This window comes from Duganella sp. GW822-FHT06D06, from assembly GCF_058799615.1.
In genome coordinates this window covers 1-115,343 of sequence record NZ_JBXALQ010000019.1, presented here as the reverse complement: position 1 = coordinate 115,343, position 115,343 = coordinate 1, and the positions used below count along the sequence as shown (strand labels likewise).

Below are 115,343 nucleotides of genomic sequence, written 5' to 3'. Positions count from 1 at the left end.
CCCCGCAGCACCCCATCCTTTCCAGTGCCCTACCCCGCATTGAATAGCAGCTTGTCGTTAAACGCTTTATGCGCAGAGACCAGACCATGACTATTTCTTGCCAACTTACTGAATCCCGGCGCCTCGACGCCCTCCACAAACTGAACCTGCTCGATACGCCACCCAGCGCGGCCTTCGACCGCATCACGCGCATGGCCGCGGGCATGTTCAAGCTGCCGATTGCCGCCATATCGCTGACCGACGCCGACCGCCAGTGGTTCAAATCGCGCGTCGGCGTCGAACACACGACCATTCCCCGCTTGCACGCGCCCTGCGGCAATGTGGCCGACAGCGGCGAGCTGCTGCTGATCCCCGACCTGCTGGAGGACGTATATTTCCGCGATAGCCCGCTGGCCGCCAGCGGCATCCGCTACTACGCCGGCGCGCCGCTGACCACCGCCGACGGGCACTGCCTCGGCGCGATGTGCGTGCTCGGAATGGAACCGCGCGATACCACGCCAGAGGAACTTGCCGCGCTGTGCGACCTCGCCGGCATGGTCATGGCGCAGATCGAAATGCAGCATGCGATGGGACGCATCGATCCGCTCAGCGGCCTGCCGAACCGTAACCAGTTCCTGGAAGACTTCCAGGACCTGCAACGCGACCGCCCGGCCGGTGAGCAGCGGCTGGCGGTGTTGATCAACCTGACCACGCCCGAACAACTCAGCCACGCCGCGCGCGCGATGGACCCGTCCTACGTCGATGAATTGGTGACCGACGCCGCCCGCTGGCTGCGCACCGAGGTTGGCGCCAGCCGCCGCGTCTACCATGTGACGACCACGCAGTTCGCGCTGATCGCGTCGCCCGGCACGACGCTCGACGTCTACTTGCCGCTATTGGAGGCAAAGATGGCGCATGCTCAGGGCATCGCCAAGTCGCGCTACGTCGCCACGCCCACGGTCGGCATCGCGCCTTTCGAAATCGGCAACGCCGACTGCCTCGGCGTGCTGCGCCGGGCACAGAGCGCAGCGCACGACGCCATCGACACGCCTGCCCATATCGCCGTGTATTCGGAAGCCGAGGATGCGCTGTACCGGCGCCGCTTCACCATGCTGAACGACTTCGGTTCCGCGCTCGAAAGCGAGAACCAGCTGCGGCTGATGTACCAGCCCCGCATCGACATCACCACCGGCGGCTGCATCGGCGCCGAAGCGCTGCTGCGCTGGAACCATCCGACGCTGGGCGCCATCGGCCCGGCCGAATTCATCCCCGTGATCGAACGTTCCGGCATGGCGCATGCGACCACCGCGTGGGTGCTGGCGACGGCCATGCGGCAGCAGCGCCAGTGGCGCGACCAGGGTTTGTGTTTGCAATTGTCGATCAATGTATCGGCGGCGAATCTGCTGGAACCTGATTTCGCTACTGCCCTGGCGACGGGCCTGAAGCAATACGGCTTGCCGCCCGAATGCATCGAGCTGGAAATCACCGAGAGTGCGATCATGATGCAGCCGGTCAAGGCCCACGCCATGCTGGACGCGATCGCCGCCACCGGCGTGCGGCTGGCGATCGACGACTTCGGCACCGGCTACAGCAGCCTGTCCTACTTGCAGCGCATGCCGGCCGACGTGGTAAAAATCGACCAGTCCTTCCTCATCGGACTGGAAGACGATATGCGCAAGCAGGCCTTGGTGGCGACGATGATCACGCTGTCACAGGATCTCGGCCACCGCGTGGTGGCCGAGGGTGTGGAATGCGAGGAGGTGCTGATCTTCCTGCGCCTGGCCGGCTGCGACGAAGCGCAGGGCTTTATGTTCGCCCGGCCGATGGAGGCCGAGGCCTTTAGCGCCTGGAGCCCGACCGCCGTCGCCGTTGTTACTCCTGGCCGATCAGCACGACAGCATTGCGCGCGCCAAACGTGACGCTGCCGCCCTTCACCACGGCGGTCTTGCCGGAGTAGTAGTCCTTCACCTTCTGGCCGTTGGCAAACACGCCGTGCAGATTGATGGTGGCGGCCTTGTCGGTCGGCAGGTCGAGCGCGACGACCACCTTGTCGTGCAGCGCGCCCTTGTCGTAGGTGCGCTTGAAGACGTAAGGCTTGGCTTGCAGCTGCTGGTGGACGCCGGCGCCCACCGACACGTGGTCCTTGCGGAACAGGCCGATCTTGGCCCAGTGCGCGCGCACTTCGGCGATCTTGTAACCGTCGCGCTGCACGTTGCGCTCCAGCTCATCCCAGTTCATGAAGGAGCGCAGCTTGGCGTCGCCCAGCGCTTCGGCCACGTCCAGCTTGCGCGCGGTTTCGTCGCCGTAGTAGATCTGCGCCGCGCCGGGCGCCAGCAGCAGCTTGTTCGCGCTCTCGAACGGCTTCTTGCGCGAGGCGTCGAACGGCTTGTCGTAGTCGTGCGAGTCCAGGTAGTTCAGCACCGAGTAGCCATCCAGCGCGCCGCCGTGCAGCGCGTTCGAATAGCTGCTGAACAGCGGCTCATAATCCTTCTCCGCATCGTAGATCAAGCCGAAATTGATCAGGCTATTGAAACCGCTCTGATAGTAGTTGGCGCTCTGGCCGCCGCCCAGGTCGAACACCTGGCCCTGCGCGATGTTGTAGTTGTAGACTTCCGCCACCGAATAGAACTTGTCGTCGCTGAGCTTCTTGTCCGGGTTGGCGCGCTTCCAGTCTTCGAAGGCGACGGCGGCCTCGGTGTTCAACTCTTTCCAGGCCTTGGCCTCGACGTGCTTGACGGTGTCGGCGCGGAAGCCGTCGATGCCGTACTTGCGCACCCAGTCCGCATGCCACTTGATCAGGTAATAGCGCGGCGCGCGCGGATAGCCGGTGCGGGCGAAGAACTCATTCAACTCCTTCACTTCGCGCTCAAAGCGGCCTTCGCGCTGCCACTTCGCCGCCAGCTTCTCCGGCAGCTCGACCGGCGTATCGCTGTCGGTGCGGAAGTCCGGCAGGTTCTTCACCAGCGTGCATTCGATGGTGGTCTTGGCGTCCTTGTAGGTGCACTGCGGGTCGGTGCGCACCCAATCGTCCGGCCAGGCGTAGTCGGTCTCCGTCACCGGGCCGGTCTGGTTCATCACCACGTCCAGCACCACGCGGATGCCGTGTGCGTGCGCGGCGTCGACCAGATTGCGGAAGTCGTTTTCGGTACCCAGGCTGGCGTCGACGGCGGTGAAGTCGGCGGCCCAGTAGCCGTGGAAGCCGTAGGACTTGCCGGTGCCTTCATCGGTGCCTTCGTGGATCTGCTCCACCGGCGGCGAGACCCAGATCGCGCTCACGCCCAGGCTGTCGAAATAACCTTCGTTGATCTTGTTGGTGATGCCGGCCAGGTCGCCGCCCATGTAGCCGCGCAGCGGGCCGGCGTCCGCCTTGCGGCCGTAGACAAGGTCGTTGCCGACGTAGGCGTTGTTGAAGCGGTCGGTCAGCATGAAATAGATCGTGGCGTTCTCCCACAGGAATGGCTTGCGGGCGGCCTGTTTGGCGGCCGGCGCGGCGACGGCCGAGGTGCCGGCCGTAGCCGCTCCAAGTGCCAGTGCCAGGGTCATTGCAAGGGGAGTCAATTTCATGCTGTCTTCCTTTATGGTGGTTTTATGTGGTGACGGTCGGACGCGCGCGTCCGGTCCATCCGGTGATGCCGCCAACCTGCTCGGCGATGAGTATCAATGCGGATAAGGCCTGCTGGGTGGGCAGGTGGTGGTAGGCCGGATCGGCTTCGTAGCGTTCCAGGTAGACGCGCAGGGTCGCGCCCTCGGTGCCGGTGCCGGACAGGCGGTACACGATGCGCGAGCCGTTGGTCATGACGACGCGGATGCCCTGCAGCGTGGCGACCGAACCGTCGACCGGATCGGTGTAGTCGAAATCGTCGGCGAAATCGACCACGTGATGGCCCAGGTCCTGGCCCGCCAGCGCGGCCAGCTTGATGCGCAGGGAATCCATGAGCTCATTGGCGCCCTTGGTTTCGACCGCCTCGTAATCGTGGCGCGAATAGTAGTTGCGGCCGAAGCGCGCCCAGTGTTCGCCCAGCAGCTGCTCCACCGATTTTCCGCTGGCGGCCAGCAGGTTAAGCCAGAACAGCACGGCCCACAGACCGTCCTTCTCGCGGATGTGGTCCGAGCCGGTGCCGTAGCTCTCCTCGCCGCACAGCGTGGCCTTGCCCGCGTCCAGCAGCGTGCCGAAGAACTTCCAGCCGGTCGGCGTCTCGTAGCACGGGATGCCCAACGCGTCGGCCACGCGGTCGGCCGCGCGCGAGGTCGGCATCGAACGGGCGATGCCTTTCAGGCCGGCGCGGTAGCCCGGCGCCACGGTCGCATTGGCGGCCAGCACGGCCAGGCTGTCGGACGGCGTGACATCGAACTTGCGGCCGACGATCATGTTGCGGTCGCCGTCGCCGTCGGAGGCGGCGCCGAAGTCGGGCGCGTCGTCCGCCGCCATGATGGCGATCAGCTGCGCGGCGTTGACGGGGTTGGGGTCCGGGTGGTGGCCGCCGAAATCCTCCAGCGGCACGCCGTTGATGACGGTGCCGGCCGGCGCGCCCAGCATGCCTTCAAGGATGGTCTTGGCGTAGGGGCCGGAAACCGCGTGCATGCCGTCGAAGCACATGCGGAAGCCGCGCCCGAACAGCGCCCTGATGGCGTCGAAGTCGAACAGGCGCTGCATCAGCTCCGCATAGTCGGCCACCGGGTCGATCACCTCGACCTCCATCAGCTCGATGCGCGAGACGCCGAGGCGGTCGATATCGATGGCCGGCGCGTCGCTGATGCGGTACTGCCTGATGCATTCGGTGCGGTGGAAGATCGCCTCGGTCACGCTCTCCGGCGCGGGGCCGCCGGCGGCGATGTTGTACTTGATGCCGAAGTCGCCATCCGGTCCTCCCGGATTGTGGCTGGCAGACAGCACGATGCCGCCCAGCGCGCCGTGCTTGCGGATCACGCAGCTGACGGCCGGCGTCGACAGGATGCCGCCCTGCCCCACCAACACCTTGGCGTAGCCGTGCGCGGCCGCCATGTGCAGGATGGTTTGCACCGCCTCGCGGTTGTGGAAGCGGCCGTCGCCGCCCAGCACCAGCGTTTTGCCGGCGCAGTCGTCCAGCGTGTCGAACACGCTTTGCACGAAGTTTTCGAGATAGGAAGGCTGCCGAAAGATGGTGACTTTTTTCCGCAAGCCGGAAGTCCCCGGCCGCTGGCCGGGAAACGCTTTGGTCGCTACAGTTTGTATGCTCATGTTCGCTCCGCACAGGTAAAGGACAGTATTCGCAGCCCCTGTTGTACCTGTTCCGGCAAACGGGCGGCGCGCGACTACATGGTCAAGCGAACAATCCTACATCAACGCCCGGCCGGTTCGGCGTTGTCGCGGACGGCCAGGGTCAGCACGCCGGCCACCGCCATGCACACGCCGCCCAGCATCAGGGTCTTGACGGTGTGGCCGGCGAACCAGTGCTTGGTGACGAAGCCCAGCAGCACGCCGCTGACGATCTGCGGAATGGTGATGAAGAAGTTGAACACGCCCATGTAGTAGCCCATGCGCTTGGCGGGCAGCGCGCCGGCCAGGATCGCGTAGGGCATGGTCAGGATGCTGGCCCAGGCGATGCCGACGCCGATCATCGGCACGAACAGCAGGTTCAGGTCATGGATGGCGTAGATGCTGAACAGGCTGGCGCCGCCGATCAGCAGGCAGCTCATGTGCACGAACTTGCGGCTGGTCTTGCGCGCGAAAATCGGCAGGATGAAGGCGGCCAGCGCGGAAACGCCGCTGTAAACGGCGAACATCACGCCGACCCGGTTGCCCGCCTCCTGGAACGCCACCGATTGCGCGTCGGTGGTGCCGAAGACGTTTTCGCCGATGGCGGAGGTGGTATAGATCCACATCGCGAACAATGCGATCCAGGAGAAGAACTGCACGGCGGCCAGCTGCACCATGGTCTTCGGCATATTGGTGAAGCCGCCCATGATCTCCTTGAGCGCGTGACCCAGGCCCTTGGTGCGGCGCTGCTCGGCGCGGAAGGCTTCCAAGTCTTCGGGCGGCGTTTCCTTGGCGGTCAGGATGGTCCACAACACGGCCAGGAAGTAGATGGCGCCGCCAGCGTAGAAGGAGTACCGTACCGTATCGGGAATCGCGCCGTTGACCGGCACGTTGCTCACGCCCATATAGTCGGCGAAGATGGTCGGCAGCAGCGAGGCGATCACCGCGCCCCAGCCGATGAAGAAGGTCTGCATCGCGAAGCCGGCGGTCTGCTGCGAGGAACCCAGCTTGTCGCCGACGAAGGCGCGGAACGGTTCCATCGAGACGTTGATGGCGCCATCCATCAGCCACAGGACGACAACCGCCATCCACAGCGCGGTGGAATTCGGCATCAGGAACAGCGCGATCGACGCCAGCAAGGCGCCGATGAAGAAGAACGGACGGCGGCGGCCCCAGGTTGGATGCCAGGTGTTGTCGCTCAGGTAGCCGATAATCGGCTGCACCAGCAGGCCGGTGACCGGCGCCGCCAGCCAGAACAGGGACAGGTCGTCGGGATTGGCGCCCAGCGTGGAAAAAATCCGGCTGGTGTTGGCATTTTGCAGCGCAAAGCCGAACTGGATGCCGAAAAAGCCGAAGCTCATGTTCCACAACTGCCAAAACGACAGTATGGGCTTGCTGCTGGAAGATTGCATGCTGCGTGTCCCCGACTATTTTGAATTTGTAGCAAAATAACACGCAGCCTGACACGTGTCAATTGAAAGAGTTTCCCAGTAAAATAAAGGAAACAAGCCATCCCAAGGGCAGTATTTTGTAGTCAAATGTAGCCAAACAACAAAATCATAACAACCTCTGAGACCATAAAATTACATGAAAAGCAATTCCATCGCCAAACTTGCGGCCGTGTTGCCGCTGCTGGTCGCCAGCCAGGCCGGCCAGGCGCAAAACGCCGACCGCAAATTCGACAGCGCCACCCGCAACGGCGGCCAGCTGGAAGTCCACACCAGCGACGGCCGCTATGTCATCAAGCCCTACTCCGCCGGCATCGTCGAAACCACCTTCGTGCCGAACGGCGAGCAGCTGGACCCGGCCTCGCACGCGGTGGTGCTGGCGCCGGCCGCGGTCCGCACCACGCTGGCCACAAAGATCAACAGCATCGAATATGCCACACCCGGCATCGTCGTCACCATTACCAAGTCGCCGTTCCAGATTTCGTATGCATACCGGGGCAAGCGCCTGGTCGCGGAAAAGCATGGCTACGTCAAGTTCCAGGACGACCTGGCCACCGGCAGCAAGGATATCAACAAGGGCGCGGCGCGCGAACTGGAAGGCATCGAGTTCGCGTTGGACAAGGACGAAGCCCTGTACGGCGCCGGCGAGCGCGCGGTCGGCATGAACCGCCGCGGCCACCGCTTCCCCCTCTACAACAAGGCGCACTACGGCTACGACGACAAGTCCGAACAGATGGGCTACGCGATGCCGGTCGCGCTGTCGTCGAAGATGTACGCGCTCCACTTCGACAATCCGCAAACCGGCTACCTCGATTTCGACAGCAAGAAGTCCGACAGCCTGACCTACCAAACCATCGGCGGCCGCAAGACCTACCAGGTGATCGCCGGCGACAGCTGGGAGGAAGTAGTGGGCAACTACACCAGTCTGACCGGCAAACAACCGCTGCCGCCGCGCTGGGCCTTCGGCAATTTCGCGATGCGCTTCGGCTACCGCAACGAGGCTATCGCGCGCGACACCGTCAACAAATTCATCGCCGACGACATTCCGCTCGACGCCATCGTGTTCGACCTGTTCTGGTTCGGCAAAGAGATCAAGGGCACGATGGGCAACCTGGCCTGGGACAAGGACAGCTTCCCCAACGCCACCGGCATGATCGCCGACTTCCAGAAAAAAGGCGTGCAGACGGTGGTGATCACCGAGCCGTTCATTCTCGACACCTCCAGCAAGTGGCAGGAGGCGGTCGACAAGAAGGTGTTGGGCATGGACGCCAGCGGCGCACCGCTGGCCTACGACTTCTACTTCGGCCACACGGGGCTGATCGACATCTTCGGCAAGCCGGGCAAGGACTGGTTCTGGAACATCTACAAAGGCCTGCGCGAACAGGGCGTGACCGGCGTATGGGGCGACCTGGGCGAACCGGAAGTGCACCCGACCGCCATGCGCCACGCCACCGGCAGCGCCGACCAGGTGCACAACATCTACGGCCACCAATGGGCGCGCCTGGTGGCGGAAGGCTATCAGCAGGACTTCCCGACCGAGCGCCCATTCATCCTGATGCGCGCCGGGTATTCGGGCACGCAGCGCTACGGCATCATTCCATGGTCCGGCGACGTCAACCGGGGCTGGGGCGGTTTGCAGGCGCAGCCCGAAATCTCGCTGCAAATGGGGATGCAGGGCGCGGGCTATATGCACTCGGACCTGGGCGGCTTCGCCAATCCGGTGCTGGACAATGAACTCTACACGCGCTGGCTGCAGTATGGCGTGTTCCAGCCGATCTTCCGTCCGCACGCGCAGGACGAGGTGCCGCCGGAGCCGGTCTACCGCGAGGACCGCACCAAGGCGCTGGCGCGCGAGGCCATCCGCCTACGCTATCGCCTGCTGCCATACAACTACACGCTGGGCTTCGACAACAACCAGAAAGGCCTGCCGCTGATGCGCCCGATGCTGTACGAGGAGCCGGGCAACGCCAAGGTGCGCGCGATGTCGTCGACCTACTTGTGGGGCAAGGACTTCCTGGTCACGCCGGTGCTCAAGCAGGGCGCGACCACCGCCGACGTCTACTTCCCGGCGCGCAGCGCATGGTTCGATTTCTACAACGGCGAGAAGCACGCCGGCGGCGCCACCACATCGGTGAAGCTGAGCGCCGACCATGTGCCGGTCTACGTGCGCGCCGGCGCCTTCATCCCGATGGCCAAGGTGGTGCAGACCACGCGCGACTATTCGACCAAGCATATCGACCTGCACTACTACCACGACGCCTCGGTCGGCGCCGGCGCCGGCAAGCTGTATGACGACGACGGCAGCACCGCGCAAGCCTACGAACAGGGCAAGTACGAGCTGCTGCACTTCGCCAGCAAGCTGCAAGGCCGCAGCCTGTCGCTGCGCATCGAATCCGAAGTGGGCAAGCAGTACCAGCGCCCCGAGCGCAGCATCGCGCTGCAAGTGCATAACGTGACGGCCCACCCGTCGCTGGTGCGCGTGGACGGCAAGCCGGTCATCTTCGTCTGGGACGAAGCGGCCAAGGTGCTGAACATCGCGCTGCCGGCCAGCAGCCAGGCCGGCCGGAGCGTCGCCATCACCCTGTAAGCGTGTATGATTGCTGGCCATCGAATCCATTGATTCGATGGCCAACAAGACCATATACGGAGATAGGGAGATGCCAGTGTCACCAAAAATCATCAGCACGCTGTTCGCGCTCGGCGCCATGACAGCCGCCAGCACCACCGTGCTAGCCGCCCCCGAAAAAAAACCCACCGTCGCAGAAGCCGAGCGCTTCCTGGCCGACACCGAAGCCCACCTCAATAAGCTGAACAACGAACAGGCCAAAGGCGCCTGGGTCGGTTCCAACTTCATCACCGACGACACGGAAGCCATCGCCTCCTTCTTCGCCGAACGCTACCTGACGGCGGCCGGCGAAGCGGCCATCGCGGCGCGCCGTTTCAACGGCGTGAAGCTGCCGGCCGAATCGGCCCGCAAGATGATGCTGCTGCAGCAGACGCTGGTCTTCGCCGACGCCAAGGAACGCGAAAGCTACGCGCAATTGCAGGCGGCGATGAACGGCGCCTACGGCAAAGGCAAGTACTGCGCGAAGAAGCCCGACGGCACGGCCGACGCCTGCATGGCGCTGGGCGAAATGGAAAAGGTGCTGGCCAAGAGCCGCGACGAGGCCAAGCTGAAGGAAATGTGGTTGGGCTGGCACGCGCAAGCGCCGTCCTACAAGCAGAAATACACCGAATACGTCGCGCTGTCGAACAAAGGCGCCAAGCAGATGGGCTTTGTCGATACCGGCGCCATGTGGCGCTCGCAGTACGACATGCCGCCGGAAGCCTTCTCGGCCGAGATGGAGCGCCTGTGGCAGCAGGTCAAGCCGCTGTATGAAGCGCTGCACACCTACACCCGTCACAAGCTGCGCCAGACCTACGGCCCGGACGTGGTGCCGCTGACCGGCCCTATCCCGTCCCACCTGTTCGGCAACATGTGGAGCCAGAACTGGAACAACCTGTATCCGCTGCTGAAGCCAGCGACGGGCGCCAGCAGCTTTGACCTGAGCAAGGTGCTGGAAGACCGCAAGACCGACGCCAAGCAGATGACGCAATACGCCGAGCGGTTCTACACCTCGCTGGGCATGCAGAAGCTGCCGGAATCGTTCTGGGAGCGCTCGCTGCTGACCAAGCCGCGCGACCGCGACGTGGTGTGCCACGCCTCCGCCTGGCCGCTGAACGAGAAGGACGACGTGCGCATCAAGATGTGCATCACGCCGACGGCCGAGGACTTCACCGTGATCCATCACGAGCTGGGTCACGTCTACTACTTCCTCAACTACACCAAGCAGCCCTACCTGTTCCGCAACGGCGCCAACGACGGCTTCCATGAAGCCATCGGCGACACGGTCGCATTGTCGATCACGCCGAGCTATCTGCAGAAGGTCGGCCTGATGGACCAGGCGCCGGACGCCAACGCCGACATCGGCCAGTTGCTGGAGCGCGCGCTGAGCAAGGTCGCGATCCTGCCGTTCGCCTACTCGGTGGACAAGTGGCGCTGGGACGTCTACTCCGGCAAGACCAAGCCGGCCGACTACGACAAGAGCTGGTGGCAACTGCGCGAACAGTACATGGGCATGAAGCGCCCGGCGGCGATCGACGGCAAAGGCGCAGGCTTCGACGCCGGCGCCAAGTACCACGTGGCGGCGGACGTGCCGTATGCGCGCTACTTCCTGGCCGACATGCTGCAGTTCCAGTTCCACCGCGCGCTGTGCCGCGAAGCCGGCTACACCGGTCCGCTGCACCGCTGCTCGGTGTACGACAACGCCAAGGCCGGCGCCAAGCTGCAGCAGATGCTGGCGATGGGCGCGAGCAAGCCGTGGCCGGAAGCGCTGAAGGCGATTTCGGGCGAGGACAAGATCGACGGCGGCGCGCTGCTCGACTACTTCGCGCCACTCAAGACCTGGCTCGACACGCAGAACGCGGGTTTCGCTGCGGCTGAGAAGAAGTAATCCCCTCCCAAGCCCCTATCCAGTGCGGAAGCAAGGGGTAGGGGTTGTCGCTACGCCAAGGCCTGCCGTGATAAAAAAAAGCATATTAATAGCTGCGTTCACCTTGTCCATTCCATTCTATGGATGTAAAGCGCAGGATGTAAGCGAACCGCAAATTGGTGGAATAAAGCAGTTTGTGCAAATCAGTACGGACGATACGGCCAAGCCGGTGCTCCTTTTCCTGTCTGGCGGGCCAGGCAGCTCAATGATAAAAAACGAGGCGGCTTTTACCAGGATACTGCGATCCAGATTCACGATTGTTCACTGGGATCAGAGAAACGCGGGGAAAACACTGGCCTTGAATCCTTCACCCACTCAACCGTCGGTTGAGCAAATGGTGAATGACACCTATCAGGTCATCGAATTTGTCAGGAAAAAGCTGGGCAAGGAGAAGATTTACCTGCTGGGAAGTTCATGGGGGAACGTTCTGGGCTTCCAGATCGTCAAAACCCATCCTCAACTCCTGCATGCCTATTTTGCCGTCAATCCCGTGGTGAGCCAGGTGGCCAGCGAAAAGGAACTGCTGCTGACCCTGAAGACGCATTTCGAGGGGAACCCGCTCGCCACCGAAGAATTAGCCAAGGTGAACATCCCCTTCAAGGCCGACGAAGACCTGTTTTACCTGAGGAAGTGGCTCTTTTACAAGGACGGCAAGGAATTTGTGACCAGTAATGAATTCAAGAACGGTTTCCTCGAATGGTCAAAATCCTGGTCACCGGTGTGGAACGAGGTCATGAATATCGACTTGCCCGAAACGCTGAAGAAGGTCGACTGTCCAGTTTATTTCTTTGTCGGTAAAAACGATATTCAAACCTCCACCAGGATTACGGCAAAGTACTTTGAGAGGCTGCAAGCGCCAAAAAAAGAGCTGTTTATTTTTGAAAAATCCGGACATCAAATTCATCAAGATGAACCGGAACGGTTTCAAAATACGATCATCTCGACATTGGCTCAGCGTACCCCGTAGTTCGGCCGTTTCATCTGCATCGCCGCCGCCTGGCAATGGGCGGCGATGAAGTCTTCGTGGTTCGGCATCTTGCCGGCGCAGTTCTCCACCACGGTCTTGATGGTGCGCAGATGCGCCTCGATCTGCTCCTGCGGATACAGATCCACCAACGGATGATACGACTGCGGCCGCAAGCCCTGCCCCAGCATCACCTGCAACCAGCTCACCGCCGCGAACATCTCATCCTTCTCGCGGTAGAAGCGGCCGTGCTGCTTGAACAGGTCCATCTTCTGCTTCAGGCTTTCCGGCACCTCCATCGTGCGGCAGTAGTTCCAGAACGGTGTGTCGTCGCGCTCCGTCGCGTGGTAGTGCAGCACCAGGAAGTCGCGGATCTTGTCGACCTCGAAGTGCGCCTGGCGATTGAACTCGTCGATATTGTCCTGGTTGAAATCGCGGTCCGGGAAAAAGCTCATCAAACGCGCGATGGTCGACTGGATCAAATGGATGCTGGTCGACTCCAGCGGCTCCATGAAGCCGCTGGCCAGGCCGATCGCCACCACGTTCTTGTTCCAGAATTTCTTGCGCTTGCCGGTGACGAAGCGCAGCGGCTTGGGCTCGGCCAACGGCGCGCCGTCCAGGTTGGCCATCAGCTGCGCGCTCGCCTCGTCGTCGCTGATGTATTTGCTCGAATAGACATGGCCATTGCCGATGCGGTGCTGCAGCGGAATGCGCCACTGCCAGCCGGCCGTGCGCGCGGTGGCGCGCGTGTACGGCGTGATCGGCCCGGTCGACTCGCACGGCACCGCCAGCGCGCGGTCGCACGGCAGCCAGTGGGTCCAGTCCTCGTAGCCGGTCTTCAAAGCGCCTTCGATCAGCAGCCCGCGGAAGCCCGAGCAATCGATGAACAGGTCCGCTTCGATGCGCTCGCCGTTTTCCATCATGATCGCCGCCACATGGCCGTCGCCTTCGCGCAGGATCACGTCGGCCACTTTGCCCTCGGTGCGGACCACGCCGCGCGCTTCGGCGAACTTGCGCAGGTATTTGGCATACAGTCCGGCGTCGAACTGGAAGGCGTGGGCGATGTGCGACACCGGCGAATTGCCGGCGTCGACCGCGCGCATGAATTTGTTCTGCGGCGCCGCCACCGCCGCCAGCGAATAAGCGCTGAAGTCCGGCGCCAGCCCGGCCTGGTGCAGCTTGAGCCAGTAATGGTGGAACTCGACCAGCCCCATGTCCAGGCCGATGTTGCCGAAGGTGTGGATGTAGTTCTCGCCCAGCTTGCCCCAGTTGACGAACTGGATGCCCAGCTTGAAGGTGCCCTGGGTCTCGCGCATGAAGTCGTCTTCGTCGATGCCCAGCGCCTGGTTGAACAATTTGATCTGGGGGATGGTGGCCTCGCCCACGCCGACGGTGGAAATCTCGTCCGATTCGACCAGGCGCACCTGGTAATGGCCGCCCAGCAGTTTGGACATGGCCGCCGCCGTCATCCAGCCGGCGGTGCCGCCGCCGACGATCAGGATTTGCTTGAGGCGGCGATCCGCCTGGTTTTGCTGCGTCATTGTTGGTCTCCAGCTTTTTATGTTGTCCGATATTGTGCACGAAAAAAAACACCCCCTGCCGGCAACTGCTGACAGGGGGTGTTTTGGACCGGACTGAATTACATTTTGTAGTTCAGGCCCAGCAGCATGGTGCGGCCGTACTTGGTGTACTCGCCTGGCACTTTGACGTTGCCGTTGCTCAGGATGGTCTGGTACGCGGTATCGCTGGCGTTGATCACCTGGAACAGCAGCGACAGGCCTTTGTACTGGCCTTCCTTGAACTCGTAACCGAGCTGGAAGTCCACTTGCGCCGCGCCCTTGATGTCGGTGAAGGTGCGATCGGCGCCGAAGCCGGTCACTTCGCCACGGAAGTTGGAGCGCTCGCTGCGGGTTACACGTGCCGAGTAGCCGGACTTCTCGTAGAACACCTGCACGTTCGACACGGTGCGCGACAAGCCCGGCAGTGCGCCGGTGGTGCCTGGACCGTCAGGCGCGATCTCGCTCTTGGTGCGGGAGATCGAACCGGTGGCGCCGAAGCCGTCCAGGCCGGTCCACAGGACCTTGCCGTCGATCGAGCCAGACAGTTCCACACCCTTGATCGAGCCGCCCGTGCCGTTGGCCGGTTGCTTCAGCGTGCCGATGTTCGATTTCGGCGTCACGCCATCGTTAGGATAGCTGGTGAAATCGAACGGCAGGATCTGGTCGTAGATGTAGGTGTTGAGCTTCTTGTAGAAGGTCGCGGCGCTGAAGTAGGTGCTCTTGTCGAAGTACTTCTCGTACGTCAAGTCGATCGCGTTGGCGCGCCATGGCTTCAGCTTAGGATTGCCGCCGTCGCCAGCCCAGACCAGCTTGGTGGTATCCACCGAAGCGCTGGACGACGCGCGCAGCTGGTCCAGACGTGGACGAGCCATCGTCTTGCCCAGGCCGAAGCGCACATGCTGCTCGCTGCCCAGGTCAAAGTTCAGGTTCAGGCTAGGCAGGAAGTCGTTGTACGAAGTGCCTTCTTCCGCGGTCTTCGGCTTGTTCAGGTTGCTGGTGTCGACGTTGAACGCGCTCGAGCTCTGGTTGGTGTGGATCATCTGTACACCGAAGTTACCTTTGACAGGCACACCCCAGGTGTCGTCGATGCCGACCTTGGCGTAGGCGGTCGACACTTTCTCGCTGACCAGCCAATCCTTGTTGTAGATGTCCTGGTGAACCTTAGGCGTCAGCGTGTACACGCTGTTGAGTGCGCCCATGATGTCGTAGGACATGATGCCAGGGATGCCGGCGAAGCCCAGCGAGGTCGGATCCTGGATCAGGTTGGCAGGCACGGAGATCGGTGCGCGGCCATTCTTCAGGTTGACCAGCATCTCCGCCGATTGACGAGTCTTGTCGCGCTTGGTGAAGTTGACGCCCACGTCCAGGTTGCTGAACATGCCGTCCAGGCTGCGCTTGGCCGAGAAACGGGCCGATTTCAGCTTGTCGGTCACTTGCGGGTACTTGACGTAGCCGTCCTGGCCCCAGCCGCCCGAATCGCTCAGCCTGACGACCGCAGGATTGGCGTAGTTCAGGCCGGTGGTCACTTGCGGCAGGCCGGTCTGGTTGTCGCGCACGATCTTGGCGCTGTCGGTGGTGGCTGCGCCGGCGTAGGTTTCCAGGATCATGTCCTGACGGTCCGCTTTCGAGTAGCTGAAGTCGGCGATACCGGTCCAGTCTTCGTTCATGCGCAGCTTGTTGTTCCAGCCGATCGCGAACAGCTTGTCGCGGTTGGTGTTCAGGTCGTTGCGCAACACAGGCTTGATGCCGCCGACGGTCGCGCTCTGCAGCACCTGGGTGCCGCCGTAGCTGGCGAATACCGGGTTGGAGTAGGTCAGGTCGCCCATCCAGTTGCCGGTGCCGAATTGCATGCCACGGATGGTGGTGTCGGAATCGAATTTCGAGTAGTAGGTGTCCACCATCGACTGGAAGTCGCGGGTCGGTTTCCACTGCACCACCGCCATCAGGCCGTCGCGGGTCTGCTTGGTCGAGCCGGCGGCGATTTCGTTGCCGGAGTTGGCCAGGCCGGTGGCGTTGCCGGTCTTGGGATCGTTGCCATAACCCCAGCTGCTCCACTTCTGGTACTGGCTCGGGGAATCCAGGCGGGCGTAGCCCAGCGCCACACCCACGGTGCGGTTGGCGAACTGGTCGATGTAGATACCGCTCAGGCGGTAGCCCTTGTCTTTGTAGCCGGCGTTTTGCTTGCCGATCGAGTTCTTCTCGCCGCGCACGTTGATCGCCATGGTGCGGCCCGGGAATTCCAGCGGACGCACGGTTTGCAGGTCGACGGTGCCCGACAGGCCCTGGCCGATCAGTGCCGCGTCCGGCGTCTTGTAGACCACGGCGCCGTTGATCAGTTCCGATGGATACTGGTCATATTCAACGCTGCGGTTGTCGCCGGTGGACGCCTGCTCACGACCATTGAGGGTGGTGGTCGAGAAGTCTGGCGCCAGGCCGCGGATGCTCAGCACCTGGGCACGGCCAGCCACGCGTTGCGCGGCCACACCTGGCAGGCGCGACAGCGATTCGGCGATCGATACGTCCGGCAGCTTGCCGATGTCTTCGGCGGAGATCGCTTCGACGATGGATTCGGAATTCTTTTTGACGGAGATAGCGTCTTCGATACCGCGGCGGATACCGGACACTTTCACCGTTTGCGTGACAGGCGCGTCGGCGGCCTGGGCGGCGGTCGCGACTTGCGCGTAGGACGAGCCGGAAATGGCGGACAGCAGCAATGCACAGCCGGCTGCTACCGGGCTCAACTTAAATGCAACACTGGTCGGAGCCGAGTTGGCGCCGCGCTGGTTGGCGGAATTCATCATCAAATGTCCCTCACTCATCTAAAAATATACCCGCGACAACTACAGCCTGCTCTCGCTACATCGACTACACGGGTTCCAAGGATTGCAAACGTTCTAAAAGACGTTCTATGAAGAATTTTGTACTAAAACTAGATTCGGTGTCAATCAAACTTCAGTCACGCTACGTGCGCAGAGGGCCGCCAGCCCTTGCCCGCCCCGTGAAAACGCCAATCGCGTTGTATTTCGGCTACAGGCGACCACCCCTGATTATGTAGTGGAACTACATTTTTTGACTTGATAGCACTTTACTTCGTAGCATTTCCAACGCCGGCCCGATGGAAAAGTTATCTCAAGGATAATTTTTAAAGAAATGCAGCGAAGGATTGTATTAAAACTAGAAATGCTGATTTGATGCCCACCCGCTTTCATAGTATTCTCGGCGAGAAATCCATAAAAGAACACTTGTAGTCCGACTACTTAACGGAGACCTCATGTACAAAATCCTCGCCGCCGCGCTGTTTTCCGCGCTGCCGTTCATCGCCCACGCCGACACCTACCGCATCGACCACATGGACCCGCCGCTGTGGTGGGCCGGCATGCACAACAGCTCGCTGCAACTGATGGTGCACGGGCCGCACATCGCCGACCTGGAGCCGGCGCTGGTCTACCCCGGCGTGCGCATCGCCTCGGTGGCGCGGGTGGCCAACCGCAACTACCTGTTCGTCAACCTGGAAATCGCCCCCGACGCGGCGCCGGGCGCGCTCGACCTGGTGTTCAAGCGCGGCAGCCAGGCCGTGCACTACAACTACAAACTGCTGGCGCGGGCCGCCGGCTCGGCCCAGCGCAACGGTTTCAACAGCGGCGACGCCATCTATCAGGTGATGCCGGACCGTTTCGCCAACGGCGACCAGTCCAACGACAACGCGGCCGGCATGACGGAACGCGCCGACCGCGCCGCGCCTTCCGGCCGCCACGGCGGCGACCTGCGCGGCATGGCCGACCATCTGGACTACATCGCCGCCATGGGCTTCACCATGGTCTGGCCGACGCCGCTGCTGGAATCGAACTCGTCGGCCTACTCCTATCACGGCTACGCCACGACCGACCACTACCGCATCGACCCGCGCTACGGCAGCAACGAAGGCTTCCGCGACTTTGTCGCGCAGGCGCGCGCCAAGGGACTGGGCGTGATCCAGGACGTGGTGCTCAACCACATCGGCGACAAGCACTGGTGGATGCAGGACATGCCGACGCCGGACTGGCTGACCTACCACGGCAAGTTCGTGCCGACCGAGCATCACCGTGTGGCGCTGCAGGATCCTTACGCCTCGAACGAGGACAAGCGCAACTTCACCGAGGGCTGGTTTGTCGAAAGCATGCCGGACCTGAACCAGGCCAACCCGTATCTGGCGACCTACCTGATCCAGAACGACATCTGGTGGATCGAGTACGCCGGCTTGTCCGGCCTGCGGGTCGACACCTACGGCTACTCCAACGCCGAGTTCCTCAGCCGCTGGTCCGGCAGCATGATGGCCGAGTATCCGAAGCTGAACCTGGTGGGCGAGGAATGGACGCCGTTGATACCGGTGGTCGCGCACTGGCAGGAGGGCAAGCAGAATTTCAACGGCTATCAGTCGCACATGCCGAGCATGATGGACTTCCCGCTGACCTACACCATGCGCCGCGCGCTGGCCGCGCCGGACGGCACCGAGCAAGGCCTGACCAATCTGTACGAGACGCTGTCGCAAGACTATCTGTATCCGAACGCCGGCAACCTGGTGCTGTTCGAGGGTAACCACGACGTCTCGCGCATCTACAGCGAGCTCAATGCGGACGACAACTTGTTCCGCATGGCGATGGCCTTCGTGGCGACGGCGCCGCGCATCCCGCAGTTCTATGCCGGCACCGAGATCCAGATGACCAGCACCATCAAGGAGCGCGACGATGCCTCCTACCGTCACGACTTCCCCGGCGGCTGGCGCGGCGACGCCGTCAACGCCTTCACCGGCGCCGGCCTGACGGCGCAGCAGGCGGCCGCGCAGGCCTATGTGAAGAAGCTGTTCAACTGGCGCAAGGGCGCGTCCGTGATCCATCACGGGAAGATGATGCACTACGGTCCCGAGAAAAATACCTACGTCTACTTCCGCTACGACGGCGCCAAAAAAGTCATGGTAGCCTTGAACAAGAACAGCACCGACACCGTGCTGAAAACCGCGCGCTTCCACGAGATGCTGAACGGCGTGCGCGCCGGCGTCGACGTCATCAGCGGCAAGCGCGTGTCGCTGGATGGCGAGGTTACCCTGCCTGCGCGCTCGGCGCTGATACTGGAGATCGCACCATGAGCTTCGCCCGTCGCCGCCTTGGCGCCTTGTCGCTGCTGGCCCTGCCCGCCATGGCGGCCGCCGCCACCACGCTGAGCACCACCTATCCGACCTGGGACGGCAAGCAGGAGACCGTGCGCTACACCACGCCGGACGCCAACGCCGCACTGCGCAGCTACACGCAATCGACCACCATGCGCGTGCGCGACGGCGGCAAGCAGGAAATAAACTACGCCGAAGCGCAGGGGCAGCCGTCGGTCCGCAGCGGCAACCTGGCCTTCGACGCGCTGTTCACGCTGGCCGGCCTGGAGATGAAGCAGGACTCGGTCGGCGAAATCCGCGACGGCAGCTACAACGGCGGCAACCCCATCTCCTGCAACTGCTTCGAGACCGGCGAGTTGTGGCACTACGTGTGGACGCGCGACCTGTCCTACGCGGCCTCGCTGGGGCTGGGCATGCTGGACCCGCGCCGCGTGCGCAATTCGCTGGAGTTCAAGCTGTCCGGCTACCGCGACGGCGTGCGGCCGGGCGCGCACGCCGCCGGCAGCGCCGACGGTTTGCAGATCATCCAGGACACCGGCAGCGGCGGCAGCTGGCCGGTCAGCACGGACCGCGTCAGCTGGGCCTTCGGCGCGGAGGAAGCCTTGAGGGCGCTGGCGCCGGACGAGCGCAAGGCCTTCGCGGCGACCGCGCTGCGCGCCCTTTCCAACACGCTGGAGAACGACCGGCTGGCCGTCTACGATGCGGTCGACGGTTTGTACAACGGCGAGGAATCCTTCCTCGACTGGCGCGAGCAAAGCTACGCCGGCTGGATCGCCGGCGACCTGGCCAGCATGGCGACGTCGAAAGCGCTGTCCACCAACGCCGGCCATTACAAGGCGCTGACCTTGGCGGCGCAGCTGGCGAAGGAACAAGGCAACGCGGCGCTGGCCGACAAGTACGCGGCGTGGGCGGCGGACCTGAAGCGCGCCATCAACCAGCACCTGTGGCAGGCCGACGCCGGCATGTACAGCAGCCTGACGGCCGGCCATTTCGACGGCGCGCCGATGTACAAGTACGACTGGCTGGGTCAATCGCTGGCGATCGTCACCGGCATCGCCGACCGCCGGCAGGCCGAGAGCATCCTGGCGCACTATCCGCATGGTCCGCTGGGCGCGCCGGTGATCTATCCGCAGCAGCCCGGCGTGGCGATCTATCACAACCGCGCCATGTGGCCGTTCGTGACGGCCTACGGTTTGAAGGCGGCGGCGCTGACCGGCAATGTCGCCGTCGCCGACGCGGCCTACGAAACGCTGATGCGCGGCGCGGCGCTCAATCTGTCGAACATGGAGAACCTGGAATGGTTGTCCGGCCAGCCGATGTTGAAGGACAAGCAGGCGCAGGGCGACCTGAGCGGGCCGGTGATGGATTCGCGGCGGCAGCTGTGGTCCGTCGGCGCTTACCTGGGCATGGTGGTGGGCGAGGTGTTCGGCGTGCAGACCACCGACGACGGCATCGCGCTGCGTCCGTTCGTGACGGCCAAGCTGCGGCGCGAAGCGTTTGCGGGCAGCGACGCCATCACGCTCAACCATCTCGCGCTGCGCGGCAAGCGCCTGCAAGTACGCCTGTCGCTGCCGCCCGCTGCACGGGGCGATGGTTACTACGAAGTCGATGCGGTGATCCTGAACGGCAAGCCGGCTGCGGCCACGTTGGCCTGGGATGCGCTGGCAGCGGACAATGTCATCGAGATCCGCCTCGGCAAACTGGTCGCCGGGCAGCAGGCCAAGCGCAGTGTCAGCGCGCAGCCGCTGGCGCAGGATCCTGCGGTGTACTCGCCGCCGGAGCCGCGCATCGTCAAGCTGGAACGCGGCACTTACGATTTCCCCACGCTACACTTCGAAGGCGCCGGCAAGGGCGTGGTCTACAACATCTACCGCAACGGCAAGCTGGCCACGCAGCGCGTGAGCGCCAGGACCTGGGCCGACCGCCGCGCCCCGCTGCTGGGCAAAGGCGAGAACGATAACCTGTGCTACTCGGTGGAGGCGATGTACAGCGGTTCCGGCAACCGCAGCCACCACAGCGCGCCGGTGTGCCTGAACAGCGGCGTGGAAATCGCCGCCGGCGATGCGCGCGTGCAGTCCAGCGTGACCGCCACCGACGGCCGCATTGCCGGCTGGGGCGCGCCGTCCGATACCTTCGCGGTGCAGGACATCGGGGTCGCGCGCGACGGCAGTTATGCCTTGCAGCTGAAGTACCGCAACACCGCGCACCAGGTCAACCTGGGCATCAGCGGCGGCGTGAAGTGGATGACGCTCAAGGATGGCAAGGGTGGCATCGCCGCGCAAGGTGTGGTGCAGTTGCCGCATTCGCCGGCCGGCGCCGGGCCGTCGTGGTCGACGCCGTTGAAGGCCGCGCTCAAGGCGGGCAGCTACCGCATGGAGCTCAGCGATTTCTACAATATGAGCTACCTGAAAAATAACACCAGCTACGCCGATGCGGGCGGCGTCAAGGGGCCGTCGAACCGCTTCGATATCCACGGGATTCGCATCATGCCGCTGGCGCGCGGCGCGGCGGGCGGCGGCACGGCGGCCAACCCGGCGGCCGGCCCGGCCATCGCGCCCATACCGCCGCTGCCACCGGCCGGCACGCTGCGCATCGTCGAGCAGTTCGCCTCGCCGCAGCTGGGCAATCAGCGCAGCCTGCGCATCTACCTGCCGCCCGGCTACGACGCCCATCCGCAGCAGCGCTATCCGGTGCTCTACATGCATGACGGCCAGAACCTGTTCGACGCCGCCACCGCCGCCTACGGCGCCGCCTGGGAAGTCGGCGGCGCCATGGACCGCCTGATCGCCGACGGCGTGGTGGCGCCGGCCATCGTGGTCGGCATCGACAACACCAAGGACCGCATCGCCGAATACACGCCCTGCTGCGATCCGCAATACGGCGGCGGCAAGCTCGACGCCTACATGGCCTTCATCGTCGATACCGTCAAGCCCTGGGCCGACGCCAACCTGCGCACGCTGCCGGACCGCGAGCACACCGCCATCATGGGCTCCTCGCTGGGCGGCATCGCCTCGGTCTACATCGCCCAGCAGCGACCGCAAGTGTTCTCCCGGTCGGCGGGCGTATCGAGTTCGTTCTGGTGGAATCAGGGCGAGTTGATCGCCAAGGCGCCGGCGCGCCAGCCGGTCAAGTTCTACCTCGACGCCGGCACCGACGACGATGGCCTGGAGCACACGCTGAAAATGCGCGACGCCATGCTGGCCCAGGGCTACCGCTTGAATGAAGACCTGCTGTTCTACGCCGCCGATGGCGCCATCCACAACGAGCGCTCGTGGGCGGCGCGGGTGCAACGGCCGCTGGCCTGGTTCTTCCCCGCTAGCCGGCGGCGATAATCGACGTCTGCTGCCGCCAGCTGCTCACCAGCAGCGCCTCCAGTTCCTCCGGCGCGACGGCGGCGCTCAGGCAGTAGCCGAAGGCCTCGTCGCAACCCATCGCGGCCAGCTGGGCCAGCTGGTCGCCGGTTTCCACGCCGCCGGCGATCACCTGCATGTTCAGGGTGTGCGCCATCGCGATGATGGCGCGCACCATCGCCCCCTCGTCCGCCACCCGGCCGTCGCTATGGCGGTCGGTCGGCTGCAGGGCCGAGCGGCGCAGGTCGTCGATGAAGGATTTGTTGATCTTCACCAGATCCACCGGGAAGCGCCGCAGGTAGTTCAGCGACGCGTAGCCGGTGCCGAAATCGCTGATCGAGATGCGCATGCCCAGCTGCTTGAACTGGCGCAGCACGGCCTCGCAATTCTGGTTTTTATCGATCAGCATGCCCTCGGTGATTTCCAGCTCGACGTAGCGGCCCGGCAGCCCGGCCCGGCGCAGGATCTCGGCAAAGCTGCTGGCGATATCCTTCTGGTAAAACTGGCGCGGCGACAGGTGCACCGACACCGTCAACGGATGGCCCAGCTCGATCCAGCGCCGCGCCTGCGCGGCGGCGGTCACCAGCACCCACTCACCCACCGGCAGGATCAACGCACTCTCCTCCAGCACCGGCAGGAAGTCCGGCGGCATCACCAGGCCCAGCTCCGGGTGACGCCAGCGCAGCAGCGCCTTGACGCCGGTGATCTTCTGCTCGTTCAGGTTCAGCTTGGGCTGGTAGGTCAGCACGAATTCGCCATGCTCCAGCGCGTGGCGCAGCGCGGTCTCCAGCACCACCCGCGAATAGGCCTTGGCCTGCATGCTGGGCGCGAAACGCAGCCCGGCGCCCTTGCCGCGCTGCTTGGCCGCGTACATCGCCAGGTCGGCCTTCTCCAGCAGCGCCTCGATATCGTGGTCGTCGTCCGGATAGACGGCGATGCCGATGCTGGCCGCCACCGCCAGCGTCTCGCCGTGCACCAGGAACGGCGCGGCGATCGCGGCGTTGATCTTGTCGGCCACCTGCTGCGCATCGGCGGCCGCGCGCAACTCGGTCAGCAGCACGATGAACTCGTCGCCGCCCTGGCGCGCCACGGTGTCCACCTCGCGCACGCACTGGCGCAGGCGCTGCGCGAACTGCACCAGCACCTGGTCGCCGGCGTCGTGGCCGAGATTATCGTTGATGGCCTTGAAGTGGTCGATGTCGACAAACAGCACCGCCAGCAAGCTGCCGTGGCGACGCGCGTAGGCGATGCCGTGCTCCAGTTGCAGCTGGCATTGCAGGCGGTTGGGCAAGCCGGTCAGGCTGTCGTGGTGGGCGATGTGGTCGAGCCGCATTTCCGCGTCGCGGTGGGCTTCCAGCGCCGATTGCAGCTGCGCGCAGCGGGTACGCAGGGTGCGGACCCGTTGTTCGCCGTACCACAGCGCCAGCAAGCTGAGTGCGATGCCGGACAGTACCGGCAATAGGCTGTTCATGCTGTCCCTCTCCGTCCGGTGCACCGGGGAAGAGGGAAGCATAATCAATCGCTCGGCAGTTGCCAGCCCATTCGCGCTCGCACTTGAGCGACGTCAAACGCCGTCGGCCATTTGCAACAGCCGCCGCGGCGCTTTCGCCGCCGCGCGGGATGGCTGGCCCTGGCCCTGCAACTTGAACACGCTGACCGCCGCCGACAAGCCGGCCGCCTGCTGTTCCAGCGCGTCGGCCGCGGCGGCGGCCTGCTCCACCAGCGCCGCGTTCTGCTGGGTCACGCTGTCCATCTGGCTGATGGCGATGCTGATCTGTTCGATGCCGTCGCGCTGCTCGCCGCTGGCGACCGAGATCTCGCCGATGATGGCGGTCACGCGCCGCACGCTGGCGACCACTTCGCCCATGGTCTCGCCGGCCTGGCCGACCAGCCGGCTGCCCGCCTCCACCCGGCCCACCGAATCGCCGATCAGCGCCTTGATTTCCTTGGCCGCCGCCGCCGAGCGCTGCGCCAGGTTGCGCACCTCGGAAGCGACCACCGCGAAGCCGCGCCCCTGTTCGCCGGCGCGCGCCGCTTCCACCGCCGCGTTCAAGGCCAGGATATTGGTCTGGAACGCGATGCCGTCAATGACGCCGATGATGTCGACGATCTTGCGCGAAGATTCATTGATCGAGCCCATGGTGCGCACCATCTGCTCGACCGCGTCGCCGCCCTTGGCCGCCACGCTGGACGCGGTATCGGCCAGCTTGCAGGCCTCGGCCGCGTTGACGTTATTCTGTTGCACGGTGGTGGTCAGCTCGACCATCGCGGCCGCCGTTTGCTCCAGCGAGCTGGCCTGCTCCTCGGTGCGGCCCGACAGGTCCAGGTTGCCGGCGGCGATATCCACCGCCGCGCCGTGGATGGCGTCGGTGCCGACGCGGACCTTGCCGACGATGGTGCTCAGGTTGCCCTGCATGCGCTTGAGCGCGCCCAGCAAGGCGCCGATTTCGTCGGTGCTGGTGACGTGCACTTCGCTGCTCAGATCGCCGGCGGCCACCGTCTCCGCCATGTCGACCGCCTCGTTCAGCGGCACGGTAATGCTCTTGATCAGCCACAGCACCGTGCAGCAGCCGACCACCAGCGTCACCAGCAGCGTAACGCCCATGGCCAGCATCGCGCGCGCGTGCTCCGCCTTGTTCTGGTCCTCCATCTCGACGATCAGGCGCTGCGATTCCTTGCCGATGAAGGCGACGATGTCGTCGATTTTCTTGGTCGGCTCGCGGTCCATGCCCTTGACCAGCGCATCGACCATGTGGGCGCTGTCCTGGTTGGCGGAGTCGTATTTCTGCAAGGCCGACAGATAGCGCTTGACCAGTTCGCTCTGGGTGGCGATGGCTTCTTCCACCAGCGGCGTTTTCAAATCCAGCTTGGTCAGCAGCGCGCTCAGCTTCTGCAAGTCGGCGCGCGTGGTTTCGCCGCCTTTGACGAAGGCCTTGCTGTACTTGTCGAAATTGGCCGGGTCGTTGCCGCGCAACAGAGTATTCTTCCACTCCTGGATCTGGATCTTGAATTCGACCTGGGCGCTGCGCGCCATGTCGATGGCCTGGGTCAGCGCCTGCATGCGGCGCATGGCGTCGGCGCTGCCGGCGTTGCTGGAATCGAGCGCGCGCCAGCCGCCGGTGGCGACCACCAGCAGCGCGACAAAGAAGAAGCCGCCCAGCAAGCCCAGCCGCACGCCTATCTTGAGATTGGCGAGTTTCATAAGTTGCCCTTTCGGTAAAAATTCAATGGGTACAAGATGACTGGCGCGCGGCGTTCACCGCGCGGTCGTATGGCTTATAGTGTTGAATTGCTGCCGTTGTTTGGGGATCAAGCAACTTTAATTCTTGGTTCCATCATGCGCCCACGCGCAAAAAAATCCAAGCGGACTTGCCGATAAATCTATCGAATTCCCACAGTTGCAACACGCCAAGTAATTAGTCGTGGAACTCGATGCGGTAAATATTGGTAGGCCGCTCATGCGGCGGCAGATGGCGCAGCTCGACAAATTCCAGCCCCAGCTTTTGCAACAGGCGGATGGAGTTGAGATTGGCCGGCGCCGTCAGGCCCAGCAGGCGCTTCATGCGCAACTGGTCGCGCGCGTAGGCCACCACCGCCACGGCGGCCTCGTAGGTATAACCCTGGCCAAACCAGGCCGGCCGGATCGCATAACCGAGGTCGACGTCGTCCAGGCCGTCGCGCTTGATCAGGCCGCACAAGCCCAGCGGCAGGCCGTCGCTCTTGCGCTCCATCACGTACAGCGAGTGGCCCAGCTGCTCCTGCATCGCGCACGGGCCTTCGAGGATGGCGGCGCGCGCGCCCTCGATGCTGCGGATGCCCTTGTCGCCGATGAATTCCAGCCAGGTCGGGTCGTTGACCAGTTCGTAGTAAAACTCTGCGTCGTCGGCGGCTATGGTGCGCAGGGTCAGGCGTTCGGTGTCGAGTATTTTCATGCGTCCGGCCAATGGGAAGGATCGTCCAGCAACTGGTACATGACGTAGACGTCGACATACCCGAGGTGGGCGTGATAATAAGCACGCGGCAAGGTGCCGACGATGGAGAAGCCGAGCTTCTTCCACAGCAGCACGGCCGCGACGTTGGAGCTGACCACGTAGTTGAACTGCATCGCCAGGAAACCCTGGGCGCGGGCCCGGTCCAGGCAATCGCCGCCCATCAGCTTGCCCACGCCCACGCCCTGCGCCGCCGGGCTGACCATGAAGCCGGCGTTGGCCACGTGCGCGCCGCGGTCGCGCTGGTTGGCGGTCAGGCGGTACATGCCGACCAGGCGCTCGCCGTTTAGCAGCGCCACGTACGATTGCACGCCGGGACCGAACCAGTAGGCATGGCAGTCTTCGCGGCTGGTGTCGGCGGCGAAGTAATAGGTGTCGCCGCTGGCGATGAGTTCCTGGAAGATCACCCACATGGCGCCGAAGTCGGCTTCCGATGCGGGACGGATGGCGATTTCTTTCAAAGCGGCTCCAGGCGGATTAAACAATGTTCAATTGTCATGGATTTTACGTGGCAAGTCCAGCCGGAAGTCGACCGTCTGCGGCCGGCCCGGCAAGTTCAGGCGGGCCTGCGCGGGCGGCGCTTCGGCGATCACCTTGCCGCGCCGCATCACCATGCGCCTGGCCGCGCGCAGCCGGATCGCCTCCACCGGATCGGCCGCGTCCAGCAGCACCAGGTCGGCATGGCAGCCGACCGCCACGCCATAGTCGCGCAGGCCGAGGATGCGGGCCGGCGCCGCCGTCACCGCCTGGTAGCAGGCGCGCATGGCGTCCTGCCCGGTCATCTGCGCCACGTGCAGGCCCATGTGCGCCACCTCCAGCATGTCGCCCGAGCCCAGGCTGTACCACGGGTCCATCACGCAGTCGTGGCCGAACGCCACCTCGACGCCGGCCGCCAGCAGCTCCGGCACCCGCGTCATGCCGCGCCGCTTGGGATAGCTGTCGTGGCGGCCTTGCAGCGTGATGTTGATCAGCGGATTGGCGATCGCCGCCACGCCGGCCTCGCGCATCAGCGGCAGCAGCTTGCTGACATAGTAGTTGTCCATCGAATGCATCGAGGTCAGGTGCGAACCGGCCACCCGGCCGTGCAGGCCGAGGCGGTGGCTGTGGTAGGCCAGCGTTTCGATATGGCGCGACAGCGGATCGTCCGACTCGTCGCAATGCATGTCCACCATCAGGCCCTGCTCGGCGGCGAACTCGCACAGGATGCGCACCGACTCGGCGCCGTCGGCCATGGTCCGCTCGAAGTGCGGGATGCCGCCCACCACGTCGACGCCCATGCCGATGGCGCGCTTCAGGTTGGCCAGCGCGGTCGGGCTGCGCAGCACGCCGTCCTGCGGGAAGGCCACCAGTTGCAGGTCGAGGTAGGGCGCGACCTGGCGCTTCACCTCCAGCAGCGCCGCCACCGCCAGCAGGCGGTCGTCGCAGATGTCGACGTGGGAGCGGATCGCCAGCAGGCCGCGCGCGGCCGCCCAGTCGCAGTATTGCAGCGCGCGCTCGACCAGCGCCTGCTGGGTCAGGTCGGGCTTGAGCTCGCCCCACAGCGCTATGCCTTCGAGCAAAGTGCCGGAGGCGTTGACGCGCGGCAGGCCGTAGCTCAAGGTGGCGTCCATGTGGAAATGGGCGTCGACGAACGGCGCGCTGAGCAGGTCGCCGCCGGCGTCGATCTCCCGCGCGCCCTTGAGCGGCAGCGCCCGGCCGATGGCGGTGATGCGGCCGCGCTCGATGGCGACGTCGACGCCCCGTTGTCCGTCGGCCAGGTTGGCGTTCCGTATTACCGTCTCGATCACCGCATCCATCCGCGCTCCCGGCTTATTTTTTGGTCCAGTAGGAAAACTCCGACTCGTAGCAGATCGTTTCGATCTCCGCGATCTTGTCCTGCATCGCCGCCTGGGCGTCGAGGATGGCCTGATTGTAGACAGACGGGCCGATTTCGCGCAAACAATAATCGAGCAGCAGGCGCGCCTTCAGCTCGCCGACCTCTTCGTCCATGTTTTCGGCGCAGTAGCGCTGGATCGACCCCAGCAGGCGTTGCTCGACTTCCTTGTTCAGTTTGATGGCCATGCGTTTCCTTTTTTCATAGAATTGAATAACTTGTTGCGGCGCACTAATTCAGACTTTTTCGCGCCTGCGCATTGCGATACATCAAGAACCACCCAGATTGTGTCCGCGCGGCATGTTTCCTTGTTGCTGGCTTTGCGACATGGCAGAAAAAATAACTTTCCAAGCCCAACTTTCACCGCTAGAATGGGTATATTGCAATGCATCATAATGCGCGCAGCGTGTACTGCTTTACCGACATTTTAATCGTCTCAGGAGAAACCATGTCTTCGATCACCGAACAGTTTTCCGCAGCCACGAAGTCCCAGTTGGAAGCCCAATTCAAGATCTTCAACACGTTTGCCAGCACCGCCGTCGACAGCGCGGAAAAGGTCATCGCACTGAACATCAGCACCACCAAGGCTTCGGTGGAAAAATCGTCGGCCGCCGCGAAGAAGCTGCTCGAAGCCAAGGACCCGCGTGAGTTCTTCAGCCTGAGCTCCGCCGAGCCGGCCAGCTTCGACAACCTGCTGGCCTACGGCCGCGAGCTGTACAGCATTGCCTCCGGCGTCCAGAGCGATCTGATCCAAAGCGCCCAGTACACCATCAAGCAAGTCTCCGACCTGGCCGCCGCGCCGGTGACCGCGCTCAAGGCAAGCGCCAAGCCGGCGCCGGCCGCCGCCGCGCCAGTTGCCGCTGCCGCTGCCGCCGCGCCAGCGCCAGCGCCGGCCCCGGTGGTCGCAGCGCCGGTCGTCGCCGCCCCGATCGTGGCAGCGCCGCCGCTAGTCGCCGCCGCCGCCGCATCGGCCAACGAAGCGGTCGCCGCGCCGGAAGCCAAGCTTGCCGCCAAGCCCAAAGCCGCCACGCCGGCCGAGAAGGCCCCGGCGCCGGTCGAAGTGAAGGTTGCCGCCGCCAAACCAGCGCCCCCTGCGGCGCCGGCCAAAGCGGTCGCCGCCGTCGAAACCAAACCGGAATTGAAGTCCGTCCCGACCGTCAAAGCCAAGCCGACCGGCAAGCAGCTCGACATGCTGAGCAGCACCAAATCCAAGAAGTAAGTTAGTACCGAGGTGTTGCCGGGCACGTCCGGCGAGCATGTTGTATCCTAGCGCCCTACGCGCTTATCCGAGGCAACATGTCTAATCTTTCCAGGCTGATCGGCGGCTTCGTTCGCCAGCACAGCCGCGCTTATGCCGTGTCCGGCGTCATGCTGGCCGGCGTCGCCATCCTCACCGTCTGGGTGCCGCGCAAGGTCGGCGCCATGATCGACGGCCTGGCCGCCCACACCCTGGGCGGCGACGCCCTGCTGAGGGAAATCGGCTGGCTGCTGCTGACCGGCGCCGGCATCTATCTCCTGCGCGTCGGCTGGCGCCAGATCCTGTACGGCGCCGCCTACCAGCTGGGCGTGTCGCTGCGCACCCGCCTGTACACCCGCCTCACCCTGCAAGGCCCGGCCTTCTACCAGCGCCAGCGCACCGGCGACCTGATGGCGCTGGCCACCAACGATATCGACGCCATCGAAATGGCCGCCGGCGAAGCCATGCTGGCCGGCTTCGACGGCGCGCTGACCCTGGTGATGGTGCTGGGCGTGATGCTGCTCGGCGTCGACTGGCGCCTGGCCTGCATCGCGCTGCTGCCCTTCCCCTTGATGGGCTGGGCGTTCTGGTACATCTCCGGCCATATCCACACCGCCTCCACCGATACACTCAAGCGCTTCAGCGCCCTCAACGACCATGTGCAGGAAACCCTGTCCGGCGTGCGCACCTTGCGCGCGCTGGGACTGGAACAGCGCAGCGCCCGGCAGTTCGGCGAGCTGGCGCAGCAAGCCTCCAACGCCAGCCTGCGCGCGCAGGTGTGGGAGGCGGCCTATGAACCGGCGGTCGGCCTGACCCTGACCGCCGCCGGCGGCCTGACGCTGGGCCTGGGCGGCTACCTGGTCTGGCAGCAGCAGCTGACCATCGGCGCGCTGACCAGCTTCACCATGTACCTGGGCCAGCTGATCTGGCCGATGTTCGCGGCCGGCTGGGTGCTGTCGCTGATCGAACGCGGCAAAGCCGCCTGGCAGCGCCTGCAGCCGATGCTGGACGCGCCGCTGGCGATCGACGACCACGGCACGCTGGCCGCCGTGGCGCCGGGTGCGCTGTCGCTGCACGAGGTCAGCTACACCTACCAGGGCCAGGGCGCGGCCGCGCTGAGCGGCATCACGCTCGAACTCAAGCCCGGCCAGACACTGGGCCTGGTCGGCCCCACCGGCTGCGGCAAGTCGACCTTGCTGCGCGTGCTGCTGCGCCAGTTGACGCCGCAGTCGGGCAGCGTGCGCTGGAGCGGCCACGCGCTCGACCAATACCGGCTGCACGCGCTGCGCGCCGCCATCAGCTGGGTGCCGCAGGAGTCCTTCCTGTTCTCGGCCTCGATCGCCGACAACATCGCGCTGGCGCGCCCCGGCGCCAGCCGCGCGCAGGTCGAACACGCAGCCAAGCTGGCCGCCATCCACGACGACATCCTGCAATTCGCGCAAGGCTACCAGACCGAAGTGGGCGAGAAGGGCATCACCTTGTCCGGCGGCCAGCGCCAGCGCGTCGCCATCGCCCGCGCGCTGCTGGCCGATAACGACCTGCTGCTGCTGGACGACGCCCTGTCCGCCGTCGACACCGGCACCGAAACGCGCATCCTGCAGCACCTGGAAGAGCTGCGCCAGGCCCGCAACGGCCGCAGCGCCGTCATCGCCAGCCATCGCCTGAGCGCGGTGGTCAACGCCGACCTGATCGTGGTGCTGCGCGCAGGCCGCATCAGCGAAACCGGCAGCCACGAACAACTGCTGGAGCAGGACGGCTGGTATGCCAGCCAGTGGCGCTATCAACAATTGGAAGCCAGTCTCGATGCCCTCTAAGCCTGAACAGAACTCCGCGCGCCGCCAGACCTGGCAGGCGTTCTCCCTGCTGCGGCGGGCCGCCCTGCCGGACCAGCACCACCTGGGCTGGGCCGTGCTGTGGCTGGTGCTGGCGGCGCTGCTGGAAGTGTCGGGCCCGATCATGGGCAAGGCGCTGATCGACCAACACCTGCTGCCGCACCACCTGGACTGGCCGCGCATGGCCGCCCTGCTGGCCGGCCTGGTGGTGACCGGCTGGATCGCCAGCGGCCTGCGCTACCTGCAACTGGTGCGCCTGTCCGGGCTGGCGATGCGCTCGGTGATGCGGCTGCGCGAAATGGTCTACACCCACGTGCTGCTGCTGCCGATGGCCTTCTTCGACCGCGCCATCACCGGCCAGCTGGTCTCGCGCGTGACCAACGACACCGAAGCGGTCAAGACCCTGTACATCCAGGTGCTGTTCGTGATGCTCGACTCCACCATCGTGCTGGTCGGCACCGTGGCGGCGATGGCCTGGCTGGACTGGCACCTGATGCTGATCGTGCTGGCGCTGCTGCCGGCGGTGCTGCTGATCGTCTGGCTGTACCAGCGCTGGAGCGCGCCGGCCGTGACCCGCGCCCGCGCGCTGCGCAGCGACATCAACGGCCAGATGGCCGAGTCGATCGGCGGCATGAGCGTGCTGCAGGCGAACAACGCCGAGGCCCGCTTCGGCCGGCGCTTCGCCGCCACCAACCAGGACCACTACAGCGCCCGCCTGGCCGAGCTGCGCGCCAACGCCTGGCTGCTGCGGCCGGCGCTCGACATGTTCAACATCATCCTGCTGGCGGCCGTGATCTACCTGTTCGGCCAGCGCCAGATGACCGCCGCCGAAGTGGGCATCCTGTACGCCTTCATCAGCTACCTGGCGCGCGTGATCGAGCCGCTGATCCAGATCACCATGCAGTTCAGCCAGTTGCAGCAATCGGTGGTGGCCACCGCGCGCGTCGCCACGCTGCTCGACGAAGCCACCGCCACCGAGCACGCCGACCACGGCAAGGGCGCCGGCCTGGCCACCGCGCGCGCCGCGGCCAACGACTCGCACGCGCCGGCGGTCGCCATCCGCCACCTCAGCTTCGCCTACCACGAAGGGCAGACCGTGCTGCACGACCTGTCGCTGGAGATCCCGCAGGGCGCTTTTGTGGGCATCGTCGGCCACACCGGCAGCGGCAAGTCGACCCTGCTGTCGCTGCTGCTGCGCTTTTATCCGGTGCGGCACGGCGGCATCGCCATCCACGGCATGCCGCTGGACGCCATCGCCAACGAGCGCTTCCGCGCCGAAGTGGGCCTGGTGCCGCAAGACCCCTTCCTGCTGGCCGCCTCGGCGCGCGAGAACATCGACATGGGCCGCGGCCTGACCCAGGCGCAGATCGAGGCGGCGGCGCGCGCCGCGCACGCGCACGACTTCATCGCCGCGCTCGAGCAAGGCTACGACACCGCGCTGGGCGAAGGCGGCTCGCGCCTGTCGGTGGGCCAGAAGCAGCTGATCGCCATCGCCCGCGCGCTGGCCGGACGGCCGCGCATCCTGCTGCTGGACGAGGCCACCTCGCACATCGATTCGCAGACCGAGCAGGTCGTGCAGACCGCGCTCGACGAGTTGCGCGGCACGGTGACGGTGATCGCCATCGCCCACCGCCTGTCGACCATCCGCGACGCCGACCGCATCATCGTGCTCAATCACGGCCGCATCGCCGAAACCGGCCCGCACGAGCAGCTGATGCAGATCGACGGCGGCCTGTACCAGCGGCTCTACCTGCTGCAGCAATTGGCGGCCTGACTTTCATCTTCTGACAACTTTGCGTAAACCGTTGTCAGGCGCGTGGCAAGATCGATCACTTTATTGCCGATTCCGCCACGGATTGTGTGCGATTTGGCGTGAAAAATCGCAATTCCACGGGCTTTCTCGTCTGCAACAAGAATATAATTGTCTAGACACTTTGCATGCGCAGTCGACAACCGGGAGCGTCAGTTGGCAGGTTTTAGAAATGATGGGTGGCTAGTCCGCGCGAGACCGCGTGCCATCGCGGTCGCTGTAGCACTCGTCCTGTCGCCGGCGCTGGCCGGCGCCGACAACGAGCCGTCCACGCTGTACGCGCGCATCATCGACGTGCGCGAACAAAGCCGCTTCGTGCCGGAAAAGGCGCTGATGCAGCTGCTCAAGCTGCAAACCGAAGCGGCCGGCGCGCCGCCCGCCACCCAGGCCGAACTGCTGAGTCAACTGAGCGTGGCCAATATGCGCGCCGGCAAGAACGACGCCGCCATGGCGGTCGCCGACCAGTTGATCGCCTACGGCAAATCCCTGCACGACGACACCATCGTCGCCAAAGGCATGCTGGCCAAGAGCTACGTGCTGTTCGACCGCGCCGACGTCGACGCCGCGCACCAGCTGTCCTTCGACGCCGAAAAAGTGGCGGCCGCCAGCACCAACCTGGCCCTGCGTTCGCAGGTCGCCGTCACCGCCGGCCAGTCCTACGCCGAAATGGGCAATTTTCCGGCCGCGCTGGTCAAGCTGCAACTCGGCGTCGACATCGCGCGCCAGGTCAGCGACGATCCGGTGATGCTGTTCGGCGCGCTCAACGCGCTGGTCAATCTGTACACGCAGATGAAGGAGTACGACAAGGCCGCCACCGCGCTCGACGAGCTGCTGAGCGAGACCGAAAAACTGCGTTCGCCGGGCCGCATGGCGATCGCCAAGAACACCGAGTACGGCCTGGCCATCGATTCCGGCCAGCCCAAGCGCGCCCTGCGCGCGCTGCTGCAAAGCCTGGACCTGGAGCGCAAGCTGGGCGCCGAGCGCATGATAGGCGTGACGCTGGTCAACCTGGCCGACAGCTACCTGAAGGAACACGACTATCCGCGCGCGGCCCAGTATGCGCTCGAGTCGCTGAGCTCGACCCAGCTGACCAACGACAAATCGGTGGAGGCGACCGCGCGCGTCAACCTGGGCCAGGCCTACCTGGGCATGGGCCGCATCGCCGAGGGCAAGAAGCAGTACGAAGCCGGCATGACGCGCTACGAACAGGAGAACAACAAGCCCGATCTGCAAGCGGCCCTGCGCGAATATGGCGAAGCGCTGGAACGGGTGGGCGACCTGGCGGGCGCGGTGTCGGCCTACCACCGCGAACGGGCGATCTCCAACGAGCTGTTTGAAAAGCGCCGCCAGCAAGCGGTGCTGGAGCTGCAGGAAAAATACGAGGCCGAGAAGAAGCAGCGCCAGATCCAGTTGCTGAGCAAGGAGAACCAGGTCAAGGGCACCGAGATCGACAACCGCCGCCTGCAGCAGCGCGTGTGGTGGCTGCTGGCCCTGGTGTTCGCGCTGGCGTCGATGGTGGTCGGGCTGTTGTACCGCAAGGTGCGGCACGCCAACGCCCAGCTGGAGGTGAAGAACCTGGAGCTGAAGGCGCAGTCGACGCTCGATCCCTTGACCTCGCTGTACAACCGCCGCCACTTCCAGGACTTCATGCGCGAAATGATCCCGGCCGACAAGCCGTACACGGAAAAGCGCACGCTGCACGGCGACGACATCGTCGGCGCCCTGTTCCTGCTGGATGTCGACCACTTCAAGAACATCAACGACCGCTACGGCCACGCCGCCGGCGACGCGGTGCTGAAGATGATCGCCGAGAACCTGCGCGTGGTGCTGCGCGAGACCGACATGATCGTGCGCTGGGGCGGCGAGGAATTCCTGGCCTTCCTGCCGGCGATCCCGCGCCACGGCGTCGACGAGATCGCGCGCCGCATCCTGGTGGGCATCTCGTCGCAGATCATCCACTACCAGGAGCATGAGATTTCGGTGAATGTGTCGGTGGGCTTTTCGCCGTTCCCGCTGGTGCCGGCCGACGTGCCGCTGCCGTGGGAGCGCGCGGTCAACCTGATCGACATGGCGCTGTACCTGGCCAAGTCGCACGGCCGCAACCGCGCCTACGGCGTGCGCGGCTTCGAGAACTTCCACCAGACGTCGATGGAGGCGATCGAGCAGGACCTGGAAAGCGCGTGGCGCGCCGGCTTCGTGGATTTGAGCGTGGTGCTGGGCGGCGAGCCGGAAACCCCGCCGCCGTCGCCGTCAGAGCACAGCAACGTGGTGCCGCTCAAGCACGCGGCCCACAAGAGCGGCCACTGACGCCTACCTGGCGGGGCCGGAGGCTTCGCGTTCGCGGGCTTTTTCCTGCAGCTTGGTGCCGGCCTGTTCCAGTTTCTTGCCGGCTTCCTCGGTGGCGTGATTGAGCTTGTCGCCGGCGGCGTCGGTGGCCTTGTTGATTTGCTGGCTGGTTTCCTTGGCGGCGTCGGTGATCTGCTGGTTGGCCTGCTGCGCCGCCTCGGTCAGCTGGCGGCCGGCCTTGTCGGTGGCCTGGTCGAGCTTGCGGCCCGCCGCCTCGGCCGGACCGGCGACGCTGTCATCCTTCTTCTGGCAGCCGCCCAGCAGCGCCAGCACCATCAAAGCGGCAGCCGCGCCGCGCACCGTTGTCATCGCCGTCATCATCGTCTCCTCAAGGAACCAAACATTTCCGACAGCATACAACGCCGCGCCTGCGCGCAGCGCACGGCAGACGGTTTATTTGTAGATGCCCACGCCGATGACGTAGTCGCCGACTTTTTCGACGTAGGTGTTTTTCTCTTCGAGGTTTTTGCTGATCGAGTTCGGCCACATGTACTGGACCCAGCCCTTGCCGGCCGGGCTGGCGCCGATCTTGAGGAATTCCTTGATCGGATAAACGCCGCCGGCGCTCAGCTCCATCAGGTTCTTGTTGACCATCTTGGCGTTCTGGCCGTGCGCCAGCGCCACGCCGGCCTTGTCGAACATGAACACGTACAGGTCGCCCTGGATGAAGTCGCCCTTGGGATCGTTGAACGCGGCCACCGCCTTGTCCTTGCCGTTCTTTTGCAGATACTCGCCGGCGCGCTTGACCATCGCCACCGCCTCGTCGGCGGTGCCGCGCTTGGGCGCGTCCTGCGCCGTGGCGGCGCCGGTCAGGCTCAGGGTCAGTGCGGCGGCAAACAGGAACTGGAACAGATGTTTCATCATGTATCTCCGGTGTGGTGATCGCCGCGGCTGCGGCGTGTCAGGTGATCTTTTTGGGCGGCGGCGGCGGCGCGAAGACGATGTTTTCCGATGCCGGCGCGCCGTCCATCGCATCGGAAGCCTCCAGCCACTTCATCAGCTTTTCCATGCGGCGGATCAGGATGCCCTTGCTGCTGATGTAGCCCACCTGCTCGAAGTTCTCCGGCCGGCTCACCATCTTGGACACGGTCGGCAGGTTCTCGGCCAGGCGCTCGAAAGCCTTGCGCGCCTTCTGCTCCCACTTGACCAGGTTGGCCTCGTTGAAGCGGTTGCTTTCATAGTAGATGGTCAAGGTGCGGTCGTGATTGCCGAAGCCGACGATCGCCGCTCCCTTGCGCACCGTTTCCAGCACGTCGTCCTTGATGTTCGCGGTAGGCACGAACAACGCCGCGCGGCCGGTGGTGTCCGGGCGCTCCAACGGCAAATCCTGTCCCATTATTACGCTCATCACGCTTCCTGTTGTTTTCGTCGGAGTTGCTGTTAGGCTATATTTGTGATTCTATATCGCGTCCCTGCCCAATACAAGGAGAAACCGCGCCGGCGTGGCGCCACGGGTAATGCGGCCGCTTCTGCCTTTATAATGCGGGCTGATCCCTTTCTACCGCCGCCATGACGTCGTCCCCTACTCCCGCCCCTGAAATCTCCCGCTACGGCGCCATCCCCGAGCATGCGGTCGATACGGCGCAGCGCAATGTGCGCGACACGCTGGCGCTGGCGATCGGGCACGCCGCGCCGCAGGCGGCGTTGATCGTCTACGACACCCGCAGCGACCTCAACCGCGCCTTGACCGAGGCCTACCGCCGCGTGCTGCCGGCGGCCGACTTCGTCGATTTCGACAGCACCACGCCGGGACAGGTGCTGGCCGCCTTCGCCCGCATGCACGCCGGCGACCTGGTGGTGCTGATCCAGTCGACCAGCTTCCGGCTGGAGGCCTTCCGCATCCGCATCGAGTTGTTCAAGCGCGGCCTGAAGGTGATCGAACATGTGCACCTGTCGCGCATGCCGGGCGAGCAGGGACTGCACTACATCGCCTCGCTGGCCTACGACCCGGCCTACTACCGCGGCGTCGGCCACGCGCTCAAGGCGCGCATCGACCGCGCCCGGCACGGCATGGTCGACAGCGGCAACGGCGAGCGGCTGGTGTTCGGCTCGCCGTTCGAATCGGCCAAGCTCAATATCGGCGACTACAGCGGCATGAACAACATCGGCGGCCAGTTCCCGCTGGGCGAAGTGTTCACCGAGGCGCGCGACCTGGAGGCGGTCAACGGCCGGGTGCGGATCTTCGTGTTCGGCGACACCTCGTTCATGGTCAACCAGCCGGCGACGCCGGTCACGCTGATCGTCGAACAAGGCCGGGTGGTGGGCGCCGACAACGCCACGCCGGAATTCGACAACATGCTGGCCATCATCCGCGCGCACGAGGGCGAGGTGTGGCTGCGCGAGCTGGGCTTCGGCATGAACCGCGCCTTCTCGCGCGACCGCATGGTCAACGACATCGGCACCTTCGAGCGCATGTGCGGCATCCACCTGTCGCTGGGCGCCAAGCACGGCGTGTACGCCAAGCCGCAATTCAAGCGCAAGGACGCGCGCTACCACGTCGACGTGTTCGCCGTGACCGAGGCGGTCTACCTCGACGATGAACTGGTTTACCGCGACGGCGCCTGGCAGGTGGCCGCGGCCTGAAATCAACGCTTGCAAACGGTACCTGATTTGGTACTCTGACCGGATGCCAACGCTTACGTTCAGCGAGGAAGTCAAATGAAGAAACAAAATATTGGTAGTAGTTTCGACGTTTTCCTCAACGAAGAAGGCCCCCTGGAAGACGCGACTGCCGTTGCGGTAAAACGGCTGATCGCCTGGCAAATCGCCCAAGTGAGCTTCCCGCCTGCGCGCACTGCTGTCCAGAATGATTTTGTTGACAGTCCCTCAAAAGAGTGAAGACTGCCTTTACCAAATAATGGCCTACGCTGACCACGCCGTTCAGTGCATCGAAACGCCCATCCCCAGTACCTCGTGCCCACTTAGGAGTATGTACATGGGGTGCGCCACCCCGCTCCTTGTAGCAAAATCCCGATTTTCTCTTCGATTTTCCCCGATTTTTTCAAGCATTGAACTATTTTCGAATTTGCCGATCTAAATATGGGAAAGCCGAAAAAAATAGGGGAGAAAATCGAATGAATACTACAATGACCGTGCAGGTGCCCACCGATACCCTGCTCAAACTGATCGAAAAGCTGCGTCGCCGTGGCGGCTCGCAGGATATCTCGGAAGCCATGACTTTGGCCGTCGAGCGCTGGCTCGCAGACCCGGCCGCATTCGCGCCCGGAGCCGATCCCGCAGGCCTGCACGGCTACCAATGGAAATCACTGTTCCTTCCCGAAGGCACCGTGTTGAAATCATGGAGCTACGGAGAAAACAATTACGCGTGCGTTGAAGGCGACCAGATCATCCACAATGGCCGCGCGGTCTCGCCGAACCAGTTCGCGCAATCATTCGCGCGCTCGACCCGCAATGCATGGCACGATTTATTCATCCGCCGCCCGGGCGACAAGACTTTCAAAACAGCGAACCGACTGCGCGACGAACTGATAGCCGCTTCTAAGGCACCTGCCGCAACGCCTATGCCTGTCCCTGCCGCAGCCCCGCCGTTACCGGCATCATCCGCGACGCCGGTCCCGCCGCAAGCGGCCGCGCCACCGCGCAACACTGACCGCGAGCCCGGCTGGGATTTGCCGGAGCGCAGAAAATTCCGCTACCGGCTGGAAGACGTCGCCTACTAGTTCAGCAACAACTCCGGCTGCGCTTACGAAGTAGCCTGCCCTAAGTCAACGCCAACACCCCGGACGTTACCAGCTCCCGGTCCCACGGCGGCACCGGCTGGTATTCGGCCACCAGGAAATCGATCAGCGCCCGCACCTTGGCCGACGGCTGCCGGCTGGCCGGATACAGCGCGCTCAGATGATTGAGCGGCAGCTCCCAGTCGGCCAGCACCGGCACCAGCGTCCCCTCCAGCAGCGCGCGCCACGCCAGGAAGGTGGTGTTGTAGACGATGCCCAGCCCGCGCTGCGCCGCCTGCTGCAACACCAGCCCATTGTTCGCCGTGAACGCCGCCTGCACCCGCACCGACTGCCGCTCCTCGCCGCGCGCGAAATGCCACTGCGTGCCGTCGGTCAGGTGGCTGAAATGCAGGCAGCGGTGCTGATGCAGGTCCTGCGGCGCCTGCGGCACGCCGTAACGCGCCAGATACGCCGGCGACGCGCACAACACGCCGCGGCACGGCGCCAGCGGCCGCATGGCCAGCGCATGCACGTCCGGGATGCCGCCCACCCGTATCGTCAGATCGAAACCATGCTCGATCGGATCGAGCAGCGCGTCGTCCACGTACAACAACGGCGCCAACTGCGGATGCGGCAGGCTGAAACGCGCCACCGCGTCGGCCAGCCACTCGCTGCCGAAACTGGACGGCGCCTGTATCCGCAAGGGCCCCGCCAGCTCGGCGCCGGCCTGGGTGGCCTGGCTCAGCGCCCGCGCCGCCTCCTGCGACTGCACCACCGTCGCCATGCACGGCGCCAGATAGGCCTGGCCGGCGTCGGTCAGGCTGACCTCGCGGGTCGAGCGGTGCAGCAGGCGCGCCTGCAGCTTGGCCTCCAGCTGCAGGATATGCTTGCTGACCATGGCGCGCGTCAGCCCCAGCCGGCGGCCCGCCTCGCTGAAGCTGCGCTGCCGCGCCACCTCGATAAAAATCTCCATCGCACGTAATTGATCCATATCACATTGTCTTCATTCCGGAGACAATGTGTCAACCCTTTGCGGATTGTTTGACGAGCGCGCGCAACCTACAATGGCACATCGAATCCTGCCCTATGGAGCCCGCCATGCTGACAGACGCACAAAAACAACAATACCAACGCGACGGCTACCTCGTCCTGCCCAACTTCAAGACGCCGCAGGAGATCGCCGCGCTGCGCGCGCGGGCGGCGCAGATTGTCAACGAATTCGACCCGAACGCCAGGACCGGCATCTTCAGCACCATCGAGCAGGAAAAAACCACCGACGACTACTTCCTCGGCTCCGACAACACGGTGCGCTGCTTCTTCGAGGAAGAGGCCTTCGGCCCGGACGGCCGGCTGAAACAGGACAAGGCGCTGTCGATCAACAAGATCGGCCACGCCATGCACGACCTGGATCCGGTGTTCCGCGCCTTCTCCACCGACGTGCGGCTGGCCGCCGTGGCGCGCGACCTGGGCCTGGCAGACGCCCAGGTATGGCAATCGATGTACATCTTCAAGCAGCCCGGCATCGGCGGCGAAGTGCGCTGGCACCAGGACGCCACCTACTTCGACACCGACCCAATCAGCGTGACCACCTTCTGGTTCGCGCTGGAAGACGCCACCCTGCAAAACGGCTGCATGTGGGCCGAGCCGGGCGGCCATCGCGGCCCGATGCGCGAGCGCTTCCTGCGCAACGGCGACGAGGTGCGCATGGAAAAGCTGAGCGACCTGCCCTGGCCGGACGACAGCACCGCCGTGCCGCTCGAATGCAAGGCCGGCAGCCTGGTATGTTTCCACGGCCTGCTGCCGCACTACAGCGCGCCGAACCGCTCGACCGTCTCGCGCCACGCCTACACGCTGCACGTGACCGACGGCGCCACCGAATACTCGCCGCAGAACTGGATACAGCGCGACGCCGCCTTCCCGGTGCGGGGCTTCCTGTAATGCAGGTCCAGATTTTCGCCGCCCACTGGGGCAACAACGAACTGGCGCCGCAAGTGTTCATCGAGCGCGTCAAGGACGCCGGCTTCGACGGCATCGAAATGTCGCTGCCGCTGGACGCCGCCGCCCGCGACGACTGGACCGGCCGCATCGCCGCCGCCGGCCTGGGACTGATCGCCGCCCAATGGGAGACCGTGTTCCACCCGAGCTTCGAGCCGCACCGCGCGGCGCTGGCCGAGCTGCTGCACAACGCCTGCGCCGCCCGGCCGCTGCACGTCAACTCGCACACCGGCAAGGACTACTTCACGCCGGCGCAGAACCGCGAGCTGCTGGAACTGGCGGCCGCCATCTCGCGCCAGCACGGCGTGCCGATCATGCACGAGATCCACCGCAGCCGTTTCAGCGGCCACCCGATGCTGCTGCTGCCCTACCTGGAGCAGCTGCCGGAGCTGCAACTGACGGCCGACCTGTCGCACTGGTGCTGCGCCTGCGAATCGCTGCTGGAAGACCAGCCGCACACGCTGGCCGCGACGCTGCCGCGCGTGCGCCACATCCACGCCCGCGTCGGCCACCAGCAAGGGCCGCAGGTGGCCGACTTCCGCGCGCCGGAATCGCAGGCCGCGCTGGCGGCGCACCTGTCGTGGTGGGACGAAGTGATACGGCTGCGCCGCGCCGCCGGCGCGCCGCGCATGACGCTGACGCCGGAATTCGGCCCGGTGCCGTACACCCAAACGCTGCCCTACACGCAGAAGGAAATCTCCAACGCGTGGGAACTGAACGTGGCGATGCTGGAGCTGCTGCGCCGCCGCTACCGCTGACACCTACAGCGGCAGCGCCAGCTCCGGCGCCCCTCCTGCCGGCGCCCGCATCGGCAGCACCAGCGTCACGGTGGTGCCCCTGCCGGGCTCCGATTCGACCCGTATCGTCCCGCGCAGCATGCCGGTGACAATGTTATAAACGATATTCATCCCCAGCCCTGAACCGCCCTGCCCCAGCTTGGTGGTGAAGAAGGGATCGAACACCTTGTGCAGCGTGCTGGCCGACATGCCGACGCCGTTGTCGGCGAAGGTCAGCGTCACGCTGTCGACCTCGTCGCGCCGCGCCGCGATGACGATGGTTCCGCTAGCGCGGCCGTCGAAGCCGTGCAGCAGCGCATTGCCGATCAAATTGCTCAGCACCTGGCTCAGGCTGCCCGGATAGGAATCGAAATCCAGCCCGGGCGGCACGTCGACCCGCACCTCGCAGCCATTGCGCCGCAGCTGCGCCGCGTAGGTGGCCAGCGTATCGTGCACCACCTCGTCGAGCCGGAAGCGGCGCCGCTGGCCGCTGGCCTGGTCCACCGCCACCTGCTTGAAGGAGGTGATCAGGTCGGCCGCCCGCGTCAGCGAGCTGCCGATGATGTCGCAGGCCTTGCGGGCGTCGCCCAGGTGCGCCTCCAGCGTCGAGCGTTTCAGGCCGCCGTCGGTGGCCAGGCGCCGTTCGAAATCGCGCACCATGTCGCTCAGGGCGCTGGCGGTCAGCAGGCTGTTGCCGATCGGCGTATTGAGCTCGTGCGCCACGCCGGCCACCAGCGCGCCCAGCGACGCCATCTTCTCCGACGTCAGCAGATTGGTCTGCGCCTGCTTCAGCGTTTCCGCCACCACCGACAAATCGCTGCGCGCCTGCTCCACATTGCTTTTCTGCCGTTCCAGTTCGGCCAGGCTGTATTCCAGTCCGTGCTTGGCGTCGATCACGCGCCGGGTCGACACCAGCAGCGCGGCGATCAGCGCGCTGATGATCAGGCCCACCACGCCGATCAGCAGCACCGGCAGCGGCGAACTGCTGTAGCGCGCACCGGCGTGTCCTTCGACCAGCAACTGCCAGCGGCGCTGCCCCACCATCAGCGCCTTCTGCGACGCCAGCCCGTCCAGCGGCGCGCCGCGCGGCTGGCGGATCGCGGCCAGGGTGGCGCTGTCGTACAGCAGCGCGTCGGCGCCGGCCGGCTGGGCGTCCTTGCTGTCGTAGTAGCCGTCGTCGTCGATGCGCACCCGCATATGCTCCAGCAGCGGCGCATCGACCACCTCGCGCATCAAGGTGTTGACGCGGAAAACGATGGCGACAAAACCGAACAGCGCGGCGCGCCGCTGCTCGACCGTCTGCAACGGCAGGCCGGCGCGGAACACCGGTGCGCGCGCCACGAAGCCCGGCTGGCCGCTGGCGTCCTGCACCAGCGTGATGCGCTCGGTGGCGACGATCTCGCCGGTGTCGCGGCCCAGCTCCAGCGCCTTCAGGTGCGGCGGCAGCGCGGCCAGGTCCAGGCCGAAGGCGTTCTCGTTGCCCTTCAACGGTTCGGTGTATTCGATGATGTAGTGCGGGTCGCGGGCGCCGGCCGGGTGCACCAGGAAATCCGGATAGCCGGCGGCCTCGATGGCGGTATCGCCCCTGACGGCGGCGCTGAACGCCGCCAGCTGCGCGGCCGGCACCACCCGCACGAACTGGATCGCCTGGAAGCCGGGATAGCGCCGGTCCAGCTTGAGCTCCGCCACGAAGCGATGAAAACTCCCGCGGTCGATGCGGCCTTCCAGCGCGTACATGCCCTTGATACCGAGCAGCACGTCGAAATAGGTTTGCAGCCGCACCTCGGCGTCGCGCGCCACCTTGTCGGCATCGCGCTGGAAGTTCGCCTGCACTTGCTGGCGCTGCGTGACGACCACAAAATAGCAGGTGGCGGCCGTGAGGAAGATGCCAAGAAAGAACGCCAGGTAGCCGCGCGATCGTTTCATATGGCCTCGCGTCTAGCCCGCGATTTCGGGCGCCGCGGCGCCCGGCGCGTGATCGCTGTAACGCTCGGCGATGGCCATGAACTCTTCCTCGATGGTCAGCATGGCGTCGACCACGTCGGGATCGAAATGCTCGCCGCTGCCCTGGCGTATCATCTCCATCGCCGTCTCGTGGGTGAAGGCCGGCTTGTAGACCCGCTTGGAGATCAGCGCATCGTAGACGTCGGCCACCGCCATCAGCCGCGCCGACATCGGAATCGCGTCGCCCACCAGGCCCTGCGGATAGCCGGAGCCGTCGTACTTCTCCTGGTGCGACCAGGTGATCTCGCGCGCGTAGCGCAGGAAGGTGTTGGTGTAGCCCAGGTGGTGCTCGACGTTGACGATGGCGTCGCGCCCGTACACGGTGTGCAGCTTCATGACGGCGAATTCCTCCTCGGTCAGGCGGTCCGGCTTGAGCAGGATGGCGTCCGGGATAGACACCTTGCCGATGTCGTGCAGCGGCGCGGCCTTGAACAGCGACTTGATATTGGCCTCGCTCAGCTCCTCCTGGAAGCGCTTGTGCGATTGCAGCTGGCGCCCCAGCGCGGCCACGTAGTGCTGCACGCGGCGCAGGTGGTTGGCGGTTTCGTATTCGCGCGTTTCGGCCAGCGAGGCCAGCGCCCAGATCATCGCGTCGAGCATCTGGCTCAGTTCCGCCGTGACTTCCTCGACCACGTGTTCCAGCAGGTTGCGCTGCTGCTTGAGCAGTTCGCGCGAGTGACGCAGTTGCAGGTGGGTGTCGACCCGCGCGCGCAGCACCGCGCCGACGATGGGCTTGAGCACGACGTCGGCGCCGCCCTCGAGCAGGGCGCGCGCCTCGTCGGCCTGGCCTTGCAGGAAAATGACGGGAATGTCGGCCGTGTCCGGGCTGGACTTGAGCTGCTGGCACACGCTGTAGCCGTCCAGCTCCGGCAGCGCCGCGTCCAGCACCACCAGGTGCGGACGCGGCACCTGCTGCATCACGGCCAGCGCGGCGGCGCCGTTGTTGGCCAGCTTGACCTCGTACTGGTCCTGCAGCAGCCCGTGCATCAAGATCAGGTTGTCCGGCGCCGCGTCGACAACCAGCACGATGGCTTTTTTGATGTTCATCCGCCACTGCTCCCTGGGATTGGTCTCTATCGCTAGCATGATAGATGATAATCGCCGGCGGAATTTCCCCGCAAAACATTTTTCTCGGCTAGCTTGCAATTGTATAGTGCACTACCTATACTGTGCACATGGATACCAAAACACCCCCCGCCCCTTCCGCCGTTGCCCCGGCCGTACCCCAGCTGGACGGCCAGCTGTGCTTTGCGCTGTATTCGACCTCGCTGGCGATGAGCAAGTTGTACCGCAAACTGTTGCGCGGCCTCGGCCTGACCTATTCGCAGTACCTGGTGATGATGGTGCTGTGGGAGAAGAACGAGCTGACCGTGTCGGAGGTGGGCGAACGCCTGTTCCTCGACTCGGCCACCCTGACGCCGCTGCTCAAGCGCATGGAGGCGGCCGAGCTGCTGACCCGCACCCGCGCCGCCAGCGACGAGCGCCAGGTCATCATCACGCTGACGCCGCACGGCGACGCGCTGCGCCACGAGGCGGCCAAGCTGCCGCCGTCCATCCTGCAGGCGACCAAGTGCACGCTGGATGAAGTGGTCGGCATGAAGCAGCAACTGGACGCGCTGCGCGCCAGCCTGATGTCCGCCAGCTGAGAGCACCGATGACGACCTCCAACCCGATCTACACCCATCCGCTGCACCTGGCCGACGCGCTGCGCAAGGACGGCTACGCGGTCCTGCCGCCGCAGGACGTGGCGGCGCTGGCCGGCGTGCCGCTGGCCGCGCTGAACGCGCTGATCCCCAGCTGGGACGCGCTGGAACTGGACAACTACCTGAAGGACGGCGGCCGCTATCGGCGCCGGCGCCATTCCTGCTTCGTCCAGAACGGCGAAGAGCTGACCCAGACCGCGCACCGCGCCCACTGGCAGCCGCTGGAATACAACGCCCTGCACGGCGGCATGAACCGCCTGTTCGAACCGATGCAGGCGGCCACCGTGGCGCAGCCCGCGTGGCAGGCGCTGGTGCGCGGCATCGGCCGCTTGTGCAGCGCAGTGCGCCGCAACGGCGACCCGTGGTACGTCGAGGCGCACCAGTTCCGCATCGACACCACCGATGGCATCGGCCGGCCGACGCCGGAAGGCGCGCACCGCGACGGCGTCGATTTCGTCGCCGTGCTGCTGATCGGCCGGGAGCGGATCAAGGGCGGCGAGACTCGCATCTTTGAAGCCGATGGGCCGAACGGCAAGCGCTTCACCATGACCGAGCCGTGGACCATGCTGCTGCTGGACGACGCGGCCGTGATCCACGAATCGACGCCGATCCAGCCGCTGGGAGAGCACGGCCACCGCGACACGCTGGTGCTGACCTGGCGCGCCGGCGGCTTCCAGGGGCAGGAAAGTCCCCCCTGAAGGATTAAATCCGATATAGTCATAACAGCCGATATACGCATCCAGGAGGGTGGTCTGTGGACACCAGCTACGAAATTCAGCCCGACGAAATCGAAATTCTCATCGTGGAAGACAGCCCGACCCAGGCCGAGCGTCTGCGCCGCCTGATCCAGTCGATGCGTTACGGCGCCCGCGTGGCCGGCAACGGCCAGCTGGCGCTCGATGCGATCCGCGAGCGCAAGCCGCATCTGGTGCTGTCCGATATCGTGATGCCGGAGATGGACGGCTACACGCTGTGCCGCGCCATCAAGGCCGACCCCGAGCTGCGCGACATCCCGGTGATCCTGGTGACGTCGCTGATGGACCCGAAAGACATCATCCGCGGCATCGAATGCGGCGCCGACAATTTCATCCGCAAGCCCTACGCCGAAGACTACCTGCTGAACCGCATCGGCCACATGCTGATGAACCAGAAGCTGCGCAAGAACCAGAACATGGAGATCGGCATCGCCCTGTACCTGGGCGACCAGAAGCACTTCATCAACGCCGAGCGCCAGCAGATCCTCGACCTCTTGATCTCCACCTACGAACAGGCGGTGCAGGTCAACAGCGAACTGCAGGCGCGCGAACGGCAGGTGATCGAACTGAATATGCGGCTGGCGCACCACGCCGGCGAGCTGGAAACCATCAACCGCGAGATCGCGCTGAAGAACCTGGAGCTGGCCGAAGCGAGCCGGATGAAATCGGCCTTCATCGCCAACATGTCGCACGAGCTGCGCACGCCGCTCAACGCCATCATCGGCTTCACCGGCGCGCTGCTGATGAAGCTGCCCGGCCCGCTGACGCCGGAGCAGGACAAGCAGCTCAACACCATCCGCACCAGCGCGCGCCACCTGCTCTCGCTGATCAACGACATCCTGGACGTGGCCAAGATCGAAGCGGGCAAGGTCACGCTGGAGCTGGAGACGGTGCAGTGCCAGCACCTGGTCAGCGACGTGGTCGACACCTTGCGCCCGCTGGCGCTGCAAAAGGGACTGGAGCTGGAAGTGGAGCTGGTCGACGAGGCCATCGTGCTGGAAACCGACCGCCGCGCGCTGACGCAGATCCTGCTCAACCTGGCCAACAACGCGATCAAGTTCACCGAGACCGGCAAGGTCAGGGTCACGCTGGCCAGGCGCCAGGGCGAAGGCCGCGGCATCGTCGAATTCGCGGTGGCCGACAGCGGCGCCGGCATCCGCGAGGAAGACCAGGCCAAGCTGTTCCAGGCGTTTTCGCAGCTGGACTCCACCTCGACCCGGCATGCGGAAGGGGCGGGCCTGGGCCTGTACCTGTGCCAGAACCTGGCCAACCTGATCGGCGGCTCGCTGTTCTTCAAGAGCGATTTCGGCCACGGCAGCACGTTCACGCTGACGCTGCCGCATAAAGTTTGACTTTTTTATACTGTGGAAGCTTCGACACCGTAGTTCTACGGTATTGCACCGCAGCATGAACAGGCATATAGTTGGAACTGTCTCCTCCAACCGTTCGCTGAACATTGGAATTCAGCCCGCACCGTCAAGGTAGCGGGCATTTTTTTGCCTTTCTCTACGGGGGTCAAGTCTGACATTCGGACACGGCCTCTGCCGTAGGGACAGCTACGGCAGAGGCCGTGTCCGAATGTCAGACTTGACCCCCGCTGTTTAGACGCGCAGCAGATCGAGCCTGGCGCCGCGCGGCAGCGACGGGAACACCTGCACCAGCTGCCTGTCGCTCAAGCGCAGGTGACGCTCGGCGATCGCCGCCAGCACGCTGCGGAAGTCGGTCGTCACCGGCAGGTCGCGGCCTTCGTTCAAGTCCGCGTCGCCGACGCCGCGCCAGTCGCCCAGCACCTTGCCGCCGTTGACGCCACCGCCCAACACCCACATCACGTTGCCATGCCCATGATCGGTGCCGCCGTTGCCGTTCTCGCGCGCGGTGCGGCCGAACTCCGACATCACCACGATGGTGGTCTGCTCGAACAACGGCCCCAGTCGCTGCGCCAGCGCCGCCAGGCCCTGCCCCAGCGGCTGCAAGCGGTTGGCCAGCTGGCCGCGCGCCGCGCCCTGGCTGGCGTGCGTGTCCCAGCCGCCCAGCGCCACAAAGGCCAGCTGGATGTTCGGATCGTTGCGCATCAGCGCCGCCAGCCGCGCCGCATCGTCGGGGAAGCCGTTCGGCAAAGGCGCGCCGCCGTTCGCCGCCTGCATCTCGGCGGACATCGTGCCGCCGCCCATGCCGCCGCCGACCATCTTGCCCGCCGCCGCATCCATCACTTCCTTGTGCGCCTCCTGGCCCTGCTGGTAGGCGGCGCCGAAGCGCGGATGGTCCGCGTACAGCAGGTCGAAGGCCTTGCTCACCGCCGGCCGGTCCAGCACATTGGCCTTGGTGCCGGCCGCGCCGTTGGCCAGGTTGACCGCCGCCGCGCGGCCCGAGAGGATGCGCGGCATGGTCGGGCCTATGCTGAGCGCGCGCGTCGGCGTGGTGGCGCCGGGCAGCGTCGCCACCAGGCGGTTCATCCAGCCGTCCGCCGTGCTCTTGACGCCGGGCGTGGCCGACTCCATGTAGTCCTGCGCATCGAAGTGCGAACGGGTGGCGTCCGGCGAGCCGCTGGCGTGGACAAAGGCCAGCTTCTTCTGCTCCCACAACGGCAGCAGCGGCGCCAGCGCCGGGTGCAGGCCGAAATAGCCGTCCAGATTCAGCGCGCCGTTGTCGTCGCCCGGCCTGGCCAGCGCGATGCTCGGACGCAGGCGCGCATAGTTGGCGTCGGCCACCGGCGCCACCACGTTCAGGCCGTCCACCGCGCCGCGCAGCATCACCACGATCAGCTTGCGGCCGGTGGCGTCGGCATTCGGCGCGGCGGCCGTCGCGGCCCAGGCGTGGCGGCCCAGCGGTATCACCAGCCCGGCGCCGGCGGCCAGCGTGTTGAGGAAGTCTCTGCGTTGCATGGTGGTCTCCTGGCGAATTAGCGCTGCATGAAATCGGGACTGCCGAGCAGCATGGCCGCGCGCAGCGGCGGCGGACTGCCGGCGATCGCGCCCTGCGTCCTGGCCGAGATCGAACCGGCCAGCGTCGCCTGCAAGGCCTGCACGTCCAGCGCCGGCGCCAGTTGCGTGGCGAAGGCGATGCGGCGGCTCAACGCATCGGGATTGAGCCACGCGTCCTGCGTGTTCTTGTAGCCGTCCGGCGTCTGGCAGCCGTACAGCGGCATGCCGAGGCGGGTCAGCACACCCAGCGTCTGCTTGATGTCGGACGGCGCCGTGTCGCTGGCGCGCGCCGCCGAGATCACATATTGATACGGCGTCTTGAACTTCGCGCCCACCGCTTCCGGCGCCATGAACTCGGCGCTGGCGAACAGGGTGCGCAGCACGCTGCGGATGTCGCCCTTGCTGTCGATGTAGCTGCGCGCCATGCGCTCCACCAGCGCCGGCGGCGGCTGGTCCTGCACGAAGTACTGCGCCAGCTGGAAGCTCAGGTGATGCGCGGTGGCCGGCAGCATCGCCAGCACGTCCAGCGCGTACTCGCCCTCATCCTGCCCGCCGGCCTTGATGAGGCGCCCCAGCCAGACCTTGTCCCCGCCGTCATGGCGCGCGGCGTCGAAGGTGAAGCTGCGGTCGCGCGCGATCAGTTCGCGGTTGTCGTAGGTCCAGCCGGTCAGCATGCGCGCCAGTTCGGTCACGTCCTTCTGCGTATAGCCGCCGTCGACGCCCATGGTGTGCAGCTCCATCAGCTCGCGCGCATAGTTTTCATTCAGGCCGCCGCTCCGGGCTTTCTGGCCGCCCTGCTTTTTCCCGCGCGGGATGTAACCGTTGGCGGTGGAAACCCAGTTATCCAGGTAGTACAGCATGGCCGGATGATGCGAGGTGGCGCCCAGCAGCTCGCGGAAATTCCCCAACGCGTAGGGACGGATCGCGTCGCGCTCGTAGCTGGCGATCAGCGCCCGGTCGACGCCCTTGCCGGCGTAGACGTTGAAGTGGTTGAACCAGAAATCGACCATCACCTCTTCCAGCTGGTTCGGGCTGTCGACCGCGCGGGCGATGCGCGCCTCCGCCGTCTGCTGCGTAATCGCGGTGACCACTTCGCGGCGCCTGGCCTTGTCGCCGTCCGACTCGTCCTTCGCCATCGCGCGCACCTCCAGGAAGCGCCGCAGCACCACCCCGGCCGGTTGCCGCACCGCGTCCAGGCTGGCCAGGCGCGCGCTCAATGCCGGCGGCAGCGGCGCGCCCGCGCTCAACTGCAGATCGATGTAGCGCCGCACGCCCATCTGCGTCACCCGCTCGATGTCGCCCGGCTTGGGGCCGTAGCCGATGCGGTTGAGCACATGGGCGGCGGCCTGCTCCGGCGTCAGCGGTTCGGCCGCCATCACGGAAGCGGCGCCGGCCGCCACGGCGGCCACGGCGATCCAGCGGTAGAAATTCATGGCGGCACTCCTGTCAAAAATATATTTACTTTATAACGCAATATTGCCGCGCCTTAAACGACTGCCATGTATCGGTTGTAAGCGGCTGTTAGCATTGCTTCACAAATAAATTAAACAACTGATTTAGTTATATCAATCGTTTATATTATGTGTTGTAATGCTGCCATGAACGCCAAACCCTCCTCCATCGATACCAGCCAGCCAGCCGACGACGGCCGCAAGCCACGTTCGGACGGTGAACAGTCGCGCGAGCGGCTGTTGCACGCGGCCATGCGCCTGTTCGCCGCGCAGGGCTTTTCCAAAACCTCGACCCGCGAGATCGCCCTGGCAGCCAGCGCCAATGTCGCCGCGATCAGTTACTACTTCGGCGACAAGGCGGGCCTGTACCAGGCCTGCTTCAGCTTCATGTGCCAGCCGGAGCCGGACAATATCTCGCAGTTCGCCCAGCCGCATTTCACGCTGCGGCAAACGCTGGAAGGCTACTACCGGCAGATGCTGGCGCCGCTGTTGGCGGGCGAAGACGCGCAATTGTTCCTGCGTCTGTTTTACCGGGAAATGCTGGAGCCCACCGGGCTGTGGCAGCAGGAAATCGACAGCAACATCAAGCCGGAGCATCTGGCGCTGGTCGCCACGCTAAGCCGTCACCTGGGTCTGGAACGACCCACCGACACCGTGCACCGCCTGGCCTATGCCCTCGCCGGCATGGCCGTGCAGATCATGGTCGGACGCGACATCATCGCCACGATCACGCCGCATCTTCTGGCCACGCCGGAAACAATAGACACCTGGGGGCAGTACCTGGTCGGCTTTGCCGAAGCCATGGTGCTTGCCGAGAAATCCAAACTTCAACAAGGAAAAGCATGACGATATTCTTACGGGCGATGGCGCTGGCCGTCGTCGCGTCGCTCAGCGCCTGCGCCACGCAGGCGCCCGCGCCGCACGTGGCCGCGCAAGCGCCGCAGCAGTGGCAGGCGCCGCTGCCGACCCAACTCCCCCACAACGGCAGCCAGGCCGACCTGGCCAGCTGGTGGAGCCGCCAGGCCGACACGCTGCTGGTGCAGCTGATCGAATCCGCACAAGCCGTCAGCCCGAGCATCGCCACGGCCGGCTCGCGCATCGCACAATCGCGCGCCGAGCGCGTGGCGGCCGGCGCCGCGCTGGCGCCGTCGCTGGACGCATCGGTCAGCGCCAGCCGCTCCAACCGCCAATCCTCGCTGCCGATGGGGACCACCTCGCAGGCGGCCTTGCAGGCATCGTGGGAGATCGATCTGTTCGGCGGCAACCGCGCCGCGCGCGATGCGGCGCAAGCGCGCCTGGACAGCGCCCACGCCGGCTGGCATGACGCGCGCGTGTCGGTGGCGGCCGAAGTGGCCAACCAATACTACGGCCTGCGCGCCTGCGAACAGCTGCTGGCCGTGGCCAAACAGGACGCCGCTTCGCGCGCCGACACCGCGCGCCTGACGGAGCTGAGCGCCAAGGCCGGCTTCCAGGCGCCGGCCAGCCTGGCGCTGGCGCGCGCCAGCGCGGCCGACGGCAACAGCCGCTACATCACCCAACGCGCCGCCTGCGACGTCAACCTCAAGGCGCTGGTGGCGCTGACCGCCATCGGCGAGCCTGAGCTGCGCGGCAAGCTGGCCGCCGGCGCATCGGCCGCCGCCGGCGCCGCCGCCAACGCGCCGGCCATCGCCATCGCCGAGCTGCCGGCGCGCACGCTGAGCCAGCGGCCCGACGTCTACACCGCCGAACGCGAAGTGAGCGCCGCCAGCGCCGATGTCGGCGCCGCGCAGGCGCAGCGCTATCCGCGCCTGGCCTTGTCCGGCTCCATCGGCTACGGCAACTTCCGCGCCGGCGGCGTCAACACCGGCACCGACACCTGGACCATCGGCCCGGTCTCGGTATCGCTGCCGATCTTCGACGCCGGCAAGCGCCGCGCCAACGTCGACGCCGCCGGCGCCCGCTACGACGCCGCCGTCTCCAGCTACCGCGCCACCGTGCGCCAGGCCGTCAGCGAAGTGGAACAGGCGCTGGTCAACCTGGACGCCACCGGCGAACGCGCCGGCGACGCGCAGACCGCGCTGCAAGGCTACCGCGTCAACTTCACCGCCGTCGAAGACCGCTACAAGAACGGGCTGGCCAGCCTGTTCGAACTGGAAGACGCGCGCCGCACCCGCCTGGCCGCCGAACAAACCGTGATCAACCTGCAGCGCGAACGCAGCGCCGCCTGGGTAGCGCTGTACCGCGCCGCCGGCGGCGGCTGGACCGCCCCGACCGACGGCGCCGTCGCCAGCGTCAACGCCAACCAACGATAAGAGCCATCATGAACAAGCTGAAAACCAACCTGAAACCCGTCGCCTGCGCACTGCTGGCCGTATTCGTCATCGGCGGCGCCGGCATGGCGCTCTATCCGTCCGCCACCCAGGCCGCCGACGACAAGAAAGCGGAAACCGCCAAGCCGGCGCTGACCGTCACCACCACCAAGCCGTCGGCCGCGCGCCTGCCGATCAAGCTGGCCGCCAACGGCAACGTCGCCGCCTGGCAGGAAGCGAGCGTCAGCAGCGAATCGAACGGCTTGCGCCTGACCGAGGTGCGCGTCAACGTCGGCGACGTGGTCAAGGCCGGCGACGTGCTGGCCGTGTTCTCGGCCGACAGCGTCAACGCCGACCTGGCCCAGGCCAAGGCCGCCGTGCAGGAAGCCGAAGCCAACGCCGCCGACGCCGTCGCCAACGCGGCCCGCGCGCGCACGCTGCAAAACACCGGCGCCCTGAGCGCGCAGCAGATCAGCCAGTACACCACCGCCGAACAAACCGCCAACGCCCGCATCGCCTCGGCCAAGGCGGCGCTGGCCAGCCAGCAGCTGCGCCTCAAGTACACCAGGGTGGTGGCGCCGGACGGCGGCGTGATCTCGGCCAGGACCGCCACCGTCGGCGCGGTCTCCGGCCCCGGCACGGAGCTGTTCCGCATGATCCGCCAGGGCCGCCTGGAATGGCGCGCCGAAGTGGTGGCCTCCGACCTGCGCAACCTGAAGACCGGCACCGGCGCCGTCGTCAAGGCCGCCAACGGCAGCGAAGTGACCGGCAAGGTGCGCATGATCGCGCCGACCGTCGATACCCAGACCCGCTCCGCGCTGGTCTACGTCGACCTGCCGTCCAACGCCGCCTCCAAGGACGCGCCGTTCAAGGCCGGCATGTTCGCCAGCGGCCAGTTCGAACTGGGCACCTCGGACGCGATGACGGTGCCGCAGCAATCCATCGTCGTGCGCGACGGCTTCAGCTTCGTGTTCCGCCTCAACACCGACCAGCATGTCAGCCAGATCAAGGTGCAGCCGGGCCGTCGCCTGGGCGACCGCATCGAAGTGCTGGGAGGCCTGACCGCCGACACCCAGGTGGTGGTGCGCGGCGCCGGCTTCCTCAACGACGGCGACCTGGTACACAACGTCGCCGAGACCGCGCCGGCGGATAAGCTGGCACCTAAGCTGGCACCTAAGCTGGCCGCGAAGTAAGGACCCGCCATGAACTTTTCCTCCCTATCGATCAAGAACCCGATCCCCGCGATCATGCTGTTCGCGCTGCTGACGCTGGCCGGCATGATGGCCTTCAAGGCCAATCCGGTGCAGGACTTCCCGGACATCGAACTGCCCATCGTAACCGTCACCGCCGCGCTGGACGGCAGCGCGCCGGCCCAGCTGGAAACCGAAGTGGCCCGCAAGATCGAGGATTCGGTCGCCACGCTGCAAGGCGTGAAGAACATCTACACCACGGTGCTGGATGGCGTCTCCACCACCACCGTCGAGTTCATTCTTGAGAAGCCGATCGCCGACGCCGTCAACGAGGTGCGCGACGCCGTGGCCCGCGTCAAGGCCGACATGCCGGCCGAGCTGCGCGATCCGACCGTGACCAAGGCCTCCACCGCCGGCCGCGTGATCATGACCTTCACCGCCACCGCCGCCAAAACGCCGGGCGAGAAGATGGACAACCAGGAACTGAGCTGGTTCGTCGACAACGCCGTCTCCAAGCGTTTGCTGGCGGTGCCCGGCGTGGGCGCGGTCAAGCGCGTCGGCGGCGTCAAGCGCGAGATCCGCGTGGAGCTGGACGACGCCCGCATGGCCGCCCTGCGGGTGTCCGCGCTGGACGTCTCGCAACAACTGCGCCTGGTGCAGAAGGAAGCGCCGGGCGGACGCGGCGACATCAGCGGCGCCGAACAATCGGTGCGCACCATCGCCACCGTGCAAAGCGCGGCCGCGCTGGCCGCCATCGAACTGCCGCTGGCCGACGGCCGCCGCGTGCGCCTCGACCAGGTCGCCACCGTGACCGACACCGTCTCCGAGCCGCGCTCCATCGCCATGCAGGACGGCGTGCCGGTGATCGGCTTTGAAGTCTTCCGCACCAAGGGCGCCAGCGAACTGGCGGTCGCCAGCGGCGCCCGCGCCGCCGTCGAGGAACTGAGCCGCGCAAATCCGCGCGTCGAACTGAAGCCGGTGATCGACAACGCCTTCCCGGTCGAAGAGAATTTCACCGGCTCGATGGAGCTGCTGTACGAAGGCGCCATCCTGGCCGTGCTGGTGGTGTGGTGGTTCCTGCGCGACTGGCGCGCCACGCTGGTGGCCGCCGCCGCGCTGCCGCTGTCGGTGATGCCGGCCTTCCTCGGCCTGTACCTGTTCGGCTACACGCTCAACACCGTGACCCTGCTGTCGATGGCGCTGGTGGTGGGCGTGCTGGTGGACGACGCCATCGTTGAAATCGAGAACATCGCGCGCCACCTGCGCATGGGCAAGACCCCGATGGAAGCGGCGATGGAAGCGGCCGACGAAATCGGCATGGCGGTGATCGCCACCACCTTCGCGCTGGTCGCCGTGTTCCTGCCGACCGCCTTCATGGGCGGCGTTCCCGGCCTGTTCTTCAAGCAGTTCGGCTGGACCGCCGTGGTGGCGGTGCTGGCCTCGCTGGTGGTGGCCCGGCTGCTGACGCCGATGATGGCCGCCTACATCCTCAAGCCGGTCGCGCATGCGGAAGAAAAAGACGGCTGGATCATGACGCGCTACATCCGCGTGATGCGCTGGTGCCTGACGCACCGCCTGGTGACCGGGATCGCCTCGGCCGCGTTCTTCGTCGGCTCGATCATGCTGGTCGGCCTGCTGCCGACCGGCTTCGTGCCGGCCGCCGACCGCGCGCAGACCCAGATCAACCTGGAACTGCCGCCCGGCTCCACGCTGGCCGAAACCGGCGTGGTCGCCGAGCGCGCCCGCAAGGCCGCGATGGAAGTCAAAGGCATCAAGGCGGTCTTCAGCTCCATCGGCGGCGGCTCCAGCGGCGACGCCTTCGCGCCTGGTGCGGCGGCCGAAGCGCGCAGCGCCGTGCTGACGCTGACCACCGCGCACCGCAACGACCGCAAGGAATCGATGACCGACCTGGAAAACGAGATCCGCCAGAAGCTCAACGCCATTCCCGGCGCCCGCTTCAAGGTCGGCCCGCCGGACAACGGCGTCATGATGCAGCTGGTGCTGCGCAGCGAAGACCCGGTCGCGCTGAAAGAGACGGCGCAAAAGGTCGAGCGCGAAATGCGCACGCTCAAAGGCGTCGGCAACGTGCGCTCCAGCGCCTCGCTGGTGCGCCCGGAGATCATCGTCACGCCGGACTTCGCCAAGGCCGCCGACCTGGGCGTGACCGCCGCGTCGATCGGCCAGACCGTGCGCGTAGCCACCGCCGGCGACTACGACACCGACCTGACCAAGATGAACCTGCCGGAACGCCAGGTGCCGATCCGCGTCAAGCTGCCGGACGCGGTGCGCGCCGACCTGGAAGCCATCGGCCGCCTGACGGTGCCGGGCAAGAACGGCCCGGTACTGCTGGCCACGGTCGCCACCATCACCATGGAAAGCGGCCCGGCGCAGATCAGTCGCCTCAACCGCAGCCGCAACGTCACCTTGGAAGTGGAGCTGGGCAAACGTTCGCTGGGCGAAGTGAACACCGAAGCGCGCGCGCTGCCGACCATGATGAAACTGCCGCCGTCGGTGAAGATCGCCGAGCTGGGCGACACCCAGGAGATGGCCGCGCTGTTCGCCAGCTTCGGCATCGCCATGCTGATCGGCGTGCTGTGCATCTACTGCGTGCTGGTGCTGCTGTTCAAGGACTTCATGCAGCCGATGACGATCCTGGCGGCGCTGCCGCTGTCGATCGGCGGCGCCTTCGTGGCGCTGCTGGTCACCGGCCGCGCGCTGTCGATGCCGTCGATGATCGGCCTGATCATGCTGATGGGGATCGTTACAAAGAACTCAATCTTGTTGGTTGATTATGCTATTCTGGCGCGTCAGGCGGGCATGAACCGTTTCGACGCCCTGGTCGACGCTTGCCACAAGCGTAGCCGTCCTATCTTGATGACCACCATCGCCATGGGCGCCGGCATGATGCCGCTGGCGCTGGGCTGGGGCGCCGATCCGAGCTTCCGCTCGCCGATGGCGATCACGGTGATCGGCGGCCTGATCACGTCGACGCTGCTGAGCCTGCTGGTGGTACCGGCGGTGTTCACCTACATCGACGACCTGGAACACCTGCTGCAACGCCTGATGGGCAAAGTGCGCCGCACCCCGGCGCCGGCGCCCGAAGAAAACGCGCCGCCACTGCGCAAGATCGCCGGCGGCGGCCACTAGGATAGTCAATCAGCGAGGAGATCATCATGGAATATGAAGTCAAGCAGTTACCGGCGGTGCGCGTCGCCTACCTGCGCTACAAGGGTCCGTTCGGCGCGCCGATCGGCGAGTTCTGGCAGGAGGTGTTCACGCCATGGCAAAAGGCCATGGGCCTGGTCGGCAAGGTAACCTACGGCGTGGCGCAGGACGACCCCGGCAGCACGCCGCCGGCGGACTGCCGCTACGACGCCTGCGTTGAAGTGTCGGACGTCTATCCGATCAGGGAGCCGGCGCAGGAAGCCACCCTCCCCGCCGGCCGCTACGCCGTCGCCAGGTTCAAGGGCAACGGCGACCAGGTGCCTGCGGCGTGGGGCGAGTTCTTCGGCCGGCTGCATGCCGAAGGCAAGGTCGATGCCGGCCCGTGCTTCGAGCGCTACCCGGCCGACTACGCGATGGATCCGGCCACCGGCGTGTTCGAAGCGGAGCTGTGCATCCCGGTCAAATAGGCTTATCGCCCAATGACCCCGGCAAGGAAGGCGTCGCAGGCCGACGCCACCTGCCGCGGCGCTTCGACCATGGGCACATGGCCGACACCGTCGAGTATCATTTTCTGGCTGCCGCGCAGCTCACTGTGCAGCAAGCCGGCGTCGTCGACATGCAGGACCTGGTCCTCGGCGCCCCACACGATCAGCGCCGGCGCGGCGATCCCGGGCAGCACGGCCTTCTGGTCCAGGTTGTCCTCGATGTCGCGCGCGATCCTGGCGTCGATCTGCCGGCGCCGGACAAAAGCCCTGGCCAGGGCGGACACCAGAAAGCCCGGAATGGTGGGCGGCTTGGCCATGCCGATCGCCATCATGGCGCGATAATCGGCCGCTGTCGCCACTTCAAGCATGGGGTTGCGCCCGGTGCGGGCAAGGTGCAGGCGCAACCAGCTCGGCGTCGTTTCGGCGCCCGCAGCATCAATCAACATCAGCGACGCAACCTGCTCCGGCGCCTCGGCCGCCAGGCGCAGCGCAATGGCGCCGCCCATGGAGTTGGCGATCAGGTGGGCGCGCTCGATGCCCAGCGCCGCCAGGAAGGCGCGCAAGCGGTTCGTCTGCGTAGCGATATCGTAGCGCTGCGCGTCGTCGAAGCTGCTGCCGCCGTGTCCCGGCAAATCGGGCGCCACCAGCGGCAGCGCGACGCGCAGGTGGCTGGCGAAACGCAGCCAGGCGGTATTGTCGCTGGCGGCGCCATGCAGCATGACGACGGCCTCGGTCATCGGCATGCCGGCCGGCTGGCGCCACAGGTAAGCGATGCGGCCAGACGGCAAGTCAACGGCGCCTTGCGCCAGCTTGGCCCGCCGGGCTTCGGCCGACATGGCGGCCCGCAGCAGCCGGTCGCCGAGGCGGTGGAGTAACGGTTCTTTGTCCATGACGGTCACCAGTAGCGTCCGGCGCCGATCAGGACCGGCGCAAGCAGCAGCAACGCCCAGAAGCCCGATTTCGGCACGGCCAGCACGGCGACGCCGGCCACGCCCAGCAAATACCAGCCGATGAGATTGATCAAGGCGAAATCGGACGCCGCCGCCGCCACGATCGTCACGTGCCCCACGCACAGCATCAGCGGCCCGAAGATGGTGAACCAGAACGCCACCCGTCGCGCATCGTGCCCCTGGAATTTACCGAATCCCCCTTCCAGCAACGCCGCGCGTATCGGCTGCCGAAACCACAGCAAGCCCACCAGAATATGGGCGCCGCCCAGTACCGCCAACATCCATGCCGCCACTGCAATCATGCCGTTCTCCCGTGATTGAAAATTCCACCATACCTCAAGGTATGGTAGAGTCGCACCATTGATTGCCAGTGTCAACCCAATTCAGCAAGGTCACGCCATGGAAGAAAAGAACGACCGCGGTATCTGGCTCGACGCCGGCCTGCAAACACTGGTCGAGGAAGGCGCGTACGGCCTGCGCATCATGTCGATCGCCAAGCGCCTGGGCGTTACCAAAGGCAGCTTCTATTGGCATTTCAAAAACCTGGAGGAGTATCAAGGCGCGCTGCTCGATGAGTGGGAACGCCGCTATACACAGGCGCCGATCGAGGCGGCGGCGGCGGGCGGTGGCGCCGGCGCGCACGAGCAGTTGCGCAGCCTGTTCCGCACCAGGCCGGCGATGGCCCTCAAGCTCGGCCGGGCCATGCGCGCGTGGGCCATCACCGACGACCGGGCGCGCGCGGCGCAAACGCGGGTCGACCAGCTGCGCGTCCGCCATGTCGCGCATCTGCTGGAAGCGATCGGCTGGTCCAGGGAAGAGTCGCAGATGCTGGGACGCTGGGCCTATTGCGCGCTCATCGGCGAGGCCGCGCTTACGGGAACGGGAGCGCCGATGGATGAGGCGCAGACCCTGCTGGTGCTGTCGATCCTGACGCCGCGCCAGGTCGACTACTAAGGACCAGCCATCCAGCCGCCGCCCATGGCGCGGTACAAGTCCACCGACGCCACCAGCATGCGCGTCTTCAGCTGCAGGCGGCCGACGTCGGCGTTGTACAGCGTGCGCTGGGCGTCCAGTTCCTCCAGATACGAGGCGTAGCCGTTGCGATAACGGTTATGCGCGATGCGCAGCGTTTCAGCCGCCGTCGCGCGGCGCGCGTCGTTCTGCACCGCCTGTTCCTTCAGGCGCGCCAGCGCCCCCAGGCTGTTGTCGGTTTCGGCGAAGGCGGCGCGCACCGCGTTCTCATACGCATACACCGACTGATCGCGCTGCGCCGCCACGGCGTCGGTCTGGTGCTGCACGCGACCGCCCTCGAACACCGGCGCGGCGACGGCCCCCGTCAGCCGCCACAGCGCGGTCGGCGCGTTGATGAAATCGTGCCACTTCAGGTTCTGCACTCCCCCCACCATCGTCAGCTTGAACGACGGCAGCAACTGTTCGCGCGTGGCGGCCAGGTTGGCGTTGACGGCGACCAGGTTGAATTCGGCGCGCGCGATGTCCGGCCGGCGCCGCAGCAGCTCGGACGGCAGCCCCGCCGGCACCGCCGGCGCCGACAGCTGCGCCAGCTCCAGCCCGCGCGCGACCGGGCCGGGATTGCCGCCCGTCAGTATGGACAGCGCGTTTTCCTGTTCGAAGATGGCGCGCTTCAGCTGCGGCACCTGCTCGGCGGTGGTCTGGTATTCGGCCTGTGCTTGCAGCCATTCCAGGCGCGAGCTGTAACCGACGTCGAACTGGCGCTTGGCCAGCTCGCGCGATTCCTCGCGCAGCTTCAGCGTGGCTTCGGTCAGCGCCAACTGGGCGTCCAGTCCACGCAGGTTCAGGTAGCCCGATGCCACCGTGGCGGCGATCGACAGCGCGGCCGCGTCGGCGTTGGCCTGCTCCGCCTGATAGGTGGCGGTGGCGGCGTCGGTCAGCGCGGCCAGCCGGCCCCACACGTCGACTTCATAGCTGGCCTGGAACTCGGCCTGGTAGACGTTGGTGACATACGGCACGCCGTTGTAGGCCAGCTGGCGCGTGCGGGTCGGCGCGGTGTCGACCAAGACGTTGGCCTTCTGCCCGGCCGCCACCACGCTCACCAGCGCGCGGTACTGCGCCACGCGGGCGCGGGCGATGCGCAGGTCGCCGTTGCGTTCCAGCGCGGCGGCCACCAGCGCGCTCAGTGCGGGATCGCCGAAGGCTTGCCACCATTGCGCCTCGACCGCCGCGCCCTGCGCCGTCGCGGCGGCGGTGCGCCAGGCGGCCGGCGTCTGCAAACTCGATGCGGGCGCCGGCGGCGCCTTGGCCGCGCAGCCGGCCAGCGCCAGCAAGCACGCCGCCGCTACCACGCGCACTTTCATGGCTTGACTCCGGCGGTCCTGGCCGGTGCGGCGTTCGCATCGTTGAGCTCCGCCGAGGTGTCGATGCTGACCACCACCGACATCCCCGGCGCCAGCCGGCGCGCCTTGGCCTGGCCCGGATCGATGCGGATGCGCACCGGTATGCGCTGCGCGATCTTGACGTAATTGCCGGTCGCGTTATCGGCCGGCAGCACGCTGAACTCGGAACCGGTGGCCGGCGAAATCCGCTCCACCTGGCCGGTCAGCAGCGCGCCGTCCAGCGCATCGACCTTGAAGGTGGCGCTCTGGCCGACCTGCACGCCGTTCATCTGCGTCTCCTTCAGGTTGGCGATCACCCACAGCTGGCGCGGCACCAATCCCATCAACTGCGCGCCGGTGTTGACGTAGGCGCCCTTGCGCACCGTGACCTGGCCCAGCTGGCCGTCCTCCGGCGCCGTGATGCGCGTGTTATCCAGGTCCACCCTGGCCGACTTCAACGCCGCCGACGCATTCGCCACCGCCGCCTCCAGCGACAGCTTGTTCACCACCACCGTCTGCACCTGCTGCCGGGCGATCTCCAGGCTGGCGCGCGCCTGCTGCACCGCCGCCGCCGTCTGCACCTTGGCGGCCTTGGAGGAATCCTGCTCGCGCAAGGACAGCGAGCCGTCGGCCGCCAGCGAATTCACGCGGCTCAAATCCGCCACCGACTTGGCGGCCTGCGCTTCCGCGTTGGCCACCGTGGCCAGGTTCAGCGCCACCCCCGCTTCCGCCGTGCGGCGCGCCTGCTCCCAATTGGCCAGCGCCGCCTTCTGCGCCGCCAGCTGCGCCTGCGCCTGCTCGTAGCGCTGCTGGTAGATGCGGTCGTCGATCAGCACCAGCAAATCGCCCTGCCTCACCTGCTGGAAGTCCTGCACCCGCACGTCGACCACGTAGCCGGGCAGCTGGGTGCCGATCAGCGTGACCTGGCCGCGCACCAGCGCGTTTTCGGTGGAGACGATGGCGGTGCTGAACGGCGGCAGCCGCCACGCGTACAGCACGATCAGCACGCCGACCAGCGCCACGAACGAAAACGCGATCGCCGAAATGATCTGCGCGCGCCGGTCCGGCGCCGGCGTGGTGGGCGCGGCGGCGGCGACGGCGGCCGCCGCGGCCGCAGCCGCCACCGCCGCGACGCGGGTTTCGGAGGACGAGGAATTGTCGGGAGTAGTGTTAGCCATAGGGGTCAGCGTGATCCGGAATTATTGAGGGAGACATTGGCCAGGCCGGTCTGCGCGTTGTGCGCCGGGCTGCCCGGGCAGACCACGCACACCGACCACAGATAGCGGCCCAGCATCCAGGCCAGCGTCAGCAGCGCCACCAGGGTGATGATCAGGAAGACATCGTTGTAGGCCAGGATGTTGGCCTCGCGCGTGGCCGCCGCGCCCAGCGCCGCCACGCCGGTCGCGCTGCGGGCGGCGGGATCGGCCAGCGCCGCGCCCACGCTGGCGCCGCCGCTCTGGATGCGCGCCGCCACCAGCGGATCGAGCAGGGTCAGATGCTCGACCAGTATGCTGGAGTGGAATTTCTCGCGCACCACCTGGAACGTGCCCACCGCCGCCGAACCGAGCAGGCTGCCCAAGGTCTGCGTGATGCTGAACATGACCGAGAAGCTGACCAGGTTGTTCGGCGCCGCGATCACGGCGCCGAAGCCCGAGACAAACGTCGGCCCGATGAAGAAGGCGCCGCCGAAGGCCAGCAGGAACTGGCTCACATACAGGTCGGCGGGCCGTGTCAGGTTGGTGGCGTCGGAATCCATGTAGGCGCCGGCCGCCATCACCGCCAGCGAAAACATCAGCTGCAGCGGGATGCGCGCCGGCGTGATGGTCAGCGCGCTGGCCACCAGCCCGGCCACGGTGCCGATCATGACGACGATCCACAACATCTGCATCTGGTCGTTGTTCAGGCCCAGCGCCTGCAAGAAACCCACGGTGCCGTTGGCCTCCGACTGCACCACACGGATCAGCAGCACCGACAAGGCCAGCCGCGCGATATTGCCGTTGCTGAGCCAGCGCGTGTTGAGCAGCGGGCGGGCGCGGTTATGCTCGACCAGCAGCGCGGCGGCGATCAGCACGATGGCGCCGGCCAGGCACAGGCCCAGCCAGCGCGATTCGAACCACCACACCGTGCGGCCCAGCGCCAGCACCGCCGACAGCAAGGCCACGCCGGGCGCGAACAGGCCGAAGGTGAGGAAGTCCATTTTCTCGAAAGCCTTGACGCGGTCGCCCGGCGGCAGCTTGAGCGCCAGCACGCAGGCCAGCGACAGCAAGGCCAAACCCAGCTCGAAGAAGTACAGCCCGCGCCATTCGCCGAACTCCATCAGCTCCGACGAGAACAGCCGCGCCATCGGCAGCGCCAGTTGCGAGAAGCCGATGCCGAACACCACCGCCTTGAGCCGGTGCTGCGCCGGGAAGGCCTGCAAGGTGTAATACAGGCCGAGGGTGGTCAGCGCCGCGCCGCTCATGCCGTGCGCCGCGCGCACCGCGATGGCCGAGGCCAGGCCGTGCACGAACAGGTGGGCCACGGTGGCCAAGGCGTACAACACCAGGAACAGTTCGGTAAACAGACGCAGCCCGTACTGCTGGCGGAACTTCACCAGCAGCAGGTTCATCGACACATTGGCCATCACGTAGGCGGCCGGCAACCATTGGATCTCGGCCGAGTAGACCCCCAGCGAGCCTTGCAGATACGGCAGGTTGACCGACACCAGCGCGTTGCCCAGGCCGCCGGTGACGGCGACGATGAAGCCGATCACCAGGAAGGCCAGCCGGCGCTCGGCCGTATGCAGCGGAGTCGAAGGCGACCCCGGCAAGGTGGGCCGCTCATGCGGAAGCCATACTTGTGGAGCGTACACGTCCATGCTCAGCTGATCCTGATTCTATTTTGCGGGGCGTAAACTGCGTAATGACGAGCATATCACTATGCACGCCAAGGTTGCGCTTTTTACAGCTGAGCCAAAAGAGAGAGGCTGAGGGGATGATGGAAGAGCCGGCCGACGCCGGCCCCGGCTTACTTGGTGCCGCGCGAGCTCAGCAGCTTGGACAGGCCGTAGCCGGCGGCGGCCGCCAGCAGGACGGAAATGGCGGGGTGGGCGCGCACGCGGCCGCGGCCCGATTCGGCCAGCGCTTTGTAGCTCTCGCTCACTTGTTTGCCGCGCGCGACCAGACGGCCGGAGGTGCTTTCCACAGTGTCGGCCACCTTGTCGACGCTGTTGTGGGCGCTGTTGGCCAGGCGGTCGGTGGTGGGTGGGATTTTGTCGGCGACCTTGTCGATGGCTGCGTGCGCATCGGCGCGCAGGTTGTTGCCGATCTGGCTGACGCCGTCGCGGGTGGAATTGATTTTGCTGTCGATGCTGTTTTCCATGATGCTTTCCTTTTTCGGGTGAATGTTGTAACTGCAAGGGCAACGATAGGCGCATCGCCAGGACTTAACCGTGCGGAAACTAACAGAAAGGGAATCAGCCCGCTATGTGAACTGGCACACGGACGACGGCGTCTGGAAGGAGCATGCTGGTCGATACACTCAGCTCAGGAGGGCGGCATGTTCCCTATCTCATCGGCAGCGCAGACGGCGCTTGGCGGCGTCACCCCTCTGGCGGAGAGCGCCGCCGTGGCGGCCGAACACGCCGGCCAGGTGGCCACCGCCGGCTCGGCCACCGAGGCGCCGGCCGCTTCCGTCACCATCGACCTGTCGCCGGTGGCCAACTTCCTGCTGACGGTGTCGCAATCCCGCGAACAGCTGGCGCAACTGCAAACCGCCATCGCCAACCACGCGGCGCCAGCCGACAGCGCGACGGCCCTGAACAACGCCACGCAAAATGTGGTGAACGCCTTCAACCAGCTGCCCTCGGCCGATGTAGGCCAAACCCAGCCGCAAGAGCCGTCGCTGCTCGCCAACCTGGTGCAAAGCCTGCAACAGCCGGCGGCGTGGGACCTGGCGCCGCTCGGCCTCACCTTGCGGCCGCCAGTCGGCCTGGCGCTCGACGGCGACTTGTTGCAGTCGGCGTTCGACAGCAACCAGCAGGCGACCACCCAGACCATGCAAAACACGCTGGACAGTTTCAACGACCTGGCCACCAACTTTGTCCAGCAGCTGAGCGCCGCCGCGCTGCAGGCGAGCCGACAGTTGAACGACCCGCTGCGCGCCAACCCGGCGTTGGCCGCCGCCATCGCCGCCTACCATATCAACGACACCGAGCTCGCCGGCGCCAACGGCCCGGCCATCCAAACGGCCGCCGGCGCGATACCGCGCGTACCGGCGGTGGAGGCGGCCTCGCGCACACGCACCCTGGACAACGCGCCATAAACCCGGGAGTATTGACCGGAAGCATGCAATAATCGGCCGATAGCCACTGCTCAATTGCCGATGAAACGATTGCCGATACCGGGTATCCTGCTCGCCGCCGTGCTGTCCTGCGTTCCGCCGGCGCGTGCCGCGGCGGCGGCGCCGGCGCTGCCGGTGGTGCCGCTGCTGATCGGCGATACGCTCGACGAACAAGGCAGGCCGCGCCCCATGCCGGCGGTCAAGCGCAAGGTGCTCGACGCGGTGGCCCAGGAGCTGGGCGTCAGCTTCGAGCCGCACACCTATCCGTGGGCGCGCGCCGAACGCTACGCCATCGAAGGCGTCGGCCTGGTTTACGGCCTGCCGAAAACCGCCGATCGCTTGCGCGCGCTGCGCTACTCCGACACCGCCAGCCACAACAGCCTGTGGCTGGTCACCCGCAGCGACGCCACCTTTCCGTTCAGCCGCCTCGAAGACCTGCGCGGCAAGACCGTCGGCACGGTGCGCGGCTACAGCTACGGCCTGGAATTCGATACGGCGCGCGGCAAGCTGTTCCGCACCGACGACGACATTTCCTCGCGCGGCACCCGCCTCACCCGCCTGATGCTCAAGCGCGTGGACGTGGTGCTGCTGTTCCAGCCCGACGGCCTGACCGCAAAAGACCTGGAGGACAGCATCCGCACCTTCATGGCGCCGCGCCTGTCGACCATCGGCGCCGCCGCCAACGCCGGCTTCAGCGTGCTGCCCAAGCCTTTGACCACCGACAGCGGCCAGTTTTTTGCCATCGCCCGCGCCAGGGACGACGGCATCATCGAGCGCATCAACGCGGCGCTGGCGCGCATCCGCAAGCGCGAGGAGGACGCCAGGCGCCTGCGCCCACCGAATTAAATTTTGAGCGTCGCCCATTTGAAAGGCGATAGCGTGCAAAACAGGCCAATCGAAAGCCCAAGTCACACGATAATATTTTGCGTTTTTGGCGATAATCTTGCCATCACCTCACAACACAACATCAGGAGATCGCATGAAATTGAAGCATATTGCAGCCGCCATCGCACTGCTGGGCGCAGCCGGCGCCCAGGCGCAGGACACCGTGGTCAAGATCGGCCACAGCGGCCCGCTGTCCGGCGCCCAGGCGTTTTCGGGCAAGGACAACGAGAACGGCGCGCGCCTGGCGGTCGAGGAACTGAACGCCAAGCCGATCACCGTGGCCGGCAAGAAGCTCAAATTCGAACTGCAATCGGAAGACGACCAGGGCGACCCGAAAGCCGGCGTGGCGGCGGCCCAGAAGCTGATCGACCAGGGCGTCAAGTATGTGGTCGGCCCGTACAACTCGGGCGTGGCCATTCCCGCCTCGCGCGCCTACAACGACGCCGGCGTCCTGATCGCCACCGTCGCCACCAATCCCAAGATCACCCAGCAGGGCTACAAGGGCCTGTTCCGCGTGAACGCCAGCGACTCCCAGCTGGGCACCAAGATGGCGCTGTACGCGGCCAATGAACTCAAGCTCAAGACCGTGGCCGTGATCGACGACCGCACCGCCTTCGGCCAGGGCGTGGCCGAGGAATTCAAGAAGCAGGCCAAGGCCGCCGGCATGACCGTGGCCGGCCACGAGTTCACCACCGACAAGGCGTTCGACTTCACCTCCATCCTGACCAAGCTCAAAACCAAGAAGGTCGAAGCGATCTTCTTCGGCGGCTATGCGCCGCAGGGCGCACCGATGGCGCGCCAGATGAAACAGCTGGGCATCAACGCCAAGCTGCTGGGCGGCGACACCATCTGCACCGCGGAAATGGGCAAGCTGGGCGGCGACGCCGTCGGCGAAAACGTCCTGTGCTCGCAGGGCGGCGCCATCCTCGACAAGTTCGCCAGCGGTCCGGCCTTCAAGGCCAAGTACAAGGCGCGCTTCAAGCAGGATCCGGACGTCTACGCGGCGGCCTACTACGATGCGGCCATGATGTACGCGCAGACGATGGTGAAGGTGAACTCGATCGATCCGCAAAAAGTGGGCGCCGCCATCAGCGCCGGTTCGTACAAGGGCGTGGCGGGCACCTACTCGTTCGACGAGCGCGGCGACATGAAGCAGTCGCCGGTCACCATCTTCAACTTCAAGGGCGGCCAGCCGGCTCCGCTGACCACCTACTGATGTAGCGCGCCGTCGTCCTGCAAGGCGGCGACGGCGCTGTTCAGAATCGCCAGCGCCTGCTCCATGTCGAAATCGCCGACCGCCTGTTCCAGCTTGCGGTAGTGCTGCGGGAAGGCGGCGGCCAGCAACGCGCCATGTTCCACCAGCAGCCGTTCGGAGCGGGCGTCATCGTCCGCCAGCAGCGCGCCCAGTTCGCGCACCACGGCGTCGCGCTGTGCGGGATCGACTTCCACCTTCTCCAGTTCCGCTTCCGCCGGCAGGCACGCGACGATCGCCGCCACCTGCCCCGCCAGCACGGATTCAAGTTGCGCCAGCTGCGGCGCCATACGCGCCGACAGCGCGGCGGCGCTGGCCTCCCCCACCGCCGCCGGCGACAGCGCATGTTCGGCCTCGCCGGCCAGCACCTGCAAGGCGCTGGCGCCGATATTGCCGGCCAATCCCTTGAGCGTGTGGGCGCCGCGTTCGGCGCCGGCGCGGTCGCCGGCCGCGATCAGCGCGGACACCTGCCGCACGGCGCCGGCCTGGTTGGCCACGAAGCCGCGCAACATGGCCAGGTAGCGCGGCCGCTTGCCCAGCACCCGGCGCAGGCCGGCCACCATGTCCAGGCCCGGAATCTCGTGCGGGAAGTCGTCTTCCGGCGCCGCTTGCGGTTCGGGGCTCGGTTCGTGGGCCGGCACGTGCTTCAGCTCGGGCTTCAGCTCGTACGTCGGCAGCGCATGGCGCGGCGGTATCCAGCGCAGCAGCGCGCGCCACAGGTCGTCCGGCTCGATCGGCTTGATCACAAAGTCCACCATGCCCGCCTGCGTGCACAGGTCGCGGTCGGCCTGCATGGCGTTGGCCGTCATCGCCACCACCGGCAGGCCGTCCAGCTGCGGCAAGGCGCGCAAGGCGCGGGTGGCTTCGACGCCGTCCATCTCCGGCATCTGCATGTCCATCAGCACAATGTCGTATTGGTCGCGCTGCGCCATCGCCACCGCCTCGACGCCGTTGTTGGCGATGTCCACCAGCAGGCCGGCATCGGCCAGCAGCTCCGACGCCACCTGCTGGTTCAACTCATTGTCCTCGGCCAGCAGCACGCGCGCGCCGCGCAGCGTGGCCAGCGCCGCCAGCGTGCCGACCGGCGCCGGACGCGCCAGCGCGCTGTCGTCCACTTCGCCGCCCAGCAGGCGGATCAGGGTATTGAGCAGCACCGACGCATTGACCGGCTTGATCAGCACATCCTCGATGCCGGCGCCGTGCGCCTGCTGCTGCACTTCCTCGCGCCCGTAGGCCGTGACCATCATCAGGCGCGGCGGCTCCCGCAAGCCCAGCGCCCTGATGGCGGCGGCGGTCTCGATGCCGCTCATGCCCGGCATCTGCCAGTCCAGCAGCACCACGGCCAGCGGCTCGCCGGCAGCGGCGGCGGCGCGCACAAGCTCCACCGCCTCGGCGCCGGACGCCGCCACCTGCACGTCGAAGCGCATGCCGCGCAGCAGTTCGGCGATCACGCTGCGGGCGCTGTCGTTGTCGTCCACCACCAGCAGGCGGCTGCCGCGCAGGTCCGGCGACGGCAGCAGCGATACCCGTTCGCTCCGGCCGACTTCCAGGTGGGCGGTGAACCAGAAGGTCGACCCTTGGCCCAATTCGCTCTGGACGCCAACCTCGCCGCCCATCAGTTGCGCCAGTTTCTTCGAGATCGCCAGACCCAGGCCGGTGCCGCCATACTTGCGGGTGGTGGAGGCGTCGGCCTGCTGGAAGCTCTGGAACAACTGGCGCATCTGCGCTTCGCTCAGGCCGATGCCGGTGTCGCGCACGGCGAAGTGCAGCAGCACGCGGCGCTGGTCGTGGCTGCGCACCCGCACCGTCACCGCCACCTCGCCCCGCTCGGTGAACTTGACGGCGTTGTTGGCGTAGTTGATCAGGATCTGGCCCAGCCGCAGCGCGTCGCCCACCAGCGCGGTCGGCACGTCGGGGGCGACGTCGAACACCAGCTCCAGGCCCTTGGCGTTGACCTTGTCGCCGATCAGCGTGGCCAGGTTTTCCAGCAACTGATCGAGCTCGAACGGCTGGTTCTCCACTTGCAGCTTGTCGGCCTCGATCTTGGAGAAGTCCAGGATGTCGTTGATGATGCCCAGCAGGTGCTGGCCGGCGCGCAGGATCTTCTGCACGTAGTCGTGCTGGCGCGGCGTCAGGCCGGTCTTCAGCGCCAGGTGGCTCATGCCGATGATGGCGTTCATCGGCGTGCGGATCTCGTGGCTCATATTCGCCAGGAACAGCGACTTGCTGCGCGTCGCCTCCTCGGCGGTCTGCTTGGCGGCGCTCAGCGTCTGCGCCGCCGTGTGCTCGGCCGTCACATCGGCCAGGTAGCCGTTCCACACCTCCTCCTCCGCCTGCTGGTGCACGCAGGTGCAGTGGATGTCGACCCAGCGCGCCGCCACCAGGCCCTGCGCGCCGAACTCCATGCGGCGATGAATCGACCAATGCTGGCGGGCGCTGTCGGCGATCTGCGCCAGCAGGCCCGCGCGGCCGTCTGGATCGAGCAGCGCGAACAGCATGGCGCCGTCTTCCAGCACGTCGCTGGCCTGCAGGCCGGTGATGGCGGTGATGGCGGGACTCATGAAACGGAAGCGCGGCTGGCCCGCCGCGTCCAGCTGGAACTGGTACACCGCCACCGGCAGGTTGTTGGTGATCTCGCGCATGCGGCGCTCGTTGTCGAAGCGCAGGCGGCGCGCGCTTTCGGCGGCGCGGGTGCGGCCCGTCACCACCATGCCGAACAGCCAGATCGCGCCGATGCAGGCGGCGGCCAGCATCATCTGGTTCCACAGCGGCAGCCACTGGCCCTTGTCCTGCGCGATCACCACGCGCCAGGCGCCGCCGTCGTCGGGCCAGTTCAAATCGGTGCCGGCCAGCGCGTAGGTGAGGCCCTGGAAGCTGGCCTGCTTGCCGACCGGCTCAAACGGCAGTTGCAACGGGCCGGTGCCGGTGAACAGTTCGCCGAACTGCCTTTCCTTTTCCAGCTGGGCCAGGCGCGCCGGCGCGATCATGCGGGACCGCATGAACAACCACTCGTTGCGGTTGGTGGCGAACACCACGCCGTCCGGCGACAGCAGCAGCACCGGATCCTTGCTGCGGGCGAGGATGCGGTCGATTTCGGAAGCCGGCATCTTGATGGTGTAGACGCCGGCGATGGGGGTGTCGCGCGAATTGCCGCTGTAGACCGGCGCCGCGAAATACAGCCCGCGCTCATGCGAATTGCTGCCGATGGCGGCATAGACATTGGCCTCGCCGGCCAGCGCGCGCCGCACGTAAGGGCGATAGCGCAGGTTGCGGCCGACGCCGATGGCCTTGCCCTCTTTGTTGAGATAGGCGACGGCGGTACCCTCGCCGTTCAGCACGAACACGGTGTCGGCGCTGTACTGATCGAGGACGGCGGCGAAGTCCACGTGCAGGCGATAAGCGTCGGCCGCCAGTTCGCCGGACAGCAGCAGCTTGACGCTGTCCTCCACCAGTCCCATGAGAATGGCGCCACCCATCACGCGGCCGTCGGTGGAGTCGATCTGGATCTGGCGCGCGATGTCGTCCGCCGTGGCCTTCAGGTCGCGGCTGTGCTGCTGGAACACCACCTGGCGCTGGACCAGCACCGCGCCGCCGGCCAGCAGCAGCGCCAGCGTGGCCCAGCGCATGGTCTGGCGGCCCGGCAGGCCGCGCCGGCGCAATTGCTCCCACGCTGCGCGCCATGTGCGCAAAGGCGGCTTGGGCGACAGCGGCGCCGGTTGCAGGGGTACTCCGTGGGAAGATCCGTTCATGTCGCCTTACGATGCATAAGGATTTGCCAATGGATTATAGCGGAAAAGTGTTGCTCCAACGCTTCCACGGCGGCCGATTCTGTGCTTTACTTGGCTAGCCAAAATACCAAGGTCCCGAATGCCGCGCATGTCTTTCCGCCCCGTCCTACGCCTGCTGCTGTGCGGTGCGCTGGCCTGCCTGCAGGCCGCGCCCTCGCAGGCGGCGCCGCGCCCGCTGGCCTTCACCGCCGTCGAGTCGCTGGGCGCCGACAGCCGCGCCATCCTCACCATGCTGCAGGACCGGCAGGGCTTCGTCTGGATCGGCACCATCGAGGGCGGCTTGTTCCGCCACGACGGCCACAAGCAGGTGCGCTACATGAACGACCCGTCCGACCCGCATAGCCTGCCGGGCGGCCGCGTCACCTCGCTGTTCGAAGACGAAACCGGCAAGCTGTGGATAGGCACCGACGAAGGCCTGGCGCGCTTCAACCCGGTGACCAACAACTTCACCCGCCACGTGCCGACCGGTGGCCCGAACAATGCGCGCATCGTGCGCCGCATCGTCGCCGACAACAAGGGCGGCATGTGGGTGGCGACATGGGGCGGCCTGCATCACTTCGACCCGCGCAAGGGCAGCTTCGTCATCCACCGCCACGACGAGGCCAAGCCGGACAGCCTGCTCTACAACGACGTCAACGCGGTCGCCGTCGACCACCAGGGCGGCGTGTGGGCCGCCACCTGGCCCGGCGGCCTGGATTACCTGGCGCCCGGCGCCACCGGTTTCCAGCACTTCCGCGTCGACGACCCGGAGCACCCCAACCCCAAGGCCAACGACGTGCGCGCGCTGTATTTCGACAGCGCCGCCACGCTGTGGATAGGTTCGGCCGACGGCCTGGTGACATGGAAGAGCGGCCAGCCCTGGGACCAGCGCGAAGCGCTGCCGGTGCAGGCCAAGCGCGTGACCGACATCGACGAAGACCGCGCCGGCGACCTGTGGATCAGCACCCGCACCAGCGGCCTGCTGCGCTGGGACCGCGAACTGCGCCAGTTCCAGAGCTACCGTCACCGCGCCGAGGATGCGCACAGCCTCAACAGCGACGCCATCAACACCACCATGCGCGACCGCAGCGGCACCTTGTGGGTAGGCTCGCTGACCGATGGCGTCAGCCGCGCCAACCTTGGCTATCACGGCTTCGAGCGCTTCGTCCCGCGCGACATCGATCCCGACTTCGTCAAGTCCAGCAATTTCGTGCGCAGCGTCGGCGCCGCCGCCAACAACCAGCTGTGGCTCGCGCTGGACGACGGCCTGGCGCTGTTCGACCCGGCCAAGCGCGCGATGGTGCGCACCTGGAGCGCCACGCCCAAGCGGCCGGGGGCGCTCAGCTCCAACGTCATCTACAGCACCTACCAGGCGCCGGACGGGGTGCTGTGGATCGGCACCTCGGAGGGCCTGAACCGGCTCGATACGCCGGATGCGCCGTTCAAGGTGATCCACTTCGGCAGCAAGACCACCGACTTCATCAACACCATCGCGCCGGGACGCGGCGGCGTGCTGTGGCTGGGCACCGGCACCGCCATGCTGCGCTACGATCCGGCCAGCGGCGCGGTCGAGAGCTACGCCCATGACGACAAGAACCCGGACAGCCGCAGCGTCAACGGCGCCACCACTGTGGTCGAAGACAACGCCGGCCGCGTATGGAGCGGCGAGTTCTATCGCGGCGGCGGGCTCGATATGCTCGATCCGGCCACCGGAAAATTCCGCCACTTCCGGCTCGATCCCAAGAATCCCGCGAGCCTGAGCAGCGACCGTGTCAGCAGCCTGCACCTGGACGCGGACGGCAGCCTGTGGGTCGGTACGTCCAAGGGCTTGAACCATGTGGTGGCCGGCAAGGACGGGGCATTCGCCATCACCCGCATCCAGGAAAAAGGCGAACTGGGTACGCGTCTGATCGAGGCGATACGCTCGGATAAAAACAGCATGATCTGGGTGACCACGGCGGCGGGCCTGAGCAAGATCGATCCGGTCTCCGGCACCGTCACCGAATATTCGGTGGAGGACGGCCTGACCGAAGGCTTCTACATGGACTCCGCCGCCAACAGCAGCAACGGTTTCCTGTACTTCGGCAGCAGCAGCGGCGTCACCGCCGTCAACCCGACCATCCACAGCAGCGCCTCGCGCCCGCCGCAACTGGCGATCACCGACATCCGCGTGTTGAATCGTTCGCTGGGCGGCAAGAACCCGCCCCAGGACGTGGTGCTGGAGGGCAGCCTGACGCAGCCGCGTTCACTGAGCCTGCCGTGGATCGCCAACACCATCTCGATCGAATTCGCCGCGCTGCATTTCGCCGAACCGCGCAGGAACGCTTATTCCTACTGGCTGGAAGGCTTCGACAAGCAAGCGGTGCAGGCCGATGCCGGACATCCGGTGGCGACCTACACCAATCTGGCGCCCGGAAAATACCACTTCCATCTGCAAGGCAGCAACAACAAGGGCGTGACCAGCCGCGACGAGATCGTCCTGCCGATCACGATCACGCCGCCGGTGTGGGAAACCTGGTGGGCGCGCAGCGCCGTGGCGGCGCTGGCCGTGGGGCTGCTGGTGCTGCTGTTCCGCTGGACGGTGCGACGCCTGGGTGTGCGGGCGCGCGAGCTTGAGGAGCAGCTACAGGAACGCACCGAGGCGCTGCGGATAGCGCAGCACAAGCTGGCCAACCTGTCGGCCACCGACAGCCTGACCGGCATCGCCAACCGCCGCTGCTTCGACGACCAGCTGGCGCGCGAATGGCGCCGCGCGGCGCGCGAAGGAAAGCTGATGGCGATTGGGCTGGTGGAGATCGACCAGCTGGGCGCCTACCGCGACCACTACGGCCAGCAGGCCGCAGATGATGTGCTGCGACGGGCGGCCAAGGCGCTGAACGGCGCGGTGCAGCGGGCCGGCGATCTGGTGGCGCGCTATGGCGCCGATCAATTCGCCTTCCTGGCGCCCGGCACCAACGGCGACGAAGCGATGCTGATCGCGCGCCGCATGGAAGCGGCCATCAACGGCTTGAACCTGCCGAATGTGAAAGCGCCGTCGGGCGGCATCAGCGCCAGCATCGGCGTGGCCGCGCTACCGGCGGCGCAGGACGACAATGCCGAGGACCTGGTACTGGCGGCCGACCAGGCGCTATACCGCGCCCGCTCCGAAGGCGGCAAGCGCAGCGTGCTGGCGCCGCAGGACAACGCGGCGCAGACGGCTTAGGACAGCTGCAACTCCCAGTAGCCGACATCGATCCAGCGATCGAACTTGCGGCCGACCTGCCTGAAGTGGGCGACCTTTTCGAAGCCCAGGCTTTCGTGCAGCGCCACGCTGGCTTCGTTGGGTTGGGCGATGCCGCCTATCGCCATATGGATTTCGCGGGCGCGCAGCTCTTCCAGCAGCGCTTTGTACAGCGCCGATCCGATACCCTTGCCGCCCTGCCCGAACGCCACGTAGACACTGGTCTCGGCGGCAAAGCGGTAGGCGCTGCGGGCGCGCCACTTGGTCGCGTAGGCGTAGCCCAACACTTCGCCGTCCTGTTCATGCACCAGCCATGGCAGCCCGGCGGTGACGTCGCGGATGCGGCCAGCCATGTCCTCCGGCGTGACCGCATGCTCCTCGAAGCTGATGGTGGTGGTGGCGATGTAGTGGTTGTAGATGGCGACGATGGCTGCGGCATCGTCCGGCGTTGCGGATCTGATCATCGGATTCAAAGATAGCGGGTTTCGGTGGGTGGCGATATCCAGTTGTCGGCGCGGCCGTCGACGTAGGTGATGGGCGTGCCGGCCAGGTCCTCGTCGCTGACGCCATCGAGGCTGGCGACGTTGACGCCATAGAATACACCGTAGCGCGGCGAGTTGCCGATGCCGTAGGGACGTACGCCGCAATGCTTGCAGAAATGGTGATGCTCGTTCTTGGCGCCGAACTGGTAGACGTTCATCTCGGCCGCCCCGGCCAGCAAGCGGAACGCTTCCGGCTTGGCCATCACGGCCCAGCAGCGTATCTTCAAACAGAATGAGCAATTGCAGCGCAGGCTGCCCTGGCTCAAATCGAGGTCCGCCTCGAAGCGCACCGCGCCGCAATGGCAGCTGCCGTGGTAAGTTTTCATCATCTGCTTCAGTTCCGCGCAAGCCGGAGGTCGTCGATCACGGGAATAATGGCCAGCGACAGCAGCGCCACCGCCAGCGGCAATGTGGAGATGTAGCCCAGGTATTTGAAGCCGAACGCGCCGGCCAGCCCGCCGAGCAGGAACATCGCCAGCAGGGAGCTCAATAAGCGCAGCTTGTCACGGTCGGCCACCACCTTCACCGGCGACGCCCTGTCGTTAAAGTAAAACAGTTTACCCAGTTCGATGCCGATGTCGGTCACCAGGCCGGTCACGTGGGTGGTGCGGATTTCGGCCCGCGAGACCTTGGTGATGATGGCGTTTTGCAGTCCCATCACAAAACACAGCAAGGCCACGATGGCGTGCACATGGCCCGAAGCACCGAGGCTGGCGCCCATCAGGCCAAAACACAGCAGCAGCGCCGCCTCCAGTATCAGCGGCAAGGCATACTGGCTTTGCGCGCCGCGCCGACCGCCCCAGTTGATCAGGATCGCGGAAGTGCCAGCGCCCAGCAGGAACGCCAGCAGTGCCTCCAGGCCCGCCAACACCACGCGCACCTCGCCCATGGCGGCGCTGTCCGCCAGGGACGAGACGATGCCGGTCATGTGCGATGTGTACTGGCCCACTGCGAAAAAACCGCCGGCATTGACCGCGCCAGCCACGAAGGCCAGCGAACGGCCAAGGCGGCGGTTGCTGATAATAGTGCGTTGCGGGCTGGTTAAGGCCCGCAGGTAGTGCATAGGCATGGTTGGCCTCCTCCTTACTGTCGGCCCGACCATTGTATGCCATCAGATCACTTGAGCGTAACTCCCCAGTTCTTCTCCACGCACTTGGTGTAGTTTCCGGCGATCAGAGCGCTGTATGGCGTTTGATAACTCACCAATTGGCATTGGTAGTCGCCGCCACTGCTCCAGTTCTTCTCCCAGTAGATGTTGTAGGCCGCCGAACTCGATCCGCTGAAGCGCTGCATCGTCGCGCAGGACAGCTGTTCGCTGCCGATATTCCAACCCAGATCCGCCGCGAACTGCTTGTAGTAGTCGATGCGGTTCTGTGCCGCCGCCTTCTCGGTGCCGGTGCCGCATTCGGCGTTGATGATCATGATGGTGGTGGCGAAGTTGTTGCCCGCGCCAGCCGCCCTGTCCGCCGCATTCGGCACCCAGGTTCCGTCCAGCACATGCAGCATCGACGGCTTGGGCGGTTGCGGGTAGACGAAGAAGAACGTCGCCGAGGCGAGGTTCAACCAGGTCGACGCCACCAGGTCCGGATTCTTCAGCAGCACCGACTGGTCGCCGTTGTACATCACCTGAGAGAACGGGCCGTAGTTGTAGTTGTACGAAAGCTGCTTGGCGCCGCGGCCGAAGTACTTCTTGAACGTGCCATCCGCGTTCTTACCGCAGGTCCAGACGGTGTTGAACACCGGGTCCGCGCATTCGACGTTGTAGCCGCAGTTGGTGCCGGTTTCGTCGCAACCCATCTCGCGCAGGTACTTCAGGCCCTGCCGCCATTGTGGCAACGGCAGGCTGGCGTTGTGGTCCCCCGTCTCCTGCGCGAAGTGGGCGAACATCGTCGCCAGCGAGTGGCGGCAGATGGCGTCCGCATCGCGGCCGTCGGTGTAGTCGCCGCAGATCGCCGGGAACTTGGCCACCGCTTGCAGGAAGCGGCCATACGTGTAGCTGGGCTCACGAATGCCGAAGTAGTAGTCCCACTTGGCCGACGTCAGCAACCGCTCCACCCGCTTGACGTTGGCCGGGTTGGCCGCCGCGCCGGGCGATACCGCGTCCACCGCCGCGTTGTCCAGCGTGCGGATCGACGCCTTCACGCCGCGGAAGAAATCGTTGTTGGTCAGCTGGACCTCGCGCGCCTCGGCTTGCGCCTTGGTCGGCACGCCGCCCGGTTGCGGCGTGCCCGGATCCGTCGGCGTTGGATCGGTGGCGTCGGCGATGTACTTCCACGGTCCCCAGGCATCGGTGGGGTTGGGCGCGGTGCCCTGCACCCACCATTTGGCTTCGTACTGCTTGCCCTGGTAGATCGCGCACATGCCGGCGGTGTAGACCGCCGTGGCGGCCCATGCCGGACATGTGCTGGCGGCGGCGGTGGAGATGCCGCCGGAGAGTATGCGCGGAGCGCTGCTGTCGGCCGGGCCGCCGTCGCTGCCGCCGCCACAGGCGGCAAGCAGCATGGCGCTCAGCACAGCGATGCTGTGAACTGATTTCATCGCATCCCCTTATTTCAGCGCGACCGGCAGGCCGGGGTACTCATCGCTCAAGGCGTAGCGCACGCCGTTCACCGTGACCACGTAGGCGGACGGCCCCGAGATCGGCAGCGAATAGTTCAGCGTCAGCGACACCGACGCGCCAGGCGCCAGCGACTGCCAGGTCGGGATCGTGAACTTGGCGTGGTTGAAGCTGGCCTTGAAGCCGCCGATGTTGTTCGGCCCCGAGTAGCCGGCCTTGGTCACCACCAGGCCGTAGCCCGATTGATCGCTCATGTTGGCCGGCGCCGACACCGGATAGTCGAACTCCACCACCGAGCCGCCCGGGATGGTGACGGTGGTGTTGTTCGTCACCGTCATCACAGGGTTGATCGGGTAGTTGCTGTCGCCGAGCTTCCAGCCGCCCAGCGCGATGCTGACCTTGGCGCTGCTGGCCGGTATCGGCGATTCCGCCCGCGTGGCGCCGTACGGGCTGGCGGTCTTGAAGGCGTTGTAGATGTTGGTGGTCAGCGTGTAGCCCATGAAGTACTCGCCTTTGCCGCCGTTCCTGCTGGCGTCCCAGGCGTAGTCGCCGGCCAGTTCCCAGATCATGATGCCGCCGATGGCGTTGTCGATCACGTACTTGGTCTTGACGGCCATCGATTGCGCGGTCTCGGTGGAGATGAAGACTTTGCGCGTGGCGTTCCACAGCCACGGCGCCGCCATCGTGGCGCTGTAGTTGGCGGTGTAGGCGCCGGTGATGGTTTTCTCGGTGACGCCGTAGACATCCAGGTAGTCCGGCACGATGGCGTTTTGCAGATTGAGCGCGTGCCATAGCGGATTGCCGCCGCCGGGGACCGGCTTGCCGTTGGTATCGAGGTCGTACCAGAGGTTGTCGATGCCGACCGCGCCGGTGCCGCAGGTTTTGACGCCGGCGCAGGCGACGGTGTCGTTCACCAATGGCGTGGTTCCCCACAGGCCGTTGGTGCCGCCGGTGACATCCTTCCAGCCACGCGTGTAGTACGGCACGCCGATGTTGATGCGGCCGGCCTGCAATGCGCCCCGATAGTAGCGATAGGCCCAGTCGACGTTCAGGTAGCCGATGCCGCCGTAGGAGTAGGCGTTGCCGGCCCTGAGTTCGGCATCGTTACCGTCGTCGAACAGCGCGGCGTTGGGACCGACGTACTGGTTCCATCCGCCGTGCAGGTCGTAGGACATCAGGCTGGCGTAGTCGAGGTACTGCAGGCCGGAGAGGTTTTCCTCGCCGCGCAATACCCAGCCCGACGCGGAGCCGGCGATGGTCAGCATGTAGTACTTGTTGTCGGCGATGGCTGCGGTGTCCAGCTTTTGACGCACGGTTTTCAACAGCACGTTGTAGCTCTTCATCAGGCCCGCCAGGCGTGGCTTGGATAGGCCGAAGTCGAGCGGGTTGCCGGCTTCGTTGTTGGTGGTCGGGTGCTCGTAGTCGATGTCGATGCCGTCGAAGAAGGTGTATTGACGGAGCACGGCCACCATCGAGTCGGCCAGCGTGTTGATGCCTGCGGTGTTGAGCGAGCCGTCGGCGTTGGTGGTGGCGGTGTAGAAGCCGCCACTGCCTGCCCAGCCGCCTACCGACAGCATGACCTTCACGCCGGGGTAGCGCTTCTTGTATTGCGACAGCAGGTTGAAGTGGCCTTTGTACGGCAGCGATGGATCCATCGCGGCGGCGGGGATGGTCGGCCAGGTCATGCCGGTGTCCGGGTTGTTGGCGCCGGAGCCCAGTTGCACTTTGGCGTTGGCGTCCACTGCGGCGAAGGCGTAGTTCACGTGGGTGATTTTGTCCCACGGGATGTTGTTGACCAGGTAGGACGGCGTGTTGTTCGCGCCCGTGCGCCAGCTGGTGAAGTAGCCGACGATGCGGCGGTTCAGGCCATTGGCCAGTTTCTCGCGGCCGTTGGCGTCATACACGCCGCAGTAGTTCACGTTCGGCACCGGCGAGGCCAGGCCGTCGGGACGGCACGCGACCGGCGTCGGTGTTGGCGTTGGTGTCGGAGTGGGCGTAGGCGTCGGCGTAGGCGTAGGCGTCGGAGTTGGTGTCGGCGTGGGCGTGGGCGTGGGCGTCGGGGTCGGGGTCGGTGTCGTGGTGTCCAGCGCCCACGGTCCCCATTGTTCGGTGCCGGGCACGTTATTCTGCGTCCACCACTTGGCCTTGTAGACCGCGCCGTTGTAGGTCACGCACATGCCGACCGTGTAGATCGCGCTGGACGACCATGCCGGGCAATCGGCGGCCGCTGCGGCGGTTTGTATCCCGCCCATCAGTTTGGGTCCTGGCGTCGCGCTTTGAGGATCGGAGCCGCCGCCACAGGCGGCGACGGCGCTGCCGATCAGCGCCAGCATCAATAGGTTATGTCGCATTTTTGTCTCCCGTATTTTAAAAATCGTGATTGTTCGGGTAATGACTATAAAAGTCGTTGTCCCACTTGAAGTGGGTGGCAGAGATGGTGATGGTGATATCCAGCGCTTCGACGAAGTGCCACCAACCGACGGGCAGGAACAGGATCTCGCCTGGTTCCAGCACGCAGTCGATGACGGGCACGTCTGCCATCATCGGAAAACGCTGCAGGTCGATGTTGCGTCCATCGACCGGGGTAAAGCAGTGGCGCTGGTTGTACAGCTTGGGCGTATCGCAGGGAGCGATCAGCCGCACGCGTTTGCGCCCCGCGATCTGGATCATGAAGTTGTTGGTCAGGTCGTGATGGAACGGCGTGATGGTGCCGGCCGGACCAAACCAGAAAAAGCCGCGCCCTGCCGGGTCCAGATATTCCGGCAGCGGCGGCGCGTCGGCCATCAGCTCCTGCAGCGACTCGCGATTCTGGCCGTCGTTGTTGGCGGTCATGTAGAAGTCGTTGGTGTGGCCGCTGTCGCGCACCAGTTCCACGTACTCGCCGAAGCGCATGCGCCGCTTGTGCGACTGGCTGTTCATCTCATAATCGGGATCGGCGCTGCGGCCGAACTGCACTTCCACCATGCGTTCGCCCAGTTGCCGGCTGAGATATTCCAGCGTCCACTTGCCGCGGGCGGCGCAATCTTCCAGCATGCCGGTGATGATCACCGGCAGGTTGCGGCGATAGTGCTGCTCAAGGAACTCCGCAGCGGAAAGGCGCTCCCGGCGCGGCACGGTGGTCGGCGCCAGCCGGTTCAATTGCGACTGGATGCGGAGCACCCAGTCGCGCTTGGCCAGCCGGTTATGCAACCGCGATACGCCCTGCAGGTAAGGGCTGCGCAGCGCGGCGGCGATCTCCGTGTTGGCATCGCGGGCGCCGATGCCGGACTGGGTCAGGATGCCGACCAACGTATCGGGCCGGATGCCGAGAATCAGGTTCTCGGCGATCCAGCTGCGCCATGCGTCGGTGACGCCGATGGTTTGGACAACGGCATGGCGCTTCATGGCTTAGCGTCCTTTCCAGACGGCGCTGGTCAGGGCGCCGCTGGCGTCGCCGTCCAGCTCCCACGAGAAGGCCCCGCGCAGGCTTTGGTCGCGCATGTACTGCATCTTGGTCGCGATCACGGTCGGGTCGTCGTAGCTCCACCATTCACCGGTGCCGGTGTACAGGAACAGCTGCTTGGTCTGCGGATGGTACCAGCGCGTGCCGGCCTTGTTGACCAGGACCTTGTAGTCTTCGATGCCGGTTTCGTAGGCGCCTGCCGCACCGCCGGTGGTGGTTTGATACAGGCCGTTGGCGTTCGGGCCGGCGGCTACGCCTTTCCATCCGCGTCCGTAGAACGGCACGCCGAGCAGGATCTTATTGCGCGGCATGCCGGCTGCCACCAGCGCCGTCAAGGCGTCGTTGGTGTTGTACTTGGCGAGGATGCCGGTCGCAGGATCGGCAGGATCGTGGTACAACGGCGCGTGGAAGTTGGTGGTGCTCTCCCATGCGCCGTGGAAGTCGTAGGTCATCAGGTTGACCCAGTCCATGTACTGCGAGTACACGGCTGGTTCGGTCTGGGCGATCTTCTCGGTGCCGGCGCCGATGGCGGCCGTCAGCGCATAACGCTTGCCGTCTTTGGCGCCTTGCGCGTCCAGCTGTGCGCGGAACTCGGCCATCAGCAGCGTGAAGTTATGCTTGTCGTTGACCGTGTCGACGGTGTTGTACGGCTGGCCGCCGCCGCCCGGATATTCCCAGTCGATGTCGATGCCGTCAAACACGCCCTTGGCCGAGCCGGGGCCGCCGCGTCCATCCTGCACCGGCAGGTCGCCGGCGATGAACATCTTCACGCAGGACTTGGCCAGCTGCTTGCGCAAGGCGTCGGTCTTGGCCGCGGCCGAGAAGTTTTTCGACCAGCTCCAGCCGCCCAGCGAGATGAACACTTTCAGGTTCGGGTGCGCGGCCTTGAGCAGCTTCAGTTGCAGGAAGTTGCCGGTCAGCGGAGCGTCCCAGGAGACGGTCTTGCCGTCCACGGTGCGCGCGGGCTGGCGTTGATAGTCGGCGTAGGCGTCGCCGCCGGTGCCGGCTTGCGGCGAGGTCGGGGTGTCGTTGCCCACTTCGGCGCGGGTGACCATATCGCATTCGTAGCCGCCGTTCTTGGAGTAGGTGTTGCCGAAGGCGTAGTTGATGAAGGTGAGCTGGTCGGCGACGCTGGTCTGCACGCCATTGACCGGAGTCTTGGTGGTGTGGATGTCGGCCACTTCGTAGCTGCGGCCGTACACACCCCACTGCGCGAAGTAGGAGCCGATTTCACGGCCACCGACCGGCGTAGGCGTCGGCGTTGGGGTTGGGGTTGGGGTTGGGGTTGGGGTCGGTGTTGGAGTCGGCGTAGGCGTTGGAGTCGGGGTCGGCGTCGGAGTCGGCGTCGGGGTAGGTGTCGGGGTAGGCGTCACGGCTTGCAGCGCCCAAGGCCCCCACTCCTCTGTGCCCGGCACATTATTTTGCGTCCACCACTTGGCCTTGTAGGTGGAGCCGTTGTAGGTCACGCACATGCCGACCGTGTAGATCGCACTGGACGACCATGCCGGACAATCGGCGGCTGCTTCGGCGGTTTGCACGCCGCCCAGCAGTTTCATTTGTGGTGTGGTGGTGGTGGGGCTGTCGCTGCCCCCGCCGCAAGCCGCCAACATGCTGGCGATCAGGCCGAGTACGGCCGCGTTTCCCTTGACTGCACGTTCCATGCTTTCTCCTCCTTGGGTGGGTAAATCTATGCTTTTATTATTTTTTCAGGATGGAACGCAAAGAAGTGGTAGTCAAGTGGTTTTATTTTGTGGTATCCAATCAAATACCAGTTACAACATAGGAAGAGTTATTACGGCAAGAACCAATATGGAACTTGAAACGGAGTGTGAGTGCCCACCAACCTGTTTCAGCAAGCAAAAGGGCGCAGATGCGCCCTAACTTTCGAATGTCTCAAATTGAACATCGTGTTAATCGGTGCGTACCAATTTTGTGCACGTTGAAAGTGGTACTGACGCCGACAGCGGCGCCAAACCGCGGCAATGCCGGAATCAGGCGCTGGTTGCCAGTTCCGGCAACACCGCATGCGCACTGCCGTCGCGCACCTCGACGATGCGCGCTTGCTGTGGCTGGCCAAAGCTCATCTTGTAGCAAACCTGACCATTCCTGGAGGCGGTCGGCAACACCATCAGCAGCTGGAACGCGCTCGGCGCTTCCTCCACCGTGGGGAAAATCGCCGGCAAGCCGGCCAGCACCACGGCCTCCAACGAGTGCTCGCCTTCGATCCGGGTGTGATGTCCGCGGACCGAAATGCCGGCGCTTTCGCCCCCCTCAAACGCCACCCGGGCGTGGCCGATCACGCTATCGTTTTGCGCATTCACGACCAGGTTCAACCACAAAGTGGGCGCGCCTGCGGCGCCGCTGGTGACTTCATACACTGCTGTAAATAATTGACTCATGGTGCTTCCTAACGAAGAGAGATAGAACATGAGTCAAACTGTAGCGGCGCCGCGAAAACTTTGCCTTCCGAATACCTTCCGGCACCCAAGTGATTGATTACAATGAATATTTATTTCAACTCAGCGCTTGGGCAATTGCCAGTCCGGACGGACAAAATGGCAGGTGTAGCCGTTGGGAATGCGCTCAAGATAGTCCTGGTGCTCCGTTTCGGCCTCCCAGAACGGCCCGGCCGGCGCCACTTCGGTGACGACTTTTCCCGGCCACAAGCCCGATGCGTTGACGTCGGCGATGGTGTCCTCGGCCGTCGCCTTCTGTTGCTCATTGGTATAAAAAATAGCGGAACGATAACTCGTGCCGATGTCGTTGCCCTGCCGGTTGCGGGTGCTCGGATCGTGGATCTGGAAGAAGAATTCCAGGATTTTGCGATAGCTGATGACGGCCGGGTCGAAGACGATTTCCAGCGCCTCGGCATGGGTGCCATGATTGCGATAGGTGGCGTCTGGCACGTCGCCGCCGCTGTAACCGACCCGCGTCGCCAGCACGCCGGCCTGTTTGCGCACCAGGTCCTGCACGCCCCAGAAGCATCCACCGGCCAGGATGGCGGTCTCAGTTGTTGTCATGGTCTATCCTTGGTGAGTGTGTCTGTTCAATTTAGTGACGTTCGCCATTTCTTCAAGATGGGTCCGCGCCACAACAATTGCTGTTGTGCTAAGCTTGAGCGCTGACGTACACCTAGAAAAACGGGAGTCCTCCATGCAAGTAGAACGACGTTCGCGCCCGGACCGGGTCAAAGCCATCGCCGTCAACGCCGGCCTGGGCCTGCTTGAAACCGCCGGCCGTGAAGCCGCCGCCACGTTCCTCGAAGATGCCGGCGTGCCCTTGCCGGTGATCGCCCGGGTGCTGTCGGAGCCGGACCGGCGCCGCGCCGAAGACCTGCGCTAATCTAGTACCGCGTCGGCGAGTACCAGAGTTCCTTGTGCTGCAACGGCGTTTCGTCCGGCAGGTCGGGATTGGGCAGCTCCAGCACGATGCGCTGGCTCAATTTGGTACGCCGGATCAGATCAGCATTATAAGCGCGGAATAATTGCTCGAACGAGCCGTCCTTGCGCGCCCGTTTCAAACCCTTCTCCAATGCCGCGGCCAGCGCCGGGTTGTTCTTGTTGACGAAGAAGTACACCGCGGCCGGATAGTGCAAGGCCAGCGTCGTTTCCACCACCTCCCCTTGCGCCGCATGCTGTTCCGCCTCGCCCCACACCTGGCGTATCGAACGCGGGAAATAGTCGAAGCGCCTCACGGCCAGCATCGCATGCAGATTGTCGGCGGTGGCGCCGGTGACCACATCGAAGCCGCTGGCCTTGAGCACGGTCGTGTCGGCCCAGTCGTAGCCTTGGCCGATCTTGTATTGCCGCAGTTGTTCGAGCGTGTGCACCGCCTCGAACTTGGCGCTGTCCTGGGCGTTGATCACGCCGATGCGCCAGCCGGCCAGCCCCATGTCGAGCGGAATGCGCACCGGCAGCAGCAGCTGTTCCCGCTCGCGGGTGGTCATCGCCCAGATCACGTCGACGTGGCTGCCGTGCGCCAGCTCCTGCACGGCGCGGCCTTTGATCGCCTTCACATTCCAGGTCTGCAACTGGTGTTTGGCGCCGGACTTGCGCATCACCAGTTCCAGCATCTTGACGAAGTAGCCCCGGTCGAGTTCGATCTGCGGCTGCGGATAAGCAACGCGCATGGGCTCGGCGTGCACGCCGACCGCCATGAGCAGCGCCAGCCCGCATGCCGCCAGCCATGTTAAAAAATTGTATTTATTACCAAGTTGCTTCATATACCAAGAATAGCACAGAGTATTGTCATGCAACCATGGAACCGCCCTTACAGATCGACGGTGGTCAGCTCCTTGTCGGTGTAGCGCTTGCCATGGGCCGCGTCCAGCGGGAACAGCCGCTCGATCGCCGCCCGTTCGGCCGCCGACAGTTGCAGCGACGCCGCCGCCAGGTTATCGGCCAGATGGTCGGCGCGCCGGGTCCCCGGTATCGGGATCAGGTGCTGCCCCTGGCCCAGCAACCAGGCCAGCGCCAGCGTCGCGCTGCTGCAGTCGCGGCGCGCCGCCAGTGCGGAAAACGCCGTGACGATGGCCTGGTTGTGGCGGAAGTTCTCCGGCTGGAAACGCGGCAGTCCCTTGCGGAAATCACCGGCCGCCAGCAGGCTGGCCGGCGCCGCCTGGCCGCTCAACAAGCCCCGGCTGAGCGGTGCGTACGGCACGAACGCGGCGCCGATTTCCGCGCACAGCGGGATCAACTCGCGCTCCGGCTCGCGGCTCAACAACGAATACTCGGTTTCCACGGCGGCGATCGGATGGACCGCGTGCGCGCGCCGGATGGTCGCCGGCGACGCCTCCGACAGGCCGATGGCGCGCACCTTACCCTCGCGCACCAATTCGCCCATCGCGCCGATCATGTCTTCCACCGGGTGCTTCGGATCGATGCGGTGGGCGTAATAGATATCGATGCAATCGGTGCCGAGGCGGCGCAGCGACGCTTCGCACGCCGCCTTGACGTAGGCCGGGCGATTGTCCACATGCCAGCCCTGCTGCTCGCGCACGATGCCGAACTTGGTGGCGACCACGGCGCGCGCGCGGCGCCCGCGCAAATACTGCCCGAGCAAGACTTCATTGGCGCCGCGACCATACATGTCGGCCGTGTCCAGCAGCAGCACGCCGCGTTCGAGCGCGGCGTCGAGCGTGCGCTGCACGTCGCGCGCGTCGGGTGCGCCATAGAACTCCGACATGCCCATGCAGCCCAGGCCGACGGCCGGCACCATCAGGCCGGATGGGCCCAACCGGCGCAGCGCCGGCGCGCCGGCGGCAGTGGCCGCGCCGGCTGCGCCGGCCGCCTGCGCCGGGAGCATGCCATGCGCCAGCCAGCCCGCCGCGCCCATCTGCAACAAACGGCGCCGGCCGGCGTCCGCGACCTGCTTCATGTCTTGCTTCATGCTGACTCCTTCGCTGAGTGATAGAAACGATCCAGGTACTGCTCGAGTTCCGCCATGCTGCCGCAAAAGCCGACGTAGCCATCCGGCCGCACCAGGCAGGCGGCGTGCCGGTCCAGGCCCAGCGCCGCGCGCCAGGCGTCGTCGCCGGTCTCCAGGCGCGCCGCCACCAGCACCTTGCGGTAGCGCTCCAGCGCGGCGTCGGCCAGGTCGTCATTGCAGAACACCACGTTGCGGCCCAGCTTGGGGATGTCGTAGGTGCTCTGCAAGCCCAGCAGGCCGTCGTCGCGCGCGCAGTACGGCACGTGGCGTCCCACCAGCGAACTGCTGTCGACGTTGTGGTCCGCCAGCAAACCGGAAAAATCATGCGTCAAGCGACGCCGATAGAAGGCGCGGTTGGACATGGCCGGCGTGTAGCGCCAGCGCATGTGCTCGGCGCCGCCGCGCCGCAAGATCAGCTCGGTATTCGCGCCGGTCAGGTCGGCCGCCTTGCCGACCGCGATGTAGCGCTCGCGGCGATAACTCTGCAACAGCTCGGTCTTGGCCGCGCCCTGCAGATACAGCGCCACCTTCCAGCCGAGATTGGCGGCGTCCTGGATGCCGGTATTCATGCCCTGCCCGCCGATCGGGCTGAACAGGTGGAAGGCGTCGCCCGCCAGGAACACCCGGCCCACATGGTTGCTCGCCGCCAGGCGGTTGAAGAAGCGCGCGCTGGAACTCCACACCACTTCCTTGATCCGCAGCGACTGCGGGTAGTACTTGTCCAGGAAGCCTTGCAGCTCGGCCAGGTCGGGCGCCGGGCGCCCCGCCGGCAACGGGCCCGGCTTGCTCACCACCAGTCGCGTCAGGCCGTTGTCCATCGGCAGGAAAATCAAGAATCCTTCGTCATACACATGGTAGGACGTCATGTCCGACTCGACCGTGCCGTCGAAGTACACATCGCCCATGATGAAATGGACGTCGTAGTCGTAGCCCTCGAACGGCATCTCCAGCAATTGACGCACGCTGCTCTGGGCGCCGTCGCAGCCGATCACCATCTCGTAGCGCTTGCTTGCCAGCCGGCCGTTGGCGTCACGTACCGCCACGGTGACGCCGTCCGCGTCCTGCTCCAGCTGCTTCAATTCATATCCGTAGTCGACCTTGCCGTTGGCGCGTTCCAGCGCCAGCCGTATCAGCGATTCGGTCTCCGGCTGCGGCACGCTGAGGTAGTAGTTGTACAGGCCGCCCAGCCGGCGCTTGTCGATGCGGGCGCAGCGCGTGCCGTTGAAATACACGGCGATGTCCTGGATCGGCTTGCCGCGCCCGGCGAACTCCGCCTGCAAACCCAGTCCGTGAAACGCCTTCAGGCTTGCGGCGCTAACGCTCAAGGCCTTCGAATAGCTGTTGCCGCCATTGTTCTTTTCGATGATATCGGCCGCGATGCCGTACTTGGCCAGCTCGGCGCCGACGAACAGGCCCACCGGCCCCGCCCCAACTATCAATACACGTGCGTTCATGTCCCGTCCTCCGTAGACCGGCGCGCCAGCGCGCCGGCCCCTGCATCAAAAATTTATGGGTAGATATCGTGCGGCAGGCGGCGGTCGCCGGCCACATTGCACATATGCCAGTACGGATAAGGCTTCTCGCGCGAGGAGACGTTGTCGAGCGCGCGCACTTCCTCGGCCGACAGTTCCCACTCGACCGCAGCCAGGTTGTCGCTCAGTTGCGCGGCGCGGGTCGCGCCGATCACCAGCGAGGTCACGCCGGGTTTGCGCAGCAGCCAGTTCAGCGCCACTTGCGGCACCGTCACGCCGCGCTCCAGCGCGATACGGCCCAGCACGTCGATGACGTCGAAGGCCTGCTCGCGGTCCGCCACCGGGGCCGATTCGAACGGCGTGGCGTGCGACAGGCGGCTGCCCGCCGGCAGCGGCTCGTTGCGCTTGTATTTACCGGTCAGGAAGCCGCCGGCCAGCGGGCTCCAGATGGTCAGGCCGACGTTCTGGTCCACGCACAGCGGCACGATTTCATGTTCCAGTTCGCGCGCGGCCAGGTTGTAGTAGCCCTGGTAGCAGACGAAGCGTTCCAGGTTGCGGCGCTCCGACACGCCCAGCGCCTTGGCCAGTTGCCAGGCGGCGAAGTTGGACACGCCCAGGTAGCGGATCTTGCCGCTGCGGACCAGGTCGTCCAGCACGCGCAGCGTTTCCTCGATCGAGGTGCGCGGATCGAAACCGTGCAGGTGGTAGATGTCGATGTAGTCGGTCTGCAGGCGTTGCAGGCTTGCGTCCACGGCGGCGATCAGGTGGTGGCGGGTGGAGCCGACCTGGTTGGGATCCTCGCCGGTGCGCCAGCGGCCCTTGGTGCCGATGATGGTGGACTGGCGGCGGCCCTTCAGCGCCGCGCCCAGCAGCTCTTCGCCCTGGCCGTTCTTGTAGACGTCGGCCGTGTCGAAGAAGTTGACGCCGTGGTCCAGCGCCTGGTGCACCATGTTGATCGCTTCCGATTCGCCCACCACGCCAAACTCCGACCAGTTGCGGTCCGGCGCACCGAGGAACGCGCCTTGTTCGCCAAACGTCATGGCGCCGAAACATACTTCAGAAACCGATAAACCGGTGTCACCCAAATAACGATATTTCATGCCTGTCCTTGCTAAGTGTAAGTATTGAAAAAAGGGATAAATTAAATTTCTTCAGCCTGGGACATCACTTCCCATTGCTGGTCCAGGGCCAGCTGGCGCATGGGTTCCTGCGGATACACGGCGACCCCGCGCCCCACCGCGCGCAGCATGTCGGCGTCCGAGATGTGGTCGCCGTAGGCGGTGCAGGTGCTGGCGTCGACACCGCGCCGCGCGCAGTACTGGCGCACCAGCCTGCCCTTGCCGGCGCCGATCGCCTGCGCCAGCAGGCGCCCCGTGTAGCGGCCGTCGATCACCTCCGGTTCGGAACACAGATAGGCCGAAACGCCCAGCTGGTCCATGACCGGATAGATGATGTCGCGCATCGCGCCCGACACCGCCACCACCTCGTCGCCGATGGCCTGGTGGGCCTTGAGGCGGCGCACCACGTCCGGCTGGTAAGGCACGCTCATGGCGCCGAAGAAGTCGCGCGCCTGGCGCCGCACCTCGGCCTGGCTGTAGCCGCAGAACAGCGAGTAGTAATAGCGGTTGATGTCTTCCCGCGTCGCCCCCAGGCCGATCTGCTTGTTGATGGTGACCATGATGCGTTCGTAGCTGCCGTGCGTCGGGTCCTCCACCCGCGCCAGGTAAGCCCGCAGGAACGCGAACATGCTCTTCATCGCGATCAACGTTTCATCGACATCGAAAAAGGCGATAGCCACGATATCGCTCCCGCCGCTCAGGCAGCCAACGCGGCTTCTTCCGCTTCGGCATGCTGATGGTTGGCGCCGCAGGCCGAGTTGGCCAGCTCCGATTCCTTCTCGTCGATGTACTGGCTCGAATAGGCGCAGAAGTTGCTGCGCACCACGGCCACCAGCAAGTCGTTCTGGTAGAACGAAATCTCGCAGTCGACTTTCAGATAGCGCCCGGGCTTGCGGCTCTCCGACAGCGCGCGGAACACGATGGTCAGCGGCAGCGGGAAGGCGAACTGCTTGAACTCCGTGTTGAGCGAATTGAGCACGAAATAGCAACGATTGCGGTCGGCATCGTCCAGCAAGTGATATTCGGAAGTCGAGATCAGCATCTGACGGCCCGCCTCGGTCAACACGATGCCCTGGATGTGCTGGCCGGTCGAATGGTCATTGAGCAACTCGCCGGAATCGCAGATCGACAGGTTGGCGCAATAGCTGCCGTCTTCCTGCGCCACCGGCCGCGTGATCAGCACGTTCTCGCGCTTGTGCTTGTGCACGCTGCGCTGGTGCAGCGGATCGCACTGATCCAGGATCTGCATCAGGTTCTGCACCTGCACGCCGCCCTTGCGCTGGCGCTCCATCAAATTGGCCACGCCTAGAAAACGGTCGTACTCAACACCCTGGCCGATGACGATCTGGTCTTGCTCCAGCGCCGCACCCTGCCAAATTTCCCGCTCCAGTTCACTGATGGTCAAGACGTTCTTCTTGTCACTCGCAAATTTCTTGAAACGATCTCCAACGACAACCAAATTAGCCATCAAACTACCCTTTCGATTAACATCAACAAAAAAAAACCAAACCTAAAACCAACTTCCTCAACCGTTGAGCGCCACCGCCTTGCCGCGTCCATAGAGCAGCGTGACCGCCAGGCCCGCCAGCGTGATCAGGGCCCCGAACGCCGGCACCATGCCGATCCCGATGCCGGAGGCGATCACCACCCCGCCGACCCAGGCGCCGCCGGCGTTGCCCAGGTTGAAGGCGGCGATATTGCAGGCCGCCGCCAGCGTCGGCGCGCCGCTGCCGCGTTCCAGCACCTGGGTTTGCAGCGGCGAAATGGTGGCGAACATCGCCGCGCCGAACAGGAAGATCAACGCCGCCACCGCATAAGGATTGTGGGCGGCCGGCACCAGCAGCAGCAGCACGGTGGCCAGCGCAGCCAGCGTCAGGCGCAAGGCCAGCGCGGTATTGCGGTCGGCCAGCTTGCCGCCGATCGGATTGCCCACCACCATGCCCAGCCCGAACAACACCAGCATCGGCGACACATACTGTTCCGACAGCCCCGTCACCTGTGTCAGGAACGGCGCGATATAGGTGAAGGCCGCGAAGGTGCCGCCGAAGCCGAGCACGGTCACGGCGAAGGCTTGCAGCATCTCCGGCTGGCGCAGCACGCGCAGCTCGGCCCGCAGGTTGGGGGCGCTGGCGGCACGCGCCAGTTTGGGCACGAACAGCGCCGTCGCCAGCGTGGCCAGCAAGCCGACCAGGGTCACCGCGCAAAAGCTGGAGCGCCAGCCATAGGCCTGTCCGATGACCGTCCCCAGCGGCACGCCGATGACATTGGCCAGCGTGGCGCCCAGGAACATGGTGGACAGGGCGCTGGATTTCTTGCCGGCCGGCGCCAGGTCGGCGGCCACCACCGAGCCGATGCCGAAGTACGAGGCATGGACAAACGAAGTCAGCAAACGGGCCAGCAGGATTTGCCAGAACGAACCGGCCAGCGCGCAGGCCGCATTGCCCAGGGTGAACAGCGCCATCAGGCCGATCAGCGCCGGCCGCCGCGGCAGCCGGCTGAGCAACGGCGTCAGCAGCGGCGCGCCCAGCACCACACCCAGCGCGTAGACGGTGATGATGTAGCCGGCGCCGCTGATCGAGGTGTTGAAATCGCGCGCCATTTCCATCAGCAAGCCCATGACGATAAATTCCGTCGTTCCGATCCCGAAGGCGCCCACCGCCAGCGCATAAATAGAGACCGGCATCTTTTGCTTCACATTACTTCCAGACACATTGATTCCTTTGTAGGTCAGCGACCGCGGCGCGGTCGCGTAAGAGACGAAAGCCGGGCTCAGCGCTCCAGCAGGTCGAGGTCGCCCTGGGCGTAGCGCGCGCCGTGCACGCTGTCGCCGCGGAAGATGGCGTCGAGGGCGGCCAGGTCGGCCGCGGCCAGCGTCACCGCGGCGGCGGCCGCGTTCTCTTCCAGGTGGCGCAGTTGGCGGGCGCCGGGGATCGGCACGATGTGCGGGTCCTGATGCAGCAGCCAGGCCAGCGCCAGCTGCGCCACCGTGATGCGGCGGCCGTCCGCCAGTTGCTGCAGCTGGCCGATCAGCGTCAGGTTGCTGCGCAAGGCGGCGTCCTGGAAGCGCGGCAGCGTGCGGCGGAAGTCATCCTGCGCCAGGCCGTCGGTCGAGGTCATGGCGCCGGTCAGGAAGCCCCGGCCCAGCGGGCTGTACGGCACGAAGCCGATGCCCAGTTCGCGGCAAACCGGCAGCACCTGGCTTTCCGGATCGCGGCTCCACAGCGAGTATTCGCTTTGCACGGCGGCGATCGGATGCACCGCATGGGCGCGGCGCACGGTGGCAGCCGACACTTCGGACAGGCCCAGGTGGCGCACCTTGCCTTCACGCACCAGGTCGGCCATCACGCCCACCACCTCCTCGACCGGCACCGACGGGTCGGGACGGTGCTGGTACAGCAGGTCGATGGTGTCGATGCCGAGCCGTTGCAGCGAGCCGGCGACCGCCTCGCGGATGTGTTCCGGACGGCTGTCGACGCCGGCCATGCGCGCCACACCCTGGCCATGCGGCAGGATGCGGAAGCCGAACTTGGTGGCGATCTGCACCTTGTTGCGCACGCTGCGCAGCGCCTTGCCGACCAGCTCCTCGTTGACGTAGGGGCCGTAGACTTCGGCCGTGTCGAAGAAGGTCACGCCCAGGTCGACCGCCCGCTCCATGGTGCGGATCGACGCCGCATCATCGCCGCCGCCATAGGCAAAGCTCATGCCCATGCACCCCAGGCCGATGGCCGAAACTTCCAGGCCGCCACTTCCCAATTTCCGCTGTTTCATTGTTTTCCTCCGTCTGCAAATAGTGGAAAAAATGATACATTTGCTTTATCATTCATACAATTAGCGGAAAATCACTTGTACCAGTGAAATAATTTCATTAATGAATCTAGCGCGCAATCTACGGTATGGCCGCCGTCCTTAATTTTTTCGAATCGACTCTATGCGCCATGACCTCAACGACCTGGAAGTATTCATTGCCGTGGCACGCCACCGCAGCTTCCGCAAAGCCGCCGAGGAAAGAAACGTCACCGCCTCATCGCTGAGCCACGCCATGCGTGCGCTGGAAACCCGGCTGGGGATACGACTGCTGAACCGGACCACGCGCAGCGTGGTGCCGACCGAAGCCGGCAAACATTTGTACGCGCGGGTGAGCCGCGTGATCCAGGACCTGGAACAGGCGCTCGACGAGATCAACGGTTTTCGCGACACCATCCAGGGCACGCTCAGGCTGAACGTGCCGCGCCCGGCGGCGCGCTTGCTGCTGGCGCCGATGCTGAGCGGTTTCCTGAAGGCGCATCCGGGCATCAAGATCGAGGTCATCACCGACGACCAGCTGGTCGACATCGTGGCCCAGGGCTACGACGCCGGCGTGCGCTTTGGCGAGAGCCTGGCGCTGGACATGATCGCCGTCCCGATCGGCGCGGCGCAGCGCTTTGCCGCGGTGGCCGCGCCGGATTTCCTGGCCGTGCACGGCCGCCCCGCCAGTCCGCTGGACTTGCGCGACCTGCCCTGCATCGGCCGCCGCTTCCCGAGCGGGGTGATCTATTCGTGGGAATTCGAGCGCGACGGCCAGGGCCTGACCGTCAGCGTCGACGGCCCGCTGGTGCTGGACGACGACGCCATGATGGTGGACGCGGCACAGAACGGCATCGGCATCGCCTTCGTCCATGAGTCCTATGCGGTGGAACAAATCCGCCAAGGCAAGCTGGTGCGCCTGTTCGAAGACTGGTGTCCGGCCATGCCGGGCTTCTACCTGTACTACCCCAGCCGCAAGCACATGTCGGCGGCCTTGCGCGGCTTTGTCGACTGGTGCATCAAGTACCGGCAGGATGAGAAAGCCGCCGAAGCGGCGACGGCTTAATCAGGCCGCGTCAGTCCGGCGGCAGCTCGCGGATTTCCACGCCGCCGCCGGCTTCGTAGTGCGGATTGCCGATCAGGAAACGCGCGGCATCGTCGAGGTTGGCGGCGCGTACGCGCAGGTAGCCGGTGACGTCCAGGCTGGCGGAATCGGCCGGCGCGCCTTTGCGGTACAGGGCGCCCTTGCCGATGGAACTGCCGCCGTCGAACTGGCCGCCCTGGCGCAGACCGGCGATATAGGATTCCCACAGCGCGCCGCTGGCGGCGTCAGGGTGCGCGGTATCGTCAAGCATGAGGATGATGTAGTCGTTCATGGTCGCTCGCGGAGTGGCGTTGATGCCGTATTTTATCAGCGTACCAGCGGGGATCCGCCACTACGCTCTTGCAAGCCAGCCGTTGTATTTAGGCGTCATCACTGCCTCAGTGAGTATTGATGAGACTGCCGTTTGGAAATTGCGCCCATAATGGGTCCGTCACTATCGATCCTTCGCACTAGTCACCGGCTAACTCTTCGGAGATCGCACCTGAACAAGTCAGGCCTCGGCATGTACTGGCAGGCCTCCGTTGTGTGATCGATCGAGAAGATGCCTATGTCTACCAGTGCCATCAACGACGGCCCGGGCGCGGGACCGGATAGTACCGACGTCCATGTGGAGTCCGCCCGCAAGGATGCGCTGATCAAGACCAGCGCCTTGCAGGACGCCATCATCAACAATGTGTATTTCTCCAGCATTGCCACCGATGAAAAGGGCGTGATCCAGATCTTCAACCGAGGAGCCGAGCGCATGCTTGGCTACACGGCCGAGGACATCATCGACCGCGTCACCCCCGCCGACATTTCCGACACCGCGGAATTGATCGCGCGCGCCGGCAACCTGAGCAGGGAATACGGCACGCCGATCAGCCCCGGCTTCGAGGCGCTGGTGTTCAAGGCGGCGCGCGGCATCGAGGACATCTATGAACTGACCTACGTGCGCAAGGATGGCAGCCGGCTGCCCGCGGTCGTCTCGGTCACCGGCTTGCGCGACGCCAACGGCACCATCCTCGGCTACCTGTTGATCGGCACCGACAACACGGCGCGCAAGCAGGTCGAGGCCGAACAGGCGCTGCTGGACCAGCGCCTGCGCGACCAGCAGTTCTACACCCGCTCGCTGATCGAATCGAATATCGACGCCCTCATGATGACCGATCCGCAAGGCATCATTTCGGACGTGAACCAGCAGATGGTGGCGCTCACGGGGCGCACGCGCGACGAACTGATCGGCGCGCCCAGCAAGAATTTCTTCACCAATCCGGTGCAGGCCGACGCCGCCATCCGGCGCGTGCTCAAGGAGAGCCGCGTCAACGACTATGAGCTGACGGTGCGCGCGCTGAATGGCGACGAGACCGTGGTCTCCTACAACGCCGCGACCTTCCATGACCGCGACCGCAAGCTGCAGGGCGTGTTCGCCGCCGCGCGCGACGTGACCGAGCGCAAACGCTTCGAGCGCGCCCTGCATGAAAAGAATGTCGAACTCGAACACGCGAGCCGGATGAAGTCGGAATTCCTGGCCACCATGTCGCACGAGCTGCGCACGCCGCTCAACGCCATCATCGGCTTTTCCGAGGCGCTCAAGGATGGCCTGGTCGGCGCGATGAGCGACAGCCAGCACGAATACATCGGCGACATTTTCACCAGCGGCCAGCACTTGCTGTCCTTGATCAATGACATCCTGGACTTGTCCAAAGTCGAGGCGGGCATGATGGCGCTCGATCTCGACGCCGTCGACGTGGCCGGCCTGTTGTCGAACAGCCTGTCGATCGTCAAGGAAAAGGCCGCCGCCCAACACATCGGCCTCGCGCTGCAGATCGAAGGCGAGCTGGGCATGCCGCATCTCGACGTCCGCAAGACCAAGCAGATCGTCTACAACCTGCTGTCGAACGCCGTCAAGTTCAGCGCCGAGGGCGCGCGCGTGACGCTGAGCGCGCGCCTGGTCGGCGGCAATCAGGTTGGCGTATTGCCCGGACAGTGGCCGGTGCACGGCTTCCCCCGGCCCGACAACGAATTCAAGGACTTTCTCGAAATCTGCGTCACCGACAGCGGCATCGGGATTTCGCAGCGCAATATGGCCAAGCTGTTCCAGGCCTTCAGCCAGATCGACAGCAGCCTGGCGCGAAAATTCCAGGGCACCGGCCTCGGCCTCGCCATGGTCAAGGAACTGACCGAACTGCACGGCGGCACCGTCGCCGTCGCCAGCGCCGAAGGCGAAGGCGCGCGTTTTGCCGCCTGGCTGCCGATGCGCCTGGACCTGAATATCGCCGGCGCCCTGCCCCCCGGCGTCGGACCGGCCGCCGAGCCGCGCGAACGCCTGGCCCTGGTCATCGAAGACGACGAACGCGCCGCGGAACTCATCCGCCTGCTGCTCGAAGCCGAAGGGTTCGCCGTGCTGATCGCGGCCAGCGCCGAGGAGGCGCTGGTGCTGGCGCCGCGCTATTCGCTCAGCCTGATCACGCTCAACCTCCTGCTGCCAGGTATAGACGGCTGGGAGTTCCTCCAGCGCATACGCGAAAACGGCACGTTGGCGCGGGTGCCGGTGGTGGTCATTTCCAGCAAAGTCGACAGCAACATGGCGCTGGCGGGCGGCGCGGCGGCCGTGCTGCAAAAGCCCGTCAGCCGGCAGCAGCTCAAAGGCGCGCTCGGCGGCCTGGGCCTGGAGCCGGTGCCGGAACACACGCACACCGTGCTGGTGGTCGACGACGATCCCAAGGCGGTCGAAGTGATCGCCGCCTTCCTTCCAAGTCCGGCCTACTCGGTGGTGCGGGCCTACGGCGGGGCGGAGGCGCTCGCGCTGGCAAGGCGCTTGCGGCCCAACCTGATCCTGCTCGATTTGATGATGCCGGAAGTGAGCGGCTTCCAGGTGGTGGAGGCGCTGCAGCGCAATGACGAGACCGCGCGCATCCCGATTCTGGTGGTGACCGCGAAAGTGGTGACCCAGCAGGACCGCGCGGCGCTCAACAAAAATCCGGACCAGGTCATCCACATCATCGAAAAGTCGGGGTTCAACCAGATCCGGTTCATGGCTGAAGTACGGCGCGCACTGTTGTCATCGTAGACGGAGAACAGGATGGCCACAATATTGATGATTGAGGACAACGCGGCCAACATGAAGCTGGCCCTGCTCTTGCTGCAGAAGGCTGGCCATACCGTCTTATGCGCGACCGACGCCGAGAACGGCCTGATGTTGGCGCGCACCGCAATGCCGGACCTGATCCTGATGGATATCCAGTTGCCTGGCATGGATGGCCTGGCGGCGACCGCGCTGCTCAAGCAAGACCCGGCCACCGCCGCCGTGCCCGTCATTGCGCTGACGGCCATGGCGATGAAGGCCGACCGCGAAAAGAGCCAGCTCGCCGGCTGCGACGCCTACATCGCCAAGCCGCTGCGCTACCAGGAATTGTACGCAACCATCGATGCCCTTTTGCTCGCCGCGAAAAACACCGCGGCCAGCCAGTTCAACCCGTTTGGAACACCGCCGTGAGCAGCCAGGCTGCCCACATCCTGATCGTCGACGACGAGCTGCCGAACCGCAAGCTGCTCGAAGCGCTGTTGCGGCCCGAGGGCTACCAGACCGAGACCGCCGCCAGCGGCGACGAGGCGCTGGCGGCGGTGGCGCGCCACGCCCCCGACTTGATACTGCTCGACGTCATGATGCCCGGCATGGACGGCTACGCAGTCGCCCGGCAACTCAAGGCCCACCCCGCGACGGCGACCATTCCGATCATCATGGTGACGGCGCAAATCGACCGCGCGGCCCGCCTGGCCGGCTTGACGGCGGGCGCGGAAGAATTCCTGACCAAGCCGGTGGACCGGGCCGAATTGTGGCTGCGCGTGCGCAATCTGTTGCGCCTGAAGGCCTACAACGATTTCCTCGCCGGACACAGCGCGATGCTGGAGCAGCAGGTACAAGCGCGCACGGCCGACCTGCAGCGCTTTCGCAGCGCCATGGATGCGACCGCCGATGCGATCTTCCTGGTCAGCCGCGGCAGCATGTGCTTTGTCGAAGTCAACGCGACCGCCTGCACCATGTTCGGCTACACGCGCGAGGAGCTCATGCACTTGGGCCCGGTGCAGCTCGGCGGCACCCGGGAAGAGCTGGAAGCCCTGTACGACGCCATCATCGCCGGCCGCGGCGCGAATACATTTTCCGAGCTCACGTTGCAGCGCAAAGATGGTTCCGAGATTCAGACCGAAGTGCACAGGCAGGCGCAACACTTCGACAACGAATGGATCATCGTTGCCGTGGTGCGCGACATCACCGAGCGCAAGGAGACGCAGCAGCGCTTGCACCACATGGCCCACTACGACGCGCTCACCGGCTTGCCCAACCGCACATCGTTCTATGAAACGCTGGCGCGCATGGTGGCCCAGGCCGCACAGAACGCCTGGCAGGTCGGCGTGCTGTTCATCGATCTCGACTATTTCAAGAACGTCAACGACACGCTGGGCCACGTCGCCGGCGATCAACTGCTGGGCCACGTCAGCACGCTGCTGCTCCAGTGCGTGCGCGCGCGCGACATCGTCGGCCGCATGGGCGGCGACGAGTTTGCCGTCATCCTGATCATGCAGGACGGCCAGCAAGGCGCGATTCACGTCGCCAACAAGATCCGCGATGTGCTGCGCACGCCGCTCGCGCTGGAGGGCCATATGGTCGCCATCACGGCCAGCATAGGCATCACGGTCTTTCCGGAAGACGCCGACAATCCCACCACGCTGATCAAGTACGCGGACACGGCGATGTACCGGGCCAAGCAAGCGGGCCGCGACACCTATCGTTTCTTCACCGCGCAGATGAATGCCGAGGCGCTGGCGCGGCTCGACATGGAAGCCGCGCTACGCCAGGCGGTCGAGAATGAGGAGTTTGTCCTGGTCTACCAGCCCAAGGTGCAGCTCGATACGGGGCGGATCTGCGGGGTCGAAGCCTTGCTGCGCTGGCAGCGTCCCGGGCACGGCCCGGTGCCGCCGAGTGAATTCATTCCGGTGCTGGAGGAGACCGGCCTGATCGTGCGCGTAGGAAGCTGGGTGATCGAGACCGCGTGCCGCCAGATTGCGCTGTGGATGCGCTCGACAATAGGCCCGGTGCAGATCTCGGTCAACGTCTCCGGCCGCCAGTTCGTGGAAGGCGACCTGGATGCGGACATCATCAAGGCGCTGCGCGACAACGATATCACGCCCGATCTGCTGGAGCTGGAGCTGACGGAAAGTTCCCTGATGACGAACACCGCCCGCACCATCGCCACCCTGCAAAACCTGAAAGCGTTGGGCATCCAGATTTCGATCGACGACTTCGGCACCGGCTATTCGAGCCTGGCCTATTTGCGCCGCTTCCCGATCGACAAACTGAAGATCGACATCGCCTTCATTCGCGAAGTAACGAGCAATCCCGACGACGCCGCCATCGTGCTGGCGATCATCAGCATGGCCCACAGCCTGAAGCTGGAAGTGATTGCCGAGGGCGTGGAAACGGAAGCGCAACTGTCTTTCCTGCGGCGCCACCACTGCGACCAGATCCAGGGATATTATTTCAGCCGTCCACTGTTCCCGAGGGATGCGGACGCCGTGCTGCGCGATCAGAAATGCCTGCCGGCGTCGAGCAACGCGGCACCGGTGCGGCGCCAGACGCTGTTGCTGGTCGACGATGAGGCGTCGGTCATCACTTCGTTGCAGCGCCTGCTGCGTCCGGACGGCTACAACATACTCGCAGCGCTATCGGCCGCCGAGGGTTTTGAATTGTTGGCGCTGCATGAGGTGGAAGTTATTTTATGCGACCAGCGCATGCCAACCATGAACGGCACGACCTTCCTGGACCGGGTGAAGGAGCTGTACCCGAACACGCTGAGGATTGTGCTGTCGGGATATACCGACCTCGAATCCATCATGGAGGCGATCAACCGGGGAGCGATCTACCGCTTCTACACCAAGCCATGGGAAAACCATCTCTTGCGCGACAATATACGCGAAGCGTTCAGACACTACCGCCTGCTGCACGACTTGCCGCTCGAAGCCATCGACGATGACGACAGAAAGCCGGGAAACGTGCTCCATTCCTGCGAAAACTGACTCCGGCGCCAGTTGGCGTACCATGGAGGATCTTGTAAACTTCAGGATTAAATATGCAATATCGTTACGCCGTGCCGCTGTTGGTGATTGCCATGTCGTCGAGCATGGCCGCCGAATTGCCGGCCGCATCGCGCGCGGAAATCGACGCGCTGCTGAACCGGCTGGGAAGCTCGGGCTGCCAGTTCAACCGCAACGGCAGCTGGTATAGCTCGACCGACGCCAAGGCCCATCTGGCAAGCAAGCTGGACTACCTGATCGACAAGAAGAAGGTTGAGGGGACGGAGCAGTTCATCGCCGTGGCGGCCAGCACCAGCAGCAGGTCTGGCAAGGACTACCTGGTGAAATGCGGCACGGCGCAGCCGGTGTCCAGCGGCGCGTGGCTCAAGAGCGAACTGCAAACCATCCGCGCGAAACAGGCGTCGGCGAAATAGGTTGATCACTGACGTGGCTGTTTTCAAAGGCCGTCGCCGCCATGACGACGGGAGCCACTAACCCGACAGATCAGCCATGCTCTTGCAAGCGCTCTATTTCGGCGCCCCGCTCAAGTTAATTTTGCCGGTCGCGGAATAGAGGCTTCGAGTATTTTTTGGACCAGTAAGCGGCATCAAATAGGCACTTCTATTTTTTTGAAAGCTTCCACTCTGCCCTAGCGCACCAAACGGGAAACTGACACAAACGAATGTTCCCCTGGCATCCGTCACCGTTCCCCACTCCGCCATATAAGGGTTCAGTTCAGTGGGGCGTGTTGTGAAGCCAGAAAGCGCTCGGGCCGAATCGACTGGATAGATCTTGTGATCAAAGAGAATGCCCTTCTCAGCGCCCTTCTCCGCAAAGCCGATCTCCTTTCCCTGCACGACGAGATAATAGGTCGCGTTGAACCCATCCTGGTAGTCGTCTTGCGAGTTAATTTCTTCTGTCGGCAGAGCCCTCCAAGTAACGGACGAGGCAACGACTCTCGCGGACAGGCAGCTAAGAATCGCCGCCGTGGAAGGCTCGGCAGCCCTTGCATCGAGCACGACCAGGCAGGTCATGAAGAACAAACGTCTGCACATCATTTCTACGCCGTAGGATTACTATCTAAAGCTGACGACGGAATCGTAAGCATGCTTGCGAATGAGCTCCATCAGCTTGGCGTCACCCTTGTATTTTGCCTTCAGCGTCTTCAACTGCCTCTGCGCAGGCTGGCAATATTTAACAACGGCCTGCTCGATCTCCCGCTGTCGTTGCTCGCTTAGGCTCCCGTCAAACTCCCCCGCTGCGTGGTCGCATTCATCGGCATTCAGTATGAAATTTTGGATATCTTTCGGAACGGGCACTCTGGCATTTGCCACCCCAGCAGCAACCAACCAGGCAACTAAAACGACAAATCTTGAGACCATCATGTTCTCCTTCAGTTGCTAGCGCCCATTATTGGACCAATGCGGAACATCCTTGTTTCCGCCAAAGTACTTCTTGACGCCGTAACTGGCAGCAACCGCAATAAGTTGTCGGTTCATTCCTGTACGAGGCGTGGTATCGATCCTGACCAGCGTGCCTTTTGCATCCTTCACAAAAACGGTACCTTTCCACGAAATTGCCATATCGATGGCAAGGCCCAAATTGTGCTGTGACCGCAAGGCAGGCTTGGTCCGCAGCCTTCGAATGGACAGCGCGGCAACCATATCTGACGCGGCCTTGATGGATTCGGCCTTGGTCGGATGCTCCCATTCGATATCGACACCGGCCAGCGCTGGAATTTTAGATGCATCCAGACCGTCATTTACGATCCGCCAGGACCAGTGCATCAAATACGAACGCTTAATTGGACGATACGTCGCATCAATTGCAACGTCGATGCCCGCCTCCGTCATCGCGCAGATGTAGTCCTCAACCGCGTGACGGAAAGTACCAGCGAGATCTCGGGTGCTACTGCTGCCCAAAAAACGCTTTGCCCAATGTGCGCCACTCAACTCCTTGTTGCTTTGAACAGGGCGCACGTTGCTTGACTTCGGTGGGGAATGAATAGCAGCCATAAAGGAACCTCCTCTATCTCGATTCGGCATTAACAGGAAGATTCAAAGGTTATGACCAATTCCGGCATCCATCTTTGACTTGGGGCAACTGTCGCAATTCAAGGCACGTCCACGCGCTACACGGAGACCGTTGAAAGGCTTTAGTGGTAAGGGTATTCTGAAGGCTTGGAAGACCATGGCGATGCGTCGCGGCACGTCAACCGGCCGTGGCAGCGCCGAAAACTGATCGCTAAACATGAATACGACTAAACGAGCTTGGGCAAACCCAAGTCGTCATTGCATGATTTTTATGCAAGTAATTCGAGCCGTGTCGCTAAGCCCAGCCGAAAACAAAAAATCCGATTTTCCCAAGATGAGAAACGGGTTTTTTTGCTAATTCTGGTGCGCTTGCCGGAATCGAATGCCCTATGAAAAAAGCGCTGAGGGACCCGAAATGTCCCTCCGTGGTCCCTCAAGCGAGCTCATGTTCGCCAGTATGGTTCCAAACTTACTCGGCACCAATAGACCCATGCCAATTTTTCCGATCCAAGCGTTCGACCAGCGCGGTACTCCAAGGTTCAATCATCTTGATCTCGGCTTGTTCCACGCGGTTTCCGCGATCGTGTCACCAAATCAATATCATTTGCTTGGCAGACCAAGTGTTCGCAAGTAAAGTAGGAACTCCCTTTAACCAGTTCAGCGCCTTGCGCCGGCCCGCGACAAAGACCCTGAGCATGAGCTAAGGAAAATTTATGGATGACGAGACACCATCAAGAGACGACACCCAAACGCGCTGCTATGCGGCGTTGGACAACATGACACCTGAGGCGAGAAACGCAGTCATTGAAGTCATCAATTGGATGACATATGAACGCTCTAAAGACGCAGAGCCAGCATCACAACTGATGATGGATACGTGGATCGAGGAAGTTATGGAGAGGAACAGATCACGCCAAGGCAAAGGTCGAGCCACCGCAACGGTTCTTTCATTTCGGCCATTGAAGTAAATAATACTTCCCGCGCATTGACAAAGGAACCCAATGAGAGAACCGACAGCTGGCCGCGTCCGCTCCGCGATGGACGGCGACATCCCCGTGATCCATGCATGGCTCCTTAGGCATCCGGCCGACGCCGAATCGCTCCTGGCGAATTGGAAGGTCACGCTCGCGGTCTACAGGAAACGGGGAATGCTCGTCTACGAGGACTCTACGACCGGGGAAGCGGTCGCGTATTGCTGGGGCTCGCTCAACTCGACGGACAGCCTCCTTGAGGTACGCCACGACCTGCGTGGCACCGGGATCGGCAGCGCCATGGTAGCCGCCCTCGTCGAGTCCTCCGGAGATGCGGGAGAGGCCTTGCTGCTTATCGAGTGCGCTCCAAGCTCGTCCGCGTCCTTCTGGGAAAGCATGGGATTCGCAACAGAATACGACCGAGGACACATCTATGCGAAACGCATCCTGCGCATACCCCGCGCCATCCCTTCCGATACCGTCCCCGTCAATGTTACGGTCCGCTTCCTGCCTACAGAAGCCGACTTCGGACGTGACGACTTGCCGGCGCTGGCAGAATACCGTCCGGCTGCAGGAAGGGACGCAAACGGAACGGTCTGGCTCGGCGAGAGGCTCGCCAGCTTCCTTCCGGGCCCCTACTCCGACACCGGCGACTTGGTGACCGAGGTGATCGTGGATGGCAAACGGGTGTATCTCGGCAAAACGAAACTCGAGGAGGCTGAAGAGCTTGGTTTCGAACGGTGCATGAACGGACACGCGATAGAGCGGATTTTTAAGACACGACGATAGCCGCAGTGTTTTCAGAACAGTGCTCGTGTAGAATCGGCGCCCCCTCCCCAATAAAGCAGCCCAGCCCCCCCCTCTATGTACATAGTCCTCGACACCAATGTTTTCTTCAACAACTGGCATCTGCGCAGTGCCGAATTCGCGCGCCTCATCAAGCACGCAAACGGCGTTGCCGCGACCATCTTGGTTTCGCAGGTCGTCGTCGATGAGGCGAACGCAAAATATCGGGAGCATTTTTCGGAATTCCGCTCCGCCTTAACCGGCCTGATGTCCAAGGCAAAGCATTTGGCTCCCGACCGAGCCTTCGCTTGGCCCAAGGTCGAAGCGGAGGAACCCTACGACCTGCTAGCAGTCCTCAGGGAAAAATTCCATTCGGTCGAGTGCGCGGGCTACGAAAAGGTCGGTCACCACCGCCTTGTCAGGAAAGCGATTCTCGAGGAACGCCCGTTTCAAAAGGGGGAGAAGGGCTACCGTGATGCACTGATTTGGCTTACGGTACTTGATTTCCTCGACGAAAACCGGAGCGACAGGCACGTCGCATTCGTCACGGAGAATAAGAATGATTTTTACTCCGACGGCAAAAAAAACGAGCCGCTCGAATTCCATGCGCACCTGCTGGCCGACTGGGAACACAAGAAATTGGAAAACAGGCTGCTTCCGTACATCAAACTCTCCACATTCAATGACGAGCAGCTGACGCCTACCGACCAAGCAGTTGACATGGCAGCGTTCGGCGACGATAACCTGGAGCTGATTGAGGATGGATTCTCGGCATCCGTTCGCGAGTACCTGGAGGGTCCGGGAACTTCCAGGCTGCTGCAGCTACTCTGCCTGCCCAATATGGTGGTGGAATCCTCCAATTGGGACATCGTCGAGGGTTTCGAAGATACCGAGCTCTTGCAGGTCGTTCCGCTTTCTGGTTCGCTTTCGTACGTGCTTTGCAAGTTCAACCTCCGGGCAATATACATTTCGCTTTCCGTGTCGCTGGACGTCTATAACGCGCACAAAAGGGACGTCGATGTCACTTTCCAGAGAATTACTCCCGACGGCGATTTCGTGTATTTGGAGATCGGATTACGTTGCTACCTTAGGGCAACGGCATTGGTGAATACCAAAACGCAGGACGTGAGCGAAATAGATTTCGACGTCGAAGAATTTCGCCCCTAATAGTCAAACTGCCAGGGCGGATTCTCCAGGCGCCTTCTCCCGGTTGTTATCGTGAGCCGTCGTCGTTTAGATCGGCCTTATCCCGGGCCGCAACGGGCTTTGCCATTACATCGCTGCGTGATGACAGCCTTTGCGCTGGGGTGGCGCGAGAGGCCAAGGCAGCCTCGATCATCGCCGAGTATGCCGTAACATTCATAGCTCCCAATTCGAGGACCGAGTCTCGGGCGTCTAGACCTAAGAACATCCATTGCCGACAGGAATGCAAAATACATTGGCAATTTATCAGCCTGCTGTTAGATTAACAACATGAGCGGTAACCCGCCGCGAACTTCCCGAACTCAACATTTATTTTTGAAGCTATCGATATGGCGGCAGCCGAAGAGAAATTCTCCGAAATATTCTCGATGAGCCAAGACCCCAGCTTGGCCGAAGCGGGCGGAGGGCATGGGCAGAAAGGCGTCGATTTCCAGCGTTTTTGGGCCATGGTCCGAATATTCGAGCTCAAGCAAAAAGGTGCAAAAGATTTCCTGATCCTGTTCGAATCCGTTCAGGACGTGGCAGAGCTCGACTCGGAAACGGTGCCCACCCGGATCGACATCTACCAGGTAAAGAAGAAGGACAGCGGGGAGTGGTCCTTCAATTTGCTGACAGGCCTGCCGAAACCCGACGCGCGGAAAAAGAAAGTGCCGCCAACTCGGGCGGTAATCGAGAAAAGCCCCATCGGCAAGCTCTACTTGGCGGGCCAAGCCTGCCAGCATCTGGAGAGCACGGTGCATTTCGTATCGAACGCCGGATGCGACCTTCCGCTCGCGGCGAGAGGCGCGGCATCGAAGCTCTTGGCATGTTTGGCGGCCGACCTAGATGCCCAGCACACTGCTGCGCTTGAGGAAAGCCTGGCGCTCCTCCATCCCTCTCCCGGCGTGATTCCGGACCTGACGCGGCTGTCGTTGCGAAAAACGACCTTGCATCCTGACGACCCGGTCCGCCTAGCCCTCGGCGCGGCTTTCGAATACCTGGGGAAGAACATGCCTTCCCACGTAGGCCAGGCGAAGGCTCTCGTTGACGCGCTATTCATGCAGTTGAGCACGCTGGGGCGGCAAACGGAACCCGTAAAGTCTTTCGCCGAGCTTCGGCGGCAGCGCGGTTTTTCCATGGGGGAGATGGACGCCGCGTTAGGCGCGCTGACGAACATACCGGACCTTAAAGCGCATATCGATACTCTGCTTGCCGGGCTGACCCAGGAAGGGCTGGCGACGATTCGCAAGCTGGGCATCAACGTCGGCGTATCGAAATATTTCTCCAGCCTCGTTTCGGGCACTTCTTCCGATGAGGAACGCGCGCTAGTCGGAGCTTGCATGAGCTTGGCGCCCGATCTCGTGCTCATAAATCCAATGCTGCCGGCTCTCGAGGCCAAGGTCCAGGAACTCGCCCCCGCGCACACGTCGTTCAAGGATACCGAGATTTTCGCTTATTTACTTATCCAGGTAACGAAACATGCCACAGCCTGATTTTAGAAAACTCTTACGCAGCTTATCGACAAGATCATATGAAAAACTTCCAATTCGAAAGCATCTCGCTGCTCTCGCATCGCGACAAAAAAGCGCGGAAAGTGAACTTCCATCCGCGCAGGAACCTGATCCTGGGCGAAAATCACACGGGGAAGTCGAGCCTAGTTAAGAACCTGTTCATAGCGCTGGGGGCAACGCCACTGGGGAAATTGGAACAGTGGGATGCGAATACTGTCTCATCCGTAGCCTTCAAGGTGGGGGGGAACTCGTTCCGGGTGATCCACCAGAACGGCGCACGGGCGCTCTACGACTCCCACGGGAATTTGCTGACCGCTACCGACTCCCACGCGATTTGGGCGGAAGCGTTCGCGGACCTCGTCGGATTCAATCTGGTGGTGACCGCAAAAAAAGGCGGCGCTGGAACTCGCGCCGACCCGGCCTGTTTCTTCCTTCCGTTCTACATCGACCAGGATGGAAGCTGGCGCGAGAAATGGGAGACATTTCCCGCGACACAGCGCTTTTCGGCTCCTGTTCAAAGCATCCTCGAATACTTCAGCGGCATAAGGCCCGCCGAATATTACGAACTAAAAAGCCAGCAGGCCACCTTTTCGAAAGAAGCAGACGCACAGGCAAGCGAGATGCGGCTTTTGGAACGGGCGCGTGCCAGGCTAAGCCAGGCGCTCCCCCAAGGGACGGTGAACCTCTCCGAAGCAGGCTTCGAAGAGGAAGTCCAAAGGCTGACGTCAGAAGCGAACGAACTCAACCAGACCCAGGAAAAGCTGCGCTCGAAATATGTCCGCGAGTCCGAAATCGTCGCCAGTATCAGCCGCCAGATTGACGTCGCGTACGCATCGCTGCGGGAATATGCAAGCGATCAGAAGTTCCTGGCTAACGTCAGCAACGCGCAGGAACTTGTCTGCCCTACTTGCGGAGCGGAGCACGAGGAGTCGTTCCTCCACTATTTGGGATACGCCGAAGACGCTCGGATTTTGGAAGAGCTGACCAGGACCCTGCAAAAAGACCTTGGAACGGCAAAGCAGGAGCTTGCGGCAACGAACCGAGACTTGAGAACCCTGCGAGGCAACTATTCCAGGATCAACACGATCCTGGAAAAGAAGCGGGGGGAACTGAAGTTCAGGGAAGTGGTCGAATCCCAGGGAACCCAAGTTGCGCACAGGGCTTTCGATGTCGAGAGAGAAGAGATAAACGAGGAATTGGCCCGCTGGAACGCGGAGCTTCAAACCGTGAGCGCTAGGCTTGCAGAGCTAACCGACAAGAAACGAACCAAGAGAATCGTCGAGGCGTTCCGATTGGCTTACGCCAATGCCAGGAAAGCGCTTAACGTACCCGACCCAGCCGGCAGGCTAGGGCTAATGAGCAGGCCGAACCGTTCGGGCAGCGGCGGCCCCCGCCTTCTGTTGGCGTACTATGCAGCGATCTGGAAAATATGCCAGAGCGAGCAGCTGAACGTCTCGGTTCCGGTGGTTATCGATTCGCCGAACCAGCAGGATCAGGACGACGTGAACCTGCACGTCGTCCTGGAGTTCATCGCGGACAGTCTTCCGGCGTCAATGCAATTAATCGTTTGCGTCACGAAGAACTCGGACGCGCGCTTGGACCAGACGACCGTATTCGACAAAAAATACAGCGTGCTGCAAAGCGAATCGTACGAGCAAGTCGAAGCTGAAATTGGCCCCCTGTACCGGCGCATGAACGGCGCTCTTATTGCCACTCCAGCATTGGAATCGGATGGGGATTCCGAGGGACCTGCGAAGGATTAGGCAGCGGGGAAGTGGTGAATATTACCCATACGAAAAGGGCCCGTTATTTCTCACGAGCCCTTATGAATTCTGGCTCCCCGACCTGGACTCGGACCAAGGACTTACGGTTTAACAGAACGAGGATCCGGAAAGCCTATGGGCGCCAAGTTAAAGAACCGTAACAAGTTTTCCGGCCCCTGCCGTCGTGGCCCTCAAGGACCGACCTAATACCGAGACAGTATGGCCGCTGCCGTGGCGTCGCTGTTGAAAAGTTGATGCAGGTCAAGGACTTGGCGCCGCCGAACGCCGAACACGGACCGAATGGCAGATTCGAAAAATTACATGAGCGAATCATCGTCCTGTCTCGGATTCTTTAAGTAAGTCAGAACCTCAAACTTCTCATTAACTATAGATCCGACAACAATTGAATCAACTGGGTACTTGGTAATCAATCTATTAATCCGTTCATGAAGCTGAGCTTTTCGGTGCGACTCTAATATATCAAAAAAATCAGTAACAGAAACCACAATAATCAGAGTAAATTCGGAAAGGCGCCCTTCATTGACTTCCAAATAGCCTCGAAGTAATCCTTCAATAATTATAGGCGACATCATCCGATCCAAGCTACGAATCCATTTAATTTCGTAGCCATGTACTTTATTTTCAGATCTGACTAAAAAATCCGGAAAATTACGTGAATTACGTTCAACAAACTGTCCTCTGCGGGAGAGCCATACTTCAACGTGCTGCTCAACTACATTCATCTCGCCCTGGCTTCTGAAACGTGGAGCACCGCCCCGAGATTCGGCCACGGGGTATTCTATACCGTCGCTCAAAAATTCATGCACAGGAACTAGTTTATCCGGATTAAATTGAGCCACCTGCTTAATCTCAGCAACTGATTCGTTTGATACAGAGGCTTTGGAATATTTATTTGCATGTTCGACAAATTGAACTGAGGAATACATCCAAAAAAGATCGACCCCTCCATCTCTATGAATTTCTCGAACCAGTTCAGGATGAGGGCCAACGGTTTTACCCTGTTCTCGCCACCACCAATCCTCCTTTCGATCTGCAGTGATTAGCAGCACCGCCTTAATCTTAGACTCTTTGACTCGTTGAATTATTTGCCGCCAGAGGATGAGATCACCAAACTTCCGTTGATACTTAATATGGTCAAAGATAAATGTCGCTTCATTTGGATTTTTTTCCTTGTCAATATCAGCAAACCCTGGTGGAATCTTTTCCTTATATCGTTCATCACCTCCAACAATGAGAGAATCTAATTCTGCTTGAGAGATTGGTCCAGCTCCGACGCGACCATCAAGCAGATCATCAAGACGTTGACGTACCGGATCAGAGGCAGATATATCCAATTGAGCGTTGTGAGTTGCCTTTATAGCGTCTAGCAACCTAACGTTAGCATCCTCTAGTCCTGAAAGTAGCGGTTGCGACTCAATACCCAAGCCGCGTTTATCAATTTGAAGCCCGTCCACTTTTGACCTAATGTCATCTACCAATTCGCTCGCAGTGGTTAGTGCCTCTTCGGTAGCCTTCCGTTCACCCGCAATTACAGTGAGTCGTCGTCGCTGAAACTCAAGAGCCACTTGGTGCGGAACCCATATCCGTTCCTTCAGCAGCTCCAACACTCCGAAAAGCTCATCCCTAGCTGCCGTAGGTAACCGATATAAGTTTAGTAAAACATTCGTATCCAATACAATCGCCGCCTCCTTCCAAAGGCGTTCGTACTCTTCTGCACTAGGTGGATAGTAACCAGAAAAATTGATCTTCATTCTCTCTCATTTCGCAATAGGTCGGCTACCGAGATAGCTGAACGCCGAACGGCAACCAAAAGGTCCAACCTGCTGTGCAAGGATTCGCCACCACCAAATCAATCAGTCCTGCAACCACGCACTAAAGTCAGTGAACCTTAAACTCGCTTTCTAGGTCCTTCATTTTGAAGAAGTGCACCGTAGTCCTGAATGGGTACTCTCTAGCGGTTTCGCGAATACGCTGAATAGTTCTTTCCATCCGCTTTATCTTTTCTTCGTCTTCTGAGTCTGTTACGAGAGCAAAAACAAATTCAATACTGCTACGACGCTCTTCTGGCAAGGCATTGGCGAATCGAACTACGCGATCAAAGTAGTCTCTACGAGCTTCTTCAGGCATCATCCCCTGGCGAGTAAATCGTGCCTCGACAACGACCGCTCGATCATCAGTTGTTGCAACAGCATCAAAGACAAGCTTGGGTAGCAATCCTTTGACTGCAAGATTTCTATCGAACTTAAGCCCCATGTTTTTTGAAAGCTTCGCCACAACAAGTTCTTCCGCTAGCAAGCCGTTTCCCTGAAAGGTTCGTCGCAGCGTTTCGGAAGCAGATATAGCTGCGTGACTGCTAGTACCCGCGTCGCCCAATTCAACTTCAGTAACCGTCTTTTCAGATTCAATTCCGAGTTCAGCTGTCTCATTATTGATTTTATCAACCTTTGCAGAGCCACTAGAGTTTTCGAATAGTTCCTTGAACGTTTTGTCGTCCTTGAAATCGGTCGGTGCATACATAACGTGATGCTTGTTATAAAGAACCCAGAAGAACGAGGCGACGAGAAAAACAGGAAAGCTCATCAGAAACCAAACATACACCTGCTGGGTTTCCTTTTGGAGCATTGGTAGAACTACAGTTCCGCTCACCTCTGCCAATGCGGCAAAAATAGCAATTACTGTTAATGGGTTTTTAATGTGCCCAATTTTTTCAACCAATTTTACTCTCCCATATATTTTAGTTTTAAATTACCAAAACAGCATAGATTGGGTTCGTGATGATGCTTATACATTCACAGCAGAACGTAACCAAGCGCTACCGATTATCACGAATTTTCTTAGAGTAACTCCCGATTATTTCACTAATTGCGAGACCACTCGAGTCAACAAGTTTTTGAATGTGGTTGACAGACAGATCGGAAAAATTGACATGTTCGAATGCATTAAAAAAGGTCCGTACTGCTTTCACCATCTTCTTCAATTCAGCAGATCGCATCACCTCAACATCATGCGTAAATGCACCAGCACTTTCAAGCTGCTGAGCTGGATGAATTAAAATTCGCTTTACTTTCATGCTAGGGTAATGTTTATCGAACCATGCTGCGGAACGGTTCATCTGCTCCGATTCACGCTTATTTATCTCACTTCTCTCAAGCAACACTTCATCCTTACATTCCCATAGCACATATTGTGTCGCATCCAGTGCCCAAAGATTATCGGGGCCCTCCTTCCACTCCTTATCTGGACGCTCACCAATAAATCCAATACACGTAGCAAGTTCATCTAAAGCATGCTCAAATTTATCCGCTTTCACGCCAAAAGCAAGCCGCCCCAAGATATCCGTAAGCGCGACATTAAGTTGTGAATAGTCATCAAATCGAGAAATCCATTGTTGGATGCGTTCCATGCGCCCATGGCTGACTATGGCGAGCTTTTTTATCTGGACTCCATTAGCTGGCTTCAGGAGCAGTCGATTCGTGCTGTGCGCAGCAAGTTGATAACGCTCCGATGCCTGACGGTCAAACTTGTAGCTGTACCGAGCCATTTCCTGAAGATACCAACCTTTTTCATCACTATCTTTGGCATGCTCATCAAGATATTTTTGAACTCGATCAACGGCACCACGATAGTCTCCGCCAGCATATGCTTGCTCAGCGAGTAACTCCATCTCAAACTGGTCAAGAATATCTTTTCGGATCAAATTTGGGACTACCGAATCCATCTGCTCTATATAATATTCTTTCCAATCGGGGTCACGATTGATGCATTGGGAGATCAGTTTCGAGAAAGCATCGGCAGGGCTGCCTTCTTCGCCCGCCTCTTCTCTGGCCATCGCAGCAACATCAATGCCAATTTTTACTTGCTGCGCTACTTGAGGTGAGAAATACGAACGCGACTTACTGTCCCGTATTAACCGCGTTAAATCACTTCCGGTAACGATAACGACAGAGTAATCTTTTTCTCCACGCACGCTACGGCCCATACCCTGCTCCACGCTTCGTACTGCACGGATCAAAGTAGTTTCGCTATTCGGCCGACACGATTCAGTGTGAAGATCGATAAGATTCTCAGAAAATGGCTTCCCGTCGAAGATCAGAATTCGGCACGAATTGTCTGGAAGATCAACACCGTCGTATCGATTTGCTAGAACAACCGTTGATTCATAATCACCCCGTTTTAGCTGCCCAACAATTGCAGGAATGCTCTTCGTATCCGCCACAATTGCACCATAGGCTACCCAATCTTTTGAATTGGCAAAGCTATTGGTCAACGCGACAACACCGGATTTCCGTTTTTCGTTCGGACGAGCAAACATGTTCACTACTTCGGTCCGATCTAAGCCCTCGTCAATTAAAGAAGGAATCAATACCATCTTTTCGCCTGACCAGCTTTCCGCCAAGTACTTTAGAGGCGACAGAATAGTTTTAGCCGATAACTGCAAACCCTTCACCAAGAATGAGTCATCGGTTACTGTCGCGGACATCAAAATACGGTGTGTGGCTCTCCAGTAACTTCCGAAAGCATTTAGTGGCGCGACGAAGGGCTCAATTTCAAGAGCGTCACCTGAGACCACGCATTGACAACTTGCCAGCATATTCTTAAGCAGAGGCCAAGCATAACGTACACTTGGTCTGTCAGTCGCACCCGAAAGAATCCGCGCAACTTCACTTTCTTTGGTGGTCCATGCCCAATAGGGGACAGGAAGTAAAGCATCATGTTTCTGATTCTGGATATCAGCAAAAGTACCGATACCTTGCTCCTCCAGTTCAGTAGAGAACATTTCCACTAATGAATGATAGGCAGGTTCGTCGCTAGGAATCCTGATACGACAAGCCGCACGAATTGCATCCACACATGCATGCGCGTCATCCATCAGTAGCGATCCGATACTAATCGACTGATTGTTGAGCCCAAATTTTGTCAGCCCATTAAAGAGCTTTTGAACAGACGTCACCAATATACTATCGCCGTGCAGGAACTCTTCTGGCAAATCAGGTGCAGCGATATTCGTTCGAATACCAAATTGCTTGGCCTGTTCGCAAGTTTGCTCAACAAGAAAATTATTAGGACACAGATAGACAGCGGGGCCCTTTCCGTCGTTAAGTTTAGATTGCAGCATCAGCAAGCCAATCAGGGTTTTCCCTTGGCCGGTGTGCAACTTAACGATAATGTCACGGTCCGCTTGGTGATTTTCGAACCACGCTTTGAGAACGGCAATCTGGGCTGGACGAAGGGGCCCCTTGTCGGTAGCACGATCTAAGGTTTCGTATAGTGCGATCGGATCAACCGCTTTCTTAGCTGTGCCACCTGCGATCCGCTTGCTGAAATTGACCATCAGGCTTCCTTAAACGACGTATTTGTTTTCTTCGAACAGCTTCAGTCCATCACAGCCCAAGGCTCGACTCATATCTGTTCAGAATAACATCTTGCCAAATCACAAAACTCACAGATTGTCACGACGGCCAGTTTACTGGCAACTCATTACGCATGGAGGATGAGCGGCCAGTACATGCACCGCCGCGTTTTTCCACTTATGCCGCTGCCAGCTTCAGCACCACGGCTCCCCTACTAGCCACCTTCATCGCAACAGACGCACTGTTAGACGCGTGATGTAACGTATCCATGGACAGGTGCGCGTACCTTTAAGTCACTTTCGCATCCGAATGCCCGAGGATATGCTGGACCTCATAAAGAGTCCGGCCATCATTGATCATAAGAGAGGCGTGCTGATGCCGAAGGTCATGCAAACGAAAATGCGGTAGACCAGCCTTGGTGTCTTGGTCAAAAAGGGAGCTTGCACATTAGCTATCCCGAAGGAAAAAACCACCTATTTTCACCCAGAGTTGTTAGGTTCTCTGCTGCATGCCGAGAGTACATAACTGGAAATCCTAAGGTGGGCCTGTGAGAACATCCCCGCTGTCTGCTGCCAGCTGTGCCTCTGTGCCGTCGATCCGAAGCCGTAGGGGGTAGCCATCCCCTGTGCTCAGCGGGGTCACCGGCGGCCACTATGCCCAAATAAACTGCCCTCAGCGCAGCGAGAGGCCCGCCCAGTCGCCGCACCGCCCCCTCCTTCCCGCCGAAGCCATAGGACCCGCGGACTCCGCCACCCAGTCCCGCAATCGTCCCAAAATGAAAAAAAAGGGGCTACACACCGAAGCATGTAACCCCTTGATTCTGTACCACTAAAATTCTGGCTCCCGATCTGGACTCGAACCAGGGACCTGCGGATTAACAGTCCGTCGATCCGCCAACAGAGACATCAAGAATAGGCGAATCAGTCATAGCGGATGGAGCACATTTACCGGCGCGAGCCTATCCTGCATTCGCTGCCTCGGCTCCATTTCGCTTGATAATATCAAGCTCCGCAAGGACTCCCGGAAACTTCGCGGTACCGCATTCAGCTACCTCAAACAATGCGACCACGAATTTAGCGCCAACACGCGCGCAGGAAAAAAACGATACGCCGCTTAACACCGGCAACATCTATAGCGATACGTCAATCTCCAAGCAACTCGAAACGGCTACTTTACCTAAAGGCTTTCCGAGACCAGAGAGGAAAAAAAATGGACACCAATAAAACTATTCCGGGCACGTGCCGCCTTATGCGTATCCGTGAGGTGTTAAAGCTATGCGGCCTGTCGCGCACAACGCTGTATCGCGAGATCAAGCTCCGCACCTTCCCCGCGCAGGTGAAGCTATCGACACGTTCGGTGGGATGGCTGGAGGATGACGTGATGAAGTGGCTGGACACGCGCATTGCGCAGCGCGGCCCAGCCTACAAGGCCAACAACCACGTGGTGCCTCATGATGCAAAGTCTGGATCTGCGATCAGCCCTGACCACCACCAGGCACAGGACGAATCGGAATGACCTCGGCACCAGCGCGCAGTTGATCGAGGTAGTCGGCCCAGCGCTGCATCATGGCCCTGCGCGCCGGCAGGTGCGCGGTGCGGTTATAGGCCCGCCCATTTGGGTCGATGACGCGGTGCGCCAGCTGGTGCTCGATCAAGTCCACGCGTTCGTTTAACACTTCATCCAGGATCGTGCGCGCGGTGTCAAGGGGAACCCAATTTTCCCCAGTTGTGGGAATCGAAAATTCCCCACCCCGTTCATGCTTCAGCCTCTTCCGG

General features: G+C 63.6%; 90 protein-coding genes and 2 pseudogenes. 40 read left to right on the top strand and 52 right to left on the bottom strand.

Annotated elements, in window-relative coordinates; translation table 11 throughout:
* Positions 1 to 86: 86 nt before the first annotated feature.
* Complete coding sequence (locus tag AC1RMD_RS26395) at positions 87 to 1,898, top strand: sensor domain-containing phosphodiesterase (RefSeq protein WP_492930998.1); 1,812 nt, start codon at positions 87 to 89, stop codon at positions 1,896 to 1,898.
* Here the strand turns inward: AC1RMD_RS26395 and AC1RMD_RS26390 are convergent.
* The 3 genes from AC1RMD_RS26390 to AC1RMD_RS26380 all read right to left on the bottom strand — a co-directional run bounded on the left by AC1RMD_RS26390 (position 1,852) and on the right by AC1RMD_RS26380 (position 6,627).
* The gene (locus AC1RMD_RS26390) at positions 1,852 to 3,543 is read right to left on the bottom strand and encodes an alpha-amylase family glycosyl hydrolase (protein ID WP_492930996.1); all 1,692 of its coding nucleotides are present in this window, start codon (positions 3,541 to 3,543) and stop codon (positions 1,852 to 1,854) included. The genes AC1RMD_RS26395 and AC1RMD_RS26390 overlap by 47 nt on opposite strands.
* Before the next feature lie 22 nt (positions 3,544 to 3,565).
* Positions 3,566 to 5,197, bottom strand: coding sequence for an alpha-D-glucose phosphate-specific phosphoglucomutase (locus tag AC1RMD_RS26385; protein WP_492930994.1), 1,632 nt, complete (start codon positions 5,195 to 5,197; stop codon positions 3,566 to 3,568).
* Between the two features lie 101 nt (positions 5,198 to 5,298).
* Positions 5,299 to 6,627: an MFS transporter gene (locus AC1RMD_RS26380; RefSeq protein ID WP_492930992.1), complete on the bottom strand. Its 1,329-nt coding sequence runs from the start codon at positions 6,625 to 6,627 to the stop codon at positions 5,299 to 5,301.
* A 175-nt stretch (positions 6,628 to 6,802) separates the two neighbouring features.
* On the opposite strand from AC1RMD_RS26380, the gene AC1RMD_RS26375 reads away from it, so the two are divergent.
* From AC1RMD_RS26375 to AC1RMD_RS26365, 3 genes are all read left to right on the top strand, one after another.
* A complete protein-coding gene (locus AC1RMD_RS26375; protein ID WP_492930990.1) occupies positions 6,803 to 9,250 on the top strand; it encodes a glycoside hydrolase family 31 protein in 2,448 nt (815 codons plus the stop codon).
* Positions 9,251 to 9,320: 70 nt separating this feature from the next.
* Positions 9,321 to 11,156: a M2 family metallopeptidase gene (locus AC1RMD_RS26370; protein WP_492930988.1), complete on the top strand. Its 1,836-nt coding sequence runs from the start codon at positions 9,321 to 9,323 to the stop codon at positions 11,154 to 11,156.
* Between the two features lie 103 nt (positions 11,157 to 11,259).
* Positions 11,260 to 12,162, top strand: a complete 903-nt coding sequence (locus tag AC1RMD_RS26365) for an alpha/beta fold hydrolase (RefSeq protein ID WP_492930986.1) — start codon at positions 11,260 to 11,262, stop codon at positions 12,160 to 12,162.
* On the opposite strand, the gene AC1RMD_RS26360 is transcribed toward AC1RMD_RS26365, so the two are convergent.
* Both AC1RMD_RS26360 and AC1RMD_RS26355 read right to left on the bottom strand, forming a co-directional pair.
* A complete protein-coding gene (locus AC1RMD_RS26360; RefSeq protein WP_492930984.1) occupies positions 12,147 to 13,700 on the bottom strand; it encodes a tryptophan halogenase family protein in 1,554 nt (517 codons plus the stop codon). The two genes, AC1RMD_RS26365 and AC1RMD_RS26360, sit on opposite strands and share 16 nt — an antisense overlap.
* Positions 13,701 to 13,798: 98 nt before the next feature.
* Positions 13,799 to 16,519, bottom strand: coding sequence for a TonB-dependent receptor (locus AC1RMD_RS26355; protein WP_492930982.1), 2,721 nt, complete (start codon positions 16,517 to 16,519; stop codon positions 13,799 to 13,801).
* A gap of 470 nt (positions 16,520 to 16,989) precedes the next feature.
* Between AC1RMD_RS26355 and AC1RMD_RS26350 the strand changes: the two genes are divergently transcribed.
* Together AC1RMD_RS26350 and AC1RMD_RS26345 are read left to right on the top strand one after the other, a co-directional pair.
* The gene (locus AC1RMD_RS26350; protein ID WP_492930980.1) at positions 16,990 to 18,840 is read left to right on the top strand and encodes a glycoside hydrolase family 13 protein; all 1,851 of its coding nucleotides are present in this window, start codon (positions 16,990 to 16,992) and stop codon (positions 18,838 to 18,840) included.
* On the top strand, positions 18,837 to 22,193 hold the full coding sequence (locus AC1RMD_RS26345) for an alpha/beta hydrolase-fold protein (RefSeq protein WP_492930978.1): 3,357 nt from the start codon (positions 18,837 to 18,839) through the stop codon (positions 22,191 to 22,193). Before AC1RMD_RS26350 ends, AC1RMD_RS26345 begins: the two co-directional genes overlap by 4 nt.
* Here the strand turns inward: AC1RMD_RS26345 and AC1RMD_RS26340 are convergent.
* The 6 genes from AC1RMD_RS26340 to AC1RMD_RS26315 form a co-directional block, all read right to left on the bottom strand.
* Positions 22,177 to 23,682, bottom strand: a complete 1,506-nt coding sequence (locus AC1RMD_RS26340) for a putative bifunctional diguanylate cyclase/phosphodiesterase (RefSeq protein ID WP_492930977.1) — start codon at positions 23,680 to 23,682, stop codon at positions 22,177 to 22,179. The two genes, AC1RMD_RS26345 and AC1RMD_RS26340, sit on opposite strands and share 17 nt — an antisense overlap.
* Before the next feature lie 93 nt (positions 23,683 to 23,775).
* Positions 23,776 to 25,413 (bottom strand): methyl-accepting chemotaxis protein, encoded by a 1,638-nt coding sequence (locus tag AC1RMD_RS26335; RefSeq protein WP_492930975.1) that lies wholly within the window; start codon positions 25,411 to 25,413, stop codon positions 23,776 to 23,778.
* A gap of 214 nt (positions 25,414 to 25,627) precedes the next feature.
* Positions 25,628 to 26,143 carry a GNAT family N-acetyltransferase gene (locus tag AC1RMD_RS26330; RefSeq protein WP_492930973.1) on the bottom strand — a complete coding sequence of 172 codons (516 nt, stop codon included), beginning with the start codon at positions 26,141 to 26,143 and terminating at the stop codon, positions 25,628 to 25,630.
* Positions 26,140 to 26,661, bottom strand: coding sequence for a GNAT family N-acetyltransferase (locus AC1RMD_RS26325; RefSeq protein ID WP_492930971.1), 522 nt, complete (start codon positions 26,659 to 26,661; stop codon positions 26,140 to 26,142). Before AC1RMD_RS26325 ends, AC1RMD_RS26330 begins: the two co-directional genes overlap by 4 nt.
* A gap of 27 nt (positions 26,662 to 26,688) precedes the next feature.
* Positions 26,689 to 27,984, bottom strand: a complete 1,296-nt coding sequence (locus AC1RMD_RS26320; RefSeq protein ID WP_492931036.1) for an amidohydrolase family protein — start codon at positions 27,982 to 27,984, stop codon at positions 26,689 to 26,691.
* A 25-nt stretch (positions 27,985 to 28,009) separates the two neighbouring features.
* Complete coding sequence (locus AC1RMD_RS26315) at positions 28,010 to 28,261, bottom strand: DUF2164 domain-containing protein (RefSeq protein WP_116990587.1); 252 nt, start codon at positions 28,259 to 28,261, stop codon at positions 28,010 to 28,012.
* 260 nt (positions 28,262 to 28,521) lie between these two features.
* Here AC1RMD_RS26315 and AC1RMD_RS26310 point away from each other — a divergent pair, with 260 nt between their 5' ends.
* The 4 genes from AC1RMD_RS26310 (at position 28,522) to AC1RMD_RS26295 (ending at position 35,259) form a co-directional block, all read left to right on the top strand.
* Positions 28,522 to 29,292, top strand: coding sequence for a phasin family protein (locus AC1RMD_RS26310; RefSeq protein WP_492930969.1), 771 nt, complete (start codon positions 28,522 to 28,524; stop codon positions 29,290 to 29,292).
* Between the two features lie 77 nt (positions 29,293 to 29,369).
* Complete coding sequence (locus tag AC1RMD_RS26305; protein WP_492930967.1) at positions 29,370 to 31,124, top strand: ATP-binding cassette domain-containing protein; 1,755 nt, start codon at positions 29,370 to 29,372, stop codon at positions 31,122 to 31,124.
* On the top strand, positions 31,114 to 32,916 hold the full coding sequence (locus AC1RMD_RS26300) for an ABC transporter ATP-binding protein (protein WP_492930965.1): 1,803 nt from the start codon (positions 31,114 to 31,116) through the stop codon (positions 32,914 to 32,916). The genes AC1RMD_RS26305 and AC1RMD_RS26300 overlap by 11 nt, the downstream gene beginning before the upstream one ends.
* Positions 32,917 to 33,108: 192 nt before the next feature.
* Positions 33,109 to 35,259, top strand: coding sequence for a tetratricopeptide repeat-containing diguanylate cyclase (locus tag AC1RMD_RS26295; RefSeq protein WP_492930963.1), 2,151 nt, complete (start codon positions 33,109 to 33,111; stop codon positions 35,257 to 35,259).
* A 3-nt stretch (positions 35,260 to 35,262) separates the two neighbouring features.
* Here the strand turns inward: AC1RMD_RS26295 and AC1RMD_RS26290 are convergent, their stop codons facing one another.
* The 3 genes from AC1RMD_RS26290 to AC1RMD_RS26280 all read right to left on the bottom strand — a co-directional run bounded on the left by AC1RMD_RS26290 (position 35,263) and on the right by AC1RMD_RS26280 (position 36,646).
* Positions 35,263 to 35,616, bottom strand: a complete 354-nt coding sequence (locus AC1RMD_RS26290) for an apolipophorin (protein WP_492930961.1) — start codon at positions 35,614 to 35,616, stop codon at positions 35,263 to 35,265.
* A gap of 75 nt (positions 35,617 to 35,691) precedes the next feature.
* Positions 35,692 to 36,162 carry a cache domain-containing protein gene (locus AC1RMD_RS26285; RefSeq protein ID WP_492930959.1) on the bottom strand — a complete coding sequence of 157 codons (471 nt, stop codon included), beginning with the start codon at positions 36,160 to 36,162 and terminating at the stop codon, positions 35,692 to 35,694.
* A gap of 37 nt (positions 36,163 to 36,199) precedes the next feature.
* Entirely contained in the window at positions 36,200 to 36,646 is a 447-nt protein-coding gene (locus AC1RMD_RS26280) for a hypothetical protein (protein ID WP_492930957.1), read from the bottom strand.
* A gap of 161 nt (positions 36,647 to 36,807) precedes the next feature.
* Between AC1RMD_RS26280 and AC1RMD_RS26275 the strand changes: the two genes are divergently transcribed.
* From AC1RMD_RS26275 to AC1RMD_RS26265, 3 genes are all read left to right on the top strand, one after another.
* Entirely contained in the window at positions 36,808 to 37,881 is a 1,074-nt protein-coding gene (locus AC1RMD_RS26275) for a M29 family metallopeptidase (protein ID WP_492930955.1), read from the top strand.
* A gap of 75 nt (positions 37,882 to 37,956) precedes the next feature.
* Positions 37,957 to 38,136 carry a hypothetical protein gene (locus AC1RMD_RS26270; protein ID WP_492930953.1) on the top strand — a complete coding sequence of 60 codons (180 nt, stop codon included), beginning with the start codon at positions 37,957 to 37,959 and terminating at the stop codon, positions 38,134 to 38,136.
* A 236-nt stretch (positions 38,137 to 38,372) separates the two neighbouring features.
* Positions 38,373 to 38,978 (top strand): hypothetical protein, encoded by a 606-nt coding sequence (locus AC1RMD_RS26265; protein WP_492930951.1) that lies wholly within the window; start codon positions 38,373 to 38,375, stop codon positions 38,976 to 38,978.
* A 40-nt stretch (positions 38,979 to 39,018) separates the two neighbouring features.
* On the opposite strand, the gene AC1RMD_RS26260 is transcribed toward AC1RMD_RS26265, so the two are convergent.
* Positions 39,019 to 39,966 (bottom strand): LysR family transcriptional regulator, encoded by a 948-nt coding sequence (locus AC1RMD_RS26260; RefSeq protein ID WP_492930949.1) that lies wholly within the window; start codon positions 39,964 to 39,966, stop codon positions 39,019 to 39,021.
* A gap of 107 nt (positions 39,967 to 40,073) precedes the next feature.
* Here AC1RMD_RS26260 and AC1RMD_RS26255 point away from each other — a divergent pair, with 107 nt between their 5' ends.
* Both AC1RMD_RS26255 and AC1RMD_RS26250 read left to right on the top strand, forming a co-directional pair.
* Positions 40,074 to 40,913: a phytanoyl-CoA dioxygenase family protein gene (locus tag AC1RMD_RS26255; RefSeq protein ID WP_492930947.1), complete on the top strand. Its 840-nt coding sequence runs from the start codon at positions 40,074 to 40,076 to the stop codon at positions 40,911 to 40,913.
* Positions 40,913 to 41,728 carry a TIM barrel protein gene (locus AC1RMD_RS26250; protein WP_492930945.1) on the top strand — a complete coding sequence of 272 codons (816 nt, stop codon included), beginning with the start codon at positions 40,913 to 40,915 and terminating at the stop codon, positions 41,726 to 41,728. Before AC1RMD_RS26255 ends, AC1RMD_RS26250 begins: the two co-directional genes overlap by 1 nt.
* 3 nt (positions 41,729 to 41,731) lie before the next feature.
* On the opposite strand, the gene AC1RMD_RS26245 is transcribed toward AC1RMD_RS26250, so the two are convergent.
* The gene (locus AC1RMD_RS26245; RefSeq protein WP_492930943.1) at positions 41,732 to 43,672 is read right to left on the bottom strand and encodes a CHASE domain-containing protein; all 1,941 of its coding nucleotides are present in this window, start codon (positions 43,670 to 43,672) and stop codon (positions 41,732 to 41,734) included.
* Positions 43,673 to 43,684: 12 nt separating this feature from the next.
* Entirely contained in the window at positions 43,685 to 44,797 is a 1,113-nt protein-coding gene (locus AC1RMD_RS26240; RefSeq protein WP_492930941.1) for an HD-GYP domain-containing protein, read from the bottom strand.
* 128 nt (positions 44,798 to 44,925) lie between these two features.
* On the opposite strand from AC1RMD_RS26240, the gene AC1RMD_RS26235 reads away from it, so the two are divergent.
* The 3 genes from AC1RMD_RS26235 to AC1RMD_RS26225 are packed head-to-tail and all read left to right on the top strand — an operon-like array spanning position 44,926 to position 47,560.
* On the top strand, positions 44,926 to 45,396 hold the full coding sequence (locus AC1RMD_RS26235) for a MarR family winged helix-turn-helix transcriptional regulator (protein ID WP_492930939.1): 471 nt from the start codon (positions 44,926 to 44,928) through the stop codon (positions 45,394 to 45,396).
* A gap of 8 nt (positions 45,397 to 45,404) precedes the next feature.
* The gene (locus AC1RMD_RS26230; protein ID WP_492930937.1) at positions 45,405 to 46,151 is read left to right on the top strand and encodes a 2OG-Fe dioxygenase family protein; all 747 of its coding nucleotides are present in this window, start codon (positions 45,405 to 45,407) and stop codon (positions 46,149 to 46,151) included.
* Between the two features lie 56 nt (positions 46,152 to 46,207).
* The gene (locus AC1RMD_RS26225) at positions 46,208 to 47,560 is read left to right on the top strand and encodes a hybrid sensor histidine kinase/response regulator (RefSeq protein WP_492930935.1); all 1,353 of its coding nucleotides are present in this window, start codon (positions 46,208 to 46,210) and stop codon (positions 47,558 to 47,560) included.
* Between the two features lie 249 nt (positions 47,561 to 47,809).
* Here the strand turns inward: AC1RMD_RS26225 and AC1RMD_RS26220 are convergent, their stop codons facing one another.
* A complete protein-coding gene (locus AC1RMD_RS26220; RefSeq protein ID WP_492930933.1) occupies positions 47,810 to 49,090 on the bottom strand; it encodes a DUF1501 domain-containing protein in 1,281 nt (426 codons plus the stop codon).
* 17 nt (positions 49,091 to 49,107) lie between these two features.
* A complete protein-coding gene (locus AC1RMD_RS26215) occupies positions 49,108 to 50,562 on the bottom strand; it encodes a DUF1800 domain-containing protein (RefSeq protein WP_492930931.1) in 1,455 nt (484 codons plus the stop codon).
* Positions 50,563 to 50,727: 165 nt separating this feature from the next.
* Here AC1RMD_RS26215 and AC1RMD_RS26210 point away from each other — a divergent pair, with 165 nt between their 5' ends.
* Genes AC1RMD_RS26210 through AC1RMD_RS26190 form a run of 5 tightly spaced genes read left to right on the top strand, consistent with a single transcriptional unit; the run spans position 50,728 to position 57,690 of the window.
* Complete coding sequence (locus AC1RMD_RS26210; RefSeq protein ID WP_492930929.1) at positions 50,728 to 51,426, top strand: CerR family C-terminal domain-containing protein; 699 nt, start codon at positions 50,728 to 50,730, stop codon at positions 51,424 to 51,426.
* Between the two features lie 17 nt (positions 51,427 to 51,443).
* Complete coding sequence (locus AC1RMD_RS26205) at positions 51,444 to 52,871, top strand: efflux transporter outer membrane subunit (protein WP_492931034.1); 1,428 nt, start codon at positions 51,444 to 51,446, stop codon at positions 52,869 to 52,871.
* Positions 52,872 to 52,879: 8 nt separating this feature from the next.
* Positions 52,880 to 54,061, top strand: a complete 1,182-nt coding sequence (locus tag AC1RMD_RS26200) for an efflux RND transporter periplasmic adaptor subunit (RefSeq protein ID WP_492930927.1) — start codon at positions 52,880 to 52,882, stop codon at positions 54,059 to 54,061.
* Positions 54,062 to 54,070: 9 nt separating this feature from the next.
* Entirely contained in the window at positions 54,071 to 57,205 is a 3,135-nt protein-coding gene (locus AC1RMD_RS26195; RefSeq protein WP_492930925.1) for an efflux RND transporter permease subunit, read from the top strand.
* Positions 57,206 to 57,231: 26 nt separating this feature from the next.
* Positions 57,232 to 57,690 carry an AraC family transcriptional regulator gene (locus AC1RMD_RS26190; RefSeq protein WP_492930923.1) on the top strand — a complete coding sequence of 153 codons (459 nt, stop codon included), beginning with the start codon at positions 57,232 to 57,234 and terminating at the stop codon, positions 57,688 to 57,690.
* A gap of 2 nt (positions 57,691 to 57,692) precedes the next feature.
* Here AC1RMD_RS26190 and AC1RMD_RS26185 read toward each other — a convergent pair whose 3' ends face one another.
* Positions 57,693 to 58,598 (bottom strand): alpha/beta fold hydrolase, encoded by a 906-nt coding sequence (locus AC1RMD_RS26185; RefSeq protein WP_492930921.1) that lies wholly within the window; start codon positions 58,596 to 58,598, stop codon positions 57,693 to 57,695.
* 5 nt (positions 58,599 to 58,603) lie between these two features.
* Entirely contained in the window at positions 58,604 to 58,960 is a 357-nt protein-coding gene (locus tag AC1RMD_RS26180) for a DUF6463 family protein (protein WP_492930919.1), read from the bottom strand.
* Positions 58,961 to 59,057: 97 nt separating this feature from the next.
* Between AC1RMD_RS26180 and AC1RMD_RS26175 the strand changes: the two genes are divergently transcribed.
* Complete coding sequence (locus AC1RMD_RS26175; protein ID WP_492930917.1) at positions 59,058 to 59,612, top strand: TetR/AcrR family transcriptional regulator; 555 nt, start codon at positions 59,058 to 59,060, stop codon at positions 59,610 to 59,612.
* On the opposite strand, the gene AC1RMD_RS26170 is transcribed toward AC1RMD_RS26175, so the two are convergent.
* The 4 genes from AC1RMD_RS26170 to AC1RMD_RS26155 all read right to left on the bottom strand — a co-directional run bounded on the left by AC1RMD_RS26170 (position 59,609) and on the right by AC1RMD_RS26155 (position 64,369).
* On the bottom strand, positions 59,609 to 60,991 hold the full coding sequence (locus tag AC1RMD_RS26170) for an efflux transporter outer membrane subunit (protein ID WP_492930915.1): 1,383 nt from the start codon (positions 60,989 to 60,991) through the stop codon (positions 59,609 to 59,611). The two genes, AC1RMD_RS26175 and AC1RMD_RS26170, sit on opposite strands and share 4 nt — an antisense overlap.
* Positions 60,988 to 62,187 carry an HlyD family secretion protein gene (locus AC1RMD_RS26165; protein ID WP_492930913.1) on the bottom strand — a complete coding sequence of 400 codons (1,200 nt, stop codon included), beginning with the start codon at positions 62,185 to 62,187 and terminating at the stop codon, positions 60,988 to 60,990. Before AC1RMD_RS26165 ends, AC1RMD_RS26170 begins: the two co-directional genes overlap by 4 nt.
* Before the next feature lie 5 nt (positions 62,188 to 62,192).
* A complete protein-coding gene (locus AC1RMD_RS26160) occupies positions 62,193 to 63,818 on the bottom strand; it encodes an MFS transporter (protein WP_492930911.1) in 1,626 nt (541 codons plus the stop codon).
* Between the two features lie 197 nt (positions 63,819 to 64,015).
* Entirely contained in the window at positions 64,016 to 64,369 is a 354-nt protein-coding gene (locus AC1RMD_RS26155) for a hypothetical protein (RefSeq protein ID WP_492930909.1), read from the bottom strand.
* Between the two features lie 177 nt (positions 64,370 to 64,546).
* Between AC1RMD_RS26155 and AC1RMD_RS26150 the strand changes: the two genes are divergently transcribed.
* The 3 genes from AC1RMD_RS26150 to AC1RMD_RS26140 all read left to right on the top strand — a co-directional run bounded on the left by AC1RMD_RS26150 (position 64,547) and on the right by AC1RMD_RS26140 (position 67,430).
* Positions 64,547 to 65,311, top strand: coding sequence for a hypothetical protein (locus AC1RMD_RS26150; RefSeq protein WP_492930907.1), 765 nt, complete (start codon positions 64,547 to 64,549; stop codon positions 65,309 to 65,311).
* A gap of 60 nt (positions 65,312 to 65,371) precedes the next feature.
* Complete coding sequence (locus tag AC1RMD_RS26145) at positions 65,372 to 66,175, top strand: substrate-binding periplasmic protein (RefSeq protein ID WP_492930905.1); 804 nt, start codon at positions 65,372 to 65,374, stop codon at positions 66,173 to 66,175.
* 133 nt (positions 66,176 to 66,308) lie between these two features.
* Positions 66,309 to 67,430 (top strand): branched-chain amino acid ABC transporter substrate-binding protein, encoded by a 1,122-nt coding sequence (locus AC1RMD_RS26140; protein WP_492930903.1) that lies wholly within the window; start codon positions 66,309 to 66,311, stop codon positions 67,428 to 67,430.
* Here AC1RMD_RS26140 and AC1RMD_RS26135 read toward each other — a convergent pair.
* Complete coding sequence (locus AC1RMD_RS26135) at positions 67,424 to 71,215, bottom strand: hybrid sensor histidine kinase/response regulator (protein WP_492930901.1); 3,792 nt, start codon at positions 71,213 to 71,215, stop codon at positions 67,424 to 67,426. The two genes, AC1RMD_RS26140 and AC1RMD_RS26135, sit on opposite strands and share 7 nt — an antisense overlap.
* A gap of 127 nt (positions 71,216 to 71,342) precedes the next feature.
* Here AC1RMD_RS26135 and AC1RMD_RS26130 point away from each other — a divergent pair, with 127 nt between their 5' ends.
* A complete protein-coding gene (locus AC1RMD_RS26130) occupies positions 71,343 to 74,435 on the top strand; it encodes a two-component regulator propeller domain-containing protein (protein WP_492930899.1) in 3,093 nt (1,030 codons plus the stop codon).
* On the opposite strand, the gene AC1RMD_RS26125 is transcribed toward AC1RMD_RS26130, so the two are convergent.
* The 9 genes from AC1RMD_RS26125 to msrA form a co-directional block, all read right to left on the bottom strand.
* The gene (locus AC1RMD_RS26125; protein ID WP_492930897.1) at positions 74,432 to 74,917 is read right to left on the bottom strand and encodes an arsinothricin resistance N-acetyltransferase ArsN1 family B; all 486 of its coding nucleotides are present in this window, start codon (positions 74,915 to 74,917) and stop codon (positions 74,432 to 74,434) included. The two genes, AC1RMD_RS26130 and AC1RMD_RS26125, sit on opposite strands and share 4 nt — an antisense overlap.
* Before the next feature lie 5 nt (positions 74,918 to 74,922).
* Entirely contained in the window at positions 74,923 to 75,324 is a 402-nt protein-coding gene (locus tag AC1RMD_RS26120; RefSeq protein ID WP_492930895.1) for a GFA family protein, read from the bottom strand.
* A 5-nt stretch (positions 75,325 to 75,329) separates the two neighbouring features.
* Complete coding sequence (locus AC1RMD_RS26115) at positions 75,330 to 76,064, bottom strand: YoaK family protein (RefSeq protein ID WP_492930893.1); 735 nt, start codon at positions 76,062 to 76,064, stop codon at positions 75,330 to 75,332.
* A 47-nt stretch (positions 76,065 to 76,111) separates the two neighbouring features.
* Positions 76,112 to 77,533, bottom strand: coding sequence for a glycoside hydrolase family 19 protein (locus tag AC1RMD_RS26110; RefSeq protein ID WP_492930891.1), 1,422 nt, complete (start codon positions 77,531 to 77,533; stop codon positions 76,112 to 76,114).
* A 9-nt stretch (positions 77,534 to 77,542) separates the two neighbouring features.
* The gene (locus AC1RMD_RS26105; RefSeq protein WP_492930889.1) at positions 77,543 to 79,903 is read right to left on the bottom strand and encodes a chitinase C-terminal domain-containing protein; all 2,361 of its coding nucleotides are present in this window, start codon (positions 79,901 to 79,903) and stop codon (positions 77,543 to 77,545) included.
* Positions 79,904 to 79,919: 16 nt separating this feature from the next.
* Positions 79,920 to 80,936, bottom strand: coding sequence for a cupin-like domain-containing protein (locus tag AC1RMD_RS26100; protein WP_492930887.1), 1,017 nt, complete (start codon positions 80,934 to 80,936; stop codon positions 79,920 to 79,922).
* Positions 80,937 to 80,939: 3 nt separating this feature from the next.
* A complete protein-coding gene (locus tag AC1RMD_RS26095) occupies positions 80,940 to 82,655 on the bottom strand; it encodes a glycosyl hydrolase family 18 protein (RefSeq protein ID WP_492930885.1) in 1,716 nt (571 codons plus the stop codon).
* A gap of 330 nt (positions 82,656 to 82,985) precedes the next feature.
* The gene (locus AC1RMD_RS26090; RefSeq protein WP_492930883.1) at positions 82,986 to 83,393 is read right to left on the bottom strand and encodes a DUF1842 domain-containing protein; all 408 of its coding nucleotides are present in this window, start codon (positions 83,391 to 83,393) and stop codon (positions 82,986 to 82,988) included.
* Between the two features lie 120 nt (positions 83,394 to 83,513).
* Entirely contained in the window at positions 83,514 to 84,014 is a 501-nt protein-coding gene (gene msrA / locus AC1RMD_RS26085) for a peptide-methionine (S)-S-oxide reductase MsrA (protein WP_492930882.1), read from the bottom strand.
* 133 nt (positions 84,015 to 84,147) lie between these two features.
* Between msrA and AC1RMD_RS26080 the strand changes: the two genes are divergently transcribed.
* Entirely contained in the window at positions 84,148 to 84,336 is a 189-nt protein-coding gene (locus AC1RMD_RS26080) for a hypothetical protein (RefSeq protein ID WP_492930880.1), read from the top strand.
* A 1-nt stretch (position 84,337) separates the two neighbouring features.
* Here AC1RMD_RS26080 and AC1RMD_RS26075 read toward each other — a convergent pair whose 3' ends face one another.
* The 8 genes from AC1RMD_RS26075 to AC1RMD_RS26040 form a co-directional block, all read right to left on the bottom strand.
* Positions 84,338 to 85,150, bottom strand: coding sequence for a substrate-binding periplasmic protein (locus AC1RMD_RS26075; RefSeq protein WP_492930878.1), 813 nt, complete (start codon positions 85,148 to 85,150; stop codon positions 84,338 to 84,340).
* 113 nt (positions 85,151 to 85,263) lie between these two features.
* A complete protein-coding gene (locus AC1RMD_RS26070; RefSeq protein WP_492930876.1) occupies positions 85,264 to 86,382 on the bottom strand; it encodes an aldo/keto reductase in 1,119 nt (372 codons plus the stop codon).
* On the bottom strand, positions 86,379 to 87,875 hold the full coding sequence (locus AC1RMD_RS26065) for an FAD-dependent monooxygenase (protein WP_492930874.1): 1,497 nt from the start codon (positions 87,873 to 87,875) through the stop codon (positions 86,379 to 86,381). Before AC1RMD_RS26065 ends, AC1RMD_RS26070 begins: the two co-directional genes overlap by 4 nt.
* A 53-nt stretch (positions 87,876 to 87,928) precedes the next feature.
* Positions 87,929 to 88,993 carry an aldo/keto reductase gene (locus AC1RMD_RS26060; RefSeq protein WP_492930872.1) on the bottom strand — a complete coding sequence of 355 codons (1,065 nt, stop codon included), beginning with the start codon at positions 88,991 to 88,993 and terminating at the stop codon, positions 87,929 to 87,931.
* Between the two features lie 41 nt (positions 88,994 to 89,034).
* Positions 89,035 to 89,691, bottom strand: a complete 657-nt coding sequence (locus AC1RMD_RS26055) for an HAD family hydrolase (RefSeq protein WP_492930870.1) — start codon at positions 89,689 to 89,691, stop codon at positions 89,035 to 89,037.
* A gap of 17 nt (positions 89,692 to 89,708) precedes the next feature.
* Complete coding sequence (locus AC1RMD_RS26050) at positions 89,709 to 90,416, bottom strand: AfsA-related hotdog domain-containing protein (RefSeq protein ID WP_492930868.1); 708 nt, start codon at positions 90,414 to 90,416, stop codon at positions 89,709 to 89,711.
* A 120-nt stretch (positions 90,417 to 90,536) separates the two neighbouring features.
* Complete coding sequence (locus tag AC1RMD_RS26045) at positions 90,537 to 91,694, bottom strand: MFS transporter (RefSeq protein WP_492930866.1); 1,158 nt, start codon at positions 91,692 to 91,694, stop codon at positions 90,537 to 90,539.
* 86 nt (positions 91,695 to 91,780) lie between these two features.
* On the bottom strand, positions 91,781 to 92,779 hold the full coding sequence (locus tag AC1RMD_RS26040) for an aldo/keto reductase (RefSeq protein WP_492930864.1): 999 nt from the start codon (positions 92,777 to 92,779) through the stop codon (positions 91,781 to 91,783).
* A gap of 160 nt (positions 92,780 to 92,939) precedes the next feature.
* Between AC1RMD_RS26040 and AC1RMD_RS26035 the strand changes: the two genes are divergently transcribed.
* On the top strand, positions 92,940 to 93,860 hold the full coding sequence (locus AC1RMD_RS26035) for a LysR family transcriptional regulator (protein WP_492930862.1): 921 nt from the start codon (positions 92,940 to 92,942) through the stop codon (positions 93,858 to 93,860).
* 10 nt (positions 93,861 to 93,870) lie between these two features.
* On the opposite strand, the gene AC1RMD_RS26030 is transcribed toward AC1RMD_RS26035, so the two are convergent.
* Positions 93,871 to 94,170, bottom strand: coding sequence for a hypothetical protein (locus tag AC1RMD_RS26030; RefSeq protein WP_492930860.1), 300 nt, complete (start codon positions 94,168 to 94,170; stop codon positions 93,871 to 93,873).
* 276 nt (positions 94,171 to 94,446) lie between these two features.
* On the opposite strand from AC1RMD_RS26030, the gene AC1RMD_RS26025 reads away from it, so the two are divergent.
* From AC1RMD_RS26025 to AC1RMD_RS26010, 4 genes are read left to right on the top strand one after another with little or no spacing between them, the layout of a single operon-like run.
* Positions 94,447 to 96,948 (top strand): hybrid sensor histidine kinase/response regulator, encoded by a 2,502-nt coding sequence (locus AC1RMD_RS26025; protein WP_492930858.1) that lies wholly within the window; start codon positions 94,447 to 94,449, stop codon positions 96,946 to 96,948.
* Between the two features lie 12 nt (positions 96,949 to 96,960).
* Complete coding sequence (locus AC1RMD_RS26020) at positions 96,961 to 97,374, top strand: response regulator (protein WP_492930856.1); 414 nt, start codon at positions 96,961 to 96,963, stop codon at positions 97,372 to 97,374.
* Positions 97,371 to 99,953: an EAL domain-containing protein gene (locus tag AC1RMD_RS26015; protein ID WP_492930854.1), complete on the top strand. Its 2,583-nt coding sequence runs from the start codon at positions 97,371 to 97,373 to the stop codon at positions 99,951 to 99,953. The genes AC1RMD_RS26020 and AC1RMD_RS26015 overlap by 4 nt, the downstream gene beginning before the upstream one ends.
* A gap of 53 nt (positions 99,954 to 100,006) precedes the next feature.
* Positions 100,007 to 100,384 (top strand): DUF5329 family protein, encoded by a 378-nt coding sequence (locus tag AC1RMD_RS26010; RefSeq protein ID WP_492930852.1) that lies wholly within the window; start codon positions 100,007 to 100,009, stop codon positions 100,382 to 100,384.
* A 93-nt stretch (positions 100,385 to 100,477) separates the two neighbouring features.
* On the opposite strand, the gene AC1RMD_RS26005 is transcribed toward AC1RMD_RS26010, so the two are convergent.
* From AC1RMD_RS26005 to AC1RMD_RS25995, 3 genes are read right to left on the bottom strand one after another with little or no spacing between them, the layout of a single operon-like run.
* The gene (locus AC1RMD_RS26005) at positions 100,478 to 100,993 is read right to left on the bottom strand and encodes a hypothetical protein (RefSeq protein WP_492930851.1); all 516 of its coding nucleotides are present in this window, start codon (positions 100,991 to 100,993) and stop codon (positions 100,478 to 100,480) included.
* A 33-nt stretch (positions 100,994 to 101,026) separates the two neighbouring features.
* Positions 101,027 to 101,335: a hypothetical protein gene (locus tag AC1RMD_RS26000; protein ID WP_492930849.1), complete on the bottom strand. Its 309-nt coding sequence runs from the start codon at positions 101,333 to 101,335 to the stop codon at positions 101,027 to 101,029.
* Positions 101,336 to 101,350: 15 nt separating this feature from the next.
* Entirely contained in the window at positions 101,351 to 101,965 is a 615-nt protein-coding gene (locus AC1RMD_RS25995; RefSeq protein ID WP_492930847.1) for a hypothetical protein, read from the bottom strand.
* A 731-nt stretch (positions 101,966 to 102,696) separates the two neighbouring features.
* On the opposite strand from AC1RMD_RS25995, the gene AC1RMD_RS25990 reads away from it, so the two are divergent.
* From AC1RMD_RS25990 to AC1RMD_RS25970, 5 genes are all read left to right on the top strand, one after another.
* A complete protein-coding gene (locus AC1RMD_RS25990; RefSeq protein ID WP_492930845.1) occupies positions 102,697 to 102,951 on the top strand; it encodes a hypothetical protein in 255 nt (84 codons plus the stop codon).
* A 33-nt stretch (positions 102,952 to 102,984) separates the two neighbouring features.
* Positions 102,985 to 103,743 (top strand): GNAT family N-acetyltransferase, encoded by a 759-nt coding sequence (locus AC1RMD_RS25985; protein ID WP_492930843.1) that lies wholly within the window; start codon positions 102,985 to 102,987, stop codon positions 103,741 to 103,743.
* 75 nt (positions 103,744 to 103,818) lie between these two features.
* Positions 103,819 to 104,907 carry a PIN domain-containing protein gene (locus tag AC1RMD_RS25980; RefSeq protein ID WP_492930841.1) on the top strand — a complete coding sequence of 363 codons (1,089 nt, stop codon included), beginning with the start codon at positions 103,819 to 103,821 and terminating at the stop codon, positions 104,905 to 104,907.
* A gap of 365 nt (positions 104,908 to 105,272) precedes the next feature.
* A complete protein-coding gene (locus AC1RMD_RS25975; protein ID WP_492930839.1) occupies positions 105,273 to 106,415 on the top strand; it encodes a dsDNA nuclease domain-containing protein in 1,143 nt (380 codons plus the stop codon).
* 38 nt (positions 106,416 to 106,453) lie between these two features.
* On the top strand, positions 106,454 to 108,196 hold the full coding sequence (locus AC1RMD_RS25970) for a hypothetical protein (protein WP_492930837.1): 1,743 nt from the start codon (positions 106,454 to 106,456) through the stop codon (positions 108,194 to 108,196).
* Between the two features lie 317 nt (positions 108,197 to 108,513).
* On the opposite strand, the gene AC1RMD_RS25965 is transcribed toward AC1RMD_RS25970, so the two are convergent.
* The 4 genes and pseudogenes from AC1RMD_RS25965 to AC1RMD_RS25950 form a co-directional block, all read right to left on the bottom strand.
* Entirely contained in the window at positions 108,514 to 109,968 is a 1,455-nt protein-coding gene (locus tag AC1RMD_RS25965; protein WP_492930835.1) for a PIN-like domain-containing protein, read from the bottom strand.
* Positions 109,969 to 110,095: 127 nt separating this feature from the next.
* Positions 110,096 to 110,932 carry a hypothetical protein gene (locus AC1RMD_RS25960; protein ID WP_492930833.1) on the bottom strand — a complete coding sequence of 279 codons (837 nt, stop codon included), beginning with the start codon at positions 110,930 to 110,932 and terminating at the stop codon, positions 110,096 to 110,098.
* Between the two features lie 97 nt (positions 110,933 to 111,029).
* Positions 111,030 to 113,549: a DEAD/DEAH box helicase family protein gene (locus AC1RMD_RS25955; RefSeq protein ID WP_492930831.1), complete on the bottom strand. Its 2,520-nt coding sequence runs from the start codon at positions 113,547 to 113,549 to the stop codon at positions 111,030 to 111,032.
* A gap of 307 nt (positions 113,550 to 113,856) precedes the next feature.
* A pseudogene (locus AC1RMD_RS25950) lies at positions 113,857 to 113,973 on the bottom strand (tyrosine-type recombinase/integrase); the annotation flags it as partial.
* An 804-nt stretch (positions 113,974 to 114,777) separates the two neighbouring features.
* Between AC1RMD_RS25950 and AC1RMD_RS25945 the strand changes: the two are divergent.
* On the top strand, positions 114,778 to 115,083 hold the full coding sequence (locus AC1RMD_RS25945; protein WP_492930829.1) for a helix-turn-helix transcriptional regulator: 306 nt from the start codon (positions 114,778 to 114,780) through the stop codon (positions 115,081 to 115,083).
* On the opposite strand, the pseudogene AC1RMD_RS25940 reads toward AC1RMD_RS25945, so the two are convergent.
* Positions 115,043 to 115,343, bottom strand: a pseudogene (locus AC1RMD_RS25940) (hypothetical protein); the annotation flags it as partial. The gene AC1RMD_RS25945 and the pseudogene AC1RMD_RS25940 overlap by 41 nt on opposite strands.

What these genes read in the sequence shown, in the direction of transcription:
- AC1RMD_RS26395 (WP_492930998.1), top strand. Translation starts at nt 87, where the DNA reads ATGACTATTTCTTGCCAACTTACTGAATCCCGGCGCCTCGACGCCCTC.
- AC1RMD_RS26390 (WP_492930996.1), bottom strand. Translation starts at nt 3,543, where the DNA reads ATGAAATTGACTCCCCTTGCAATGACCCTGGCACTGGCACTTGGAGCG.
- AC1RMD_RS26385 (WP_492930994.1), bottom strand. Translation starts at nt 5,197, where the DNA reads ATGAGCATACAAACTGTAGCGACCAAAGCGTTTCCCGGCCAGCGGCCG.
- AC1RMD_RS26380 (WP_492930992.1), bottom strand. Translation starts at nt 6,627, where the DNA reads ATGCAATCTTCCAGCAGCAAGCCCATACTGTCGTTTTGGCAGTTGTGG.
- AC1RMD_RS26375 (WP_492930990.1), top strand. Translation starts at nt 6,803, where the DNA reads ATGAAAAGCAATTCCATCGCCAAACTTGCGGCCGTGTTGCCGCTGCTG.
- AC1RMD_RS26370 (WP_492930988.1), top strand. Translation starts at nt 9,321, where the DNA reads ATGCCAGTGTCACCAAAAATCATCAGCACGCTGTTCGCGCTCGGCGCC.
- AC1RMD_RS26360 (WP_492930984.1), bottom strand. Translation starts at nt 13,700, where the DNA reads ATGACGCAGCAAAACCAGGCGGATCGCCGCCTCAAGCAAATCCTGATC.
- AC1RMD_RS26355 (WP_492930982.1), bottom strand. Translation starts at nt 16,519, where the DNA reads ATGATGAATTCCGCCAACCAGCGCGGCGCCAACTCGGCTCCGACCAGT.
- AC1RMD_RS26350 (WP_492930980.1), top strand. Translation starts at nt 16,990, where the DNA reads ATGTACAAAATCCTCGCCGCCGCGCTGTTTTCCGCGCTGCCGTTCATC.
- AC1RMD_RS26345 (WP_492930978.1), top strand. Translation starts at nt 18,837, where the DNA reads ATGAGCTTCGCCCGTCGCCGCCTTGGCGCCTTGTCGCTGCTGGCCCTG.
- AC1RMD_RS26340 (WP_492930977.1), bottom strand. Translation starts at nt 23,682, where the DNA reads ATGAACAGCCTATTGCCGGTACTGTCCGGCATCGCACTCAGCTTGCTG.
- AC1RMD_RS26335 (WP_492930975.1), bottom strand. Translation starts at nt 25,413, where the DNA reads ATGAAACTCGCCAATCTCAAGATAGGCGTGCGGCTGGGCTTGCTGGGC.
- AC1RMD_RS26330 (WP_492930973.1), bottom strand. Translation starts at nt 26,143, where the DNA reads ATGAAAATACTCGACACCGAACGCCTGACCCTGCGCACCATAGCCGCC.
- AC1RMD_RS26315 (WP_116990587.1), bottom strand. Translation starts at nt 28,261, where the DNA reads ATGGCCATCAAACTGAACAAGGAAGTCGAGCAACGCCTGCTGGGGTCG.
- AC1RMD_RS26310 (WP_492930969.1), top strand. Translation starts at nt 28,522, where the DNA reads ATGTCTTCGATCACCGAACAGTTTTCCGCAGCCACGAAGTCCCAGTTG.
- AC1RMD_RS26305 (WP_492930967.1), top strand. Translation starts at nt 29,370, where the DNA reads ATGTCTAATCTTTCCAGGCTGATCGGCGGCTTCGTTCGCCAGCACAGC.
- AC1RMD_RS26300 (WP_492930965.1), top strand. Translation starts at nt 31,114, where the DNA reads ATGCCCTCTAAGCCTGAACAGAACTCCGCGCGCCGCCAGACCTGGCAG.
- AC1RMD_RS26290 (WP_492930961.1), bottom strand. Translation starts at nt 35,616, where the DNA reads ATGACGGCGATGACAACGGTGCGCGGCGCGGCTGCCGCTTTGATGGTG.
- AC1RMD_RS26285 (WP_492930959.1), bottom strand. Translation starts at nt 36,162, where the DNA reads ATGATGAAACATCTGTTCCAGTTCCTGTTTGCCGCCGCACTGACCCTG.
- AC1RMD_RS26280 (WP_492930957.1), bottom strand. Translation starts at nt 36,646, where the DNA reads ATGAGCGTAATAATGGGACAGGATTTGCCGTTGGAGCGCCCGGACACC.
- AC1RMD_RS26275 (WP_492930955.1), top strand. Translation starts at nt 36,808, where the DNA reads ATGACGTCGTCCCCTACTCCCGCCCCTGAAATCTCCCGCTACGGCGCC.
- AC1RMD_RS26270 (WP_492930953.1), top strand. Translation starts at nt 37,957, where the DNA reads ATGAAGAAACAAAATATTGGTAGTAGTTTCGACGTTTTCCTCAACGAA.
- AC1RMD_RS26265 (WP_492930951.1), top strand. Translation starts at nt 38,373, where the DNA reads ATGAATACTACAATGACCGTGCAGGTGCCCACCGATACCCTGCTCAAA.
- AC1RMD_RS26260 (WP_492930949.1), bottom strand. Translation starts at nt 39,966, where the DNA reads ATGGATCAATTACGTGCGATGGAGATTTTTATCGAGGTGGCGCGGCAG.
- AC1RMD_RS26255 (WP_492930947.1), top strand. Translation starts at nt 40,074, where the DNA reads ATGCTGACAGACGCACAAAAACAACAATACCAACGCGACGGCTACCTC.
- AC1RMD_RS26250 (WP_492930945.1), top strand. Translation starts at nt 40,913, where the DNA reads ATGCAGGTCCAGATTTTCGCCGCCCACTGGGGCAACAACGAACTGGCG.
- AC1RMD_RS26245 (WP_492930943.1), bottom strand. Translation starts at nt 43,672, where the DNA reads ATGAAACGATCGCGCGGCTACCTGGCGTTCTTTCTTGGCATCTTCCTC.
- AC1RMD_RS26240 (WP_492930941.1), bottom strand. Translation starts at nt 44,797, where the DNA reads ATGAACATCAAAAAAGCCATCGTGCTGGTTGTCGACGCGGCGCCGGAC.
- AC1RMD_RS26235 (WP_492930939.1), top strand. Translation starts at nt 44,926, where the DNA reads ATGGATACCAAAACACCCCCCGCCCCTTCCGCCGTTGCCCCGGCCGTA.
- AC1RMD_RS26230 (WP_492930937.1), top strand. Translation starts at nt 45,405, where the DNA reads ATGACGACCTCCAACCCGATCTACACCCATCCGCTGCACCTGGCCGAC.
- AC1RMD_RS26220 (WP_492930933.1), bottom strand. Translation starts at nt 49,090, where the DNA reads ATGCAACGCAGAGACTTCCTCAACACGCTGGCCGCCGGCGCCGGGCTG.
- AC1RMD_RS26215 (WP_492930931.1), bottom strand. Translation starts at nt 50,562, where the DNA reads ATGAATTTCTACCGCTGGATCGCCGTGGCCGCCGTGGCGGCCGGCGCC.
- AC1RMD_RS26210 (WP_492930929.1), top strand. Translation starts at nt 50,728, where the DNA reads ATGAACGCCAAACCCTCCTCCATCGATACCAGCCAGCCAGCCGACGAC.
- AC1RMD_RS26205 (WP_492931034.1), top strand. Translation starts at nt 51,444, where the DNA reads ATGGCGCTGGCCGTCGTCGCGTCGCTCAGCGCCTGCGCCACGCAGGCG.
- AC1RMD_RS26200 (WP_492930927.1), top strand. Translation starts at nt 52,880, where the DNA reads ATGAACAAGCTGAAAACCAACCTGAAACCCGTCGCCTGCGCACTGCTG.
- AC1RMD_RS26195 (WP_492930925.1), top strand. Translation starts at nt 54,071, where the DNA reads ATGAACTTTTCCTCCCTATCGATCAAGAACCCGATCCCCGCGATCATG.
- AC1RMD_RS26190 (WP_492930923.1), top strand. Translation starts at nt 57,232, where the DNA reads ATGGAATATGAAGTCAAGCAGTTACCGGCGGTGCGCGTCGCCTACCTG.
- AC1RMD_RS26185 (WP_492930921.1), bottom strand. Translation starts at nt 58,598, where the DNA reads ATGGACAAAGAACCGTTACTCCACCGCCTCGGCGACCGGCTGCTGCGG.
- AC1RMD_RS26180 (WP_492930919.1), bottom strand. Translation starts at nt 58,960, where the DNA reads ATGATTGCAGTGGCGGCATGGATGTTGGCGGTACTGGGCGGCGCCCAT.
- AC1RMD_RS26175 (WP_492930917.1), top strand. Translation starts at nt 59,058, where the DNA reads ATGGAAGAAAAGAACGACCGCGGTATCTGGCTCGACGCCGGCCTGCAA.
- AC1RMD_RS26170 (WP_492930915.1), bottom strand. Translation starts at nt 60,991, where the DNA reads ATGAAAGTGCGCGTGGTAGCGGCGGCGTGCTTGCTGGCGCTGGCCGGC.
- AC1RMD_RS26165 (WP_492930913.1), bottom strand. Translation starts at nt 62,187, where the DNA reads ATGGCTAACACTACTCCCGACAATTCCTCGTCCTCCGAAACCCGCGTC.
- AC1RMD_RS26155 (WP_492930909.1), bottom strand. Translation starts at nt 64,369, where the DNA reads ATGGAAAACAGCATCGACAGCAAAATCAATTCCACCCGCGACGGCGTC.
- AC1RMD_RS26150 (WP_492930907.1), top strand. Translation starts at nt 64,547, where the DNA reads ATGTTCCCTATCTCATCGGCAGCGCAGACGGCGCTTGGCGGCGTCACC.
- AC1RMD_RS26145 (WP_492930905.1), top strand. Translation starts at nt 65,372, where the DNA reads ATGAAACGATTGCCGATACCGGGTATCCTGCTCGCCGCCGTGCTGTCC.
- AC1RMD_RS26140 (WP_492930903.1), top strand. Translation starts at nt 66,309, where the DNA reads ATGAAATTGAAGCATATTGCAGCCGCCATCGCACTGCTGGGCGCAGCC.
- AC1RMD_RS26135 (WP_492930901.1), bottom strand. Translation starts at nt 71,215, where the DNA reads ATGAACGGATCTTCCCACGGAGTACCCCTGCAACCGGCGCCGCTGTCG.
- AC1RMD_RS26130 (WP_492930899.1), top strand. Translation starts at nt 71,343, where the DNA reads ATGTCTTTCCGCCCCGTCCTACGCCTGCTGCTGTGCGGTGCGCTGGCC.
- AC1RMD_RS26125 (WP_492930897.1), bottom strand. Translation starts at nt 74,917, where the DNA reads ATGATCAGATCCGCAACGCCGGACGATGCCGCAGCCATCGTCGCCATC.
- AC1RMD_RS26120 (WP_492930895.1), bottom strand. Translation starts at nt 75,324, where the DNA reads ATGATGAAAACTTACCACGGCAGCTGCCATTGCGGCGCGGTGCGCTTC.
- AC1RMD_RS26115 (WP_492930893.1), bottom strand. Translation starts at nt 76,064, where the DNA reads ATGCCTATGCACTACCTGCGGGCCTTAACCAGCCCGCAACGCACTATT.
- AC1RMD_RS26110 (WP_492930891.1), bottom strand. Translation starts at nt 77,533, where the DNA reads ATGAAATCAGTTCACAGCATCGCTGTGCTGAGCGCCATGCTGCTTGCC.
- AC1RMD_RS26105 (WP_492930889.1), bottom strand. Translation starts at nt 79,903, where the DNA reads ATGCGACATAACCTATTGATGCTGGCGCTGATCGGCAGCGCCGTCGCC.
- AC1RMD_RS26100 (WP_492930887.1), bottom strand. Translation starts at nt 80,936, where the DNA reads ATGAAGCGCCATGCCGTTGTCCAAACCATCGGCGTCACCGACGCATGG.
- AC1RMD_RS26095 (WP_492930885.1), bottom strand. Translation starts at nt 82,655, where the DNA reads ATGGAACGTGCAGTCAAGGGAAACGCGGCCGTACTCGGCCTGATCGCC.
- AC1RMD_RS26090 (WP_492930883.1), bottom strand. Translation starts at nt 83,393, where the DNA reads ATGAGTCAATTATTTACAGCAGTGTATGAAGTCACCAGCGGCGCCGCA.
- msrA (WP_492930882.1), bottom strand. Translation starts at nt 84,014, where the DNA reads ATGACAACAACTGAGACCGCCATCCTGGCCGGTGGATGCTTCTGGGGC.
- AC1RMD_RS26080 (WP_492930880.1), top strand. Translation starts at nt 84,148, where the DNA reads ATGCAAGTAGAACGACGTTCGCGCCCGGACCGGGTCAAAGCCATCGCC.
- AC1RMD_RS26075 (WP_492930878.1), bottom strand. Translation starts at nt 85,150, where the DNA reads ATGGCGGTCGGCGTGCACGCCGAGCCCATGCGCGTTGCTTATCCGCAG.
- AC1RMD_RS26070 (WP_492930876.1), bottom strand. Translation starts at nt 86,382, where the DNA reads ATGAAGCAAGACATGAAGCAGGTCGCGGACGCCGGCCGGCGCCGTTTG.
- AC1RMD_RS26065 (WP_492930874.1), bottom strand. Translation starts at nt 87,875, where the DNA reads ATGAACGCACGTGTATTGATAGTTGGGGCGGGGCCGGTGGGCCTGTTC.
- AC1RMD_RS26060 (WP_492930872.1), bottom strand. Translation starts at nt 88,993, where the DNA reads ATGAAATATCGTTATTTGGGTGACACCGGTTTATCGGTTTCTGAAGTA.
- AC1RMD_RS26045 (WP_492930866.1), bottom strand. Translation starts at nt 91,694, where the DNA reads ATGCCGGTCTCTATTTATGCGCTGGCGGTGGGCGCCTTCGGGATCGGA.
- AC1RMD_RS26040 (WP_492930864.1), bottom strand. Translation starts at nt 92,779, where the DNA reads ATGAAACAGCGGAAATTGGGAAGTGGCGGCCTGGAAGTTTCGGCCATC.
- AC1RMD_RS26035 (WP_492930862.1), top strand. Translation starts at nt 92,940, where the DNA reads ATGCGCCATGACCTCAACGACCTGGAAGTATTCATTGCCGTGGCACGC.
- AC1RMD_RS26030 (WP_492930860.1), bottom strand. Translation starts at nt 94,170, where the DNA reads ATGAACGACTACATCATCCTCATGCTTGACGATACCGCGCACCCTGAC.
- AC1RMD_RS26025 (WP_492930858.1), top strand. Translation starts at nt 94,447, where the DNA reads ATGTCTACCAGTGCCATCAACGACGGCCCGGGCGCGGGACCGGATAGT.
- AC1RMD_RS26020 (WP_492930856.1), top strand. Translation starts at nt 96,961, where the DNA reads ATGGCCACAATATTGATGATTGAGGACAACGCGGCCAACATGAAGCTG.
- AC1RMD_RS26010 (WP_492930852.1), top strand. Translation starts at nt 100,007, where the DNA reads ATGCAATATCGTTACGCCGTGCCGCTGTTGGTGATTGCCATGTCGTCG.
- AC1RMD_RS26000 (WP_492930849.1), bottom strand. Translation starts at nt 101,335, where the DNA reads ATGATGGTCTCAAGATTTGTCGTTTTAGTTGCCTGGTTGGTTGCTGCT.
- AC1RMD_RS25995 (WP_492930847.1), bottom strand. Translation starts at nt 101,965, where the DNA reads ATGGCTGCTATTCATTCCCCACCGAAGTCAAGCAACGTGCGCCCTGTT.
- AC1RMD_RS25990 (WP_492930845.1), top strand. Translation starts at nt 102,697, where the DNA reads ATGGATGACGAGACACCATCAAGAGACGACACCCAAACGCGCTGCTAT.
- AC1RMD_RS25985 (WP_492930843.1), top strand. Translation starts at nt 102,985, where the DNA reads ATGAGAGAACCGACAGCTGGCCGCGTCCGCTCCGCGATGGACGGCGAC.
- AC1RMD_RS25980 (WP_492930841.1), top strand. Translation starts at nt 103,819, where the DNA reads ATGTACATAGTCCTCGACACCAATGTTTTCTTCAACAACTGGCATCTG.
- AC1RMD_RS25975 (WP_492930839.1), top strand. Translation starts at nt 105,273, where the DNA reads ATGGCGGCAGCCGAAGAGAAATTCTCCGAAATATTCTCGATGAGCCAA.
- AC1RMD_RS25970 (WP_492930837.1), top strand. Translation starts at nt 106,454, where the DNA reads ATGAAAAACTTCCAATTCGAAAGCATCTCGCTGCTCTCGCATCGCGAC.
- AC1RMD_RS25965 (WP_492930835.1), bottom strand. Translation starts at nt 109,968, where the DNA reads ATGAAGATCAATTTTTCTGGTTACTATCCACCTAGTGCAGAAGAGTAC.
- AC1RMD_RS25955 (WP_492930831.1), bottom strand. Translation starts at nt 113,549, where the DNA reads ATGGTCAATTTCAGCAAGCGGATCGCAGGTGGCACAGCTAAGAAAGCG.
- AC1RMD_RS25945 (WP_492930829.1), top strand. Translation starts at nt 114,778, where the DNA reads ATGGACACCAATAAAACTATTCCGGGCACGTGCCGCCTTATGCGTATC.